This is a genomic window from Ochrobactrum sp. Q0168 (genome assembly GCF_016427605.1).
In the GTDB taxonomy this organism is placed as follows: Bacteria; Pseudomonadota; Alphaproteobacteria; order Rhizobiales; family Rhizobiaceae; genus Brucella.
In genome coordinates this window covers 1-113,920 of the sequence record NZ_JAELXQ010000006.1, presented here as the reverse complement: position 1 = coordinate 113,920, position 113,920 = coordinate 1, and the positions used below count along the sequence as shown (strand labels likewise).

Below are 113,920 nucleotides of genomic sequence, written 5' to 3'. Positions count from 1 at the left end.
GCATTTCCACACCAAGCCGCAATTCGAGAATCTGCATTGCAGAGCGAATATCATCGATCCGGCTGATCTCGTAATTGAGCGCCTTCACGTCCTTGTCGGTGACATAGACGCCCGCGCCCTGCCGCGTGGTGACACGCCCGGCGACCTTGAGCGAGGTCAGCGCCTCGCGGATGACGGTTCTGCTGACGCCAAACTCTTCACATAGCTGGGCGCTGGACGGCAGCTTGTCGCCCGGACCATAGAGACCCGAATCTATCCGGGTGGTCAGTTCCGCGACGACAATTTCCGCCAGATTTCCGCGTTGGGTAATGATTGACACGACATTTAACTCCAGCGCTGGTTATTTGATTTTATAAATCGCGTGATGACTAACTATAAGGGCAGTACCATTTCATTGAGTATCTGAACAGGATGCCGGATGGACCGGCTTTCAATCGCCTTTATTATGATGCTCTGACATATCCGCATGCCTTGACGAATTTCCCATCGTTGGACGTCGCTTGATAAATCGAATTGACGATAGGACAAACGGTACGCGAGCTGTCCGACCCCCACCTCACCTTGAAAGCCCGCCTGGGCCAGGTGTTGCGAGAGTTCGAGTGTCAGGCCATTGAAGCGCTGTTTCCTGATCGGGGACGGAATCATGTGGGACTCAAAAAACCTCTTGCATCGCCTTCAACTTGGCATATAAGTGATAACATACAATTCTTCCCAAGCAAGACCAATAAGAGGCGGAACGTGAAAGATCAGACCATTATCATTGTCGGCGGCGCTTCGGGACTGGGTTTGACGACAGCAAAGCTGATGGTGGAAAACGGAGCGGCCAAAATCGGCCTCATAGACCGCAATGCGGAACTACTCGCCAGCTCCGCGGAAACGTTGCGCGGACTGGGCGTTGAAGTCGCGACTTCAGTCGCAGATATTTCGCGAGCCGAATCTGCCCATAAGGGCTTCAACGACGTCGCCGGCAAGCTAGGCCGCGTGCATGCGCTCGTCAACAGCGCAGCCATCTATCCGCGCAAGCCAATCCTTGAAATCACAGATGAAGATTGGGATCTGGAAAACGCCATCAACGTCAAGGGCACCTATCACATGATGGTGGCCGCCGTTCTCCATATGCGGCAGTTCGTCGATGTGCCTCACGTCACGGGCCGCATCGTCAATGTCACCTCGGTCGACGCCTTCAAGGCGCATCCGCAAAACGCGCATTATGCAGCCACAAAGGCGGCTGTCGTCAGCCTGACCAAATCCTTCGCGCAGGAATGCGCCAAGGACCAGATTCTGGTCAATTCCGTTGCACCGGCAGGCTTTGCCACCGACCGCGCCAAGGAACTGGGCTTCCTGCCGGAACTCGCCAAGGCAAGCGCGCTTGGACGCGCCGCCGAACCGGTGGAAATGGCGCAATGGATCGTCATGATGGCTTCCAGCCGCAACACCTATGCTACGGGCGAGAATGTGGTGATCAGCGGAGGCTATATCTATGTCTGATCCCTACCGCGTTGCGCTTGTCACCGGCGCCACGAGCGGCATCGGCAAGGCCACCGTCGCGCGGCTGCGCGAGCGCGGGCTGACCGTCTACGCTGTCGGTCGCAACAGTCAGGCGCTGGCAGCACTTGCCGCGGAAACAGGCGCGCTCACAGTTGAGGCCGATGTGCGCGACACAAAAGCCATCGAGACCGCACTTTCGGGCGTCGAGGTCGACGTCCTGATCAACAATGCGGGCATTCTTTCCACCCGCGCCTTGTTTCACGAGATTGACCCCGACGAGATCGACGCCATGGTCGATATCAATCTCAAAGCGCCGATGCATCTGACCCGCGCCTTTCTGCCCGGCATGGTGGCGCGCAAGCGCGGCCACCTCATCTATATCGGATCGAGCGGCGGTCAGGCGCCTTATCCGAATATGGGCGCGTACGGTCCCTCCAAGGCCGGCCTGAGCCTGTTTTGCGACAATCTGCGCTGCGATCTTCTGGGCACTTCGGTACGCGTCAGCGAAATCGTGCCGGGCCGCGTGCAGACTGCGCTTTACCGGACATCGATTCCCGACAATCAGGCGCAAGCCGTGCTTTACGATGGCTATCGCCCGATCCAGCCGGAAAACATCGCACAGATCATCGGCCAGGTGATCGAACTGCCGGTCTTTGTCGATGTTTCCCGCGTCGAAGTCTTCCCGACCGATCAGGCGACCGGCGGCGGATCCATGGTCAAGTTTCAGGAAAACTAAGGCGAAGGCGACGCTCTGCGTCGCCTTTGTCGTTTCATCACCACCATACCGGGCACGGCTCGCAAAAGCCGCACACCGTACAGTTCTGCGCGCGCGAAAAGCTCACGCACAGCTCCACCGATAGACAAGTAAAACTTGCCAATTGCCGGATTATCTTGATTTCGTGAAAACGCTCCGGCTGGCATGATCATTCACAAGGTGATCGCTGACATAGAGCGGTTCCAGTTAAAGCGGAATGATGGAACCGCTCTATTTATTTGTTTCTACGCATTGTCCTACGCAAAACCGCTACGCACTTTTGCTGGAAATGCTCTAGGCACACAGGAAGGAACAGGGATGCGTAACGGAGGCCAGCTTCTCGTCGAAAGCCTCGTCGCTTTGGGAGCCAGAAAATCTTTCGGCGTGCCGGGAGAAAGCTATCTCGCCGTGCTAGACGCACTGCACGATACCAAGGGCGCGCTCGACTTCGTGCTGTGCCGTAACGAAGGCGGCGCTTCCTTCATGGCGGCGGCCTGGGGAAAGCTCACCGGCGAGCCGGGCCTTTGCTTCGTCACACGCGGTCCCGGCGTCACCAACGCCTCCATCGGCATTCACACCGCCATGCAGGATTCCGTGCCGATGCTGATCTTTGTCGGACAGGTGGGAACCGATATGAAGGGCCGCGAAGCCTTTCAGGAAATCGATTACCGCGCCGTCTTCGGCACCATGGCCAAATGGGCGACCGAGATCGATGATATCGACCGTATTCCCGAAATTCTGGCCCGCGCCTGGACGACGGCGACCACCGGACGCCCCGGCCCGGTGGTCATCGCCCTGCCGGAAGACATGCTGACCTCGGCAACAGATGCAGCCCCCCTTTCCGGCCCGGCAAGGATCAGCGAAGCCGCCCCTTCCGCCGCCGTCCTGGATGACGTGCGGACCTTGCTCGGCGCAGCCACGCGTCCTGTCATCCTGTTGGGCGGCATCAACTGGACTGAGGCCGGGCGCGACGCCCTGCAAAGCTTCGCTGAAGCCTCCGACATTCCGGTTGTCGCTGCCTTCCGCTATCAGGACCAGTTCGACAATTTCTCGCCCGCCTTCGTCGGCGAGGCGGGCGTCGGCATGCTGCCGCATGTCAAGGCGCTGATCCGCGATGCCGATCTTATCCTCGCGATCAATGTGCGCTTCGGCGAAATGACGACAGATGGCTATACGCTACTTTCCGTGCCGGTTCCGGCGCAAAAGCTCATCCATGTTCACGGTTCAGACCGGGAGATCGGCAAGATCTACCAGCCAACGCTCGGCATTCAGGCTGGCCCCAATGCTTTCGCAACGGCCTTGAAGCCGGTCAAAGGTGACTGGAGCAAGTGGCGGGCCGATGCCCGCGCCGCTTTCGAGGCGAGTTTTTCAGCGCCTGCGCAGCCCTCGCCGGGCGATATGGTTGTGGCGATGGAGCATGTCCGCGATGTGCTGCCCGAAGACGCCATTCTCACCAATGGCGCAGGCAATTTCACCGTCTGGCCCAACAAGTTCTTCAAATTCGGCAAGAAGAGCCGCCTGCTCGCGCCGCAATCGGGCGCTATGGGTTACGGCCTCCCCGCAGCGGTCGCCGCGAAAGTGGCCTTTCCGGAGCGCACGGTTGTCTGCTTTGCCGGCGACGGTGATTTCCAGATGAACTGCCAGGAACTGGCGACCGCAAAACAGGCGGGCGCGCAACCCATCGTGCTCATCCTCAACAACGGCATCTATGGCACGATCCGCGCCCATCAGGAGCGGAACTATCCGGGCCGTGTGTCTGGAACGACCATGGACAACCCCGATTTCGTGGCGCTCGCCAAGGCCTACGGCTTTCATGCGGAGCGCGTGGAGCGGACGGAAGATTTTCCCGCCGCCTTTGCCCGCGCCCGCGCATCGCGCAGCGGCGCTGTGCTCGATCTCGACATTTCGCCCGAAGCGCTGACACCGCGCCAGACGCTGAGCCAGATGCGCGCCGCAGCCCTCGCTAAAGTGCCGGTCTGACGGGATCAGATCGGCACTTTAGCTGTTTATTTTAACGCACATCGTTGCCGAAAACCGTTTCGCACTTTTCGGGATGCGCTCTAAAAAGGAACCAGCATGAGCCAGACCATCCGCCTTGGCGCTGATATCGGCGGCACCTTCACCGACATCGCGCTCGAATGCAAAGGCGTACTCTATTCCACAAAGGTTCTGACCAATTATAGCGCGCCCGAACAGGCGATCCTCGACGGCATTGCCATTGTGACCCGCGATGCGGGCATCAGCCCTGCCGATCTCGATATAGTCATTCATGGCACCACACTTGCCACCAATGCGCTGATCGAGCGGCGGGGCGCACGCACCGCCTTTGTGACGACGGACGGTTTTCGCGATGTCATCGAAATGCGCACCGAAAGCCGCTTTGAGCAATATGATCTCAATCTGCGCCTGCCGAAGCCGCTGATCCCGCGTGAGGATCGCTTTGCGGTGAAAGGGCGCATCGGCGCGCAGGGGCAGGAACTGCTGCCCCTCGACGAAGAGGCGCTGGAGGCCATTGCCGACACCATTGCCGCGGTCGGTTTCGGCGCGGTGGCCATCGGCTTCATCCATTCCTACATGAACCCGGACCATGAACGCCGCGCCCGTGACATCATTGCGCGCAAGGTCGCGGTTCCGGTTTCCATCTCCGCGGAAGTCTCACCGCAGATGCGCGAGTTCGAGCGTTTCAACACCGTATGCGCCAATGCCTATGTGCGCCCGCAGATGGCCGATTATCTCTCCCGCTTGCAGCTGCGCTTGGCGGAGATGGGCGCAAAGTGCCCGGTCTTCCTCATCCACTCCGGCGGCGGACTGATCACCGTCGAGACCGCGTCCGAATTCCCCGTGCGTCTGGTGGAATCAGGACCGGCAGGCGGCGCGATCTTTGCCGCCGATGTGGCGCAGCGCTTCGGCCTCGACAGAGTGGTAAGCTATGACATGGGCGGCACGACGGCCAAGATCTGCCTGATCGAAGATTTTGCGCCCAAGACTGCCCGCACATTCGAAGTGGCCCGCACCTATCGCTTCTGCAAGGGCTCGGGCATGCCGATCTCCATTCCGGTGATCGAGATGATCGAGATCGGCGCTGGCGGCGGCTCCATCGCATGGGTCGATGCTATGGGCCGCATCCAGACCGGCCCGGAATCGGCGGCTTCCGAACCGGGCCCGGCCTCCTACCAGCGCGGCGGCGAACGCCCGGCCATCACCGATGCCGATCTGCTGCTCGGCAAGCTCGACCCGGACAATTTTGCCGGTGGCGCAATCCGCCTGTCGGTGGAGAATGCCGCCAAAGCCGTGGCGCGCGACGTGGGAGAGAAACTCAACATTGCCGTCGAACCTGCCGCCTTCGGCATCTGCGAAGTGGTGGACGAGAACATGGCCAATGCCGCCCGCGTTCACGCCGTGGAAAACGGCAAGAACATTTCCGACAATATCATGATCGCCTTCGGCGGCGCGGCCCCGCTGCATGCGGCGCGCCTATGCGAAAAGCTCGGCATCGACCAGTGCCTGATCCCTGCTGGCGCAGGCGTCGGCTCGGCCATCGGCTTCCTCAAGGCGCCATTCGGCTATGAGGCGCTGGCCTCGAAAATCGTGCGCATGTCGGACTTCAAGGCTGCCAGCGTCAACACGCTGCTGGACGAGCTGAAGGCGACGGCGGAAGGCTTTGTCCGGGCAGGCACGAACGGTAAGGTGCTGCGTGAAATCACCGCCTTCATGCGCTATGTCGGCCAGGGTTGGGAAATCCCGGTGACGCTGCCCGACCGCAGCTTTACCGAAGCCGACGCAGAATTGATCCGCGACAGCTTCCGGCAGAACTATGCCCGTTTCTTCGGTCGCGCCATTGACGGACTGGATGGTCTCGAAATCGAGATCGTGACCTGGTCGGTCAAGGCGCAGGACGAGCGCCCTGCACCAGAACGCCATGCGCTGACCTTCGGCACCTCGACCGTTGAAACGCCGGTGACCCGCCCCGTATTCGATCCCGCGCAGGCCGCCAATCTGACGACCGCCATCGTGGAGCGACATACGCTTGCCCCCGGCGCGCGCGTCAGCGGCCCAGCCGTGATCGTCGAACGGGAAACCTCCACCGTCGTCACCTCGCCCTTCGATGTGGTCATGCAGGATGACGGCGCCCTTCTTCTTCTCCGCAAGGAAACAGCAGCATGAGCGACGCGACACAGGAAATCCGCATGCAGGTCATGTGGAACCGTCTGATCTCGGTTGTCGAGGAACAGGCGCTCACCCTTCTGCGCACGGCCTTCTCCACCTCGGTTCGCGAGGCGGGCGACCTGTCCGCCGGTGTGTTCGACCCGCAGGGGCGCATGCTGGCGCAGGCCGTGACCGGCACACCCGGCCATGTGAACACCATGGCCGAGGCCGTGCTGCATTTCATGGCCGAAATTCCGCGCGACGAGATGTATCCCGGCGACACCTATGTCACCAATGATCCATGGAAAGGCACCGGCCATCTGCATGACATCACCATGGTGTCGCCGTCCTTCCTCGGCGACACGCTAGTCGGCTTCTTTGCCTGTACGGCGCATGTGGTCGATGTCGGCGGTCGCGGCTTCGGCGCCGATGGCAAGTCGGTCTATGAAGAGGGCATCCAGATACCGATCATGAAGTTTGCCGAGCGGGGCGCGGTGAACAAGGATCTGGTGCGCATGCTGCGCGCCAATGTGCGCGAGCCCAATCAGGTTGTCGGCGATTTCTATTCGCTCGCCGCCTGCAACGATGTCGGCCATAACCGCCTCATCGACATGATGCAGGAGATCGGCCTGACATCGCTCGACACGCTGGGCGAATTCATCTTTGCGCGCACCCGCGCCGCGACGCTGGAGCGCATCCGCGCATTGCCGAAGGGCCAATGGTCGAACGAACTTGTCACCGATGGTTACGACAAGCCGATCAGGCTCGCGGCAAAGGTCGAGATTGAAGGCGATACGGTCAATGTCGATTTTGCGGGCAGCGATGCTGTCAGCCCCTGGGGCATCAATGTCCCGATCATCTACACCAAGGCCTATGCCTGCTATGCCCTGAAATGCGTGATTGCGCCGGATATTCCCAACAACTGGGCCTCGCTGGAACTGTTCACGATTTCCTCGCCGGTCAACATCCTCAATGCCGAGCGCCCGGCCCCGGTTTCGCTGCGCCACGTCATCGGCCATATGGTTCCTGACCTCGTTCTGGGCGCGCTGGCCAAGGCCCTGCCCGGCCAGATTTTGGCCGAAGGCGCTGCCGCATTGTGGAATATCCACATTTCGGCGCGTCCCGTGGCGGGTCAAGCCGGACGCAAGGCCGAAATCCTGATGTTCAACTCCGGCGGCATGGGCGCACGTCCCGGACTGGACGGCCTGTCAGCGACCGCTTTCCCGTCCGGCGTGATGACCATGCCGATCGAGGCAACCGAGCATACCGGCCCGATTGTCGTCTGGCGCAAGGAACTGCGTACTGACTCCGGCGGTGACGGCGAATATCGCGGTGGCCTCGGTCAGACGATTGAAATCGAAGCCATTCCCGGCCACGAATTTGATTTTTCGGCGATGTTCGACCGCGTTCACCATCGCGCCAGAGGCCGCAATGGTGGCGGCGAAGGCGCGCCGGGGGTGGTGGCTCTGGATGACGGCACCAAGCTGAAGCCAAAAGGCTGGCAGCATGTCCCGTCAGGCCGCAGGCTGGTGCTGCAACTGCCGGGCGGCGGCGGTTATGGCGAGCCGCAAAACCGCGACCCGCAAGCCCGTGCCGAAGATATTTCGAAGGGCTATGTGTCGGCCAAGTGACATAAAATGCAACATCGGCCCGAAATCAGTTCTGATCTTCGGGCCGATGACATAGAAAATAGCGTTTCCAGCAAAAGCGAAGAGACGACCAGTTGGCGTTCATGATGGAGCAAAATGAGCGAGCGGACTATCAGACTGCCCCCTCTGAATGCGCTGCGTGTGTTTCACGCGGTGATGCGCCATCGCAGTTTTCGCAGCGCCGCCGACGACCTTCTGGTCAGCCCGCAAGCCGTCAGCCAGCAGATCAGGCAGCTTGAAGAAACGAGCGGCGTTCAGCTCTTTGAGCGAAAGGGGCGCACGGTCGAACCGACCGAGAATGCCATTCTGCTCGGTCATTATGTCCAGTCCGGCTTTGCCGAATTTGCCGAAGGTATCCGCCGCATCAGCAAGACCGGCCAGCGCGACCGGATCAACATCAATGCCAGCCCCTATTTTGCGACACGCTATCTGCTGGAAAAGCTGGGCGGCTTTCGCGACATTGTTCCGGGCGCCGATCTGCGCCTGACAACCATGGTGGAGTTGCCGGATTTTGCCCGCGACGATGTGGATGTCGCCTTACAATGGGGCTTTGCAGGCGATGTTCAGGGCAGCTGGAAAAACTATGAGACCCAGCTCCTGACCCGCGACGTGAAGGTGATCTGCTGCACGCCCGATCTGGCGCGCCAGATCGCGTCACCCGCCGATCTTCTCACTATGACGCTGCTGCATCCCGTGCTATCGAGCAACCTTTGGGCCGATATTCTGGCGCATATGGGCGTCGCGTTCGATCCGGCGGCAGGCAATATGCGCCTGCAGGATGCCGCCACCATGCGCCGCGCCACCGTGGCGGGCCTGGGCGTCGGGCTGCTCTCCATCGCCGATGCGGACGAAGACCTCAAGCTTGGGCGTCTCGTCGCGCCGTTCGGGCGTGAGATCATGACCACCATGCCGGAAGCAAAAGTGCCAGGCTTTTATCTTGTCTTCCCGAAGGCGCATCTGCGGGTCGCCGCCATTGCAGCCTTCTGCAAATGGCTGCAACAACAAGATTGGAATCCAACTCACTGATGACAGTCTTCCATGAGAGTTAGTATAGAACTTGAGAACACTCATTGCGGGTGATGGGGCCACCCATGTGATTGCCAGTCAAGAATCGTAACGAATTCTCCTGTTCGTTTAACTGTGATGGGCACGCAGTCATACTTCGACTGCAAAAATGCTACTATTCTCCAGCGACCGCCGATCGTCTAGACAGCATGAGACGTCGCATTGCATCCTTCGCTTAAAGATAGGTGTTGTGAGGCCGAAAATAGCCGCATCAGGAATTTGCTTTTCTTAAAGGAAAGCATTCGACAAATTAGCACGGATTTACCGTTTCATTCAACAAACTGACTAACAGTGCGAATGATGTCCGGCTTCCTGCCAATTTAAGAGACGGCTTGTTTGGCCTATCCCCGGATTGAAGGCGTTGGTGGGGTCCAGGTCCCGATAAAACTGCTTGAGGCATTCCTCAGCCTCATACACATGCCCCACATTATGTTCAGCGGGGTACTTCGCTCCGCGTTGCTCCAGCAGGGCAAGAATGTCCTTTTTCAAAGCCTCGCAATCCTGCCCCTTCTTGACCAGATATTCTTGATGCAGAACGTGGCAGAAGAAGTGGCCGCAGTACATGGTGACATCGATTTTCTTTTCGATTTCGGCAGGCAGACGTTCGAACCAGTCGAGCGCGTTGCGCGGCAAGGCAATATCGAGGGCTACGATATCTTCCACTGTCTTTGCATGAACAGCGCGATACCGAACTACCGACCCGCCGACAGCAAACCGATTGAGGAAAGCCGCCTTGCCTTCTTCGTCGGTGCACTCAAAGTAATTTCCATGTGAGGTTGGAAATCGTTCGGCCAGATAGCGGCGCGCTTCATCGATACCCTCGTTTCCCATTTTCAAAAGCAGATGATGTTCGTAACCATCTCGGAAACTGTTGAGCCTGGTTGGCAGATGATCGGGTAACAGACCGGTTACGAATTGCAAGAGGCGATCGCTGATTGCGCTGCCGAGACAAAGCTTTTCTGTTATGCCGTCAAAACGACTTTTGATGCCGAAAGCCAAGGGGATCTTGTCTGTGCCAAAAGCTTGAAGGAATAGGAAGAGGTCCTTGCCGTAGCGTCGTGACAGATCATAAGCTGAGCGATGCATATATTCGCCCGCGACGGGGAGATTTTCAAAGGTTGAAAGCATATCGCGACGAATGCTTTCCAATTCTCCTGGATCGTTGGAACCGATGTAGAAAACCTGTGTCTTGTCGTCGGCTTGGAATGTGTCGATGCGCAATGCAAATACTGCAAGCTTGCCCGCCGATCCCGAGGCCTCATAGAGCCTACGTGGATCGGCATTGTAACGTGCCGGCGTGGTGGCCGAAATATCGCGCACATGATTGCAATATTTGTGATCCGAGGCACAAAGATTCGAAGACTGGTCTACGTTGGCAGCGGGAATCTCACCTTTATCCAGTCTGCTCAGTATTTCCTCAGCTGTCTTCCCCAGATCAATACCAAGATGATTGACGAGTTTTAAATCGCCATTGGTATCAATTCGGGCGAACAGGGCAAGCTGTGTATAGGCTGGTCCACGTCTTATCAGTGATCCGCCGGAATTATTGCATATTCCACCAGTAACTGAAGCACCAATACAACTAGAGCCGATCACCGAATGCGGCTCTCTTCCGATGGGACGTAGTGACTTTTCAAGCTGATCAAGAGTGACGCCGGGTTGCGAAATGACTTGCGCGCCCTCGGCGATAAGATCAAGGCGGCGCAGGCGCATCGTATTGATGATGACAACTTGCCGATCGTAGCCTTCCGGTACCGGCGTGGAACCGCCGGTCAGTCCGGTATTTGCGGCCTGACAAATGATAATCGTTCCCGCCTTGTGGCATGCTTCAAGCACATGCCACATCTCCAGAAGCGTGCCCGGACGCACGACTGCAAGAGCCTTGCCTCCACCATACCGATATCCCTGGCGAAAGCGCCGAGTTTGCGTATCGCCGATCAAGACATGGCGACGACCGACGATATGGCGGAGTTTTGCGACGAGATCAGGCATGTTTGTTTAGTTCCTGCAGGCAGTATCGAGGCCGGTCAAGCGAAGTAGCGCACCCTGATTGCATCGATGGCAACAGCGATAAAGATCATGAAGCCGCCAATCATGCCGACATAAAAGGAGGGTATATTGATGATCGCCAGTCCGACCTGAATGACGGTAAGAAGCAGAACGCCGCCAAGAATCCCAACCACGTTTCCCCGTCCGCCGAAAACGCTGACGCCACCGATGATCGGTGCTGCGATTGCATAAAGAAGATAGCTGGAGCCCTGGTTCGAAGTGATCGCCATCTGCCACGAGGCAAGTAGGAATCCAGCCACACCTGCTAGGAAGCCGGAGATCGTATAGGCAATAATCTTGATACGGTCCACGCGAATACCTGCGGAACTGGATGCCTGCGGGTTACCGCCAACTGCGTAGATGGAGCGTCCAAGAATGGTCATGCGTAGCAGGACGCCGATCGCGATCAGAGCGACAACGAAAATCAACGGCATAACGGGCCATCCGGCAACCGATGCCTGACCGATCCAGACATATCCGTCGGACAGATTTGTCAGGGTCTTGCCTTGCGTCAGCGCCAGGAGCGCGCCTTGCAGGATGATCATCATCGATAGCGTCTGGATGAGCGAGACCATTCGCAGCTTGGTGATACAAAGGCCATTGAAGAAGCCAATGAGCGTTGCAACCGCGACACCAACCAGCATAGCGGGAAACCAGGGCATTCCGAGATTGGAATAGGCCAGTGCTCCAATTGCCGACGAAAATCCGAGATTAGCCGGGATCGACAGGTCAATCTCCGCCACGAGCAGCGGGAGGGCTACGGCCAGTCCCAGCATTCCGAGAACCGTCGCCTGCACCGTGATGTTTTGCATGTTCATCACGGTCAGAAAGAACTCATTGAACAGCCCGAAACCGAGGACTAGCGCCACCAGCCAGATCCACACCACATTGTGCAGAATCCAGCCGACGATTTTATGTGTCGCTTTTTCGTTAGGTTTGACCTCTTTGGCCGCAGTGGCTGTCATGACAGTGCTCATTTCTCTTATTCCTTTACCGATGTTGCGCTCACGCCTGTGAAAGGCGGCGCAGATTGTCGGTGGTGATGTCGTCGCCGATCACGATCTCCTCGATGGAGCCTTGGCGGAATACGCAGACACGGTCGACTGCGCGCACCAATTCGTCCGTATCGGTCGAGACAATGATAACGCTGACGCCCTTGTTGCTGAGTTCATCGATGATGCGCAAAACGTCCTGCTTGACGCCGACATCGATACCACGTGTCGGCTCGTCGAGGATAAGAAGCCTTGGTTGTGTCGCAAGAACACGACCGAGGCATACTTTCTGCTGGTTACCACCGCTCAACGTATCCACTGCTGCGGCAGCGCTTTGCGCCTTGATACCCATACTGGAGAAATATCCGCCGCAAAGACGCGCTTCCTGGTCGCGTTTGACAAAACCCAGGAACGCACGCCGATCGAGTGAGGAAAGTGCGATGTTTTCAGCGATCGATAAATGGCCAACAACGCCATCCTTTCGCCGATCGTCGGACAGATAGGCGACACCCTTGCTGAAAGCTGCCTTTGGATGCTGCGGTAGACTTTCCTGTGGTCCACCGTCAAAACTGATCGTTCCAGCCTTCGCACGGTTGAGGCCGAATATCGCCCGCGCAAGTTCTTTTGCGCCGGCACCTGGCAAGCCGGTAAAACCAACGATCTCGCCTGGCCGGATATCAAGTTCATCGAGATCGACATGATGGGCGATAACACCGCGCAGACTGATTGCCGGCGTTTGAGAACCGAAGATTTTGCGCTCGCGCTGAAACAGGTCGAGGCCGCGCCCGAGCACCAGTTCGGATAGTTGCTCGGACGTCATCGCCTGCACATCCTGGCTGCCACCGGCAAGAAAGCCGTCGCGCAGGACGGAAACCGCATCGCAGATTTCAAGAATCTCGTCATTATAATGCGATATGAAAATGAAGGTGACGCCTTCGCTCTTCAACTGACGCATGAAATCGAACAGTTGCCTGCGGTCGGGAACGGTAAGGGCGGCCGTCGGTTCATCGAGGATAATGACTTTACCGCCTGAGAACATGGCGCGCAGGATATTGAGCTTGCGTCTTGCAACGGCGTTGAGCCTGCCGGCATTGACGGCTGGATCAATTCCCGAATCTTTCAACATTCGTGCGGCATCTGTCTTCAGCTTCTTCCAACGCACAAAGCCGCCTCGGGAAGGCCAAATGCCTAGCATCAGATTCTCGGCGGCAGAGATGTGATCGATAATCATAGGCTCTTGCGTGACCAGAAACACGCCGGCTTCTTCCATGGCCTTAACGTCTGCGCCCTGCACCGGTTTATCATCAAGATAGATCGTTCCGCTGCTGGGTGCGCGCTGCCCAGAGATGATACCAACTAGCGTGCTTTTGCCGGCGCCGTTTTCGCCGAGCAGTCCGTGGATACTGCCGCGATTAATATCGAGGCTAACGGAGCGCAACGCCGTAAAGGTTCCGTATCGTTTGATAACGTTGTCGACACGCAAGGCAATGTTGCTTTTGCCAGCATCCTTTTCGCGCCCATTTGTCTGGATATTTGTCATGATACTCCTCCGCCGCCTGCGACCGCACGCCAATCACATGCGAAACGACGCCCACCCTTGTTGCGCGGGCGTCGTATGTCACGATCAGGTATAAGGAACGCCCCATTCCTTTTCTGCGACGTAGCCCCAGTGGCGCTTGTCGGCAGCATTGTCGCCATTGATGACGAAAGGTGGAATGATGAGGGTTGGACCGGTATCACCCTTGACGATCTCGCCCTTCTCCCAAAAATATTTCTTATTTTCATACGCGCCAAGCGGCACTTCCTCGCCCTTCATTGCGTGCTTTTCCAAGAGTTCCACGGCAATCTCACCATAGGCAATAGGGTCTTGTGATACGCAGGCGTCCATGTAACCGTCCTGAATGCCTCTGACTGCAACCGGCTCGCCATCGATGGTGACGAAAATCACGTGGCCTTCCTCACCGACCTTTTTCCAGCGATTCTTTTGCTGCAGGGCAGTTGTGATGCCGCGTGCGGGCGAGTCGCTGGGAGCATGAACGGCATCAAGATCGGGATGTTCGGAAAGCGTCGACAACGTTACGGAAAGCATTTGATCAAGCTGACCTTCGGTGGGTCGGCTGATATAGGTTATGTCAGGATACTTGGCGAATTCGTCGTCCATTCCTTCCTTGCGTTGACGCCAGGCGACGCTCGCAAGTGCTCCATAGCAATTGAGGACCTTGCCGCGCGGGCTACCGTGCTTTTTGGTCAACCGGTCGATGATCTCGCGTGCGGCCATGACACCGCCCTGATAGTTGTCGAAGCTAACGGTGATGGCGACATCCCCGCCATCTGCAGGCGTATCGATGATGGCGACGGGTATCTTTTTCTGATTGTAGCGGCGGATCGCGCTCACGATCGCCTGGCTATCAATCGGATCGGCAACCAGACCGACAGGCTGGGACAGCATCAGGCTCTGCCATTGTTCGAGCTGCTTTGTATTGTCGAAATTGGCATTGGTTGCCTGGAACGACCATTTGCGGCTTTCGACAGCACGCTTTACCGCCTCTTCCTCGATAACGAAAAAATAGTAGTCAAGACTTTTGTTGCTGAACGGCAGAAAGATGCGGTCTTGCGCGAATGCCTCGCGGCCGGCAAATGCCGCCGCTCCAAGTGCGAGCCCCCCTACCAGAACGTGGCGCCGGTTGATTTTAAGATCGATACCCATATTCACCTCCCAAAGTGCGTTTATATAGTTTCACTACATGTGCAGCAAGCTTGTCAAGCTGATTCAGAAAAATTCAGGTTAAACGGCGCCTCCCAGATCGAAGAATCGCCATATTATGCCAATTTTTGGCGCAGATTAGTATTATCTGGAGCCCAGATAGGATCCAGCCACATCAATCCATTTGAAGTTTTACTAGATTATCGCATCTTAACGTAGGAGGTACCGTCGAAACAACCCACCACCATACCGGCGGATTCTCTGGTAAACAGGCCATTTTCGACGACGCCGGGTATGCGGTTGAGTTCAGTTTCGAGGGGAGCCGGTTTGGTGATCGCGCCACATTTGCAATCAAGGATGAAATGGCCGCTATCGGTTACCACAGGCTGACCGTCACGCATACGGCGGGCGATCTGGGCAGTAATCCCATGCTCGTGCAAAATGCGATTCACCATCCGTTCAGTCTGTTTCCACGCAAACTGCACAACCTCCACGGGGAGAGGAAAGGCCCCGAGCGTGTCGACGATTTTTGTTTCATCGCAAACTGTAATCATCTGCTTTGATGCATGGGCGATGATCTTTTCCCACAAGAGGCACGCGCCACCGCCCTTGATCATGTTGAATTGGCGGTCGATCTCGTCAGGCCCATCGATGGTGAGATCGATCTCGCCAATTTCGTTTGGATCCGTAATGGCGATTCCCACTTCCCGCGCGACATCGATTGTCGAACGTGACGTTGTGGTGCAGGTCAGCTTCATGCCATCGGCCACATATTTCCCCAGCTCACGCACGAAGAAATGCGAGGTGGTTCCCGATCCAAGGCCAAGCTTCATGCCATCTCGCACAAATTCTTCAATGACCCGGCGGCCTGCGACTTTCTTGGCTTCATTCTGCTCTGCGGACATTTGTCTTTCCTGCCGATTGGCCGGAGCCGTGATGGACGACTGCGGCGGTTGTTTAGATCTTTAGTCCCGTATCTTGTCTGTCAGCCAGGAATCGAGGGCTGGCAGTTGATCAGGAAATTCGCTGCCGCTTGACACTGCAATTGCCGTGACGAGCATATTGACGACGAGATGATGATTGAGGCGCGATGCGAGCGGTGTCATCAACTCGGTCTGATCGTAGGGACGAACGGCAATCAGCGCGTCCGTGACACGGGCGAGCGGACTTTCGGCTGCGGTGATCGACACGACACGCGCGCCCCCTGCTCTTGCTGCAATGGCCAGCTCCACCATCTGCTTGGTGTGACCAGACTGCGAAAAGATCAGCGCGACTTCGTGCGGTCGCGAACCTTCGACATGCATCCACTGCTTCTTGCGCCCCATGACCGCCGCACACCGCATGCCGAGGCGCTGGAACTTGTGTTCGGCATCAATCGCTGTGACTTCAGAAATACCGCTGGCGTAGATACCGGTCCATGCGGCATCGCGCAAAAGCAGGGCAGCCTGTTCAACCTGCTGGGGAATGAGATCCTCCAGAGCACGCTGGATGGCGTTGAGGGAATTGCGACAGGTCTTGCGGACAATATTCTCTATGCCGTCATTGGGGATGATCTGTTCATAGGCGAAGGGTGCAGAAGGAACGAGGCTTTGTGCCAGATGCAGCTTGAAATCCTGATAGCCATCGAAACCGAATCGGCGGCAAAAGCGCATGATGGTCGGATCACTGACCGAACAGCGCTCGGACAATTTGGCCATGCTCATATGAATGACCTCGCCAGGAGACGTGCTCACAAATTCGGCGATACGCCGTTCGGCGGCCCCCATTCCGTCTGTTTCATGGAATATGCGCTGTAACAGGCTAACCGTCATGAAATTGGTTCCTTCGTCGTCCCACTATTTAATGTGAACGATACTCCATGAGATCGGCGATACGCGCAAGCCGTTGATGCGGCTCGACATTTACATCCGCTCCACCGCCCCACGGCACGACGAAGAAAGTGGCCCCCGCGCCCTCCGCCGTCGCCTTGTCAACATTGGTGTCACCCACATAGGCCCAGTTGGCACCGTTAAGATTCATGCGCTCGACAACGGCGCGCAGATGGCCAGGATCGGGCTTGCAGGCTGGCACCGCGTCTGCACCAAGCGCCACCTCGATGAGGCGATCGAGCTCGAGGATTTTCAAAATTTCCTGAGTCAAGGCGTGGGGCTTGTTGGTGCAGATGCCCAGCCTGAAACCGGCAGCATGCAGGCTTTGCAAATCTTCGCGAACGTGGCTGAAGAAACGTGTCTTCTCGGCCGGGTTGCGATGATAGTTTTCAATATAGCTTTGAACCGCAGCATCCACGGTTGCATCGTCAAAGGGCAGGCCCTGATCAATGAATATGTCCTTCAACAAGCGGCGTGGACCATTGCCGATAAAGGTTTCGACATATTCGACGGATAGTGCTGGCCAGCCCTTGGACACCATATAGACATTCACCGCTGCGGTGATGTCCGGCGCACTATCGATCAGCGTTCCATCCAGATCGAAGATCAAAGCTGAATATTGTTTCATAACTCGAAAAATCCTTTGGTTGGACCTGTTCGACGGTCAGCCAGCAAAAACGGGATCGCCGAGAGCGTGGAAGCTCCGGGAGAGTGCAGGATAAAGCCCTCGATAGATTTCATGTGCCTTGTGATAGACGGCACTATCAGCACGATCAGCCTTCTGACACGTCAATTCGTGCAAGATGCCAGCTGCCTCAGTCGTGTCCTTCCATACGCCCACTCCCACTCCCGCCACCAGTGCCGCGCCAAAAGCCCCGCCTTCCGCAGCACCTTCTGTCGTCACCACATCACAACCGAACATGTCGGCCTGAATTTGTCGCCACAATAGTGATCGGGCGCCGCCGCCAGATGCCTTGATCACCCGGCCTTCGATCCCCATAGATTTCATCAGCGCATGCATGTCATAAAAGGCGTGAACAACGCCTTCCATGACACTACGCGAGACATCGCCAAGTGTGTGGCGTGCTGTGAGACCGATGAGGGCACCGCGTGCTGCGGGATCTGGATGCGGACAACGTTCACCGTTGAGATAAGGCAGGAATAATAGTCCGCGCGCACCTGGAGTGCTGGAGGCAGCAGCTTTTGCTACCGCATCGAAGGTAAGATCGTCACCATGCCCGGTATCGGCAAGGATTGACCGGAACCAGCCCATTGCTCCGCCCGCATTCAGTGATACGCCCATGGCATGCCATTTTGCAGGGGCGACATTGCAGAACATCTGGATGCGACCGTCCGCGCTTGGAACGGGCTTATCCAGGGCCGCTGCCAGAATACCAGCAGTACCGATTGTTGTTTGCAACTGACCGGGTTCGATCACGCCTGAACCAATGGTCTGAATGACACTGTCGCCGCCGCCGCCCGCTACAGGTACCCCTACCGGAAGCCCGAAGAGCGCTGCGCCAGAAGCGTTGATGCGACCGGAAATCTCGTGAGATTCATGGCAGTCGGGTAAGAAAGAAGGGTCAATATCGAGCGTCTCGATCAGCCCCGATGCCCATTTGCGCTGTTGCACATCGAAAAGCCCGGTGCCAGACGCATCCGATACTTCCGTTGCAAGTTCTCCCGTTAACACCAGGCGCAGATAATCTTTGGGGTTGAGCACATGATGCAGTTTTGCAAAGAGATCCGGCTCATGATTTTTCATCCAGACGATTTTGCCCCCGGTATAACCGACCAGCATGCGATTGCCTGTCTGGCCGATCAGAGCATCCAGCCCGCCAGCCTTTGCTGTGATTTCCTCCACTTCAGCAGCGTTGCGCTGATCGTTCCACAAGATTGCCGGACGCAGAATTTTTCTATTTTCGTCAAGCGGTGTAAGGCCATGCATTTGACCCGAAAGGCCGACACAGAGAAGTTCAATCTCCGGGCATTGCGCCATCACGCTTGCCACTGCCTTGCGCGCACCCTCAATCCAAAGGGCGGGATCTTGTTCGGTCCAACCGGCACGAGGCTGCGACAGCGTGTAGGTGGCGGTGCTGGAGGCCAGAATATCGCCTTCGACGGACACCAGCAGTGCTTTGCAGCCCGAAGTTCCGATGTCGATACCTAGAAGTGCGGACGTCATGAAGTCAGGCTCCGACGCCGTGATGCAGGCGGATATGCTTGAAATTGAAATATTCCAGCAAGCCTTCCCGGCCATGCTCACAGCCGATGCCGCTTTGCTTACGACCTCCATAAGGCGCGTTCATGATACCCGCGTCGACATTGTTGATGGCGACATTACCGTAATCAAGGTCGCTTGATAGCTGATAGATCTCCTGCAAGTCGCGCGCATAGACATAAGATGCAAGCCCATAAGGTGTATCATTTGCTAGGGCCGCAGCCTCTTCCAGCCCGTCGAAAGGCGCCACACCGACAAGCGGACCAAAGGTTTCCTCACTCATGACCTTCATTTCATGAGTACAGTCGGCGACAATAGTTGGGCAAAAGAAGAACCCCCTGGCAAATTTTTCACCTTCCGGCGCCTTGCCGCCGGCGAGGAGCCTTGCACCTTTTTGCAATGCATCAGCCAGGTGCTCGCGCGTTTTTTCAAGGGGCGCAACCGAAGCCATGGACCCAATATCGGCAGCCGGTTCGAGCAGACCGTCGCCGATGGTCAATGCGTTGGCGGCAACCGCGAATTTTTCGAGAAAAGTCTCGTAGAGCGGGCGCGCCACATAGATACGATTAATTGCAATGCAAATCTGCCCCATATTGCGGAAGGAACGGCGCACGGCCCCCTTCACTGCCGCATCAATGTCGGCGCTGGCGGTTATGATGAGCGGACAATTGCCACCAAGCTCCAATGAAAGGCGCTTTACGGTTGGACAGGACTTCTGGATATGAAGGCCAACCGCGCTTGAGCCGGTAAAGGCGATCTTGTCAACGTCTGGATGCTCGATGAGTGCCTGGCCAACGAGCGAGCCCTTGCCGGTTAAGACATTGACGACGCCCGCTGGAATCTTGGCCTCCGTCACCTTTTCAGCAATGGCCAGGGCGGTAAAGGGTGTGATTTCTGCCGGCTTGATGATGATCGTGCAACCAGCAGCAAGGCTTGCGCAAAGTTTCCACCCAACAAGCTCAGCAGGATAATTCCAGGGTGTAATTGCACCGACCACGCCGATCGGTTCGCGGATGACCTGGCTTTGATAACCGTTCTGATCGTTGGGTACGATTTCGCCCAGGACGCGCACCGCCTCCTCGCCATAAAAGTGGCAGGCTTCGGCCAGTTTGAGGATTTCGCCTTTGGCTTCATTGAGCGGTTTGCCCTGTTCCAGCGTCATGATCTGGGCCATGCGCCGGGCATCGGCGGATATCAGGTCGCCGAGCCTGTGGAGAGCTTGTGACCGCTCCCTGGCCGGAACCTTGGACCAAGAACGAAATGCAACCCGCGCGCTGGCGACTGCCTGCTCGATTTCTTCGAGCGTCGTTGCCGCAATCTGCCCGATGACTTCGCCACGCGCCGGATTCTCGACGTCGATACGCGCGCCGCGTCCTTCTATGAATTTTCCGTCGATAAACAGCTTTCCATCAAGCCGCGATAGGATCGTATCGGTCATGATTTTCTCCACCCAATTCCGAGCCGTCAACGTTCACAAGGATCGTTGATATAGCATAACTACATATCGCGTTGCGTCTGGTTTGCCAATCCGAAAAAAGAGACCGGCGGCAGGAAATCATTTTAGGTGACAAAAACAGTTGAATATAGTGACTTTCCAACGATATTCGCTGTGGATTTCGGTCGAAGTCGGCAAGATGTCTGCAGCAAAGGCTGATTACACCTTGACGAAACAGTAACAAAATTAATAGTTTTACTACATATAAGGAGGAGAAGCATGCTTCCCGATTCTCATGAAAAGGCCCGCCTGGTCGGGCGTGTATGGCGCGCCGATCTGTCAGCGCCCAGTGTCGTCATCATTCGCGATGGTGAGGTGATTGATGTCACAAAGTCGGTGATCTCAGTTAGCGACTTCCTCGACAATGATCCCGCAGATCGCTTTGATGGTCTACAGGGCGAAAAGCTCGGCAATCCCGACGATTTCGTTCTTTCTCCACACGAAACAGGTTATGAATCGCCTCGCCATTCATGGCTTGCACCTTGTGATTTCCAAGCGCTCAAGGCATGTGGGGTCACTTTTGCGCAAAGCATGATCGAGCGCGTTATCGATGAGCGGACGTCAGGCGACCCGGCAAAAGCCGACGCGATCCGCAAGCGCATCGGTGAACTGATCGGCGGAAGCCTGTCCAACATACGCGCTGGCTCTGAGCAGGCCGTTGAGGTAAAGACTGCCTTGGAGAAAGAAGGGCTTTGGTCGCAATATCTTGAAGTGGGTATTGGACCTGACGCTGAGGTCTTCACCAAATCGCAGCCCATGTCTGCCGTTGGCCATGGCGCGCAAGTCGGCGTCAACCGGATTTCGAAGTGGAACAACCCCGAACCCGAAATCGTGCTCGCGGTAGACAAAAACGGCAATATACGTGGCGCTACACTTGGAAATGACGTCAATCTGCGCGACGTTGAAGGTCGATCAGCGCTCCTCCTCGGCAAGGCCAAGGATAATAATGCTTCCTGCGCCATCGGCCCGTTCATCCGCCTGTTTGACGCTGGATTTACGCTCGGTGACATTGAGAATGCAACACTTGAAATGTCCGTCAAAGGAGAAGACGGCTTTGAAATGTCAGGGCGCTCCAATATGGCCGAGATCAGCCGGAGACCTGCCGATCTGGTCGCACAGACCATCAATGCCAGCCATCAATATCCTGATGGATTCCTGCTATTTTTGGGAACCATGTTTGCTCCTACGCAGGATCGTGCGGATAAAGGCAGCGGCTTCACCCACAAAGAAGGTGACGTCGTCGAGATTTCGACGCCAACACTTGGAACCTTGCGAAATGTCGTCACGACGTCGGACAAGGCGCGTCCATGGGCTTACGGTATGCGCTCGCTGATGCGAGACATGGCCAAACGCGGTTTGATTTAGGAACGGCAGAACAAAAATGTCCTATAGTGCAAGAATGGATTTGAGCGGTCGGCTGGCACTGGTAACAGGGGCCGGTCAGGGAATAGGTGCAGCATGTGCGCAGGCCCTGGCGCAAACCGGGGCGATGGTGGTCTGCACCGATATTGATCTGTCACGCGCCGAGACCACCGCAAGAGAAATCGGTGGGTCTGCAAGCGCCCGGCAGCTCGATGTTACTGACAGCGTTCAGTTGAACGCGCTGGCGAATGACATACAGCCACTTGACGTGCTCGTCTGCAATGCAGGTATCGTCAACAATGTCGCCGCTGAAGACATGACGGACGATCAATGGGATCGTGTTATTGAGGTCAATCTCAGCGGCGTATTCCGCACCTGTCGAGCCTTTGGTCGTCGAATGTTGGAGAACGGCAAGGGTTCAATCATCAATATCGGTTCGATGTCGGCACATATCGTTAATGTGCCGCAGCCACAATGCCACTACAACGCCTCGAAAGCCGGGGTACACCACCTCACACGCTCACTCGCAGTCGAATGGGCCAAAAGAGGTGTCAGGGTGAATGCGGTTGCGCCAACCTATATCGAAACGCCATTGCTGCATGGACTTGAAAATCAGCCGGGGCTGGTTGAGCGCTGGCTTGACCTGACCCCCACTGGTCGCATGGGCAAACCGGAGGAGATCGCCTCCATCGTCCAGTTCCTTGCCTCAGACGCCTCAAGCCTGATGACTGGCTCGATTGTCACTGCAGACGCTGGCTATACAAGTATCTAGGATTAACATGGCTCTCGCACTGGATCTGTTGCAAAATTTAAGTTGGGCAAAGCGTGGCTAACCGCTGGACGCAATTATGCTTCAAGCGCTGTGAATTGTTGTTTGAGTGAAAGGAGTGCGGTTGATCCGAAATTGCCTTGCTGCATGCGCATCATGTGAATGAGTTCGATGCCGGCAAGGGTAATCCCTGCGGCTTGTACGGATTTGAAACCTAGCATGGATCGTATCCGTCGTTTGACACGGCGGTGATCCTGCTCAATCATATTGTTCATGTATTTGCTGGAGCGGATGGCGATGAATCCTCCACCTTGTCGCAGCCGGTTCTCAGTGTCGCACTGTATGATTGCCAAGCGATTGGTCTGGCTGCCATCAATAGTGATCTTCTCTGGCCTGCCATGACGGGCCAAAGCCTTGCGGATAAAGCGTTTGGCAGCTTTCAGGTCTCGCTCTTTACTGAACAGGAACTCGACCGTATCGCCATTGCTGTCGATGGCGCGATAAAGATAAAGCCACTCGCCTTTGACCCTTATGTAGGTCTCATCGAGGTTCCACTTTCGTGTGGCCTGACGCTTTTTCTGATTGAACCGCTCCAGCAGTTTGGGGCTGAAATGCAAAACCCAACGATACACTGTCGAATGATCCAGCGCGATGCCGCGCTCCGCCATCATCTCCTTCAGATTGCGCAGGCTCAGATTGTAAGCCAGGTACCATCGAACACATAGCAGGATGACGGGTTTGTCGAAATGGCGGCCTTTGAACATCGATTATACTCTGCTGACGTAAAGCCGAAAGGTTACTCCGCCGTCTTTGACGAAACGTTGCAACAGATCCCTGGAAAACGCCCGCGAAGAGCACACAAATCAAGAGAACAGCCCAAAATGAACTCGACGAGGCGTCAACAATTCGCTGCCACCCTCGGTCACTGTCCTCTGGTGTGCCTTCGAAAAGCAGCCTTCGCTCTTCATGTTTCCAGGAATTTACCAGTTCGGAGACGACAGCCAGAAAGAGCGGCAGGAACACCATGAACACAAGTGTCCAGTTCGCGGCCCAGAGGAATCCGACTTGCTTCACGACGTAATCAGACCGGGTAAATGTCACATTGTGAATGCCAATGATGTACGACACCCAAGAGCCGACATTCCTGCGAAAATTGAAGCGGGCAGATTTAGGGGAGCTCCCTCGCTGAATAGCTCCTCTGATTGTTTGGCCAGCGTCCGGCGCTTCACTTCTCTATCGCCCGCAATCAGCGGGTTCACAGATCCCAGCCCAATTTCGGCGGCGTCTTGTGCTGGCTCCGCAGACGTAATGACGATTTCAGTTTTCTTCAGCTCTCGTCTCTTGGCAACCAAGCGATTGCGCCGCGGTAAGCTCTATTTGCCATTGGCTTGTAGCGACAGGATCATTGCAACCAAAGACTCTGGCCAACCAACGAATGTTGGTAGTGCTGATTCCTTTGTCATTTTCCTGAAACCAGTGCTGCACGGTTCGCGGATCGACGCCGGTGCGGCTGGAATCGATTTGGGAGATCGCTTCTGCAAGAAGCTCGGCTGTCCATGGTCCGGTGGGCAATCCATCCCTGCCCAAGGATCGACCTGCACCTGCAGCGGTTACTCCCTTGAACAGTTCTTTGAAATCGCTCCCATCTTGCGGCGGGGGGGGATAAAAAACTTTCCATTCTTATTCAATATCTTACAGGCTCGAATTTCGCTACGTTTCGTTCGATTTCGTCTCGTTTCGTGCCCCTAACCCCAATCAACTTATATCAACTCTACCCAACTGGGTAGCACACTTCCAGACGAATAGTGCGCGCCACGAATAATTGCGATTGGCATCACCTGTCCTTGGCTTAGGGATCCGGGAAATCATCATGGTAGCGCCTGAGTCGAGATTACAAAGGCATAACCAGCAAAATGTCGGAAAGTTTGAGACTTATTCACACAATGGAGTAATCATGTACCAACATGCCTGCGAAGCCTTCGTCGCCGTCAAACAGGCACCATATATCGCGGAGAATATCTGTCTGCACATCGCGGGGCTTTGCCGATCAGTCGTTGCAAATGAACACGACACGCTCCTGTACTTTGTCAACAGTCAGGCAATTATCAGATCAACCCCCAGTGGGCTTTCCTTCCGGATTTCCGCCCAAAACCTTGTGACGTTCCATGGAATTCGTACGCTCGTCATAGGTAGCCTCTTAAAATTTGAGCCCGACGCGGCAGGGTCAATTGAATGGCTCACTGAACAGGGCATGCCGTTTCATCTGGTCAATGAGCACCTGCCTGACAGACTGGACGAGAAAGCAAACCGTTCATCCCGCTAAACAATAGCGATATCCAGAGGTGCTGCAAAATAATTGTCTGGCTCGTTCTAGCGAGAAATAGTCTCTTTGCCATATCGCTAAGCCGGTGGGCACCAACAGTATCAAATGCTCCAATGTCCAAGCATCGCGGAACTTCCTGTTCTGTTTGCTCAATATTCTTCAGTTTATCACGTAATGCCAATCGTGCGGCTTACCCCGCGCCGCTGCCGTTCAGCAACAATCTCCTGGCTGCTTTCTGCCCGCACCGTCTTCTGTATTATCTGCAACCGCAACCGCATCGCCGCGAAGGCTTGGTGTTGTGCCGGTGAGACACGGTTGGTTACGTCGTTATCACCACGCAAAATTGCACTTCGACCGAAACGCTCATCAAGAGCCCGACTAACTGCAACAAACTCCCTGGCTATGCGTGGCTCAAGCGAATTCACACTAACCTCGCGCTTGTTACCCCTCTCCCTTCGCTCGTTCTGCTTATTAACCAATTGCGAGAGCGCGTCTTCCGCCGCTCGTGACAGGCCAGGAATGGCAACTGTCATGCGCCGCCGCTCCTCGATGATCGCTCGTTTCTCCGCGTTCAGGGCAGATGCCCACGACGCGCCGAGTGAACGCACCCGGCTCGCCACTTCGGGCACAGCTTCAACGGCTTCTTTCCGTTCGCGTCCGGTAGCAAGTAGCCTGTCCATCAAGCGATCGGAGCCACGCAATGCACCATAGGCCGAGGGATCGTTGCTAAGCGCTGCAGCAATTCGCTCACCCGCAAAGCCCTTCATGACAAGTTCTTCGACCTTTGCCACTGCCCCCGCAGGATCCCGCCAGATAAGTGTCGCTGTCTCGGTGAGTGCCGCGCGATGATGCCGATAAAGCGCGACATCGATCGCGCGCCTTCGCGCTTCCTCTTCCACAGATGTTTTGAACTCCGTCACGGCAGCAAGCATCGGTAGCATGGGCATAATCTCCTTATGATGTTGGATACTCGCACCGGCAACGATCTTTGAACGATCCTGTTTCTCGGCCAGATACTGTTCTTCAGAAAAGCGCCTGACGACGTTGAACAGACGCACGAGTTTTTCGCGGTGCTCGGGTGAGATATTCTCCGGCACACGTTCAGTCATGTGCCGCTCGGCAACCGCGTCGGCCTTATTGGTAAAGGCACTCCAGCCGAACCGAGCCGTCAAGGCATCATTAAGGCCTTTTACCTCCTAAACCAGTTGGCGGTCCTCCACGGCGTAGCGGAAGGCGGTCTTGTAAGCATCGCCCCCACCCCGTTCGCGGATATTCTCAATTTCGATGAGACGCGCCATCGCCGGCTTCGACAGCATTGGGATCGACAGGGACATATGTGCACGCCGTTGCTGCTCACGGATACCGAAGCGTGCGGCCTGACGTCGGAATTCGGTGGCATGGGCGCGCGCCAGCGGCACGAGTTCCGACAGTGCACCCAGCGCCGCATTTTGATCATCACGCGCAGCCCGCCCATCGACAAAGCGATCCGAACCATGCAGACGGCCGAGGCGCTGCGGTCTGGTCAGGAGATTATCGGCAAGCTGGCGCGGCTCGGTTCGTGCATCGGAAGCGAGAACGTTCAGTCTGGCGAGCGCACCGTCTGCATCACGATAGATCCTTTCCAGCACCGGTCGGAGAATTTCGTTCCGCTCCTTCCAGCGATCCGAGCGAAGCTGTGCACGACGGGCGTCTTCTTCGATACTGCGGGCAAAAATCGAAGTCGGCGCGATCAGATATTTTCCGGCTGTGGCAATTTCTACTGCGTAGGTTTTATTGTCAGCCTCACTATACGTCATGCCACGTTCGCGTTCGATTGCAAAGCCGAGCGCAACGCTCGCTCGCTCCCAGAGTTTTGCGACCTGCGTTCGCTTATTCACAATCCACGCTAGTCGTCCCGAAACGCTTTCCTGTATTTCAGCCGCAATCCCGGAGAGTGTATCGATGCCACGCCGCCGCGCAAAATCCTGCACATGCGCCCGGTAACCCTCTTCACTCTCGAAATCGAGCGTTGTCGTCTTGGAGCCTGACCGAGACAATCGCTTCACCAGTTGCGTGAATAACTCTGGCCGATGGCTCTCGCGCTCAAGGCGCTGCTCGCGCGCATGGGCCGTTTCCTGCAACTCCGCCACCCAGACGTTTCGCTCAACCTCCCGCTCCTCGGTCCGCTTTTGACCACTCTGCTCGTCGACGACGGTCACTTCCACCTTAACCTGTTCAACGCCATCTTTGCGCAAAGTGACAGTATCGCCCTTGCGGACACCGCTCCCTTCCAATGCCTTTGGAAGGCTGACGCCCCAAAGGCGGTGAACAGCACCGTCATCGGTTTTCACATCAGCATAAGGGCTTTCCTTGGCGTCTTCGTCCTCAGGCCGGAATTTAGCCGCGCCGGTCTCCACCATTTCGCCAGTAACGCCAGTGGCATGATCGACACACGCCTTTCGTCCCAATTCCGGCTTTGGCTCAAAATCCTCGTTTGCGGCATAGAGATCGGCGCGATCGCGGTGACGGGTCATCGAGACATAGGTCAAATGCTGATCCATCATGCCTGAGGCAAGCACAAAGGTCCTGTCCACGGTGACGCCTTGAGATTTATGAATTGTGGCAGCGTAACCATGATCGATATTGCGATAGCTGTTCTCGCTGATCACGACCTCGCGTCCATTATCGAGACGAACGCTCAACAATGGTCCGCCCCGCTTATCGCCGGTTGATATGACCGTACCGAGCATACCGTTCTTCACATATTGCGGACCGAAATGGTGCGCACGTTGTTCAACAAAACGGGCGTTCTCCAGGAAAATAATCCGATCGCTGACAGCAAATTCACGTGCCCCCCGCTCCGTCTGGAATTCGCACGCGCCGGTCAGTGCCCCTTCCTCCGCCATCACCTGGCGCAGAGATGCATTGAGACGCTTCACGTCCTCATTGGTGTGCGCCAAGACGAGCAACTCGTCACCGCGAAGCTGCCGCGCGGTTTCCTCATTTTCGGCTTTGTGCAACAGGTCGCGCCGTGCATAGGTCCAATCCTCGACGATACGATTGATGATTTCGGTCCGTGTTTCTGCCTCGGCGAGGCGCCCCTGCTGCGCATAGATATCGAGACCTTTTTCCACCTCGCCGTGCGCGAACAGACGAGAAGCCTCGCGTGCCCATTCGTCCCGCTGGCGCCGCACACCGGCAAGTTCGTCAAAACCAATACGGTCGCTGATCACCCGAAACGCGGCACCTGCCTGTATTGGCTGAAGCTGCATGGCGTCACCAACCAGAACGACCTTGGCGCCGGCATCCTCGGCCACCTTCAGCACGCGCGCCATCTGTTGCGAGGAGATCATGCCAGCTTCATCGATGACAAGGACATCCCCCCTTTCAAGCAGGTCCCGACCGCCAGCCCATGTCATTTCCAGTGATGCAAAGGTTCGGGACTTGATGCCTGAACTTTCCTCCAGCCCCTCTGCCGCCTTACCAGCAAGTGCCGCCCCGATTACACGACAACCTCGGCTTTCCCAGGCAAGGCGTGCTGCAGCAAGCAGCGTCGACTTGCCCGCACCAGCCAGACCGACAACGGCAGCAATGCCATTGTCCCCGGTAACATAACGGACTGCATCAATCTGTTCGGGATCAAGCCGGAAGGGCCTTCGTGGATCCTGTGTCTCGATTTGACGGATTGCAGCAGCGGTGGCTTTCTCCGAGATAGCAAAGCCCGAACGCTTGGCCAGGACATTCGCCGACTGCGCCATGTCATATTCGATGCGAAGAATCTCACGCGTGGTGAAAACGGCAGGCTCTGCCACCTCGCCCGTTTCCGTGTCGACCTGCTGCGCCTTCAATAATACGATATCATCCGAGGCCATTAACTGTGACCGTATGTTGGTGAAATCGACAGGGTCATCAACATAACGATGTAGCGCCCTGGCGATATCCTTCTCATCGAAAGTCGAGCGTTCGTTGGCGAGTTGCTTCAGCAAAAGTTGCGGCTCCGTCAACAGCCGGTCCGCCATTTCCTGACGACGCGTAAGTTCGCCGGGGCGCAAAAAACATTTGGATCCCCTTGCGCGCGAGCGCCGCCTTTTCTGGCCCGAGGTGCTTTTGCGCGATGCCGTCGAGGCCTTGCTCGGCATAGGAGCGACCGTCGAGGCGGATCTCGTGGCCAGCAAGTGCCAGATGACGATTGGCTGTATCCGCCCAGGCAATCTTCCACGCCTTCATGGTCTCCTTGTCGCCTGCCCAAAGCCTGTAGACGATCTTGCCGTTTGGCCGATCCGGCGTAACGACGCGCAGTTGCTCACCATCCTCTCCAAGAACAGGCACCTTTTTCGGCCCGAACCCTTCTTCTGTCAGGGGCCTTAGCGCCGTCATCAGATGGATATGCGGATTGCCATCCTTGTCGTGATAGACCCAGTCCGCGATCATGCCTTTTGCGGTCAGATTGTCCCGGACGAATTCCTGGACCACGGCGATATTCTCGGCACGCGTCAGCTCCTCTGGCAAAGCGATGATCAATTCACGCGCAAGCTGTGCGTCTGCCCGCTTCTCAGACGCATCAACCGCGTTCCAAAATACCTCGCTCGCTTCCGCGACGGATTTCCCCTTGATAGCTGACTTCAACCATGCCGGAATCTCATTCGGAAGCGCCAGTTCCTCATGCACAAGTTCGGACGCGCCACCGCGATAGCTAAATGACGTACCGGCCTGTTCGTCCATCATACGAGCGCGATGGCGATAGGCCGCAGCCGAGACGATACTGCGTCCCGCTCCCCTTCCAATCACCTGCGCTCTGATGAACATAATCGCCACGTCTGGTTTCCTCTTCTTTCAAGCACGTCGCTCCAGCGACGTATATTGCGCCCTCAAACCGATCGGGCCGCAGGCCAGATTCCGCTTCACCAGAAGACGATCAGACTAAAAATTCCGGCATCGGCGTTTTGGGGACTTGTTCAAGATAGCTTATTTTACTATCGTATTCTAGATAGTTAAAAACGAAATTGAAACTTTGTTGCATGAAAAGGAAACGACAGATGGCCGCAAAATCGTCAATTCTGGATATCGATGCCCAGATCGAGAAGCTGCGTGAACGCAGACGTGCCGCAATCGTTAAATCAGCCGAGCGCTTCGCCAAGGCCGCCACCAAGTCGGGATTAGCGGAGTTGGAAATTGCAGACGAGGACATCGATCGCATCTTCGAAGAGATCACCGCACGATTTCAAAAAGAGAAGAAAGGGACCTCAGGCTCAACTGCTCCGGCACGTCGATCAACGGATCGTGAGACTGGAACGTCGGAGGCGATTTCAAATGACGGCTGACCGCAAACAAGAAGCCCGCGAAAAATTCCTGCTTGGTGGCATCGTGGTCAAGGCAGGACTGTCGAGGGCTGACCGGGCGTTCTTGCTCGGCGGCCTGCTTGAACTGGCACGCGTGACAATGAACTCTCCCGAATATCGGCGGCTACGCGATAATGGCGAAGAGGCATTCAAGTCCCAGGTACAGAAGGTTGAGGCCGTGCGTGAACGGGAGATGCGCGAATGGCATTGAAGGGAAAACTGAGCCCGAGCTTGTTGCTCGTCCTCGTGCCGGCCGTTGTCACGGCAATCACCGTCTATATTATCGGCTGGCGGTGGGCGGAATTGGCGACCGGCATGTCGGGCAAAACAACATATTGGTTTCTGCGCGCCGCTCCGTTACCCGCACTTCTGCTCGGACCGCTCGCCGGACTGTTGACGGTCTGGTCTTTGCCCATGCATCATCGGCGACCGATAGCCATGATGAGCCTCCTGTGCTTTCTCGGCGTCGTTGGCTTCTATGCCTTGCGAGAATACGCGCGTCTGGCCCCATCCGTTGAGCGCGGTCTTATCAGCTGGGACACCGCACTTTCCTATCTCGATATGGTTGTCGTGATCGGTGCGTTGTGTGGCTTCATGGCAGTCGCTGCATCGGCACGCGTCGCCACTGTCGTTCCCGCACAGGTCAAGCGTGCCCGACGCGCAGCCTTCGGCGACGCCGACTGGCTTTCCATGTCGGCTGCGGGGAAACTCTTCCCATCTGATGGCGAGATCGTTGTCGGAGAGCGTTACCGCGTCGACAAGCAAATCGTACACGAGTTGCCCTTCGATCCAGATGATCGTGCCACTTGGGGACAAGGCGGCAAAGCACCGCTCCTCACCTATGGGCAGGATTTCGATTCCACGCATATGCTCTTCTTCGCGGGATCGGGAGGTTACAAAACCACCAGCAATGTCGTGCCGACGGCTTTACGTTATACCGGACCGCTGATCTGCCTCGACCCCTCAACCGAGGTCGCGCCAATGGTCGTAGTGCATCGCACAGCCAAGCTGGGCCGTGAGGTCATGGTGCTCGATCCGTCAAACCCGCTCATCGGCTTCAATGTACTTGACGGGATCGAAACCTCAAGCAAGCGAGAAGAAGACATCGTTAGCATGGCCCATATGCTCCTGTCGGACACGGCACGCTTCGAAAGTTCGACCGGCTCCTACTTTCAAAGCCAGGCGCATAATCTCCTGACGGGCTTGCTCGCACATGTGATGCTATCGTCAGAATATGAAGGTCGTCGAAATCTGCGCAGCCTCAGACAGATCGTTTCCGAACCTGAGCCATCAGTGCTAGCCATGCTGCGCGACATTCAGGAGAATTCGGGTTCGGCGTTCATTCGCGAAACCTTGGGCGTCTTTACCAACATGACCGAGCAGACATTCTCCGGCGTTTATTCGACCGCTTCGAAGGACACGCAATGGCTCTCGCTCGACAATTATGCAGCACTTGTCTGCGGTAATACCTTCAAACCGAGCGACATCGTCACTGGCAAGAAGGATGTGTTTCTTAACATCCCAGCGTCAATCCTGCGCTCCTATCCGGGCATAGGTCGAGTGATCATCGGGGCGCTGATCAACGCCATGATACAGGCTGACGGCCACTTCAAACGACGGGCACTTTTCATGCTCGATGAGGTCGACCTACTCGGTTACATGCGCATTCTGGAAGAAGCGCGCGATCGCGGTCGAAAATACGGCATATCCTTGATGCTGATATACCAATCTGTCGGACAACTGGAACGACACTTCGGAAAAGACGGAGCGATCTCATGGATCGATGGCTGCGCCTTCACATCCTATGCGGCAATCAAAGCGCTTGATACAGCGCGTAATGTCTCGGCCCAATGTGGCGAGATGACAGTCGAGGTGAAGGGAAGTTCCCGCAACATCGGCTGGGATATGAAGAACGGCGCATCGCGCAAATCAGAAAACGTCAATTTCCAACGCCGCCCCTTGATCATGCCACACGAAATCACGCAATCGATGCGGAAAGACGAGCAGATTATTATCGTGCAAGGACACAGTCCGATCCGCTGCGGCAGGGCGATCTACTTCCGACGGAAGGATATGGATGCTGCAGCAAGCGCCAATCGGTTCGTGAAGCCACATTTTTGATCTGTGATTTGCTGTGAACACAGGCGTCTTGATTACCGTAATTCCCGCTAACGATCGGTGCGACGGTAACGTTCGAACGGATCTTCGGCCCCCGGTGGCGTGATCCAGTCGACAAAAAGCGTGTAGCCGAGCGCAAAGGCGACCAAGACAAGTCCCATCAGGCCGAACGCCCAGAACGGCATGCCGTGAGCAGCATCGGGATGGGCAAAAACGACGATCGACATCGGCATCATGACCAGTGCGACCAATACCAACATACCGGTGAACGGCCGCAACATGCACAAGAGATAAAAGGCCAAATACCACGCGCTGTAGAACATCGAACGGGCGAAAACACCGAGAATGGCAAATGGCAGCCTCGCCACAAACAGAAGGAAGTGCCAAAAAGCGTTTCTGGACGCGTCAACTGAAGCCGGATTGGTTGAGCGAGGTTTGGCAGTTACCAACTTGATCTCCTGCTATGTGCCGCAGGCAAACGTTCACCTGACTTTGCCGGCGCGATTTACTCGCTTATTTGCACGAGTCTATCTACGGCAAAAGTACATTGCAAGCGTTGGCGTTGCGTCCCTCGTGTTGTGTATGCATGGAAACAGAAGCGAGAGTTTAGCGCGGCGTCGAGGTCGCCTGAAAGCGACCTCCAGTAAAACCAGCAAATTCCAGTGGATTGACCGCGCCGCAGCAGTATCTGTCCCTATCATCGCGGCACACCGATTGTCATACTGATCAGACCTTAACCTGGGAGGATACTTTCTATGACGACAGCAACCGCGATTGCGGACAACATCGCCACCGAGCAGAGCCTGACCAAGGCTCAGGCGAAGGCCATTGTAGACAGCGTGTTCCGGCAGATCGCCGAAGCGGCGAAGACCGGCGCCGAGACGAATGTGCCAGGCTTCGGCAAGTTCAAGGTGAAAGAGACGCCGGCACGCGAAGGCCGCAATCCGGCGACGGGAGAAACAATCAAGATCGCGGCGTCGAAGAAGCTAACTTTCACGCCGGCGAAAGCGGTGAAGGACGCGCTCAACGGCTGAGGCCGCACAGCACGCCCGAGACGTGAAACCGCCCTCAATAGGGAGGTTCGTTCTTGAGGAAAGCCGCCTGCTCGGCCCAGAGCGCCTCGCGCTCCGCCAGCGCCTTCGCCAGTTCCTTCTCGATCCAGCGGCGCTCGTTGCGATAGACTGCGTTCCGCAGCTCGGCGCGTAGTTCCTCGATGTGCTGATCGATCGACATTGATTGTCTCCTTGATGTTTGTGAAAGACGCTGCCCGCAGTCATGGCAGGCCGGAGGGGTCAAGGAGCGCGGAACGCGACCGCCGGAGGCGGCGAGTGGAGGAGCCGATTTTGTTGGCGAGCGCGCAAGCGATCGGCGGCAAAATTGGGGGAACCGCTCGTCCTTGAGGAATTCTGGCTGGCATGGCACACTTGGACGGTCTGAGCAGACAAAGTTTGGTTCCGTTTGGCACCCGGAAGGAGTGACAGCGGGCTCGATGCCCGCTTTCACTCCCATGTTCACACGGATCAATCAGTGCAAAATGCCGGAGCCGGCCCCGATCGCTCGAAGCCGGCTGCCTGCCGCTCAGTTCGGGTTGTTCCAGAGGATCACCTTCTTTGCCGGATCCCCGCCGGGAGCTGGGGCGACGTTGCCGAAGATCACACCGATTTCGGGAGCCTCAAGCTTCACCGAGAGGTATTCCTCTCCGGTCTGGCGGGCGACGCGGTTCCATCCCGCGCCGATCTCGAAGCCGGTCCGACGATGGATGACGCGGAAGTCGGGGGCTTCGTCGCTTGACTTGCTCGCGTTCGGGACGATTGCGATCGGCGCGTTGACCCGGATGGTGGCGAAAACGCCTTCGAGGCTGCCGTCGGTCTTCTGCATCAAGGTTGCGATCGTGGTTGCCATGGTAGTGTCTCCTTCAGTTGCTCGGGACCATTCCCGATGGCGCACGAAGAGACGACCGACCTGCTGCGGTCAGCTCGGCTGAAAATTTTGCAAAATTCTATTTTCCGTCAAAGCAAGGGAACCGAAATCGAATTTTGCAAAATTTTCGGGCGGGTCTTACCCCGTCAGGGGTTGACCGCAAAAGCAGGCGGTCGTCTATACGAGCGACATACAACGGGAATGGTTCGGAGCAATCGAAGGGAGCGAAACCATCATGCCTGCCCGATCCACCATTGAGCGGAACCGGGCACAGGCTTGCGCGTGCACCTTCGCCGCCATCCGCGCCAATGCGCCATCTCCAGCGCCGCTCCACCCGCGCGGGGGCATGCGATGAATTCCCTCAGCCGCCATCCCTTCACGGTCCACGATGATTGGCGTGGTGACCGTCCTGCCCATTGCCGGTCGTGCGGCAACATCTGGTGAAGCTGGAAATACCCGTGTCCGATATGTGGTCTTCGGCAATGTCGCCCCGGTCAACGTCCGTCCAGCCAGGCAGCATGAAGCCATCCCGAGCACAGCCCGCCGACAAGCAAACGATACCTAAGCGATCGGGCTGGCTTCGCCGGTGCCAGCCAAGCCGATGTGTCGGGCGACATCGAATGCACCCGGGTCTTGCATCATATCTTGAAACAGAACCGTCAAGAGCGTATATACATTTCTGTGTATACAAAAGGAGGAGCGGCCATGCCCCATCTCGCCCGTGTTTTTCAGGCAGGCAATTCACAAGCCGTTCGCCTGCCGAAAGAGTTCCGCTTCAATGTCGAGCGCGTGGAGATCACGCAGGAAGGCGATGCGCTCATCCTTCGCCCACATGTCGAGACCAAGGAGGCATGGGCATCGCTGAGGGCTGCACTCACCCGCGGGGTCAGCGACGATTTCATGGCGGATGGCCGCAAACAGCCCGATCAGCAGGACCGGCCGGAGCTTGATGCGGTGTTTTCGTGATTTCCTATCTTCTCGACACCAATGCCGTGATCACCTTGATCGGTCGGCGATCAGATACTCTGGTCAGTCGCGTTCTCGGCAGTGTTCCGGGAACGATCGGCCTTTCTTCAATTGTCGCTCATGAGCTTTATTTTGGCGCTCACAAAAGTGCAAAGATCGAGCATAATCTCGAGACGTTGCGCTTACTGCTCGCCGATTTTCCAGTCCTCGATTTCGACCAGAGGGATGCGTACGTCGCTGGAGATATCCGGGCGGCCCTTGCCGCCAAGGGGACGCCAATCGGTCCCTATGACGCAATTATCGCCGGTCAGGCAAAGGCGCGGGATCTCGTGGTCGTTACCAACAATACCGGCGAGTTTGCGCGCGTCGAGGGCCTGCGCGTGGAAGACTGGACGCGTTAAACACATCGTTCCCGGACTGCGGCCTCTCCCCCCGCACTCGTACAGGATGTGGCGATCATTTGCATCTATTGTCGCCATCCTGCATGAGTGAGATGATCTCCCGACTTGCCAGATTTGCAAGAAAACGGCGCTCAAGCGCCGTCTCCTGAGAACTGCCAGACCGGGATCCCGAACCGACGGGCCTTGTCGGCAAGATTCCCGGTGATCCCGGAACCAGGAAAGACGATGACACCTGTCGGCATCACCGATAGCATGGCATCGTTGCGGCGGAACGGTGCCGCCTTGGCGTGTTTCGTCCAGTCGGGCTTGAAGGCGATCTGCGTCACCTTGCGCGCTTCTGCCCAGCAAGCAGCGATACGTTCGGCTCCCTTGGGCGAGCCACCATGCATCAAGACCAGATCTGGATATTTAGAATAGGCTTTGTCGAGTGCAGCCCAAACCTGCTCATGATCGTTGTAATCCATACCGCCGCCAAAGGCGATCTTGGTGCCTGCCGGGATCAACACCTCGGTCTCGGCACGCCGGCGGGCGGAGAGGAAGTCTCTGGAGTCGATCATCGCTGCGGTCATGTTGGCGTGACTGACCTTGGAGCCGGTGCGCGGCCGCCATGCTGATCCGGTCTGCGCCTCGAATAGATCGGCTGCGAAGTCGCGCATGAACTCGAAGGCATTGCGGCGTTCGAGGAGCGTGATGCCTTCGGCGACATGCCGCTCCAGCTCGACACTTTTGACCTCCGAGCCATCCTGCTCCCCCTGTTCGGTACGCTGCGCGTCCTCGTTGCGCCGAAGTTCTCGCTGGATGCGCTCGCCAGCGCGGTGGAAGAGGTTGGGCACCGACCAGAGCAGGTCCTCGAGATCGGGTTCGAGCCGCGTATCGCCGAGCATCTCGAACAAGGCGTCGAAGATCGCGGTCAGCGCCGAGCGAACGACCGGCTCCTCGGGTAGCGGTCGCGGGTCCGGTTCGTCCTGGAACGGGCGGTGGCCGTAAAGCTGCATCTCGTAGATGCAGCGGTCGGTTGGCGAGGATTCGTGGTGCGGCTCAAAGGCATCGTCGTTGGCAAGCAAGAGGTTCATGATGGTCTCCGTCGGTTTGCGCCGCGCCTCTCGCGGCCTGACGGCGATCCCTGTCCATGCGGTGGCAAGCCGGAACCGCGGCGTTCTGCGCCGCGGCCCAGCGAAGCGCCGGGCGGCGGAGGAAGGGTTTCTTGCCCCGCGAGGAATGACGGGTCGCATCGCGATCCGTCAGGGGAAGAAACCTGCCCGACCCGCTGAAGTCCTGCCCGCCGCATGGTAAGGGTCGTCTCTCGGCAGGCCCGCAGGCGCGCGCCCATCCGGGCGGCGACCAGCATTGCACCTGCCAACCAACCCGTGCCGCTAAAATCGCGCCTCGCCTCCCCATCACGGCCCGATCACGCTGACAGAAAAGCCTGAGCATCTTCCGGGAGAACTTGCGCCCGAAGACTGGCGATCAGCCGGTCCGCCCCGAGCTGGCGCAGATCCTCGTTGAAGTCACCGAGTTGCGGGGTAAGCACGAGCGAGAGGATGCCGAGCGATTGCGCACGACGGCTCAATCCCTCGATGCCGTGCCGGCCGGCAGCGTCGGCGTCGGCGGCAATGTAGAGGCGCTCACATCCATCCGGCGGCCGGAAGGCGGCGAGGTGATTGGCAGTCAATGCAGAGACCATCGGCATTGCGGGCATCACAGCGACGAGCGACAGGATGCTTTCAAGGCCTTCGCCGACGATCGTGACGGGTACGGGGCCAAAGACAGGGAAGCGGAAACGTACGGCATTGCCGAGCAGGCCACCAAGAGCACGCCGGGGCGTATCCACCTGTGCCTTCCCAATGCTGCTCGGATCCAGTCCGGAGCGCTCGAGATAGGTGCGATGCACACCGGTGATCGTTCCGAAGCGATCGGTCACGGCAGCGATCAACGCCGCATAGCTGCTGGTCCTGCCGGTTGCGAGATCGCGATAGTAGCACGATGGATGAAATCTGAGCGCGGGATGCTGTGCCGCCTGCAGGATGCCGCGCTGGCGCAGATAGCTTTCGGCCAGCGTGCCGGCAAGCGGCTGCGTCATGCGGAACAGACGTTGGGCCCGTTCATCTGCAGGTCTGTCAATCGGAGGATCGGCACAAGCACCGGCCCTTTGGGACAACACGCGACTAGGACGGGGTTGGTTTAGAAATCGCCGCACCTCCTCGGCCACGTCGCGGAAATCGACTAGTCCGCAGGTTTCCCGCACGAGATCGAGCAGGTCACCATACTGAGCCGTCGCCGCATCCGCCCACTTGCCCTTGCGTGGACCGGAGAGATGGACATAGAGCGACTTGCCTTTGCTGTTGGCGACATCGCCAACGATCCAGTAATTGCCGGCCCTTCGGCCGGCGGAAAGATAATAGCGGCAGACCGCCTCGGCATCCTGTGCGAGACAGTCCGCAAGATCGGACGCGGACAACATTGTGGTTATCCCCGGCCAGCGACGTCGATAATGCGATGCTGTTCGATGAGACGGGTGAGGATAGCCGACCCCTCACCCGAGGTCGGAATGAAGAACCTGACCTTCCAGGCGATCATCTCGGAGAACAGGCCGAAGGACCGGAGCTTGTCACGCATGCCGTCGGTGAAACCGTTGAGCTCAACGCGATAGTCGTTCATCACCCGGACACGCCTGAGCGTCATATTGCCGGCAAGTGCGACCACCGAGGAGCCTGCGAGCAGCGACTGCCAGACATCAGCGTCGGTGACGACCTCCGTCTTGTCGAGCCCGAAGTTGCGGCAAAGCCGCGTTAATCCATCCGGCGAGACCAGACGTCCGACGATACGCTCGCCCTCGTCGGTCTGCAGGCGATAGACCCGGCAATAGTCCTGCGGCAGCAATTTCCAGATAGGCAGCAGGAGGCCCGAAACCACGTGCATGGTCGACACCGAGAATTCGGCAAGGCTGGCGACTTCCGTCTTCCATGCGGCCGAAAAGTCTTGTTCGCCCGCCGCTTCCCAGTTCGTTTCTTCCAGCTGGCGCATTTCGAAGCGGATCTCGTCCATTGGCCGGATCAGTGCGACGCGCGGTTGGATCGAACCGTCGTCGAGCATAACCGAGCGGGTCGGAACCTGCACCGCCGGGCGGTCGGACTTGCCGTTGATCATCAGCACAGCGTGCGGATCGCGGGCGGCGAGGCTCAAAGCATCGGCGAGCAACATCGGCCTGTTACGATCCATGCGCTCGATGGTCAACAGATGCGACTGCGCCCCGGTGACCGGATGGGTGTAGATCAGCTGCCGGTTCTTCACCGTCATTCGGTCCGCGGTCAGGGTCTCCAGCCCCTTGTCATAGACACCGGTGGCGATCGCGCCCTCGATGCGCGCGGCCAGCAATTGCTCGAACGCGTCGAACAGGAGATTCTGCATGGCGATGGTGAGCGCAAGCATTCGGTTCAGAGACGTATGGATAGGTGGCAATTCGTCCTTGAGACCACCCTCGCGCGCCGTCAGCGACAGACCGGTGATCGCCTCGAATTTTTCCAGCGAACAGCCGTCGATGCCACCGGCATGAACCAACTTGTAAAACTGCCTGAGCGCATCGCGGGCATATTGGGATTCGAGATTGTCTTCGCTGCGGAACATGCCCTGACCGCCGGTCTGGCGCTGCCCGCGCGTGATCGCGCCGAGCGTATCGAGGCGCTTGGCGATCGTCGACAAAAACCTTCGTTCGGCCTTCACATTGGTGGCAACCATGCGGAAGCGCGGCGGCTGCGCCTGGTTGGTGCGATGGCTGCGGCCGAGCCCCTGGATTGCCACGTCCGCGCGCCAACCAGCTTCCAGGAGATTGTGGAGACGCAGACGCTGGTTCTTCGCGCCGAGATCGGCATGGTAGGATCGTCCAGTCCCGCCCGCTTCAGAGAAGATCAGGATCGGCTTCTCATCGTCCATGAAGGCGCGGGTCTCGTCGATATTGGCGCTGCCCGGTCGGCTTTCGACGGCGAAGCGGTCGATCGTGTCGCTATCCTCGCGCCGGATGATGCGGCGCGGGCGGCCTGTGATCTCGGCGACCTGGCTGCTGCCGAATTTCTGGACGATCTGGTCGAGCGCCGTTGGAATGGCGGGAAGGCTGCCGAGCCGTTCAAGCAACATATCCCGGCGGGCGACGGCGTCGCGGCAAAGGACCGGATTGCCATCGGTGTCATAGACCGGACGCGACAGGAGATTGCCTTCGGCGTCGGAATATTCCTCGAAGAGCTGGGTCGGGAAAGAATGGTTGAGATATTCGGCGACGATCTCACGCGGCGTGACATCTACCTGGATGTCGTTCCATTCCGCGGTCGGGATTTCGGCGAGGCGGCGTTCGATCAGAGAATGGCCGGTGGAAATGATCTGGATGATCGCCGCATGGCCCTCTTCGACATCCTGCTTGATCGCACTCATCAGCGCCGGCGTCTTCATCGAGGTGAGGAGATGGTTGAAGAAGCGCTGTTTGGTGCTTTCGAAGGCGGAGCGTGCAGCCGCCTTTGCATTTTTGTTGAGGGTGCAGCCGCTGGACGTGATGCCGGAAGCCTCCAGCGCCTGATCGAGATGATTATGAATGACCTGGTACGCTTCCGCATAGGAATCGTAGATGCGCACTTGCTCCTCGGTCAGTTCGTGTTCGAGGATGTCATATTCGACTCCCTCGAAGGACAGGGATCGCGAGGCATAGAGGCCCATGGCCTTGAGATCCCGCGCCAGAACCTCCATCGTCGCCACGCCGCCGTCTTCGATCGCCGCGATAAACTCAGAGCGGGTCGAGAAGGGAAAGTCCGCGCCACCCCAGAGGCCGAGGCGTTCGGCATAGGTAAGTTGCTCGACCTCGGATGCGCCAGTGGCGGAAACGTAGACGACGCGGGCATTGGGAAGAGCACGCTGCAGGCGAAGACCGGCGCGACCCTGCTGCGAGGCAGACTTTTCACCGCGGTCGGTTTTGCCGCTTGCGGCATTAGCCATCGCATGACCTTCATCGAAGATAATGACGCCGTCGAAACCTTCTGCATTCCCTGACGCGGCTTCGCTGCTCCCAGCCTCTTGACGCAGCCAGTCGACGATCTGCTGCACTCGCGATCGCTTGCCCTCGCGCTCGTCGGTGCGCAAAGTGGCGAAGGTGACGAAGAGGATGCCTTCGTCGAGTTTGATCGGTTTGCCCTGGCGGAAGCGTGAGAGTGGCGTGATCAGCAGTTTTTCCTGGCCGAGCGCGCTCCAGTCACGCTGCGCATCCTCAATCAGGGTTTCCGATTTCGAGATCCACAAATGACGACGACGACCCTTCAGCCAATTGTCCAAGATGATACCGGCAGCCTGGCGGCCTTTGCCAGCTCCCGTGCCATCACCTAAAAACCAGCCCCGACGAAAACGAACAACGCCTTCCGTCTCCGGGGTAACGGCTTTCAGGTTGTCGAAACTGGCATCAACGCTCCAGTGGCCGGCAAGATAGCCGGAGTGGGCCTCACCGGCATAGATCACACTCTCGAGCTGGGCGTCGGAGAGGTCGCCGCCAGTGACGATGCGCTTCGGCAGATGTGGCCGATAGCTTGGTTTGGGCGGCGCGACCGACGCCATTGCTACGGATTCGACCAATTTGTCCGGGTGTGGTTTGGCGTCCGGAATGCGGATCGCCCGCAACTGATAGGGTTCGTATATTCCTTCAGCGACATCGACGCGGACATTCGTCGCTCCATCGCGCAGTTCGTAAGAGAGTTCAACAACGTCATCGTCGATCCGGGGTACAGCTGAGGACGCCAAACGCGGCGCAGCAGCGGCTGAAGGGCGACTTGCCGGGACCATCACAGCTGCGGGTCGCATGGTGTCGGCAGCTTTGCGAGCGGCCATTTTCGCCGCACAGGCGTTTAATATTCCGTGGGAGAGCGCGCCGATAGAGTTTGGCGCGGTTGAAGGTGAGCGGGGCGGAAGACCAGAGATCCAAGAAAGCAGTGTTTCCAGATCGGGGGCGGCACCACGCGATTCAACCAGATTTGCCGGATCAGCGGCGGCAATCTTGTCGATGACCGTGAGGCGGGTTTCCATCGTCGTGCCGTGGCGAGCATAGACGCCACCATCGATTGCTGCACTGAACAGAACCGTGCCGCGGCTCTGAAGTCGGACGAATGCGTCCCGCCATTTCGGATTGTCGGGAGAAAGGCTGGAGCCGGTGATCGCAACCAGCCGTCCGCCGGGAACAAGCCGCCTGAAGGCGGAGGCCAGATGACGCCATGCCGCGTCGGCCATGCGGCCCTCGACATGAACACCGGCAGAAAACGGCGGGTTCATCAGCACGACGGTCGGGAGCACCGCACGATCGAGATAGTCATCGATGTGGGCGGCTTCGTACTGCGTAACTGATGATCCCGAAAATAACTGGGTCAGAAGATCGTGACGGAGCGGCGCATATTCGTTGAGCACCAGGCGTGCACGGGCGAGTTGCGCGAAGACCGCCATAAGCCCTGTTCCCGCCGACGGTTCGAGCACCACATCACCCGGCATGATACCGGCAGCACGAGCAGCGACATAGGCGAGCGGCATTGGCGTGGAAAACTGTTGGAGCTGCTGGCTTTCCTCGGAGCGTCGGGTGTGGGTGGGGATCAGGCCTGCGACCTTGGTCAACATGGCCAACGTTGCCTGACGCGCGTTCGTGCGGGAGCTGATTGCCCCGCCGAACTTTCGCAGAAACAGGATCTGGGCCACTTCTGTCGCCTCATAAGCGTCTTTCCAAGACCAGAAGCTTTCGGCGTCTGAGCCGCCGAAAGCATTCATCAGAATGGATCGGAGATCGGCTGCTCCTATGGTTTGGCCGCGCTCTAGAAACGGCAGAAGCTCACGGCCGGAATCGAGGATAAAGTCTGCACGGCTCGAGGTAACAAGCGAAGCGGCGACCGCGTTCGCGGCAGGGGTCGGGACCACGTTCATGGGAAATCCTGTTGGGAGCGGGAGAGGACACACCCGCCCGGACGCTCTCCAAACCCCGGCAGGCCCCCTTTTCAGGCCCTTCTCTCCCTCTTTGCTTCGTCGGAACCGTGCCGACACGCCGGCGGGAACCCGATCATGCTGACATGTCGGCTCTCCCGAAATCCTGTTTCTGGCTTGACGGTTTTCTCGGTGTGATCAATGAGCAAGAGAAAAAAGCGATATATGAGCCAATGCCATGTTTCCTTATTACCCACACTTCTATCATCGAGACTGACGACGAGCAGGACGCCGCGAACCGAGCAATCGGCGAGATTCGCATCGGCCAGCAGTTTCGGTCAGCCGCGTGTTGGTGGCCGCGAAAGCGCTGGCAATCGATGACTGTCGGAACAATGGCGCCGATACCGGCAAGTCTGGGGACCTTGCGTCTTCCGAACGATCGTCAGCCTTCCTGAAGCCAGCCGTTATCGGCCCAGTCAACCCGAACGCGCGATTTTGGCCAACTCGAAGAACAAACCAAGAAGCTGTAACTTTAGGGTGGCTTCTAAGCCAGTCTGTCACAGAGGGGCAAAATCAACCCTATTGTGACGGTCGGGGACGGTCACGTTCAGTTGTCACGGCAGGGTGCGCCTGAATGTGACGGAAAAATCTGATTGTCATTGATAATAGTTGATAATTCTGCTATATCTCTGTGGATTCATTCGACGGAGATTTCAATATGATCAGTGCTGATTTAGGCAAGCAGCTCGAAAGCTATGTCCAGCAGCTTGTCGAAACGGGCCGTTATGGTTCGAAAAGTGAAGTGCTGCGTGAAGGTGTGCGGCTTGTGCAGGACAGGGAAACGAAGTTGGCCGCACTCGACGCGTCAATTATGCGCGGGCTTGCCGATGCAGACGCTGGCCGCACAAAGCCAGCCGGTGAAGTGTTAGACCGTCTTGAAGCCAAATATCGCGCGATGGCTGCGAAGGATGAACAGTCCGCATGATCGTCGAATTTTCAGACGAAGCGGAAAGCGATCTAGAACAAATCGCGGACGACATTGCCGAAGATAATCCAGGCCGAGCGCTCTCATTCGTCCAGGAATTGCGCGGCAAGTGCGAAGCATTAGCCGCTAACCCCTTGGCGTTTTCTCTGGTGCCGCGATATGAAAGCTACGGCATTCGCCGCCGGGTGCACGGGAATTATCTGATTTTCTACCATGTGCGAGTTGAACAGGTGGTCATTGTCCATGTTCTTCATGGTGCGTCGGACTATGCTGCCCTACTCTTTGAGGGATAGGCCGATGGCGGAAGAATTCAGCGGGCATAATTCCTCGGGTCTGCCTGATGAAATGGGCAAAACTGGCTGTGGGAGCGGGGCTTCGAAATCAGTTTGCGCAACCCACCGACTGGATACAGCCCGCGTCGCAACCTGCTAGGCCTCCGCTCGCTGCCGACATCAGGCAAAATCGTCGCCGAACTGAACTTCGTATTCTGGGAAAAGATGCTCACTCATGGCCATGACGGCGCGATCTGGAACGTCCATTTCCGGGCAGTGTTTCCGAATATGGATCACGCGAGAACAGTCCAGCAGTTGCAGGGGGAAGGCAATGACACGCTCTTCAAGATCCGCGACTTGCGCAACCGAATAGCCCATCACGAACCGATTTTTCGGCGGAACATTCAGGAGGAATACGATCGTATTCGAAAGATCATATCCTGGACCGACCTAACCGCAGCGGATTGGATCGACAAAATTGAGGCAGTAACCGCGATGATACCGGCGAAGCCTTGAGGCGTCTGGCACATTCGCCGGTGGTCAGGTTTCCGTCACACCTTGGGTCCCATATCCGTCAGCCGCGAGCTTGAGGCTGCAGAAGACCGCCACGCCGCCCGTCGACACCTCATGCAAGACAGCCTTGCCACCGGCAACAACCCAATCGACGGCTTCCTCGACCGACAATTCCTGAACATGGGCGAACTGACGCTCGGCTGCCGCACGTTGCCGCTCGAAGGCATTGCGATCCCCAAAAGCGTAGAGCGTATCGCCGGGGCCGTCCCAGTAGACAATCGCGAAGCAGACAGGCCGAACAGCCTCAGAGCGGAAATTCAGAAAGACCGGAGCTGCGGCTGGTTGGCAAAAATCGAGTACAGGAATGGTCATGTTGCTCTCCTGAAACGGAAATGCCCGGCAATTACCGGGCAGAGGGGGCGTGGATGCGGCTAGTCGGCCGTTCAGGCCGGAACGCGCTGACGACAACCCGTGTCGAAACGCGCTTTCTCCCATCTCGACCGGGCCATGCCTTCACCAACCCAACTCCCCTCTTTTCCCGTGTTCTACTTCCTGTCCCTCGCGGCCGCAGCGATTTCGGCATTTTAGTCCTGACACGAAGGTTGCAAGCGTAATCCCACTCTTTACTGACTAGTTTTCGTTAGTAAAATACCTATTGGCGGTATAAGCTCGATGCTGGAGAAGGAGAACATGGATGCGAAAGTTCGCAATCGGCAATCGCTTGATCGAAGAAGCTGACCCTGAACTGCAGGAAGTTCTCGCTCAGGCTTACGAACAGCGGCTGCGTCCAATGTGCTTGTGCAAGGACCCTTCCTCACCGATGTACATCGCCCGCGTCGAGGACCAGTATCTTGTCAAGCGGATGCCTCTATCGGGGCGCGAGCATGATCCGACCTGCCCATCCTACGAACCCCCCTACGAACTTTCCGGCCTTGGCCCGTTGTTCGGCAGTGCGATCCAGATCGACGCCAGCGGCCGAGCTGAACTGAAATTGGACTTCTCGCTGACGAAGCGCAGTCCGCGGGCTGCACCCACGACGCCGACGGAAGCGTCCGAATCGAGTATCCGCAGCGAGCCGCGGAAACTGTCGTTGAAGGCGATGCTCCACTATCTCTGGGAAGCGGGCGAGTTGACCGAGTGGCGCTCGACCTGGGTTGGCCGGCGTGGCTGGGGCCGGGTCCGTGCGAACCTTGTCAACGCCGCTTCACAGATGTCGGCGAGGGGCGGTTCCCTGAGTGATATGCTCTACGTGCCGGAGGTCTTTCAGCCGGAGGACAAGGATGGCATTACCGCCCGGCGAGCAGCTGCACTCAAGAGGATACAGACGACAGGGTCGGGACCACGGAAATTGATGATGATCGTGGCTGAGGTGAAGGAGTTTTCCCCGGCCCGCGAAGGGCAGAAAATCGTTGCGCGGCACATGCCCTTCCCCTTGATGATTGAGGATGGAGCGTGGCGGCGGCTTGCGGCCCGCTATGAGATCGAGCTCGAACTGTGGCGCTCCAACGAGGCGTTCCACCTGATTGTCATTGCCACGTTCGGTATTTCGGTCGCGGGCATCGCCTCGGTGGAAGAGGTCGCGCTGATGGTGGTCAATGATCATTGGCTCCCGTTCGAGAACATTCACGAGCTCAGGCTGCTAGAGAAACTCGGCCACCTGAAGCGAAAGATCGTCAAGGGGCTGCGTTTTAACCTCCCGCGGGATGCGCCGATCGTGTCGGTGACGATGCCGGAACAGAAGCCGGCACCGGTCGCGATGTTCATCGTTCCTCCAGGCGCTGATGACGCGTACGAGCGGGCGCTTGCCGACATGATCGAGACACGACCTGAGATCACTCCGTGGGTCTGGCGCGTGGCGGAAGGCGAAATTCCCCGGCTCCCCTGATCCGGGAATCCGAGCCTCAACCATTGACAGGATGCGGCGAATAAGAACACCTCCTACCGGAAAATCCATCCGCCACGGTCAGCCGGAGCATTATGAAGCCTGAGAAAAAGCCATTTATCGTCGAGTTCAAGAACCGGCGGCGTCAGTCTACCCAACAAAACTCAATCTGGGGCGCCATTGACCTGAAAGCGGCAAGCAATCAGGTCGCTGCCAATGAAATGGCCAGCATGATTGATGCGAGCACGGACGAGCCGTCATCCGACGCCGACGCCGGCACAATCGGTATCACCCAGTCGTTCACATAGAAACAGCGCTTCGCCTTGAGGCGGGCGATATAGCGCCTTGTTAACTGCCAAGAGCCCATCCGATTGAACCTGATGCGTGTGTAGCTGATCATGCCGTCGCTCTCGGATAATTCGAGCGGGCTAGACTCCGCCGATTGCTCGATATGAGAGCGTAGTGCCTTGACGACACCATCAAAGCGATAATGTCGATCCAGCGCAACCTTCAGGCAACCCGACTGCAGGGGAGAGAGTGCTTCCGTCCTGAACATCGAACGTTCTTCGGCGAAAGAGAATTCAGTTGACATTTCGGTCCTCCAGAGCAGCAACGCCCGGCACACGATGGCCGGGCGATGAAAGGGATGGATGCGGATTTGTGGTGAGTTGTCATGATCAGGCAGCACTTTCGAGCAGTTTCTTCGCCTTACCTTCGAGTTCGAGCCGAGTATCCTGATGCGACTTTCCCCGCGCCAGTGCGGTAATGCCCTGCACAAAGTCAAAAATGCTCTCGGGCGGCCTGCCCTCTTCGGATAAAACCGTTTCGATGATCTTGCCGGTTTCAGCCTTGGAAAAACCCCTGCGGCGCAGAAAGGTCTGCCGGTCCTCATCATTGCGGGCGACCACCCGTTCTCGGGCCGCGCGAATGCCGGCGATGAAGGGGGCGGGGGAGGAATTTGCGAAGGTCGTCAGTGCCGGCGCGGCCTCGTGCGCGAAACGCTGCGCAGCGAATTTCGAATGGCGGATGGTAATTTCCTCGAAATTTTCGATACCCCACAAATTCCTGTTGGCACACACTGCCCGCAGGTAAAAGCTCGCAATTCCCAAGGTTTTGCTGCCAACTTCGCTATTCCAGCAATAAAACCCACGAAAATAAAGATCGGGTTCGCCGTTCGGCAGGCGTCCGGCTTCGATGGGGTGCGTATCGTCCACCAAAAACAGGAATACGTCCCTGTCCGACGCGTAAAGCGTGGTGGTGTCCCTTGTCACATCCACGAAAGGATTGTGCGTCATGGTTTCCCAATCCAAGGTTCCAGGCACCTTCCACATGGTATCGCCAGTGCCATTGCCCGCGATCTTCATCACGGCGGCAACAAGCTCATGATCCCATATGCGGCCATATTCGGGACCGGTCACCGCCCGCAGCTCGAGACGACCGTCGTCCATCTCCAGAGTTTTGACCATTTCGGCCTTGTGGCTGAGGAGCCCATGTTGAAGGTTGATGGCGGCGAGTGGCGCGGGAAGCTGGCGCATATAACTCGCAGGTGCGCCAACCAGGCTGCAAAGTTGCCCGTAGCTTCAGTGCGTTGGTGCCAGCGGCTCACGCCCCCCGGGTACGATCAGGGACATGCGCTCTGCATTGTCGCGCGTCGCCTCGACACGAATGTCGGCGGTCTCGATGGTGCGAACCCGGGCACGCTCGGTTCGGATGCTGACGGCGTGATGAAGATCAAGAAGCGACAAAAAGCGCTCATCGTCCGGGCGTGAGAACCATTCGGACGACACCCGCCCTATGCGTTCGCCGCGGGAAATATCGACCTTGAACCCGGTCGATGCCGGGCGCTGGGTCTGGAGCGGGCTGGAAATCATAGTGTTCATGCTGAAGTCTCCTAAAAAGAATGAAAGAGCCCGGCTGATCGCTTCCGCGGTCAGCCGGGCTGGTGCCGGAAGAATGGGTGACGTCGCCGTCAGCCTGGCACGACAATGCAGGCGATCCCTGAAACCTTCTCTCCGGCCCTACGGCAACCGCCCACGCGCAAACGACCCTTCTCCCCTCTTGCGACTTCGCAATAATCGCTTCCAGAAAGACCATTAAAGGTCTATATTCTGGTCAAAAGGAGTTCACAGCTATGAAACTATCGGAACAGGTCAAACCCATCAGTTACCTCAAGGCGCATGCACCGGAGGTCATTCGCCAACTCGCCGACGACCGGCAGCCGGTGGTGATCACATTGCATGGCGAGGCGAAAGCCGTGCTTCAGGACGTTACGCAATACGAAGAAACGCAGGAAACGCTGGCGCTTTTGAAGGTGCTGGCGCTAACGAACAAGCAGGTGGAGGACGGGAAGGTCCGCCCTGCGAAAGAAACCTTCGCACGCCTTCGTGCACGCCTGTCGAAGCCTAGCGCCTGATGCCGTATCAAGTTCTGTTTACCGAGGATGCAGAACGGGATCTTGAAGATCTCTACCGCTTCCTCGCCAGCCGGGATGGCATCGAGACTGCCGAACGGATTCTCGGCGAAATCGAGTATGCCTGTCTGGGGCTCGAGGATTTGCCAGCCAAGGGAAATGTTCCGAAGGAACTCACCGGTCTCGGCATCACCGACTATCGGGAGCTGCATCACAAGCCCTGGCGGATGATCTATCGCATCATCGGAGAGAATGTGATCGTCTATTGCGTCGCGGATGGTCGGCGTGACATGCAGTCCTTTCTCGAACGGCGGCTGCTGCGCTGAGTGCGTAGAGACGCCGATGCGCTTGTTTCACCAGTCATACCGGGCAGATCGCCGACCTACTCTGCGTCCCAATCGAGCAGGAGAGGGCTGAAGCCTTACTGGCGCGTTAATAGATGTGCATGACGGACATGCTTGTGTCCAATGTCCAAAAACTGAAAGAGCCCGGCTTATTGACCGGGCCCGGGATTCTATGTTGGGACGATCCAGACGCGGCTATTCAGCGGCTTCCAGTTGTTCACCATCGTCAGAGGGATTGATGGAAGCCTCTTCCGCATCCTCGCCTTTGGTCAAGTAAGCCGGCAAATCGGCATCAGAGGTTTTGGAGGTATTGTCTTCGACACCATCTTCCGTCACCTCAGCACCGATCTCGGCGACCACAGTGGTTTCGGCAACCGGAAGCCGTAAAACTTCAGGGAGCCATCCGCTGCCTTCCAGCAATCGGGCAGCCTCGCGCGCCATGTCGGGCTTTTTCAGGTGATCAATGAGTTGGGACGACTGCTCACCCTTCGCCTCGCGAACCGCCTGCAGGATATGCGCCTTGGTCACGCGCCCGAGATAGTTGTCGACCGTCGGTGTCCAGCCCGCCTCCACCATGTCAAATCCGAGCGAGATCGCGAGCTGCCGGGCATGGACATTTTCCGTGACCCGCCTGTTCCACGCCTGGACCGTGGTGTTGACCGACAACGAGACGCAATGGGCAAACAACGCCATGCGGCTCGGTTCATCGAGCTTGATCAGATAATCCCAGACCTCGTCAGCATTCGCAGGGAGATCATAACCCCACGATTCCTGCCGCTGTTCAATCTCCTTCACCCATACCGTATCGCCCAGTCCCTGGGTCTGGCCGAAGGTGGTATGCTGTAGCGTGACCTCCAGACACGAGTCTGCCCCGTATCTGTAGAAGATCTTGAGGACCGCAACATGGAGAGCCGCGATGAAGGCCACCACCGGGTCGTTCGCCAGCGCATTGCGAAGGGCGACAGTGCGGGCGGCTGTAAGATCTTCGACAACACGATCGGAAAGCGCGCGCAGCTTACCATCATCGTCCTCCGGCTCCTCGACGCTCGCAGGCCTGCCGTTAAGCGAAACTCCACCATTCGTCGAGGCTGCAACGGTATCATTTCCGCCATGACCATCACCATCGTCGGCTTCCGCCTCGGCAATGGGCTCATCTTCCGGTCGAACGAAACCGCGTTCGATCTTCAGTTCCCCATTGACGGCAAGTGAGATAAAAACGCCACCGCGGGAGACCTCTTCCGGATCAAAGACATAGGGCCGGTCGTTCAACACATCGAGTTCGTTGCCGAGTGCCTCAAGCCCGGCCTCGGTTTCCTCGCAGACCTCTTCCGCCTCGGCATATTCGGCGTCGAGCTTGTCGTATTCCGCCTTCAGGGCGTCGTGGCGCGCCAGCTCTTCCTCAGAGTATTGCGCCTGTTTGCCGTAGAACCGGCGAAGAGCGGAGGTATGGCCATAAGAGAAGTCCAACGCCGCTTCGACCCATTTCCAACCTTCTTCAGCCTTGAGCACTTCCGCGTCGGCGGTCAGCTTTTCGATCACGAGCTGTTCGAGCAGCGCCGGATCCTGCAGCCATCCACCATTGTCCGGTTCGAACAGGTCACGCATGACCACGCCCCCAGCAGCCTCGTAAACATCGGTGCCAACATAGATGGCCCGGCGATCGGTGGCCCTGATCGCGGTTTCGGTCAGCATGCGACGAATATAATTGGCATCCTGACCATAGGTCCGCGAAACCGTGTCCCAAACCTGTTCCTGGCGAGCGTGATCATTGGTGATCGAGAATGCCATGACCTGCCCGAGCTTCATCTCGTCATTCGCGTAAAGTTCCAGAAGTCGTGGCGAGATCGATGCGAGGCGCAAGCGCTGCTTCACCGTTGCCACCGACATGTGGAGGCGAGCGGCAATCTCCTCCTCATCGAGCTCCTGTTCGCGCAGCGTCATGATCGCCCGGAACTCGTCTAGCGGGTGAAGGTCGACGCGCCTGATGTTTTCGGCAAGCGAATCCTCGACTTCAGGGGTTTCGCCCTTGCTGATGATGCATGGAACTGCGGCCGTTTTCGACAGCTTTTTCTGACTGACCAGGAGTTCGAGTGCGCGATAGCGACGACCGCCGGCAGGGATGCGGTAAATTCCGGTCTCGTTACCGTCGGCATCGATCTCGGCGCGGACGTTGAGGCTGGTCAGCAGCCCGCGATGGGCTATGTCTTCGGCAAGCTCCTCGATCGAGACGCCCGCCTCGGTCTTACGGACATTCTGCTGGCTCAAGACGAGCTTGTCGAATGGGATGTCACGTCCGGCATTGAGCGTGATTTTCTGGATGGCCTGTGCCATATCTTTTCTCCGTGACGGAATGGCCGGAGCCTTTCTCCGACAACCACAATCCACCACGAACTCCCCTTCCCCCCTCTCCCTCTTTGCTGGCCGCCACCCTCACCGCCTCCTGCCGGCATCCTGTTTGCCGACGCTATTCGCGATACTCTGCAGCGCTGAGCAAGATGGTAAGTGATCACACATGACGTCGTGATCTAGAATTTCGCGTCAGACACAGCTACATCGCGGAAGTAAATCTCGCTCACCTGGAACCGCCCATCGACCCGTTTGCACTGAACGATGATGTCGATCGCGATTGTCAGCATTTCACGAATGTCTTTTCGCTCAAGATCGCTTCCGCCCTCCGATTCCTTCACCAGCAATGTGAGTTGCTCAAAGGCCAGACGCGCTGAATCCGCGTGCACTGTGGTGATCGAACCGGGATGCCCGGAGTTTACATTACGGATATAGTAAAAAGCGGAGCCATCGCGCAATTCCTGCAGCAAAATCCGGTCGGGGCGCATACGAAGACAGGATTCCAGGAGATCCTTTGCGCCAATCCTCGCCATTCCCTGGCCGCCCTTTGAATAAAAGAGCCGAACATGGTTTGGCTGCGGGATTACCAGTTCGGGCGTATCTTCGATAGAAATAATCCGTTCACTGTCAGGAATGTGCCTGATCAGCGCTTTGGAGAGCGTTGTTTTTCCCGATCCCGTTGCACCAGAGATAATGATGTTCTTTCGCGCCAGCACCGCTTCGCTCAAAAACTGTTTCACTGCGCCGGTCCGATAGAGTTCTATCAATCGTTGGTCGAATTGCCCGTGGTTTTCTTCCACATGCCGAACATCGGCAAACAGCCCCCCATCGTCGAGATCGTCAAGGCTGAGCGACACCGAGGATGGTTTGCGGATGGTGAGGCTCACCGTTCCCTTTATCGTCGCCGGCGGCACCACGATCTGGATGCGTTCATCGTCGGGCAAGGTTGCCGACAAGATTGGATTGGTTTCATTGATCGACTGATCGGAAAAACTTGCGACCGCCCGCGCAAGGCGCATCAGCCGGTCATAGGTGAGTTCCGGTATGCTATGTGTCTGCCATCCGACCGATCCTTCTGTCATGACTTTGCCCGGCCTGTTGACGATAATTTCATAGAGTGACCGATCACGCAGAAGCGGTGACAGCGGCAACAACAGTTCGCGCACGACGCCGGAATCTACGGCTTCGATCATCGTCTTACCTATTTCGTCACAATCGTGGAGTCCGGCGTAAAGTCACCGAGAACGGCACGGTCGTAAATCCGGTTGCGTGGTTCCGTCACACGTAGCCCGTAAACGCTGGAGAAATCGAGATCCCGCGCGACGAAGATTGAGACAAGCCCTCCCTGGTGTTTTTTCAGGGTTGGTGGGATGTTAATCGACTGTTCGACGGCAATCGCCGCAGCCTGCTGACCGGCACTGGTGGTGTTCTGCGCATCGACGTCGCCGTCCCGCAACCGGCTTGTTGCATAGGATGTGACGTCGCCCACGATCGACAAAAGGATAGCGCTGCCGAACCGTTCCCACCAATGCGTGTCAACATAGCCGTCCATTCCGGCGCGACCGAGAGCATCGGTTGCGGGTGACGCTAATGTAATGATCACACCTTTCGGTGTCTTCGCACGGTTCCAGAGAACAAACAGGCGCTTTTGTCCGCGACGAAGTCCCTCGCGATATTCACCGACGACCTGTGTGCCCTTTTCCATCAGCACAACCCGACCGTTGTCGGACAGAACATCGCGGTTGATGACGCAACTCGTAAAACCCGGCTGGTCGGAAGAAAGTGCCGTTTCCAGCACGCAGGGTATGGACGTTCCCATCGCAACGATAAAATCCCGATTGCCAAGCGTACCGGCGCGCGAGCCCTGCAACCGCGTTGGCGTCAGCATGCGATTGAAGCGCTGATCTTCGTTCTCGCGCTCGCCGCCAAAGCTGCCCGGCGTGTTCCCGAGCGGGACATAATTTGCATCGGGATCGGCACCGGCATCACCCTGTTGTCGCTTGGCGGATTGCGTTTTCTCGGCTCCATAGGCCATCACGGGCGCGCGCCGCGCGGCATCGAGCAGTTTGTCGTCGTCAGCAGGTTTCTCTTTTGTCAGAACCGGGGTCGGAAGCTGGAGTTTATACGGAGCCACCACGGGCTGGACCGGTTCTTTGGCCGGCTCGAAATCCGACGTCTGCCGGATGACAACCCGCTCCGGCTGTGCAGTCTCGGAGGGCTTGTTGTTCCCGCGCATCGACCAGAGCGCAAAGGAGACAAATGCGACGATGGCAAGTGCGACCGCGCCGCGCTTCAGGATTGGGTTGTTGTCGATGCGCCGACCGGTCGATGTTTCTGCACGTTCGCCGGGGATCTGCGTGGTTTCTTCGTCCGCCATGATACCTCCTATTGCGCCGTAACTGGCTGCGTTTTCACCACGCGTTCGACGGACGGCGATGTCGTGTTTGTCTCGGGATTGATGCCAACACGATCATAAGCCTCGTTGAAGATGCAAAGCACATCCCCGCCCCTGCGCAGAATGAACTTGCGACTGATCGCGTGAACGAGAACGAGATTGCCGTCGACGGATTTTGGAACCAGGCTTTCTGTTCCGTCGGAATTATCCATGTAGATAGCCGGCATTTCCTGATTGCCGACAAAGGCAAAGGTTGTGACCTTGCCGTTGTCATAGATAGCCTGCGGTTCAAGCGACTGTGCGCCTTGGGCGGAATAATGCCAATTCCGCGGCCCATACGCCTCGTGAAGGGACAAAACCCGATCAGCTTCGCCTGCCTGGGCGGCCCGGGCACGTAGAGCCGCGTCTTCCTTGCGCCGCGCAGCTTCGTCTGCCGGATAACGGTATTTCAGATAGAAATAAGTGTTCTGCCCGGCCTCAACGCTGCCGTCACGGATTGTCAGCTCCATCTGATAGCTGCGTGTCGAGCCGTCCCGCCTCATCGTCACGACCGAGATGTTGGTAACGGGCTGATTTTCACGCGGCTTGAGAAAGAGAATATTGCCAGCCGGCGCCACCTCCCAGGCCACACTGTTACCAAGCGCCACATGGGCAATTTCCTCGTCCACCGCGAACTCGACCTGCACGGATGAGCGTAGCGTACCGACGACCCGCGTGATGTTGTAAGGCTGATAGTCGATAAATCGGACACGGCTATCCTGAGACGCACCCCGCGGTATTTCCAAAGACACGGCTGGTGAGGAAAAGCCAGCGACCAGGAGAAAAACAGGCAGAAATTTCTTTCTCAATTGATAGCCTCCGGATCGGCACGATATTCGCTGACGGCGAAACCCAGAGGATTGACCAATCGGTCCGTGGAGGACATCGGTGCATTGGCGTAAGCGAAGGTAAGCGTCGCGACCCAATGCGTAGTGCGCACTTCATCGCCGCGCGTAACGGTGCGCATGTACCGCACCGATGCCACGTTTTTGTTTATCAGCGAGATCGAAACAATATTGATCCGCGCGGTGGCGCCCCGACCATAGATATTTTGCGGCGAATCTGGATTGCTTCCCCGATAGCTCGCCGCGAAGCGCGTTTGTTCAGACTGGGTCGACAAAAGCGCAACCGTCCGGAAATTCTCCTCTCCTTCACTCCAGACATAGCCTTCACGGGCGCGAACATATCTTGCAGCAAAATATTTCGTGACGGCCTCATCATAGGTGCCGGCGGTCGAGGTTAGGGCTGAAACGACGTCAACGATCCCCGTCGAATTGTCGACCCGTACGACAAATGGTTCCACCGTCTTCAACGGCGTGAGGCCAGCAATGGCGACAACGGAGACAACAGCAATGATACTGGCCGAGATCGCGACAAACCAGGCAATGCGATTTGAGCGTTCAACTTGGATCAGCCGATCCTGATCGAAGCGGCGTGCCTTTTCAAAATAATCCTTGAGGCTATCAGAATTTACCATCTCAACTGCCCTCGCAGGGGCGCTTGGACCCCTCGATATCAAAGTGTGCAAAAGCAGCTGACATGACCGGAACACGTTCCTCTGCGAAAGGAACCGCGCTACTTGACGGGTTCGCGATGCTCTCGTTTGCCGATTTCTGCAGTTTCGCATCGCCTTCCCATTGCCACATAGAGCGGTTCAATGGACGTCGGGCATGACCATCGCATTTGGGTAGCGGATGAGAGAGTGAAGCGCAGCCGGAAAGACTTGCGGTCAGTAAAAGTGGCAAAAGAATGCGGATCATCTGCGATTACCTGTCCAGTTTCATACGTGTAGAACGGTCACTTCACTCGGTTGAACCGACGACGAACCGACCGGATTGTGTGCGAGGTCGCCCAGGCGAGTGTGCCTTCATGCGCATCGCGCGCAGCACCATAGCCGTAGGTCAGTGATGCGCCGCCGGCCGCAAGTGCAGAGGCAATGCCGGGTAGCTGGTAAAAGACATAGAGAGCAGCGATGCAGATGGCGCAGAGTGCGATCGGTCGCATCAGCACATCGCTGTAGCCCTCAATCGCCGTGAAGGTCGTATCAATGCAGGTGATCAGCAGGGAGCCGATGGCGACGACCAGCACCTGCAAGATGACAAAGTTCGCGAGCTGGCCGATCCAGGATTCGGTAAACCGCCGTGTCGGTTGGAACATGGCAAGCGCGATAAAAATCGGCCCGATTGCAAGAATGATGGCAAGCGCGAGGCGCGCATAGAGCGAGACGATGTAACCGATTGCTGCAACGAGGAAGCTCGCTCCAATCACCATCATGCCACCAACGCCGGTCACGATATCAACCGGCCAGGAAGCGCGAGACCAGATTTCGTAGGCGCATTTCTGGCCCTTATCGAGCAAGCTGTCGAAGGTGGAGGCACTCGGTGTCGCTCCGGTGTTCAATGCCTGAGCAATCTCCTTCGGCAGCGTTTCGAAGAAGATGTTGGTGACATAGGTCTGATAGTCGCTGGCGTTTCTGACCAGCATCACTATGATAGCGAGCTTGATTGCCCGGAAGGCAAATTCGAGGATCGGCTCTTGCACCGAGCCACGCAGCACCAGATAGCCGTAAACGACGATGTACAGGGTCAAAGCTGCCGCCAAAGGACCGCTGACCCAGCTGGCAATATTGGACGTTCCAGTGGAAACGAAGTTTTCGAGCGGGGTTTTGAACTGCCCGTCAACGAAGCTGAACACCTCATACATGGCCTAGCCCCCGAGCGACTTGCGCATACGTTCGAGCCGAAGTTTGCCATCAGCGGCCTCTGCATTGCGACAGTTCGCCGTGTCGGAAATTTCGCCTGGATTGTTACGGCATTTGGCAATCATTTTCGCGAGCAAGGCTTCGTCAGCGACCAGTTCATCAACCGTGTAGATCTTTTCCTGAGGAGCGCAGGCCGCAAGCAGTAGCGTCGTTATAACGAAACCGAACCACCTCATTTGAGTGCAGCCCCCATCGTATCCATGCGCTGGCGCCAATCTTCGGCCTTGCGTTGTTCATCGACCTGGACTTCAGCCTGCTGAACCATCTTCAGACCCTGCATGCGAAGGACATCGTTTTGAAGAAACGCGCTTTCGGCTTGAAGGCGCGCCTGCAGATCGGCGATTTCTTTGGCGTCGGCTGCGCCCGATATCTGCTGACGCAGTTCATCAATCCCGTCGATACGCTTGGTAGCCGCGTCATAAATCTGCTGCCCGAGACTTAATTGCCCAGCATTCTTGTTCTGGGTGCGCGAAAGTTCCTGCGCGTAGAAATCATTGGCATTCGTGCGATAGGTGGAATTGTTCTCCAGGAATTTGGAAGCGGCATTGCCGAAGTTGCCGGTGCCCGATCCTTTGAACAGATTTTCGATGGCATTGAAGTCCTGCGGAAGCGCTTTGCGGATTGAGGAATCGTTCAGCAAACTGGCGACATCGGCCATGTTGGTGATCTTGTTCAACGAACCATAGAGCTTCTGTGCCTGTTCGATCTGCTGGTTCAGCGCATCAAGCTGCGACTTGAGCTGGACAATGCTCTCGATCTGCTTGGCGATCGCCGATTGATCGATAACGGGAATACCTTGGGCATCGGCAAAACTGACCGACGCCAGCAGCGCAGCTGCCTTGAGGAATAATGCCTTTTTGCGATTGCGGATCATGATATCCTCCTTCTTTGCAGGAACACGGTCAACCAGTCCTCGCGCCCGTCGCCAAGCTCGGTGCGGATGGCGTCTGCCAGTTCCACATTCGCGGTGCGGCCCGACAGGATCGCGAGTTCGTCATCGAAACCGTTGAGGTTGAGTTCAGCAACCACGCTGTTGTGGCCCTGCTTGACGATGAAACGGCGATCTTCAACAGAGAGTTCTCGCGAAATCAGTTCAAATTCACCTTCGGTCAGTTTGAAGCCATCGACATAATCAGCATGGTCGCCACGCGGATTGGGCAGAAAAATCTGCGTCGGACATTGCTCGATGATCGTGTGAGCGATCGGCGAGACGATGGCATCGCGCGGACTCTGAGTCGCAAAGAGCATCAGACCGTTCTGCTTGCGGATGGTCTTCAGCTTGTTCTGGGCAAGGTCGCGGAAACCCTCATCCTGCAGCGCCTTCCAGAACTCATCAATGACGATGATGATCCGACGGCCATCAATCAACTGCTCAATGCGATAGAACAGGTAGGCCATCAGCGGCGTGCGGATTTCCTCGTTATCGAGGAAATCGGTCATGTCGTAGCCGATGAACTTCGCACCAATCCCTATATCGTCAAACTCATTATCGAAGACCCAGCCAAGCGGCCCACCCCTCTCCCACCGCCTGAGCCGTGAGGCGATGCCTTCTGGATCGGTATTGTTCAAGAATGTGCGCAACGCGCCGATGGATCTGCGCTCGGCCGGAAGGTCTGCGAGGCCGTCGACAGCGGACGCGATGTCGCGCAATTCGGTGACAGTCAGCTCTCGCGTCCCCGCTCCGACCAGCTTACCGATCCAATTCGCAAGAAATATCCTGTTCTCTGCGGTCAATTCGAGCGCTTTCAGCGGCGCGCAACCGGTTGAGACGCCATTTTGGAGCGGCAAATAGGTTCCACCCGCGGCACGAACGAAGAGATCGGCACCCCTGTCCTTGTCGAAGAACACCATATGCGGGTCATGTTTTTCGAGCTGCGAGAGCATAAAATTGAGGAGCACCGTCTTGCCGGTGCCTGATGGTCCGCAAACGAAGGTGTTGCCGAGATCGCTGTGATGGAAATTAAAATAAAATGGCGAGCCGGAAGCTGTCTTTAGCATCGCAACCGCTGCCCCCCATTCATTCCCGTCCTTCTGGCCGGTCGGATAAGAATGAAAGGGGGACAATGCTGCAAAGTTGCGCGATGTTATCGCGCCCGAGCGCGCGCGATAACGCAGGTTACCCGGCAACTGCGCCCACCAGGCTGCCTCAAGGCCAATATCCTCGCGGGCAACACCCGCCCCGCCACTGGTAAGATGAGCACGCGCATTGGCCATATAGTCAGTGAGTTCCTTCACGCTCGGAGCGAAGACCGAAAGGCCGAGATGATGTTCCCCCAGCACGAAGCGGTTGGATTCAAGGTCATCCATGGCATCGCTGAGTTCCTCAATCTGCGACGCCGCCTTGTCAGCTGCACTCACCATCTGGTTTTGCTTTCGACCCAAGATCGTGCGGGCATCTGCCTTGGACGTAAAGGCGAAGGACTGGGTAAGAATAAGTTCAAATGGCGCGGTCAAAATGCTGTCGAGCATGCCTGCGCGTGTCGTTGCTGGATATTCCTTGAAACCGAACATGCCCGCATAGCGGGTTTCTGCTTCGTGACGGATTTCGACTGTCTCCCGGCCAAAAATCACCCGGTCCGAATAGATTGCCGAAGAGATCGGACCTTCCGTCAAAGGCACCGGTTCTCGCCGCCCACCGACAAGCTGGTGAAGAAACTCGCTCGGTTCGGAAAACAGGATACCGTCTTGTTCATAGAGAGACAGAATACGGGGCCCAAAGCGCTTCAGCCCTGCCGTAACATCTACGACCTTGTCTTGCAGGTGTTTCAGTGCCTCTTCATCCATCTCAACGCCGGACCGTTTCGCCTTGCGCAGACGCGAGAGAACACTGGCTGCCTTTTCGACTGGACCGCGGTTTGGATACCAGGCAAGGGTGAGATAAAGATCATTACGAAACAGGTCCTCGCGTACCATCCGTTCGCGGTACCTGGCATTGAGACTATCGGAGAATGGATTGGCAAAATGCCCTTCGGGATAGTCATTGTCCCGGCGACGAATGACATGCGTCCAAAGCGCCAGTCGCTCGTCGGCAATATTGCGATAGAGCGTGTTCAGACTACGATGCAGGCCGTTGAGATCGAGAATATCGGCTGTTTCGAAGGAAACGCCTTCGAGCACAAGCACCGCCATCAGCGCGCGGGATTCGAGTGCGATCGTAGTCGCATCAATGTGGCGCACATAGGGAATGAAGGTCTCAGGTCCAAGTTCGCGGGACCGCAGCGTTGCAAGACTAGGCAAGGCTCAGATCCCTTTCGTCATAACGCCGGACAAGTTTCAACGGCGAAAGCGTCGCTCCTCCCCAATAGGTAGCGTTGCGGGAACGACCACGGGTCTCGACCCACGCAAGCAGAATACGAAACATGTTATGGTCGTGCTTTACGAGGCTCCGGAACACCAAGTGAAAGGCGATGCCAACCAGGGCGTAAGTGATCGATCCGGCAGCGATATAGAGGATGGTTGTCAGCATGACATTGATGCCCATCGCTTCCATGGTCACACCAGCAATCATTGCCGGGCGCGTGCAGGCCAAAAACAGCGTGTCTTCTTCGAGGACGGGTATGCTTGTCATGAACATCAACCGCCAACAATAGTGCCGACGAGTTCCGAAGCGCCCGCAATCACCCCGATGCCGATGATCCAATAGCCCGCGCGCCTCAAATCCATATATCCAAACATCCACGCAATCGCGATAATGATGACCGCGATCGTCGCGAGCAGCCTGAAGATGTTACCGGTCAGGAGATCGACGATATTTTGAAGTATGGTCTCGATGCCAGCTGACTGTGCAAAAGCCGGCTCTGCTAAAGCCGTAACGATGGCGATGCCCATGAGCGTGGAAGCGACAAGGGGACGCGTTTTGGCCTTGGAAATCATTCACTTTGCTCCGATCGGTCATTCTGGAAAACAAGAACAGAAGAGTGCCGCCTGGAACGAAACACGTCCCACAAAACGGGATCTTCGTTTTGGGTGATTTTTATGCCGACTTTGTCGGCCGCTTGTTCCTTGGCCTGATCCTTCCGGGCTTCCTCCCGGTTTGGCTCGACGAGGACGAGCGACTTTAGTCTTGATGAAAGGCGCTTTGCTTCGTCGCGCACCTGTTCGTCATATCGGACCATTTCGCCTGGAGATGGATCGTCTCGCCCATAATAGGACTGAAGCATAACCGTCTCGGCACCTTCCGGGTTACGGCCGAAACGTTGGGCGAGACGATAATAGCCATCAAGAAGCGTGGCTGTAGCGTTGAGATTCAGGCAAGGATCGAAGGCATCGGAAACTGAAAGGTTCAGTCTTTGAAGCTGTTCTACGCCGATCCCACCCAATCCAATCTGGATATCCTGACGGCCCGCGATGAGCGATGTCGCTATCTCGATCGCCTCGGCTTTACTCGCCGGCTGCGCGGCAAGCGGCTTGCCGCTATTGATGCGAATATTGAAGGGCTGGAACTTGCTCTCGAGACTAACGACAGCGGCCAAAGTTTCCATTTGAACCATCGGCGCGCAGTTTTGTGCTATGTCGACGAATGCAGTACCCATCGCTCAATACCAGACGCGTTGTATTCCGACGCCATCGATCGACACGTCGATATAATGTGGTTGTTTCCGAATGTTCGGACGCGTGAGGGAATAGCCCATACACTGAAGTCGACCCTCCAGGCGCTGCAATTGAGCCGACAGGACCGAGCTGGATTGACTTCCGCGATTGTCACGATCCAAAGCGCATAGGGAACGCTTCACGTTCTGCAGAGTGGTGGAAACGCAGGTCGCCTCTTGGCCCAAAGGGCCGTAGCTGCGCGACAGCCGATAGCCTGCATCGCAATAATATGGTTCGTAACCTGGACGCGAACTCTGAAACCCCGCACCGCTACAGGCTGGAAAAGGATGACCTTTCGCAAGTTCGCGCCAGAGTTTCTGGATCGGAGGATTGCATTCAGCAAATTCAGTTGGTCCTCCCGGATTGGAAAGGCAGAGGATGACCTTGCATCCCCATTCATCAGCGCGCGCATTGCCGCCTGAAATCAGGTAAGGTAATGAAAGAGACGAAAGAGTTAGCAGGCATTTAAGCAGAAGGTTTTTCATGGACTTGCCCCTCCGAAACGATGACACCACGCCATGGAAGCGGCGTCATACGGTAACGCAATGCATTTTGACTAACGTATATACCACAGTTAAATGACATGACAAGAGCGCTTAAATCTCAATTGCACAGTCTCGCCTTTTCCGGACTGATCCTTCACGAGATCCTCGACAATCCGATGGAAGGCGAGACCCCGCAGGCGCGCGTAAAAGAGATCGGCATGATGACGATCCTTTACACGATGACGCAGACGCACCAGAAGCTAAATCTCACAAATATAATGGAAATCACTGAATTGACACGCAGCGGCGTGAAGGAGACAGTTGATCTTCTCGTGAAACGCGGCATGTTGACCGAAACCATGGTGACGAACTCCATGGGTCGTGGAACAGCGCGACAATTCGAGATATCCAAAAGCCTTCTGGACAAGCTGCAAAGCTTTGAAAGCTGACAGAAACAAAAAATAAACTGATTTATTTGCGCCTGAGAGAAATCATGCGGGGCGCAGACAGTCAAGTCTACACATCCCCGTCTCCGGGAAAAGCACCGGGGATTTAAATAATCCGGCTGATCAATACGAACGTGCCAAGACCACAGGCAAGCGCCAGAACAACAAACGGGACAGCTGGTATCCGATCTAGCCAATTCGGATGATCGGAAACGCGTGCAGTACGTATCACTTCCTCGCCTTCGGTTAGAAGCGACTTCAACGCACCGGACCTGTGAAAATAGGAATTGCCCTCCATGGCCCCTCTCCTCTTCGTATGGTTCGTTTTTTACCATCGAGACAAAAAATGGTCATCCCTAACTTTCGTCCATTTCTACGTCGTTTGACGGATAACAAACCGGGAACACAGGGATAGTTCACTGAAATGAATCGGTCCGAGCGGATTGATTCAAAACTGTCGTTAGACGGGAGGGACGGTTTCAGCGATCTTTTTGACATGATCGCCCAGCAGTTTCATCTTTATGTCGAACGGACAGACCCGAATAAAAACATGGCCCGTTACTATGCCATGCATATTTCCTATTCGCTGTTTGGAGAGCCCTGCCTGACACGCCAATGGGGCCGGATCGGAACTGTTGGACAGGTCAAGCTGCAGCATTTCCAACAGGAAGCGGAGGCCATCAAAATGTTCCTGACTGTAGCCCGGAAAAAACAGGCGCGAGGCTATAGACCCAGATAAGGATCATAGGCCTGCCGTGAGTGTAGCACCGTTACGATTTGACCCAAAAAGAACGCCCGCTTCGCAAGGAGGAGGAGAGTCGTGCCACACGTCTATTCCGTCACAAACGACCGGTTCCATGTAACAACGCAACAGCCACCGCAACTCTTCATTGTCGTGATCTGTCGGCATTTGGCATGCCAGCCATTCAACGGTGAGAACTGTTTTTCTTTGCTTCCAGCCGTTCCTTTAAAAGGAGCTTGAGCCGAGCATTTTCTGCTTCCAAGTCGGCCAGTTCGCTGTCTGTCACCGGCCCGTTATTAACGTTTGGCTTGCGATCACGAGAGCGTTTATGCACCGACACAGGAACCCTTTGAGCGGCCTGACTTTCGTCAACCGTCGTTTCAGACATTGTTGTTTCAATCTGCAGCGTCGGATCCGGCGTGAGTTGCTTTTTGGGCGGCGCTGCTGCTTGTGATAAGGCTTCTGAGTTGGTCTGCGAGGGAGTTGCAGCATCTGTTTCTGCGCCCCCTTCCGCCGCCTGGATCGCCAGTACCTTTTTAGCTGTTGATTGGTCTTCGGATGGGGATTTTCTTGCTCGGGCGCGCTTTTGAGCAGGCTTCTTACCTGATGATGACGACGTGAGATCGACGTGCGCCAAGTTTCTCGCGGGCTGCCCCAAGCTTGACGGGGCCTCGTCCGCTTGCGGCTTCTCTGTGGCCGCCACAGGTGAATATTTCAGCTCACCGTCAGGAACTGGCCTGAGGGCTGTTTCATCGTGGCGTTTGGTTGTAACCTTGATCGAGAGCTTTGCATGCGACGCTGCGTCAGGCTGCCGCAGGTGATCCTCGGACCCGCCTTCAACATCAGGCGCTTCGCTAACCGCACTGTCGCCTTTATGTGACCGCCAGTTTTTGAGCCCCGCAACGAGCCGCTCGCCCCATGATTTCATTGTCGGTTTATTCCCTGTTCCTGCTAAGTGGATATGAAGAGATACTGTCTGTTTCATCTCGATAGTATAATAACCTAAGCAACGATAAACCGATCACCGCCGTATGACCAGACGCAAGTGTTGTGAAGATATCCCAACTTCACGGGGACGGGTAATTAGATAAATACGCACCATTAACACGGTATTTCAAAAATCAAAACGAACAATAAATAAAATATTTCAAATTAATAAGTATAATATCGTCGTAATATAAACTTACTTAATACAGCGACCATTTACAGTTATGCTCTCCTCTCAAAAACGAGGAGGATCGTTATGGCGAAGATCGTGGGAACAGAGCATTCCGACAATATTGTCGGTTCGGATGAAAATGACCGCATTTGGAGTCTGGCCGGAAATGATTTTGTCGAAGGCGGGCTCGGCAATGACATTATAGACGGAGGGACTGGCGATGATGTGATGACGACCAGTGCAGGCGATGCGTCCGGGTTCGACGAACTTACAGGTGGAGCAGGCAATGACCGCCTCATATTCAACTTTGTCGGTGGCGCCGCTCGTGGTGGAGCCGGGACTGATACGCTCGTGGTAGATCTGTCGAACCAAACGGAAGCAGTCGCGTTCAATTCGCCGCAAGGCCACGCTTACTGGGGTGATCCAGCCGTCAGTGACGCCCAGCTCTATTTCACGGATCTCGAACGATTGAACCTTCAGACCGGCGCAGGCGGTGACACCATCGACGCATCCGGTTTCGCGTTCGCCAACATTCGGGCGGGGGATGGGGACGATCAGGTCGTGGCTGGAAATGGAAATGACCAGATTTCCGGCGGAGCTGGACAGGATCAAATCCGGGGTGGGGATGGAGAAGATCAAATCCGGGGCGGTAGCGGCAGCGATATCATTGATGGTGGCAATGGCGATGACGACGTTTCCGGTGACGAAGGGAACGATACGCTGCTGGGCGGTCGGGGTAACGACACGCTTTATGGCGATGAGGGCGACGATACCCTCAATGGCGGCGATGGCGACGATTTTCTGTTTGGTGGCCAGGGCTCAGACACTTTGATTGGCGGAACCGGCGACGACATATTTGTGAGTAGCTTCGCCGATGACGACATTATGATGGGTGGCGACGGAAATGACAGTTTTTCGGCGGGCGTGCAGGATAGTTATTATGCCGGTTACTGGTTTCAGATGTCGGGCGGCGACGGTGACGATACGTTTTCAATTTACTCCGATGGCGGTTTTGGCAGTGTCGACGGTGGCGAAGGCGTCGATACGCTCTCGGTCAATTTTGACGATGTTGCTCCCGGTTTCACCTTCGACGCAGCTTCCTACGCCACCATCGAAAAGTTCGATCTCGATGTCCGTTCAGCGACCAGAGGCGCCCAGATATTCGGCGGGAATGGCGATGATCGCATCACCAGTTCGGAGACGTTTCGGGAAGGTTTTAGTGGTCACGACACCTATGACGGTCGCGGAGGCGATGATTATATTTATGGCGCTAGCGGTTCCGACAGTCTCCTTGGAGGAGAGGGTAAAGATGAACTGAATGGCGGCGACGGTTCAGACCGATTGCTCGGTGGACCCGGCTCCGACGTCCTCACTGGAGGAGGCGGTTCCGACACATTCATCTGGGACGATGACTCCGTCCAGTCCACAGGCCTTGACCGGGTCACCGATTTCGACGTGGACAGCGGTGATGTTCTGCTTTTGCGCGGTATCGACGCGATCGCGAATTTTGAGAGTTTTGTCGCCGCATCAGTCGATACACAAGACGGTGTTTTCGTGAGCACTGACGGTTCGGGAAACGGATTCATCATCGAAAACGTTACACTTGCGGACTTGACGGAAAACGATGTCGCCTTCGCCTGAGATGACCGGCAAAGCATCATCAAAACAAAATCCGCTTATGGGCGAAACATGGGAGCATGCAAATCCGCATCGCGCATGGGCTCTGAACGTTGCGCGATGCCATGCATCCCGCAAGGGATTGTTCGCATTCCAGCGACCGGAGCTAATCGTCAAGTGACGGCGAGCGGAAGTCGATCCGCCGTCGCAGCGGCCTCTCATTTCAACCGCTGTTCAAAGCGTTTCAGCATCAAGAGCAAGCCAGCATTCTCCGCACGCAGCTTTGCAGCCCATTCGCGCCTTAAGATTGCGTTTTCGGTTTCGAGGGACGACAGCTCAGTCTGAATATCAGGCTCAGCGACTGTTCGACTTTCCACCTGTTTCCGCCGTCTTGGTTTTTTTAACGGGCGTCGAACGGAGGCCTCCTCCTGCGCAATCTCTCCTGCTCTCATGTCTGGTTGTGGTTTTGCAGTTTTGATCGGTGCTTCAGCGGGAACGGCAGTGACAGGTTCGGTCAGGGGCGCGGTTTCAGCCCGTTCCACCTCAGCGTTGCTCACCACCGGCGGGGCGGGATCAGGCGTTACAGGAGCCTCTGGGAAGGGGAGTGTCGCATCCGTTTCCACCTGACGGGCTAACGATTTCAAATCGAGGTTTCCCCATAAGGAGGCGTTGCCCTTGCGAGCGCGTCTGTTTTTATATTCAACGACAACAGTACGGTTTGGATTCTTCATCCTTGAATAGCTTTTCCGATAAATTTTACGATGGTGCCCGAAGGCTCATAGCTGACTATAGACCTCGCTCACGATTTTCAACATTCGATCAACGAATGGAGTTGTCTTCAAACGTCGTGAAGTCGTGCCTGCCTCACGACACCCTGACATCCGCACTATAATTTGGCAAGGATCGGAATAGTAGGCCGATCTTAAGCTCGAGCTTCTTCGTTTTCATCTCTGAATTGACCGCCAGATCGCTGTGACGAAAGCGGGATCGAAAACTGAGCAGGCGGCAGTGTGCCGTTCACCACAAAATCACCAATCTGACGCCCGCGGTAAATCAAAGGGTTATGCGAGGAAATCGCCCTTGCATTTCGCCAGAACCGATCAAAGCCACGCCCTCGGCTCAATGCTGAGGCGCCGAGCCCGCCAAAAAGCGCTGCCGTTGCTTCCAATATCTGTGTCACGGTGGATATCTGGGCCTGATAGACTTCAATCTCCAGCCGCGCGCGATCACCTTCGCTAGCGTCACCGGAGATGAGCTTCTTGAAAAACCTCTCCGATGCTGTGGCGGCATTAACCGTCGCTACATTCGCACTGTAGACCTTCGAAACCACTTCTCCGACGACCTGAAGTATTTGAGGATCATGCTTGGCGGTGCCGGCATTGCCGTGGGCGTAAGTGCGCTGGCGATTATCGCGATAGGCGGCAGTTTCACGTACAGCGGCGCGTCCTAGGTTCTGTCGCAAGATTTTCACTTCTATTGAGCTATGTCACCATCAACGTGCGTAAATTGATTGAGGTGAATAGAGAGGACAATTGACTTCAAAGGTGCTCATTTCCCCAAAAGTGTCATCCTATATGCCGTTTTCTTCTATGTCCGTTATCCAGTTTTTTATCGAGAGCTTCAGGAAATTATGGCGGAACGCGGCGTAGAGGTCGACCATGCAACGTTGAATCGGTGGGTTGTTAAATATTCGCCGCAGATTGCTGCTCAGGCACAAAGACGTAAACGACCAACCCTTGGCTCATGGCGTGTTGATGAGACTTATATAAAGGTCAAAGGAAAATGGACATATCTGTATCGGGCTGTTGATCGTGATGGCCAAACTCTTGATTTTATGCTTTCCGAGCGCCGAAACTTAAGCGCTGCACGGCGGTTCTTTAGAAAAGCTATCGCAATCAATGGCATTCCGAACAAAATTGTTATTGATAAAAGCGGAGCCAATTTGGCTGGTGCGCAGGCTATAAACAATATCATGAAGATTACGTGCGCAGGCAAGCCGATTGAAATCCTACAGGTCAAATACCTGAACAATATTCTTGAGCAGGATCATCGCTTTATCAAGCGGATCACCAAATATATGTTGGGCTTCAAAGCTTTTCATTTAGCCTCAGCAACGATTGCGGGCATCGAAGTTGCGCATATGATCCGTAAGTACCAATTCGTAAATGTCAATTGTTCTCCATTTGAGGTCTTTGCGGAGCTTGCAGCATAATTGCGTTCACAGATAAGGACGCATTTAACCTACTAAAAAATTTGCGACAGAACCGGTTGGATTGAGCCGATAGTACCCAGAACCAATTCGGCCCTGTCACGGCAAGTTGGAAAGACGGGGGACATAGTGCGCGAAGTGCCACAATCACAGCGTGGACAAATGGGTGCCATTGCCGTTGGCTTGACAATCAGTGCGATTTTTTCAGGTGCAACCGAGATTTGAACAACAGCTAGGTCGAGCACTATCCACGACTTCAGAATGGGAAGCATCGATCACGCTCAAGGCCGATTGCAATTCCAACCTTATGCATTTGTCGGCATTAAATGAAATCCGCATTGGGGAACAAACCTTGTTCTACCCCATAGTTGGACCCGCTGATGGTGTTCATAAAGTACGAACCGCATTATGGGACACGACGTTCTATGTCTCCAAAAGCTGCATTCCCGTAGCGCGAACTGCTCGCCGGTCGAAGGTCACCGTTTCACGACATCCCGCAAGCCGTCCGCCGTGTGCAATCAGCGCGGCAGAAAAATCTGCATTGCTGCTGCGAAAGGTTGCAAGTGCCAGATAACCAACCTCGGCGCCCTCGATGACCAGTTCGCGTGTGCGCAGAAGCATTTCGATCACTTCGACCAAAGCGGCGCGCGGCATCTTATAAGAGCGCACAAGTACCCAAACGGTTTCGACCAGCACAACCTGGGAAATATATCCCGGCAGTTCGGTCGTTAGGCCATCGATGAACTGTGAAGCTGCTGCCGATTGGGCTTCGTCGTCCTGCGCCAGATACCGCACAAGCACGTTCGTATCGATGCCAATCACCTGCGAGTAGCCCCGCTTGCAATTGCTGCGTCCATGTCCTCAAGGCTAACCGGCGTGTCGGGCTTGGGGACAACCCCTTTCAATGATTTCACCGAACAGGATGCTGGCACGACGGCATAGTGACCGTCCTCCATTCGAATGAATTCAATGCGGTCGCCGACGGACAATCCCATGTCACGGCGTACCTTGATTGGAAATGTGATCTGACCTTTCGACGTGACGGTTGATTACGACATGGCACCCTGTCCTTACTATTGGTAAGGAAGTATGTAAGGAGTATATATGTGATGTCAATTGCGTCCCACGGAGAACCTGAGCGCCCATGCTCTCATATCGATAGCATCAAGGCTCTATGCATCAATCCCAGCAAGCGCTCGACGGTGGATCAGAGCGTTCGAGCGGTCGCGTTGGGATCTTCGCTGCAACTGTTTAGGTTCTGCGGTATCGCGCGAGGTGCCGAGAAAGGCCGGCAGACGAAGCATTTTCACTGCGAAGCGAGGATAACACCTGATACAACTCGCCAATACTCACTTCGGTTGCGAAGGTTTTTTCAGACGTACCCCAACGCCGCCGCCGTTTTCCGGGATAAAATCTATGCCAGCCGCTTCAAATGCAAGGCGAATTGCCTCAATCGTTGACGAGTAGCCGGGTCGTCCAGCTTCAATACGAGTAACCGTTGCCGCCGTAATGTTCGCACGTGTTGCCAAATCACGAACACCCCATCTCAGAGCCGCTCGGGCCATACGAATTTGCTCAGCAGTTAGGTTCATTATATCCTTGACATAATCTTCGTGTGATTTCACACTTAATTCAATCCGGTCTGTAACAGCCAAGTGAGGTGCTTGCGACACCCCACTTGACCTGACCACAACCAAGCTTACACGGAGCTCAGATCATGGCTGATTCTGACAATAGCATACGTTTGCCTTTCGTCACCCGCAGGAAAATATTGGCGGGGACTGCCATTGCCGTCGGAGCCGTGGCATCCGATATCTTAGCGCGTGACATGATTAAAAACGAGGCGCTTTCCGACCCCGTGTTGGCGCTCTGGCGTCAGTGGCAGGACGCTCACCTTTTGATGGAAAGTCATGGCAGCAGGTTAAAATCTCTCGAGCGCCAACTTGCTGAGACAGTTGACTATGCCCATGCGATGATCGAACTGACTAATGGCGAGCGCGTCAGAGTTTATTCGCTCACAGCTATTTGGGACATATTCGACGATGCTCCCGATGGCGCAGCAGCTTGCGCTAAAGCGGAAATCGATTTTGCAGCACATCAGTCACGTTGGAATGACGCCGACCGGGAAATTGGCTATTCAGCCACGGTGAAGGCCGAACAAGAAGCTGGTGACCGGGCGGCGAACATTCTGGATGTCATGGCCGCCACTGCATCGACATCGCTGGCCGGTGTCGAAGCCAAGCTTGACGCCACGTTGCGCGAGGGCAGCGTCTGGGAAAACTGTTCAGAATTTCCATGGCCTCAAATTCGCTCGGTGCGTAATGACATCAGACGGATGAGGAATAATCAGTCCCATGGTGCAAAGTTATGATAAAACCCCGCCGAAGGCTTGCGCTGGAGACGGCCTATCATGAGGCGCTCATTGAATGCTTTGATCACATTGACTGTCACAGAACCCTGGAACTGAGACGTGTTATAAGAATCCTCTTTGACGAATTTGAGGAGGCACAAAGGGGCAAACTGTCGGACAAAAAGAAAGGAGGACGCATTCTCAAACTGGTTCTCTTCGGCATTGCTGCAGGCGGGAACGGTATCCCGGACGAGCACCATGAATGCCCTCACATTGGCCGAGCAGGCAACCGATACTCCGATTTCAATCTGCTCGTCATCGTTAACTCCCAATTTTTTGCGGGCCCACGTATATGGAAGCAGGCACAGGAGCGGTTTCTGCGCGAGTTGACAGTCACTGGACATCTCTCCGCGCGCGTCAATTTCATTGTACACTCTATCATGGACATCAATGATCAGCTTGCAAACGGCCGACCCTTCTTCACTGAGATTGTCCGTAACGGCATCATGCTGTACGAAGCCCCTGGGTCCCTTCTCGTTGACCCCATTCCGCCGGACCCGGAAGCCGCCCGGATTGAAATGCATCGAAATTTCGACCACTGGTTTTCAGCCGCTTTGCAACGCTTCGAACTGGCAAGCGAGGCCTTGCGACGCGGCTTTCACAGGGAAGCGGCCTTTGATCTGCACCAATCGGCAGAAAGGCTCTATCACTGCATATTGCTTGTCCGGACGCTCTACACTCCGAAATCCCATCGACTGATCTTTCTCCGATCCCATGCGGAGCGAATTGCACCTCAATTGATTGACGCCTGGCCTGACAACAGCCGCTTTGCTAGACGCTGCTTTGACCTCCTCGATCAGGCCTACATAGGTGCTCGTTACTCACGCAGTTATAAAATCACGGTTCAGGAACTGGACTGGCTCGTTGATGGCGTAAAGGCGTTGCAGGAAGCTGTGGCAGCAATCTGCCTGCAACACCTCAATCAACTGGACGGTGCGGGAGCCGGACCGACCCACGGCCAGTTGGATACGTACGCGCAAACCGCTGTCATGTGGTAGAATTCATTCGCCGCTCCCTCCTTCCGGGATCAAAGCAGTAGCGCGTTCACCTCTGGGCGCGCTCAGTCTATTCGCGCAACCAGTTTTCGACCCTCAGAGCACGGATGCGTGAGAATTCTCCGGTATGGGCTGTGACTAACACCACCCCGAGCGCATAAGCATGGGCAGCGATGAGGAGGTCATTCGGACCGATGGGCTGACCAACGGCTTCCAATTCGGCTCGGATTCGTCCATATTCGGCGTCGGCAGGCGTATCAAGTGCGAGCACTTTCATACTTCCAAGAATGGCCTCGATGTGCGCCAGCAGCTTCGGCGACCCTTTTTGGGCGCATCCATAACGCAACTCTGCTGCGGTGATGATACTGACGCAAACAGCTTCTGGTCCAACCTCGGCGATGCGTTTGGCGACAGCGCCCTTGGGGTTTCGTGCAAGCTCGGACACGACATTGGTGCCAAGCATGTAGAGCGTGCTCACAGGTCGATTTCTTTCAACGGTAGCAGGGTATCGTCAATATTAGGGAACTGATCTTCCGGCCCAAGCGGTTCCAACCCGGCAAGCACTTCTAACAGGTTCAGACGCCGCACTGGCTCAATGATAAGTCGATCTCCATCGCGATGGATCATCACCCGGTCGCCGGGAAGTTCGAAGTCAGCTGGAATGCGTACCGCCTGACTCTTATTGTTACGGAAGAGTTTTGCTTCCCGGGCTGGTGTAGGTTCGGAGTGTCGGAGCTGTGGCATATTGGCCTCCCTTGTATATACACGAGTATATACATCACGGCAGGATACATTTCAAGCGGAGGGGGGTCGCTAGCGCGCAATTTCCACATTGCCTCAGGTGAACTATCAAATTGCCGCGGTGGAAGTGTGCAAACCCCACTTTGCCTACGGGTGGATTGATGGCTTTATCAACGACGATGAATGGTCCGAAAACGAAGACGTGCGAGTGGCCAATGAAGCTTAAAATCGCGCCCATATCTCTTCCTGGCTTAGCGGTGGAATTTTTGGAACGCCTGGATCTCCGTGGCTGTTGACCATAGTTCGGCATATCCGCCCAGCTCATCAAGAGAATGCGGGCGTAGCAGCAAACGCGCTGTTTCAGTTTTTCTCACAACGTTCGATCTCATAAAGTTTGTCTGATTCCTTACAATATTGGTCCGTTGTGAGATTTTTCATGGCTCCTATTTTAGCACGAGATAGCGCGCAAATACTGCTTTGATGAGAGGATTCTTTACGAACTTTATTCCAAGCTATGGCTGCGACAGCTCGATCATGATCTTTCCTGGCTCTTAGACACCAGGTCTCGTCGTACGATCTGCGGCACCAACTACCAGCTGTCTCGATACAAGCTATCCAGAACCTCGCGACTTGGGCGGCACACCGCTTCCCGCATGGCATTAGCCTTAAGCGGTTGGCGTCCCTCTCGAATAGCGTCACGACAAGGAACGTCTCCGGCCAACCGATCTGACGGCTGATTGCACCTTCAGTCGGCGCTACTTCGGCGCGCTTCGCGCACAAACGGCAGCGCGAAGGGCAAGCATAGCCGTGGGAAGGGTCGCCAGCAGCTGTTTCCGAGGCACGCCGTCGCGCGCTTGCACTGCGACGCCGATCAGGATCGCAGCATAATGGTCGGCTAATGCCGCAATTTCAGTATCAGGGCGCAATTCGCCTTCAGTGACAGCGCGCCTTAATCGCGTCATCAGCACATCCCTTCGCTTGCGGCGATAATCCGCGAGAAATTTCCGCACATTATCATTCTCCGCTGTGCAATTGGTCGCCGCCGATACCACCATACAGCCAGCCGGGCGATCTTTTCGCGTACAGTTCTCGATCGCTTCCGTAATGCTTCGCTCGATTGCAAGGGATGCGGTTGGTTCTTCGGCCATAGCGCGTTCGGCGAAGCTCCCCTCTTCAGCCGAATAAAGCTCCACGGCTTCGCGAAACAATGCCTCCTTGGAGCCGAAGGCAGCATAAATCCGCGCTGAGGCAATGCCCATCGTTTCCACAAGATCCGCCATGGACACTGCTTCATATCCCCGCGACCAAAAGGCATCGCGCGCCTTAGCCAAAACCTTCTCCCGGTCGAATTCGCGTGGCCGTCCTGCCATCAACCTTCTCCATTGTTTAATGAACAACAAATAATTCGCTTGACCGCTTGTTGCAAGCTTCTATTCTTTGTCGATCAACAAAGAATCATTGAACTGGAGATCAGCATGAATATGTCGGATCGGGCGGGCGCAATCCCGGCCTCAAGCATCAATACGCGGAGAAGTGGAGCACTGGTGCTGCTTGCTTTCGCCCAACTTATCTATTCGCTCGACATCAACATCGTTTTTGTCGCCCTGCCCGAAATCGGTGCGGGGCTCGGCTTTTCCGGTCAGACGCTACAATGGGTGGTGAGCGCCTATATGGTGCTGTGCGGCGGGTTTTTGCTGCTGGGCGGCCGCGCTGCCGATCTGATCGGCCGACGGCGTATGTTTATCTTCGCGCTCTGGGTTTATGCGCTTTCTTCTCTCGCGGGCGGGATGGCCCGGTCGCCGGAGATCATCATCATCGCGCGCGCCGTGCAGGGTATCGGCGGGGCGTTCCTGTTTCCAGCCACGCTCTCCCTGATTAACCGTCTCTTTGCCGAGGGGCCGGAACGCAATCGGGCGCTTGCGGTATGGGGCGGAGCCGGCGCGAGCGGGCTTAGCGTCGGAGCGCTGGCAGGCGGCTTTCTCACCGGGACGTGGGGTTGGCCAGCAGTATTCTACGTCAATGTCCTGCTGGCTGGCGTCGCGATCCTTACTGCCTTCTTTGTGATCCCGCGCGACCCTACACGGCAGGACCGCCGTAACTTCGATCTGGCGGGTGCGCTAAGCGTCACCATCGGCGCGACAGCACTGGTCTTTGCTTTGGTGGAAGGTCCGGAAATCGGCTGGCGTACAACCAATGTTATCGGCGCGCTCGTGCTCTCTGCCGCCTCACTTATTGCGTTCGCGGTAATCGAAGCGCGCAGCACCGATCCACTGATGCCGTTGCGGTTGTTTAACAACCGCAATCTGGTCGCCAGCATGATCATCACCTTTCTGTTCATGGGCACATTCGGCGCCCTACCCTATTTTCTCACTGTTTTCTTTCAGAATGTCCAAGGAATGACGGCGTTGCAGACAGGCTTCGCCTTGCTGGTTCCGTCCATCGCCATCGTCGTCGGCACACAGCTCGGCGAACGACTGGTGCGACGTCTTTCAATGCGGGTCACACTGGTCGCGGGCATGTTGGTGGGCGCCGCCGGAACGGCGCTGCTAGTGCCCGGCACCGAATTCGGTAGCAACTATATGACTATCGTTCCGGGCCTTATCATATCGGGTATCGGCCAAGGCATTGTCTGGACCGGCATGTGGATCGCTGCCGCCACGGGCATCCGTCCAGAGGAACAGGGTGTCGCCTCCGGCATGGCGTCCACCACGCTCAGTATTGGCAATTCTATCGGGATGGCCACCCTGATCGCCGTCGCCAATCGCCATCTGGGCGATCTGGAAGGGGAAGCGCTGGCCCAAGCGATGTCAGAAGGTATTCAACTTGCATTCTGGCTGGCCGCCGCCGGAATTCTCGTCAGCCTTCTTGCAGTTTCCGCACTACCGAAGGCAGTCAAGGTCGGTTAAAGACAACGATGTTGGCCTGACATTCATTTAATGTCAGGCCGCACCTTCAGCTCGACTGCCCCTGGGGGCAAGCTCGGCATATTTAGCCGTAAACACTCCGACAATCAGACGCCCACTCTCACTGAAGCATTTACTCCTCCAATGACGGAGCCGAGCGAAAATTAGCCGGTAAATGGCCGCCCTTGCTCCAACGCTTCCACGAGAGCCTCGCGGAACACCGCAATCGGCGACGTCAATCGCCCTGCCGGTGCCCGATGCACCAACCAGGTATTAACGCGTGGCGAAAAATCGACCGGCTTTATAATTTCGAGCTGATCCCGCCAGGAGCTCGTTGCAAGAGGACCCGGTGTGACAATCCCGATGCCCAATCCCCTTGCCACCAGCGAAAGACGCAAATCGACGCTCAGCGCCTCGACGGCCACATCGAATGGCAAGTGGGCTCGTTCGAAACGATGGCGGATGTAGGCACGGAACCCGCATCCACTTTCATTCATGACCCAAGAAAAGCGTGCCAAGTCCTCAAGACTACACGATCTCGGTACATTTAACGCTTTGGATGAAATGATAAGGATGTCCTGCCCACCGAGATCGTCAGCCGCCAGCTCATCCGGTGGCCTGACGCCCTCAGGAAGGCAAACCGCCGCTGCGTCAAGCTGACTGCGGAGAACCTGGTCCAACAGGCTTGGTGACCACCCGGTTCCAAGTCGCAAAGTGAGCTCAGGATAGTCCTTCCGCAATTGATCAAGCGGATTGGTCAACGCCACTTGTGAAAGATAGGGCATTAAGCCGAGGCGAAACTCTCCTCTTATCTCCCCACCAGGAGAAACGCCCGACCTCAAATCCTCCAGAGACCTCAGAACTCTGCGGCCATGCTCATAGGCTTCCCGGCCAGCGATGGTCGGTTTGAGCGGTTTTGATTGCCGGTGGAGCAAGGTCACGCCAAGATTTTCCTCGAGCGTTTGAATTCGGCGAGTGATGCCGGGTTGGGTCAGGTGAATGCGAGCCGATGCCGCAACGATAGACCCGGTTTCCACGACTGCCACAAATGCTTCCAGATCACGAATATTCATCATTATCTCTCATAATCATTATACCAACTATTCATTTGCCTCAATATGCTATTAATTTATATTTTTTCAAAACACTATACCTTTTATTTATTATGGTGAATTCATGTCAGTACCACCCCTTTCTTCCGAAAAGCCGCATGTAGAGTTAGAGACGTCATTTTCTGGCGCAATGACGATGCTATTTGCGGTCGCGACCGGTCTCATCGTCACAAATCTCTTCGCATGCCAGACTCTCGTAGGGACGCTCGCCGTTTCGTTCGGGTTTCCTCCGGCCTATGGCAGCATGGTGGCAATGGCCACCCTCCTCGGTTACGCAACCGGCTTGTTCTTTTTGGTTCCGCTCGCCGACCTCACGGAGAACCGCGCCCTGGTACTGCGAATGCTTTCCTGCGGTGCCGCAACCGCGCTCATCGCTTCCGTCACATCGTCTGGATGGCTATTCATTTCATTACTGTTTTTGCTCGGCGCTGCATGCTCTTGCATTCAAATTCTGGTACCGATTGCTGCGTCGATGGCCCCACCAGAACAGCGTGGCCGCGTTATTGGCAATGTTATGAGTGGGTTGATGGTCGGCATACTCCTATCGCGGCCGGTGGCTGGTATCATCGCGGACACATGGGGGTGGCGCAGCTTCTATCAGATCAGTGGTGCTGCGATGGTGCTACTCATCTGTTTGTTGTGGAAGTTTCTTCCCGAGCGTCGGCCCGTCGGCTCACTGCCCTACTCGGCTTTGATTGCTTCACTTTGGCAGTTAATGCGTAATGAGCCAGTTCTCCGTTCGAGCGCGTTTTCAGCTGCAATGGTGATGGCGAGCTTCAGCCTCTTTTGGACAGCAGTCGCCTTGCGTCTCGCCACATCACCATTCAACCTCGCCCCGAATGGCATTGCTGTCTTCGCACTCGTGGGGGCCGGAGGCGCTGCGGTGACACCCCTGGTCGGACGGCTCGGAGATCTCGGCCATGGACGGATGATAAAGATCATCTCCCACTTTTTGGTCATTGTAGCAGCACTGCTTGCCCTTTGCGCCGGTTCCTCCCATACGGTCAGTCCATGGCCTGCACTTCTTCTTTTGGGCTTAGCCGCAATAGTGCTTGATGTTGGCACGACTGGCGATCAAACTCTGGGGCGCAGAGACATCAATCTGTTGCGCCCGGAAGCTCGTGGGCGCTTGAATGGGGTTTTCGTCGGTACTTTCTTTGTGGGAGGCGCACTCGGATCGGCACTGGCGGGTGCGGCTTGGAGTGTCGGCGGCTGGGAGCTTGTTTGCTTTTGCCTAGCGGGTTTCGGCTTCCTCGCGTTAGTAACCGACTTTGTCAGACGCTGAATGTATCGCCACTTGAACTGGACACTATAAAACTGCGCGCGCCGTTCTATTTCGGCGGAAAAAACACAGGCCGGTTCAAGAACGAGGTGGGTTATGCAATCCTCCATGCGTGTTCAAAGCGCCAGCGACCGCTGCAACGACTGATTGCCCGATACTAGAACGACGCAGCCGGGAACCCGAATGGATGAAACCATACAATGACGACCCGTCTATACGATGACTGAAGCTACATGAGGCGGGGCAACTCGAGAGCGAGATGATCCAGGGCAATGCGGATCTTCGGGGTCAGTACATCTTTGTGCCAAAGAGCGTGGTTGTGATAGGAGTAACTCCGACCAGCAACGGGAACCGTCACAAGCTCTCTGTGTTCAATACGCTCACGAACCAGCCAACTCGGTAGCCAAGCCACGCCGAGTCCTGCCGCGGCAGCATCTGCAATCGCGGCAAGATCGTCCATCATGAAACGACCATGCGGCTCGATATCAATCGGCGCGCCGCTCTCGTCGCTGAATCGCCATCTCTGTGATCGCCCAGTTCTGCCGAATGTGATAGTTTCGTGAGCGCCTATGCTGGCAATATCTACCGTCTCCCCACGAAGGGACAGATAAGTTGGCGAGGCACATATTAGCATTCGATGGCTGCATAGACGCCGTGTCATCATCCCAGCACCTCCGGCGATGGCGTCATGATGTTCGCCGACGCTCCGTATGGCCAGATCAAAGTCGTCGAGATCAACGATATCGTCAGTGAACGACATTTCAAGTTTAAGCTTGGGAAAGGCAACAGCCATCCTCAGCAGCAGGGGTGCGATACAGACCCGGCCAAGCAAGCTTGGCATGGTGACGCGTAGTCTGCCTTGTGGCAGGACAAGATTTTCCGAGGCTGCGGTTTCGGCCGCCTCGATATCGGCCAGAATGGTTCGGCAGTGTTCGTAGTATATCCGGCCCGCCTCGGTGAATGATTGACGTCGGGTGGTGCGATTGATTAGGCGCACTCCCAGCCGCTGCTCAAGGGAACGAACGTGTTTGCCCACCATAGGTGCAGAAAGCCCCAGTACATCAGCAGCTCGTGCGAAAGAGCCCGTCTCTACTGCCCTAACAAAAGCTGTCATGCTCTCAATTCGGTCCAATTCGAAACTCCTGGTTTCCTGAGAATTGCCAATAAATGCATTTTTCGAAGTTTGGCAATCTGACATCAATCAATTCGAAAATGTATAACAGGAGTTGCCCATGTCGCGAATGGTACGTTTCCACAAATTCGGTGGACCAGAAGTCCTGCATATTGAAGAAATTGACCCTGCACAGCCGGGTCCGGGCGAAGTGCGTATCAGGGTCAAAGCCATCGGCGTAAATCGCGCCGATGTTTTGATGCGTTCAGGAACCTACATCCAGACACCTTCTCTTCCCAGCGGCTTGGGACTTGAAGCCGCAGGTTTTGTTGACGAGATCGGCCCTGGTGTCGAAGGCCTTTCGCCCGGAGACGCAACCAGCGTAATTCCCTCCATTTCCATGGAGCGGTGGCCGGCTTATGGGGATATGGCCATTTTTCCAGCGCATCTTGTCGTCAAGCATCCGTCGTCGATCAGTTTCGAGGAGGCAGCAGCAAGTTGGATGCAGTACCTGACAGCATATGGCGCACTGATTGACGTTGCTTCACTGGGCGCGGGAGAACCTGTCCTCGTGACTGCTGCATCCAGTAGTGTTGGACTTGCGGCTATCCAGATTGCGAACCTGATAGGAGCCCGCCCGGTAGCTGTCACCCGCAGCCGGACCAAAGCGCAAGCTCTCCGGGATGCTGGCGCTCACGATGTGCTCGTCTCGGAAGATGATGACCTCCAAGCCCAGCTTGTCACCGCCGGTGGAGAAAACGGATTTCGGGTCGTGTTTGATCCCGTGGCCGGTCCGGCCTTTACGGCAATCACCACCGCAATGGCTGTGGGTGGCATTCTGATCGAATATGGCGGACTAAGCCAACATTCAACACCGTTTCCGGTCGGGTCTGTGCTTTCGAAAAGCCTGACATTGAAGGGATACCTTGTTCATGAAATCGTTCGAGATCCTATACGACTAGAGAAAGCAAAGCGCTTTATTCTTGATGCCCTAGCCTCAGGCGCATTGAAGCCCGTGATCGCGAAGAAATTTGCCTTTGAGGAAATTGCAGACGCGCACCGGTTTCTCGAGACGAACGAACATCTGGGTAAGGTGGTGGTAACGGTCTAGCTAAAAGCAATACCGCTGGTGTGTTCGACGACGAAACTAAGCCCAAAGTCGCGGATGCGCCCTGAAACCACCAGCTTCACCGAGATTCCGGAAAACTTCGATTGATTTGCTCAAACACGCCAACGCAATTGTAGTCGGGCGAGCGCTTGTCTCTTTCGCGCGCCCGACTTTATGCCGTCTTCCAGCTTACTGGCGACGCCAGGTCTATCAAGTTACCCGTATTCGAACCGAACGGCCACAATCGCTTGGCCAGCGTCTTTCGGCGCAACTGAATTGACGTGATCCTCTGACATGCCCGGGCCGAGCGCACTGCGATCTTCGACGTCGACTTCTTTGCGGCGACTCGATCGCTTACCCCACCGCCGGCCAAATAGTGTCCGTTGAAATCCGATTGCGGGATAACTCTTCATCGCCTCAACCAAGACAGCGTCGGTGTCCGTGTCCGCGAGCTCGCTTTTCACTACGCCGGGTTGAATGCAGGTAACACGGATATAATTGCTATTCTGTCGCGACGAGACACCCCCAGTCACAATACTGGTTCGGCGGATCATTTTCGTCCCCTCCTCCTCGAATTTCAAGCAGCATAGGTAAGCGGGGAAAAATGGATGGCGGAATACTCATATAAAGTAAGAGCCAATAACAGGCTCAAACATCCCCTTGTAATTGGATGTAGCTCCAATCCAGATTGCCAGTCAAGAACATGATCAGCTCGATCAATTTTGATCCGAGGCAGATGTAGTAGAGCGCGTGCCGTTGCATTCATTATCGGATGGTGATCTTTAAAATAACGGCTTGGTCAACATCAGCCATATGATGGCCAAAACTGCGGTAAATGCCGGAAAGCCAAAAGCAAACCACCAACGATAGAGACGATGATAGGCCGCCGGCAGTGCTTTTCCCTCGTAAGCAGCCAAACGCGCCATATTCCGCAACCGAATCTGCATCCAGACAACTGGCAGCCAGAATGCACCAACAAAGATGTAGAGCGCCAACGACAGTCCAATCCAACCGGATAAGACAGGCCAACCAACTTCGCGTGCAAGCAAATAGCCGGTGACTGGCTGGAAAATGGCAGCAGTTGCGGTGAAAACCGTATCAGCCAATACGACGATGCCACCGACATGAGCAATCAACCGCGGGTCTGCCGATCGATTTGAGATGACCATGAAAAACGCGATACCCGCGCCGGTGCCAAGTAGCACCGTTGCACCAATCACATGCAGAAAACGCAGAATATCATAGGTCATCGCGCCTCCTGCATCATCACAATGATCGCCGCCAAAGCAATAGATGGAACCACTTTGACCATCGGTCCAAGCGGATCAAGCCACAGATCTGGCGCGACCGCCAGACCACCGAAGAGATAGCAGGCCGAAAGCACTATCATTCCAACCGCTGCCAGGCGCGTTGCGGAACGCCAAAGGATCGCTAGGCCCAATGCGATATCTGCAAATGCACCGCCATATACTGTAATACCCGCCAGCCACGCCGGAACGTGATGTCCTTCGAGAATAGCCATAGAGCGCATTGGAGATATTAATGCGAATAGCCCCGACACGCACCAAAACAGCGCAAGCGTGGCGATGGCCAGTGGCAGCATGAAGTACATCCGGGCGAAAAGCCGTTCCTGTCGGGTGGACGGCAGACTTCTCAGTGTCGAAACTAGCGAACGACAGGGGTAACCGCCCGCCTCAAGCCATACGCTAGGATCGCCTTGTATCCCGCCGGCGAGCGCCTGTAACGCAGTGCTGCGCATCGGCGAGCGCCACCCAAGCCAGCCGAGCAGATCAGCGCCCTTCCCCACTAATTTCAGTACCAGTGCGGGCATTTTTGGGCGCAACCACGGAGGTGAAAAACCCTGCCATTGTCTGATCCCGTCGACAAATTCGGAGAAGCTTCGAGCCTCCGGCTCGGTGAGATCGGCAATAAGGCCCGATGGTAGCTTTCCCGTTGCCGCTGCCACTACGGCCATTGCCACATCATCGATATGAACAGTCTGCACCTGAGCATGAGGCAAAACACGCGGCAAAATTAACGGTAAACCAGCCACGCCACGTAAAAGCGCTGTGCCGCCATAGGCATCTGGCGACAAAACAAGCGTTGGACGCAGGATCACGCAATCTCGTCCGCTCCTCGCCAGTATTTCGTCGCCGCGCGCTTTTGACCGAAAGAACTCCGTTGATGCTTCGGTTCCAACTCCAGCCGCCGAAATCTGGACAATGCGTAAGGAAATGTCCTTCGTTGCCTCGACCAGACGAGCTACCGTTGTGACGTGGATGGCTTCAAGACCGTCTCGCGCGCCGTCTTGCAGTGCTCCGGCAGCGTTCACAATGACATCGACATTGTCCAGCAACACTTGCCACTCGTCGACCGAGATGGTGGGAATGTCGCGGATCAACCATGTCCCATCGGCGTCAGCGGCGAGCGCAGCATGACGCGACCGTCCTACGCCGACAACTTCAAAATTTGAGTTAGCCAAAGCCCGCATGCACGCTCTGCCTATGAGCCCGTATCCGCCCAAAACGATGGCCTTACGCATCGAAGCCCCCATAGATGCACGACGTACATATTAGCTCCTCAGTATTGCCATGGGCAGTGCGACTGAAACGCACGTGGGCGCCCCCCGAACCTGGCTGGATGCCCCGTCCATCCTCACTTAATTTTTCAAGAACTTGAATGGGGCCGGAAGCAGAAAGTCCGGTCCGGCCAAAAAGTTTACTGAAGTAGGCTTCATCAGCTGTCGGCAATACCAGTTGATTGCCAGCCAGAATCTGTCGACCGCGATCCGTGCCTCCTTGCATGAACAACAACGTGTAGGCCCGCCTGCCCCACCTAAACAATTGGTTTTTATATTGTGGGGAGGTAAGACTTATAGTGTATCTAAGCTATTGATTTCAAAAGAAAATCCTATGTGAACATTGCTGCAAAGTAAGTCAACGCCAAAATCCATTTTGCCAGGCCGGTTTGTCTTGATGGACTAATACGGCAGGCCACGCATTGAGCGCGGCTTTTAAAAGTTCGTCCCCGAAGCTGATGAGAACCGCGATGAAACAACGACGCCATCCGTACCAACTCCGGCCCTGCCGGAATTGGCTCAGCCTACTAAGCCAATGCGCCACTGATAGGGCGGCGGCGTGCCATTGACGGCGAAGTCTCCGACGATCCGATCTTTGTATATTCGCGGGTTGTGTGATGACAATGTGCGGGCGTTCCGCCAATGACGATCCAAGCCGACGGGTTTGCGAGTAGATGACGCTCCCAACGCGTCAAAAGCGATTGTCGATGCTTCAAGTATCAAATCCGTGACGACAGTGAGGGCCTGCGACGTCTCCAATTCGGCGATGGCGTTGGCGTGCTCTTCACGAGCGTCGTCACCGCCAAGATGGGCCTGGTATGCGCGCTCGATCGATCGGGCGACCTGCAAGACGATTGCAGACGCAGTGTAGGCGTTGCTGCGAATGCGGCCTACCACTTGTAGGACTTGCGGGTCCTGGCTGGAGCGGAGGCCGGCCGCATTGGAATAATTGCGCACGCGCGCGGCGACGGCTGCGGCAACTTCCGTCGCGAGTGCTCGCCCTATGCCGGCCAGCGTCGCAAGATGAACGATCTGGTAAAAGGCAGCACCATAACGGAACTGATCCTCGTCCGCGACGATGTCCGCCGGATCGACCTCAGCCGCCACGAACCGGGTCGTCCCGCTGGCGGTCAGGATCTGTCCGAACCCGTCCCAGTCATCGATGACCTCGACACCCGGAGCATCGCGGCGGACCTGTACCACGCTGCCGACACCATCGAGGCCGGTCACGCCGACATTGATCCAGTCGGCAAAAAGAGAACCGGTCGTGTAGAATTTCTGGCCATCGATGACGTGCCTGTCTTCAGCCTGCGAAACCTTGGTGGAAAATCCGCTCTGCTGCGCGTTGCCGGTCTCGGTCCAGGCGTTACCGGCAATCTCGCCGCGGGCCAGTCGCTCCGTCCAGCGGCTGCGATCCGCACCTTGCGCCTTGTTGACGATATCCTCGACGAAACCGAAATGACCCCGCAAGGCCTGCGTGATGTTGGAGTCCGCAGCCGACAGTTCGATCAGCAGGTTGGCGAGTTCGGGTATGGTCGCGCCAAATCCGCCCTCGGCCTCCGGTACGCGCAAGGCGCCAAAACGGGCCGCCTTCAACTGCGCGATCTCGGCTTCTGGCAGCTTGCGGTTCAGTTCCCGCTCCAACGCACCGGCAGCGATGTCGGCAAACAGCGGACGGAATTGTTCGGCGAGAGTTTCGTAACGTTCGGAAGGGCCTTCGCCCCAGCCAAGGTCGATCTGCGTCATGATTATGTGGTTCCTGTTGAATGAAGAGAGCGGATCAGGCCGCATCTCCGAGATAGAGGCGATGGAGATCGTCACGCTGCTTGAGGTCTGCGGCCGTTCCGCCAAGCACCACACGTCCGCTTTCGAGAATGTAAGCGCGCGAAGCATGTTTCAGGGAAAGTGCTGCATTCTGCTCCGCAAGCAGAAAAGCCGTGCCGCGTTCCCGGTTAAGGCGCAGGATGATCTGGAAGATTTCGTGCACGATACGTGGCGCTAGACCCATTGACGGTTCGTCAAGTAGAACAAGGCGCGGACGGGTGAGAAGCGCCCTGCCGATCGCCAGCATCTGCTGCTCGCCACCGGACGTCAGGCCCGCGTGAGTGCGCCGCTTCTCCTTGAGCCGCGGGAACCATTGATACATATCGTCAAGCTGCTCCTGCAACGCACGAGAACCGGGGCGATGGAGAAAGGCACCAGCAAGCAGGTTTTCCTCCACAGTCAGATGTGGAAAGACATGTCGCCCTTCCAGAACATGTACGATCCCCCGTTTTGCGAGCTTGTTTGCTGGCAGACCGAGAATATCCTGCCCATCGAAACGGATATGACCACGGCGAACATTGGCACGGTCGGCAGCTGCAAGGCCGGATATCGCCTTGAGCACCGTGCTCTTGCCGGCACCGTTCGCCCCGAGAAGCGCAACGATCTCCCCTGCCCCGACCGTAAGGGAGACATCAGAAACGGCAAGGATCACACCGCCATAGACGACCTCGATGCCCGATATGTCGAGCTGTGGATTGTCGGCCCTGTCAGCCTGTGTCTTTTGCGCCGGCGTCGTCATCGATTCATCTCCGTTGAAAGCCGGGGCAATGCGTCATCGCCCCGGTGAATCTTTCCGTCAGTTGGTGCCGACGTTTCGCGGCGTGATACCGTGCTCCTTGGCATAGGCCTCGGACTTGGCGTCGATCAGCGGCCGAAGTGCCTTGCGGTCGGCCTGCACCCAGTCGCTGACGAGGTTCCAGCGGCCGCCATCCCATTGCTGGACGCGCACCGCGCCGCCGCCCTCATGGTCGGCCGGGGTCAATTGCAGGTTTTGCACGAGACCGAGGAAGCCGGCCTTCTCCAGCGCGGCATTATCCAGCTTGAGGTGTTCGAGAGCCCACTGCCCCTCCTCGCCGGTGATCGGCCGGTTGCCGAACTTGGCCTGCGCCTGACGCACGACCTCGACGGAGATGAGCGCGTTCACCAGACCGGAATTGTAATAGACGCTGCCAAAGGCCTTCGGGTCGCGAAGGTCTGATTTTCCGGCGTCGACGATGTGCTGTTTCAGCCGCTTGTGGATCTCAAACTCAGTGCCGGCGGGATAGGGCGTCAGTGCGAGATAGCCCTTGGCGGCATCGCCAGCCGGGATGACATCCTCTTCGGATGAAGCCCAGACGTCACCGATGATCCGATCCGCAGGGAAGCCGAAGCGTTGCGCGCTCTTGACCGCAACCGGCGTCGAGACACCCCAGGTGCGCAGGAAAACCCAATCCGGTTTCCGCTCGCGAACCTGACGCCACTGCGCTGACTGTTCGCTGCCAGGATCGGGAACCGGTATCTGAATGTTCTCGAAACCGTATTTTGCGGCAAACAGCGCCAGCGGATCGAGTGTTTCGCGGCCATAGGCGCTGTCATGGTAGACTGTGGCGATCTTTTTGCCCTTCAGCTTGTCGAAGCCCCCTTCCCGCTCGGCGATATAGTTCACCAGTGCAGAGGCTTCGCTGTAGAAGGTTACCATGACCGGAAAGATGTAAGGGAAGACGCGGCCGTCGGTGGCTTCGGTGCGGCCATAGGCCATCGTCACAAGCGGCAGCTTGTCCTCTGCGGCGCGATCCGACAGCGCATAGGCCGCAGGTGCACCATTGGGGAAATAGGACGCAACCGGCGCGCCGTTGAGGCCGCGCTTGAAGCGCTCGTAGCATTCGATGCCTTTTTCCGCAGTCCATTCCGTTTCGCATTCCTGCCAGATTATCGGAACGCCATTGATACCGCCCTCGACCTCGTTGATATAACGATAATAGTCGATGATGCCCGCCCAAATGGATGTGCCCGACGCTGCATAGGGGCCGACGCGGTAGCTGGCGATCGGGAAAAACTGCTTGTTGCTGTCCGGGCCAGGCGTCGTATCGACGGCATGGGCGGCTCCGGCGAGAAACACCAGCGAGGCGGCGCCGATCAGGGTCCGCGAAATCTTTTTCAACATGATGAGCCTCCGGTTCGTCGATCAGTTCGTTTCGGTTTCGGGCGTGCGCGGGGTGATGCCGTGTTCCTTGGCATAGGCTGCGGCACCTTCCTTGATCAGCGGATTGAGCAGTTCATGGTCCGCCTTGATCCAGTCGGTCTGGAGCACCCACTTCTTGCCGTCCCAGCTCTGAATGCGGGCGGCACCACCACCTTCATGGTCCGTCGGGGTAATCGCGATAGGCTGTAGCAGGCCCTTGAAACCAATTTCCTCGAGCCGCTTGTCGTCGATGGTCAGGTGCTCGAAAGCCCACCGCCCTTCTTCACCGTTCAACGGCCGTGCGCCAAAATGCTTGTAACCGGTGCGCAGCGCCTCGACGGCAAGCGCGGCATTGACGAGGCCGATATTGTAGTTGACCGCGCCGAAGAGCTTCGGGTCGCGCAGATCGGACTTGCCCTTGTCGAGAATCTCAGCCTTCAGTTTCTGGTGGATGCCGAAATCCGTGCCGCCCGGATAAGGAGCGAGCGCCGAGTAGCCAACCGCAGCCGCGCCCGCCGGAATGGCATCGGATTCAGAACCCGCCCACACATCGCCGATGATATGGTCGGCCGGGAAGCCAAAGCGTTGCGCCGTCTTCAGCGCCACGACCGTCGAGACGCCCCAGGTGCGCAGGAAGACCCAGTCCGGCTTCTGCTCGCGGATCTGGCGCCATTGCGGCGACTGCTCGTTGCCGGGATCGGCAACCGGGATCTGGATGTTTTCGAAACCGTATTTCTTCGCCAGCACCTCCACGGCTGGTTGGCTGGCGCGGCCATAGGCGCTGTCGTGATAGACGGTCGCAATCTTCAGGCCCTTAAGCTTGTCGAACCCGCCGACCTTGGAGGCGATGTAGTTGATGCCCGTCGATGCTTGGCTGTAATAGCTGAAAAGCAGCGGGAAGGCGTAAGGGAAGACAGTACCGTCGACCGTCTCGGTCTTACCGCCTGCTGGATCGATCAGCGGAATCTTGTCAGCGGCAGCCTTTTCCAGGAGCGCGTAGGTCGCCGGCGTGCCATGGGTAAAGAAGAAGGCGAGCGGCGAGCCATTCTTGCCAGCCTTGACGCGCTCATAGACCTCGACCGTACGGTCCGGGCTCCACTCCGTCTCGAATTCCTCGTAGTCGAGCTTGACGCCCTCGACGCCGCCTTCGACCTCATTGATGTAGCGGAAATAGTCGCGCTCACCCGCCCACCAGAGTTCTCCGGATGATGCATAGGCACCGACGCGGTAGGTTGGAAGCGGAATATACTGGCTGACGTCGGCGGCAAAGGCAGATGCCGCGTGGGAGAAAACGGTGCCGGCGAGCAGCACGGCAACAATCAATCGTTTCATGGCTTGGGCTCCAGGTTTTGAGAAAGAGAGGAAAAGGTTCATGAGGGGAACAGGCGGCGGCTGGCCGTCCGTCGGATGGCGAGGAGGCGCGAAAGTCCCTCCGGTTCGCGGATGAGGAACCAGATGATGAGGATGCCGAAAATGGCCTTCTGGATATTCTGAAGCAGGCCGGCATCGACCTGACCGCTGAAGAGATATTGGAACAGCCAGTCGAGGGCGAGCGGCAGAAGGCTGACGAATGCAGCACCCAGAAAGGCGCCGCGGATCGTGCCGAGCCCGCCAATAATGATGATGAAGAGGATCTGATAGGACCGGTGCAGGCCAAAACTCTGCACACTGGCTGATCCGAGATAAGCGAAGGCCCACAATGCGCCGGCAATACCAAGAATGAAGCTCGACACGGCGAAGGCCTGCAGCTTGGCGCGCAGGACAGGCACGCCGATTACCGCCGCCGCCGTGTCCATATCGCGGATCGCCATCCAGTTGCGACCGGTCTGGCCTCGAATGAGGTTGAACGACAGAAGGGTCAAAAGCGCGACGATTCCGAGCGTCAGGTAATAGCGGCCATGCGGGCCGTTGGCATTAAGGCCGAAAAAGGAGAGACCGCGCGACAGGGCGATCGTGGCCGAGGAATTACCGTTGTAGAACCACGGGAATTTCAGAAACAGCCATTCGAAGAAGAACTGGGCGGCCAACGTGCTGACGATCAGATAGAAGCCCTTGATGCGGGTGGACGGTAGGCCGAAGATAAGGCCAACCGCCCCGGCAATCAGGCCAGCGAAGATCAGCGCGAGTGGCAGCGGGAGTTCCGGCACACGCAGTTGCAGCGCGAAGGTCGCATAGGCGCCCACCATCATGAAGGCACCTGCGCCAAGGGAAAGCTGTCCCGCATAACCCGTCACGAGATTGAGACCGAGGCCGGCGAGTGACAGGATCAGGAACGGCACTATGATCGCATTGATCCAGTATTCGGAGGCGAGAAAGGGTGCCGCCAGCGCCAGAGCAGCGGCAGCGGCCAGACCGACGGCCTTAAGGCCAACCAGGTCCGCGGGTTCGGCTGTGGCGCGCAGATCGAGCTCAGCCATGATTCAAACCCTTTCGATGGAGCGTTCGCCGAAGAGGCCGGCTGGACGGATGAAGAGGAAGACGAGCGCCAGCGCATAGGCGAACCAAGGTGTGATGCCGCCGCCGAGGAAGGGGCCGATATAGGTTTCGGCCAGGCTTTCACCTGCACCCACGATCAGCCCGCCGACGATGGCACCGGGAATAGAAGTGAAGCCACCGATGATGAGAACGGGCAGAGCCTTCAGCACGACCAGCGACAGCGAGAACTGGACACCCTGTCGCGCGCCCCAGAGCAGGCCGGCAACAAGACCGACAAGACCGGCGACAGCCCACACAATCTGCCAGATGCGGTTAATGTCGATTCCGAGCGATAGCGCCGCCCGCGTATCGTCCGCCACACCCCGCAACTGGATACCGATTCGTGTCTTGTTGAACAGCAGTGACAGGACGACGACCAGCGCCAGTGCGACACCGGCGGCCACGAGATCGAACTGGCTAATCAGAATATCACCGAGAAAAATCGGCAGGTCCTCGATGCCGAAGTTCAGAGCCCTGACCTGCGATCCCATGGTGCCCTGCGCCACGCCCTCAACGACATAGGACAAGCCGAGCGTCGCCATGAAAAGCGTCATCGGGCTGCGGTTGGTCAGCGGACGCAGGAGAAGTTTTTCAATGGCGATGGCCGTGGCAATCAAAAGCGCGATGGTGATCGCGATCGCGCCATACGCCGGCACGCCATTTTCGGTCAGGGTGACGAAGGTCAGCGCCGCGAAGAGGAGAAGAGAGCCCTGTGCGTAATTGAATACGCCCGAGGCCTTGTAGATCAGCACGAAGCCGATCGCGACGAGGGAATACATTGTGCCGGCCAGAAGGCCGCCGATCAACGTTTCCAAGAACATGCTCATGCCGCCACCTCAAAATGCTCGGAACCGATATAGGCGGCAATGACATCCGGATTGTCGCGGATCGCCTCGGGCTGGCCGTCGGCCAGCTTGCGGCCATAGTCGAGGACCACGACATGGTGGGCGAGTTTCAGGACGATGCCGACATCGTGCTCGATCAGCACGATCGTCAGCTTGAGTTCGGCGTTCAGCCTTTGAATGATCGCAGCGATTTCCTGTTTTTCGTCGGCATTCATGCCGGCTAGCGGCTCGTCCAGAAGCAGCAGTTTCGGCTCGCCGACGATGGCACGGGCCATCTCCACCTTCTTCTGCACGCCATAAGGCAGAGTGCCAACAGGCGTATTTGCGTGTTTTTCGAGATCGAAGAGATGCAGCACGGCGCGCGCACGCTCGCGGAAATCACGCTCCTGGCTCAGCGCCCTCGGCAAGCGAAACATTTCCTCGACCAGCGTCACCCGAGAATGGCGCGAAAGCCCGGCGATGACGTTGTCGATGACGCTCATACCGGAAAACAGCGCATTGTTCTGAAAGCCGCGACCGATGCCGCGCCGCGCCGCATCGATCGGCTGCATGCGCTGGAAACGCTCGCCTTCGAAGACAATCTCACCACTATCGGGGACATAGACGCCGTTGATGATGTTAAGCAGCGAACTCTTGCCGGCCCCATTGGGTCCGATCAGTGCGCAGATCTCCTGTTTTTCCACACGGAAAGAAAGGTCGGAGATTGCCTTTACGCCCTTGAAAGACAGCGATACGTTCCTGATCTCAAGTGCCGGTGTTGCGGATGTGCCCATCGGCTTGTCACTCCATGTTTGCTGCAGGCAAGCCCCGCCCTTCACCAGAACCGAAGGTCTTGGCGTCCGTTGATGTCTCATGTTGGTATCGTCGTCCGCAGCCCTACGTCGGCTAGCGAAAGCGGCTGTCAGGCGGCCTTTTCGTCCGCTTTGGCCGCCTCTTCCCGCTTCACCTTCTCGATGTCACGAAACCGGTCTGCCGGATGCGTTGCAGGAAGGTACGGACCTTCGCCGAAAAGCTTTTCTCGCAGTGTCCCCTCGCGATAGCCGGTGGCATAGACGCCGCGCTTTTGCAGTTCCGGCACCACATAGCCGATCACATCCGCGAAGGTTTCGTGCGCAAGTGCGTAAGCGAGGTTGAAGCCGTCGATGTCGGTGTCTTCGACCCATTCCTGCAGGATGTCGGCGATTGTCGACGGCGACCCGACGAAAAGCGGCCCCATGCCGCCAATGCCACCCCATTGCGCCAGTTCCTCGATCGTCCAGACCTTGCGGCCATCGGAGAGACGTTCGACGGCCGACGTAATGGCGTTGGTCTTCACATTCTGGACTGTATCGGCTGGCTTGTAGTGACCGAAATCGATGCCGGTCCAGCCGGACATCAGAACGAGTGCACCATCATAGGACGCATATTTGGCATATTCCTGATATTTCGCCCGCGCCTTCTCGTCGGTCTCATCAACGATGATCGTCGCCATGGCATAAACGAGTACCTTTTTGGGATCGCGCCCCTGCGCTGCCGCCCGTTGGCGGATGTCGGCGACATAGGCTCGCGTTGCATCCTTGAGCGGCGTCGAGATGAATACGCATTCCGCATGTGTGGCGGCGACGTCCTTGCCTGCAGACGAAGCTCCGGCCTGGAAAAGAACGGGGGTGCGCTGCGGCGACGGCTCGCATAGATGATAGCCTGGGACGTCGAAATATTTGCCCTTGTGGCCGATCTCGTGAATCTTGGCAGGGTCGGCGAAGATGCCGCGCTCCTTGTCGCGAAGAACCGCGCCCTCCTCCCAGCTACCTTCGAATAGCTTGTAGAGAACCTCCAGATATTCTGTCGCCACATCATATCGGTTGTCGTGGGAGCGCAGCCCGCCCTGCCCGACATTTTTCGCGCCGCTTTCCAAATAGGACGTCACGATATTCCAGCCGACGCGGCCCTTCGTATGGTGGTCGGCCGTCGAGAGCCGCCGCGCGAACGTGTAGGGATGCTCGAAGCTCGTGGAGGCCGTTATGCCGATACCAAGATGCTGCGTCGCCTGCGCGATCGGGTTTGCAAGCTGAAGCGGATCGGCAACCGGGATTTGAACGCCCTGGAGCAGCGCATTTTCGAGATTGCCTTTGTAGACGTCATAATAACCGATCACGTCCGCAATGAAGATGGAATCGAAATAGCCTGCCTCCAGGATCCTGGCGAGATCCGTCCAGTATTCCAGGTCCTTGTATTGCCACGACCGATCGCGCGGATGACGCCAGAGGCCCGGCGATTGATGTCCGACACAATTCATTTCGAAGGCATTGAAACGGATGGTTTTGCTCATGAAGATACCGGCATGTTTAGGTTACCCAGAACCTTAGGGTGTCGCCGCCTTAAAATGTAGATTGTTTATAGTTTTTATAGACTATATGCCGGAATATTTTTGTGCGTTTGGTTATGGGCTTGGCTATTCGTTTTCATAATGACAGAACAGGATAGGCGGTTGTCTCAAACAAAAGACGTTGGGGCATCGCCCTGGCAGCTGGAAAAACTCTCCGCTCAGGAGGGTTTCTCGGCGGCCGAAAATGGTCATATTCGGCGCTATCGAATAGGCGTCGCCTTAATCTGGGAGCGGGTGCATTTTCTCCGCAGACCGCCTTTCATGCACTGATCGACATGGCGAGATCTGGCCGTGCTGCGCTAGCTTGGGAGCAAAGCTCTCGATGAACTGCGGCGGAGAGATTTTTGCGGTAAAGAAGGAAGACATTGGCGATCTGGCCATGGACTGAGACGGAACGCACGCATCGCAGGGTCGACGTGAACTGACCCGTCAGCGATGTAGCCAAAGAGCGCAATAGTTTACCAATGAGTGCGGGGATGCCGATAGAAATTAATCAGTCCAGTCTTCGACCCGTAAACCGGGACACGATCAAATTGCCTGCGATTATTCGTGACCACAATCAGGCTGCATGAACGAGCGTGGCCAGCAATCAATTGATCGTAGGGGCCGATAGATGTCCCGCTGCGGGCCAATTCGGCACGTAATTGGCCCGGGTGGTTTGCTGCCGTTTCATCATACCATAATACCTCCAGGCGAGCTGCTAACCCCTCGACGACGGATATCACAAAAAGTCATTCCGAACTCTCGTTCCGGACGTTTGAATCAAGTGGAGATACTTCTCAAACCTATAAATTCCATCGGTCAAACCGACTATAGAACATCTTTCCTTATCGGCAGCCTCTCTGCGGCCTACGCTTTGATATTTGTTGGTTGGCACTCTGGAGAGGGGTAAAGTCATGCGTTTGATCTTAGCAAAGCTGGTGGCGGCAGCCGCGGTCATCTGTCTGGGCCTGGTGGCAGCGGCCGAAGCTGCCGATCCATCCGAAATCCGCATCGACTGGGCGACCTACAACCCGGTAGGCCTGCTGCTCAAGAAGGAGGGGCTTCTGGAGAAGGAGTTCGAAAAGGATGGAATTGCCATCCGATGGGTGCAGTCGGCCGGCTCAAACAAGGCGCTGGAGTTTTTGAATGCTGGATCAATCGACTTCGGGTCGACAGCCGGTGCAGCAGCATTGATTGCGCGTGTCAACGGCAACCCGATCAAGTCTATCTACGTTTATTCCAGGCCTGAATGGACAGCTCTCGTAACGGCCAGGGATTCCAAGATCGCGAGCGTCGCAGATCTCAAGGGCAAGTCGGTTGCCGTCACCCGCGGCACCGATCCACATATCTTTCTGGTGCGCGCACTAGCGGATGCCGGCCTGAAGGATGGCGACGTCAAGTTCGTGCTGTTGCAGCACGCCGACGGGCGGCTGGCGCTAACGCGCGGTCATGTCGATGCTTGGGCCGGTCTCGATCCGTTGATGGCCGCCGCCGAGGTGGAGGACGGTGCAAAGCTGTTCTATCGGAAACCCGAGAACAACACCTGGGGTGTGTTAAACACCACCGAAACCTTCGCCGCCGAACATCCCGAGATCGTCAAACGCGTGCTGAGCGTTTACGAGCAGGCGCGCAAACATGCGCTCGCCGATCCCGCAGCACTTAAATCGGCGCTGATCGAGGCCGCCAAGCTTCCAGACCCGGTGATCACCAAGCAGCTAGAACGCACCGATCTCAAATCATCGCGTATCGGCGCCGAACAGCGCGATACGATCCTAAAAGCGGGATTTGCCCTGCAACGGGCGGGTGTTTTGCCGGCCGGCGCAGACATCGCTGCCGAAGCCGACAAACTCATCGATCCAAGCTTCGGCGAGGCGCTCGTGCAATAAAGGTTTCGATGTGACGAGAACCGACATTCTGGCTGAACGACAAAATGAGCTGGACAGAGACCAGACCACCAAGACATGGTCGCCGTTTTTTGTGCGCCTTATTCTTGCCCTCCTTTTGCCGATTGGCGGTTTCCTGCTCTGGGAACTCGCTGTCTCGACGGGCCTTGCCACGGGTAGGCTGGTTCCGCCTCCATCGCGGATCATCGCAACGCTGTGGCAACTTGCTGAGGCAGGTGATCTCTACCAGCATATCGGCTCCACCTCGCTGCGGGTTTTGTTCGGCTTTCTGGCGGGCGCGCTGGCGGGCGCTCTGCTTGGCAGCATTACCGGCTTTTTCAGCACAGCCAGAGGCATTATCGATCCGACTCTGCAGGCGCTCCGGGCCATTCCGTCGATTGCATGGGTTCCGCTGTTCATCCTATGGTTCGGTATTTTCGAAACTTCCAAGATTGTACTGATCGCAACCGGGGTGTTCTTCCCAGTCTATCTGGGCGTATCGACCGCACTCCTTTCCGTTGATCGCAAAATCGTCGAGGTCGGCCGGATTTTCCGGCTGTCCGGTTTCGATCTGGTGCGCCGCATCCTTTTTCCAGCTGTTTTACCCTCTTTCATTGTCTCGCTTCGATCCGGCCTGGGATTGGGCTGGATGTTCGTGGTTGCGGCGGAATTTATGGGGGCATCCGAAGGGTTGGGTTATCTTCTGGTCGACGGTCAGCAACTGGGCAAGCCCGACCAGATCGTTGCGGCAATCATCATCTTTGCCATCATTGGCAAACTGTCCGACGGTCTGCTCGTACTCCTGGCCTCGCCATTTCTCGCCTGGCAGGATAATTTCAAGCGCGAAGGTTCGTGATGCTATCTTTAACCGGTTTGACCAAGACCTACAGCAATGGCGTGCAGGCGCTTGCTGACTTTACGCTGAATGTGCCGGCCGGTGAAATCGTTGCCGTGATTGGGGGATCGGGCTGCGGCAAGAGTACGTTGTTGCGGCTGACCAGTGGACTTGAGCCTCCAAGCCGCGGAACGGTAACCATCAACGATGATACGGTCGTAACGCCGCATCCGCGGATCAATCTGATTTTTCAGGAACCACGGCTTTTGCCGTGGCTGACGGTGAGGGATAACGTCCGTTTCGGTCTTACGCATCTGCCGTCAGGTGAACAGGACCGACGCATGCATCTGGCCCTGGAACAGGTTCATCTCGAAGGATATGAAAAACGGTTGCCGAAGGAGTTGTCCGGCGGACAGGCGCAGCGTGTGGCAATCGCCCGGGCATTGGTTACACGACCGGATGTTCTACTGCTCGATGAGCCGTTTTCGGCGCTCGACGCACTGACACGGGCCGCTTTGCAGAGCCATCTTCTCGACATCTGGCAGGAAAGCCGCCCGACGGTTATTCTGGTCACCCACGATATCGATGAGGCCATTTTGTTAGCGCATCGTGTTGTAGTCATGCAACCCTGGCCCGGACGGATACTTGGTGAGGTCAGCATCGACCTGCCGGTTCGGCGCGACAGGGACGCGGAAGGTATCGATCCTTACCGCCGCGAGGTGAAAACGTTGCTCGACCGCTCTCTGTCGAGGGCGAGGAGCCGGGAGCATGTCCTGGTCGACGCGGTCTAGCGGCGATGCCCCATCCGTGAACCTTTATTGCAGCAGTTCGTATGCTGATCGCTCTCGGCAACAGAATTTCCCCATATGGACCGATGATTGGTGAACCGTTTCTGTCGGACACGCCGCAATGCCTTTGGCTTAAGCTCGCTCAATAACTACGTGATGAGGATCACCGTAGGAAATCATAGCCAATAGTCCCTCGATTTTTTATGCCTCAGCCCGCCCTGCGCAGATGGCGCCCGCCTTGGCTCCGGTGATCGAAACCGTATCCAGAGATACTTGGAGCCAACAGGTCCAGCGTCAGTGTGCCGCTGAGGAACGCTGCATGCATTTCAGGCTCGATACCGGTCGATCTCCGCAATTGCGTGATCGGCAAGGGCCAACAGTTCTGCACCGGACGCACCATCTTGGGCCTGCACGGACATGCCCTGGATCATGGCGCCGACGAAGCGTGCGAGAGATTCGGCATTGGTTTCGCGCCTTAGCTGCCCCTCGTCGATGCCGCATTTGATACGTTCCAGGATAAGGTTGAGCGTTGCAGTACGTAAACCAGCGACATGACGAGCGATGGGCTCGTTTTCCGCTGCGCAGGTCAGAACGGCCGTCGAAACCATACACCCATGCGGCCTCCCCTTCCCGGTAAATTCCCGGGCCGACTCCCGAAGGACACGGGACAGCGCAACCACAACGTTGCCCTCTTGAAGCGCCTCAGCCGTTGAAGCGCCAATATTGGCCTGATACCATTCCAAAGCCTCACGATAAAGGTCGGCCTTGGACCTAAACGCAGCATAGAGGCTTTGAGGTGTGACGCCCATCGCTGCCGTCAGATCGGCGATCGAGGCGCCTTCATAACCCAGTCGCCAGAAGGTCTGTGCAGCCGTGGCCAGCGCCTCGTCACGATCGAAGGCTCGCGGGCGGCCGCGCGGTCGCGGTACTTGTTTTTCTTTTTTCACAACGATCACTCTAGAAATATCGTCCGGGTTGAGCTATTCAGGAATGGTCACTCCGTATATAAGAGGATTCACTGACATGTCCACGCCCGTAATTGCCGCAGTAATTGCGGCCGCCACCACAGCGCTGGCCGAACCCACCACCGATCCGGCGCTTGAGGCACGGCTCAATCCAGTGATCGACAGAGCATTATCTGAGAAAAGAATCGTCGGCACAGTCGTCCTCGTCGCAAAAGACGGCAGGCTCGTCTATCACCGGGCTGCCGGTTATGCGGACCGCGAGGCTGGCCGCGAAATGCGCGAAGATGCGATCTTCCGGCTAGCCTCCATCACCAAACCCATCGTCACCGCAGCCGCTATGCGGCTGGTCGAAGAAGGTCGACTGGATCTCGAAGCTCCCGTCACGCGTTGGCTGCCCTATTTCCGCCCCGCTATGCCGGACGGCTCGACGCCAGAAATCACTATCCGCCAGTTATTGAACCACACATCCGGGCTGGGTTATGGCTTCCTCGAACCGGTCGATGGTTCTTATCACAAGCTCAATATCTCGGATGGACTGGACCAACCGGGGCTGCCACTGGAGGAGAACCTCGCCCGCCTGTCGGCCGCTCCTTTGAATTTCATTCCTGGCACAAGCTGGCGTTATTCGCTGGGGATCGATGTGCTCGGTGGTGTTCTCGAAAAAATCGAGGAACGAAGTCTCTCCGAAATCGTCCGTGACAAGATCACAGCGCCCCTGGGAATCTACGATACCGATTTCTCGGTGCGTGATACCCTCCGACTTACTAAGGCGTACGCTGATGGCAAGCCCGAGCCTGTACCGATGACGGATGGGATAGCTGTTTCATTTATGGGAAGCGAGGCGACTTTCGCGCCATCTCGAATCCTCAACGCCCGTTCCTACCAGTCGGGCGGTGCAGGCATGGCGGGCACAGCTTCTGACGTCTTGCACTTTCTGGAAGCGATCCGCACCGGAGGTGCGCCTGTATTGAAATCAGAGACCGTGGAGACCATGATCAGGGATCAGGTCGGATCAGAGGCGGAAACTCAAGGTCCGGGATGGGGATTCGGTTATGGCTGGGCTGTTCTAAATAACGCGAAGCAGGCGGGAACGCCTCAGGCAGTCGGAACGCTGCAATGGGGAGGCGCCTACGGACACTACTGGTTCGTTGATCGTAAGAATGGTTTGTCAGTGGTCGCTCTGACCAACACCGCGTTCGAGGGCATGGCCGGAGCGTTTCCAACAGACATCCGAAATGCCGTTTATGAATAGCGCAGGTGCCATTTGTGGAATGCTCCTGAATTGCAATACTAGCTGGATCGTCCGCCGTAGGCATCAAATGCAGCGCCGGTGACGAAGTTGCGTTCCTTCAATGCTATCCACAGGATCCGGGCTGCAATATCGCCATTTGTGCCAAGACGTTTCAATGGAATCTTCGGAGCCGAAAGCGCAATCGCGTTCTCGCTCATTTCATTGAGATTTCGGTTTGCACGAAGCCCGGCATAATACAATTTGCGAGAATGCCAGCCATTGGGTCAGGTGCTGATTGCCAGTCAACAACGGGTCTTCACAGCCATCCGGTGTTCAATACCGTGCTTGTTGAACGTGGCATCCCTCTTAAAGAGTGCTGTACAGGTATTGCGCGGTAAACAGATCGAGATGCCCGCCGCCAACATTTTTGTAGACGGTGATCTGGCGGTCGTCGCTGCGGCCTGGATGTTTTCCCTGACATAGCTCAATCAGATCAGCTTCGATTTGCTCATGGTTGATAAGTCCTGTAGCGAGCGGAATTCCGAGTTCACCCGAACCATCACAGCAATGGCGCGTATCGACAAATACCCGTCCGGCACGACGGAACACGTCATCATCGGCTTCACGCATGTCTGGCATATAGGCACCGATCAGATCAACATGAGCGCCCTCTTTGAGGAGCTTTCCCTTAACCAGCGGACTGGTCGACATGGTGACACACGATATCACGTCCGCCGTCGAGACTGTGTTATCGAGATCCTCCACGGCAACGATGTTGACGCCAGCAATGTCAATTCGGCTGGCAAGTTTTTCGGCCCTGTCGAAGTTGCGGTTCCAGATTAAGACTTGATCGATCGACGGTCGGCTGGCGCAATGAGCCTGCACCACATGGGGCGCTAGCCCCCCGGCACCAACCACCAGCAAGGTACGGGCGTCCTTGCGCGCCAGCAGGCTGGCGCCAAGTGCCGAATCTGCCGCCGTCTTCTTGAAGGTTTCAATGGCGCCATCACAGACCATGAGTGCTTCGCCGGTCAGGCCGCTGAACAGCATTACCGTGCCCTGGATCGAAGATTGGGCCACAGGAAGTTTGACATTCGCAGGGAAAACACCGACCAGCTTGACGGCAACCGCCTCCCCTTCGAGCCAAGCTACCAGGGACACAAACTGGTTGTCTGCGCTTTTCCGATCCTGAAGCACGGTAGTGTCGCTTTGCGGTCGTTTGCCGCTCTCATGCGCTTGACGCAAGGCTTCGATCAATCCCGGATAATCGAGCGCGGCTTCGGTTTGCTGTGCATTGAGAATTATCATCATTCGTTCCTGTCACGCCACGCGCTTCAAAAAACTTTTAGTACGCGGATGTTGTGGATTACCCATAACCTTTTTAGGCGGGCCGGATTCAACAATCACGCCACCATCCATGAAAATCAGATGGTCGGCGACTTCGCGAGCGAAGTTCATTTCATGCGTGACGACAATCATGGTCACGCCATCTTCGGCCAACTGGCGCATCACCGCCAGAACCTCACCGACCAGTTCCGGATCAAGAGCTGATGTGGGTTCATCAAAAAGCATCAGCCGAGGCTGCATCGCCAATGAACGGGCAATCGCCACGCGTTGCTGCTGCCCACCGGAGAGCTGGTCGGGATAATAATTCGCGCGCTCGGTAAGGCCGACTTTTTCCAGCAGCTTCATCGCTGCGGCGGTGGCCGACTGGCGACCTATCTTGCGTACGATCATAGGCGCCTCGATGATGTTTTCCACCACGGTCTTATGGCGGAAGAGATGGAAGCCCTGGAACACCATGCCCATTTTCTGGCGCTGGCGTGCCAGTTCGTTGAAGGACATCGTATAAAGCCGCTCACCCTGCCAACGCATGCCGATCGGCTCGCCTTCCAGCAACACGGCACCGGAATCCGGCACTTCGAGATAGTTCAGGCAGCGCAGCAATGTGCTTTTGCCGGAGCCGGATGGGCCGACAATGCAGGTCACGTCCCCCTTTTCCACCGTCATGTCGATGCCGTCGAGCACCCGGTGATTGCCAAAAGATTTGGTCAGTCTTTCCACCTGCAGCAGTGGCAAGCTCGCGGGCGTTTCATTCATTTTTGATATCCAAGCGCAAATTTGAAGGGCAGCAGTCTGGACAGGAATGACGCGGAACGGGTGATCTGCCGGGATTTCAGGTGGTTCTCGATATGGTGTTCGATGATCGTCAGGGCGGTTGACAGAATGAGATACCAGATCGTAGCCACGATCAGCAGCGGAATGGTCTGATATGTGCGCGAATAAATCATTTGCGCCGAATAGAGCAGATCGGGCAAGGCAAGCACGCTGACCAGCGACGTGAATTTCAGCATTGAAATGGTGTCATTGCCGATCGGCGGAATGATAATACGGATTGCCTGCGGCAGCACGATGCGCTTCATGATCTGAAACCGCGTCATGCCAAGTGTCGCGGCGGCCTCGGTCTGGCCCGGATTGATCGCCTGGATGCCAGCGCGGATGGTTTCGGCGGCATAGGCGCTTTCTGTAAAGGACAGGCCAAGCAATGCTGCACTCATCGGCGTGATCAGCGTGTTCATGTCCCAGGACCACAAGGTCGGCCCGAACGGAATGCCAATGGTCAGATTGGGAACCAGAAGCGCCAGATTGTACCAGAAAATCAGCTGAACCAGGGGTGGAACGCCGCGAAAGAACCATATCCACAGCCAGCTTGCCCATTGCAGCACCGGATTGGCCGAAAGGCGCATCACGGCCAGTATGATGCCGATTGCAAAACCGAAGATCATTGCGGCAAAAGTCAGGAACAGCGTGCGCGCCAAGCCAGCGAGAATGTCGGGATGAAACATGTAGCGCACAACAATGTTCCATTGCAGGTTCTCATTGGTCGCCAGCATATTGACAAAACTCAATGCGATCAGAATGAGCACGGCGCCGGTGATCCATCGAGACGGATGGCGCACGGGTATCGGTTTGACACTATGTATATCCGGCCGGTGCGCGACCGTCTTTGCTGTTCTTGCCATGATTTACTCCAGACTACCGTATCGTGTTTAGCGAAATTCGTATTCGAACTCACCAAACCCGCCAGCCCGTGTTCCGGGCCGGCCCTTGTGTGATGGACCGCGGCTGTATTCGCACCGCCGCCGGCTGACGGCGTTCTCCTTCAATCAGCCCTGACTATTTTGGCTCCGGATCGTCCTTAGTAACCAGAACCGCCTTTTCCAGGGTGCCGGCGCCATCAACGCCCCACTTTGCCATGATTTCCTTGTAGGAGCCGTCATCGATCATGGACTGGATGGCATCACGGAAAACTGGCCCAAGCGCATCACCCTTGCGCACGCCAATGCCGTTGAAGACCGGATTGCTGACCAGTTCAGATACGCTGAAGCGCCCCGTAATCTTGGCCATATAGTGCATTTTTGCCGATCCGGCCGCCACCATCTCAACACGCCCCGAGGACACAGCCAGTTCGGCGGCGTTCTGGGTGGTGAATTGCTGCAGGTTAATCGGCTTCTCACCGGCGGATTCGCACAATTCCGCGCTCTTTTCCTTCAGATATTGGTAGTCCCAGGCACCTGTCATCACTGCAACGCTATGGCCGCACAGATCTTTTTCCGACTTGATGGAAAAGTCCTTGCCTTTCAAGAAGGCATAGGCGGTGCCTTCCTTGCGCTGAGGAATGAAATCAAGCGAATCAAGCCGTTCCGGCGTCACACCGAAGGAAGAAAATCCGGCGTCAAAACGCTTGCTGGCCAGGCCCGGAATGATGGCGTCGAAACTGGTTGCGGTAAATTCGAATGTCACGCCAATGCGTTCCGACATGGCTTTGGCCATGTCGATGCTCCAGCCTTTCAGGACGCCGTCTTCGACAAACTCGTCCGGTGGCCAGTCATTGAAGGCAGCAATCTTGACGCCCTTCCTGTAATTCTCCGGCACAGCGTCCTGTAGTGCCTTGATCGGTGCGGCATGCACCGAGGTGATGCTGGCGGCCGTGGCCAGCGCCGCCAGCGCTACCATCATGCGCCGGGATGCGGTTTTGCGACGATTGGTCATTTATCTCCCCTTTGATTGGAATTTTATCCCCGTTCGGGGCTCGTCTTCTACTTGCGTTGCTGATAATGATATGCGAACGTTCTCACAATATAGCCATTGATTAATCGCATCCGTCAAGTTGAAAGTTGAGATCAGGCCCATCATCGCCTATGAAACGGTACGGGTATTGAGCAGCGTGAAACTGCTTGGAAGGAACGCGCAGACATGAGTGAACGACGCGCCGACAAGACGACCATTGCCGATGTGGCGCGCCTGGCCGGCGTCAGCACCGCGACCGCCGGACGTGTATTGGGCGGCTATGGCTATACCAGCGAAGAAATCCGCGACAAGGTGAAGAAATCCGCTGATATGCTGGGCTATCGCCCCAATCTGCTGGCACGCAGTCTTATCACCGGGCGCAGCAAGACCATAGGCGTTGTCGCGGGCGACATGCAAAGCCCGTTTTACGCCAGTATTCTGCGCGGTATTTCCGATGTGGTTCGTGCGCGCGGCTTTGGCTTGATCGTCACCAACAGCGATGAATCGATCGATCGTGAGCTGGAGGCAGTGGATCTTCTGCGCGAAAAGCAGGCCGACGGCATCATCATTGCGCCCTGTGATATTCTCAAGGCGCAGCACTTGCACGATGTCGTTGCCAGCGGCTGTCCGGTGGTTCAGATCGATCGCCGCGTGAAGGGATTGAAGGCGGATTCGGTGACCGTCAATGGCCGCCAGGCCGCCCACGCCGCAGTGACCCAAATGATTCTCGACGGCCATAGTCGGATTGGCGTACTAGCGGAACTCGAGCATGGCCGCTACAAGAATCTCAACGCATTTCTTCACGACCGCCAGCACAAGAAAATCGATATTTCATCGCTTTATCCGAGCTGGCAACGTCTGCTCGGCTATATCGAAGCTCATGAGGAAGCCGGGATCGCCTTTGATCCGAGCCTCGTTGCCCAGGTGGGCAGCTATTCGATCGATATTGCCCGCCAGCACGCCATCGCGTTGCTGACCCGGGAAACCCCGCCTTCAGCGCTGTTTACCACCGATGGATTGATGTCAGCCGGCGCCATGCTGGCAATCAGCGAACTCGATATTTCCATTCCGCAGCAACTGTCCGTGGTCTGCTTCGACGATCTGGACTGGATGTCGTTCTTTACCCCTAAACTGACGGCAATCCGGCAGCCGCTGCTCGAGGTTGGCGAAGCCGCGGCCCGTCTGGTCCTGGAGCGGCTCGATAGCGCCGATCGGGCGCAGCAGGATATCGTGCTGCATGCCGAATGGCAGCCCCGTTGTTCGCTCGCCCGCCATCCCGGTGGATCTGGCCGGTCTTAACCTCAAAAAGACATGCGCAGCGAGCTCAATCCTGCAACTCGGCTATAGGCTCGCCGAGATCAATCGGCGCGGCATGACCTGTACCACCATATTGGCCACATGTCGCCGCAGCAACGCGTGACGCCGCCTGTAGCAATGTTGCGGGCACCTCGCCTTTCACCAGGCCATAAAGGGTGCGGGCGATGAAACTGTCACCAGCGCCTAACGTGTCAACCGCCACAATCGGCGTTGCTTCGGCATGAAAAACCCCTTGCGCACCGGCAAGAACTGCGCCCTTGGTGCCGCGGGTGACCAGCACCCAATCCGCGCCGCTCTCGCGCAGACAGGCAATAGTCGCCGTAACCTCGTCCGGCGAAAGCTCACCGCCCGAAACAGCGGCCAGAAAGCATTTCGGGCCGATGCGTCGATAGTGTTCCACGTCGCGACGGGTGGAGAAATCATAGGACAGACGTTGCGGCGCAATGGCATCCAGCCAGCCGTCAAGGCCGCTCGACTGACCGATATGGACGGCATCGAACCGGCGCGCAAACTGAATATCGGCGGCGCTCGGCTCAAACATCGACACTCCGAGATCAAAGCGGATGAAATAGCGATCATTGTTACCGCGATGACCAATGATGCAATAGGCCGTCTTGCCTGTGGCCTCCATGCGCAGATGCGAAGTATCGACGTCCTCGTCGCGCAGTGCGGCCTGAATGCCCCTTCCGGCCGCATCTGCGGCAACCACGCCGATATAGGCCGCCTCGGCCCCAAAACGGCTCATATGGATAGCGACATTGACACAATTACCGCCCGGAAACATTTCCCGACGCGAAATGTAACAATCGACGACATTATCGCCCATCGCCGCGATTTTGATCATTCTTATTTTCCCAATTGACAAGATGTGAGAACGTTCGCACACTAAAGTAGAACTGTCAACGTATCGCGGGGTTGGTACCGGGAAATGTTGCACTGGACCGGAACGGCTGCCGATCGGCACAGCCGGACTCTTCAAGACGCTGAAAAGAGGAATAGAATGCCCAAACAACTTCCTACCGATATTGCTGAAACCTTGAATGCGCTTGCGCAGCGGGATTTTTCGCATGTGTTTCTGGTTGCCTGCGGCGGATCGCTGTCAATCATGCATCCGGGCAAGTATTTTCTGGATCGCCATTCGGGACTGCTGACCTCTGATGTCTATAATGGCGACGAGTTCGTCACACGCGACCCGCGTCGCCTCAACAGCGATGCCATCGTCATTCTGTGCTCCCAGACGGGCACCACCAAGGAAACGGTGCGGGCGGCAGAACATGCCCGTCGCCGAGGCGCCTGCGTGATCTCCCTGACGCTGGATCCGCAATCGCCGCTCGCCGCCGCCGCCGACCACGTGCTGCAATACCAGGCGTCCTACACCACCGGCATTCCTATCGATGGCGCCGACAGCAATTACAGCGTGCTTTACATGTTGCTGGCGGGCATTGTCGATTTACGCGACAAGACCAGCCTGCTGCCCAGGCTGCTGGAAAGCCTGCCGGCACTGCAACCGGCCATTGAACGCGGTCAGCAGCATTTTGATGAAACCTTTACCAGATATGCAGAGCGCTATGGCCGCGAAAAAGTCGTGTACACCATGGCTAGCGGTCCGGTTTATGGCGCAGCCTATTCATTCTCCATCTGCGTGCTCATGGAAATGCTGTGGATCAACTCGCAAGCTATCCACGCCAATGAGTTCTTCCATGGCCCATTCGAAGTCGTCGATAAAAATGCCTGCTTCGTCGTCATGATTGGGCTCGATGAAACGCGTGCGCTGGCCGAGCGTGGCCGTGATTTCCTGTACCGTTTCGGCGAGCCGGACAATATGTTGGTGCTGGATGCAGCGAAACTCGATCTCGCTGACGTAGATGACACTTTCAAGGGATATTTCGTGCCGTTGATTTTCTTCGATGCGCTTTGGAAATTTGCCTACAAACTGGCGGCGAAGCGTGAGCAGGTCATGCTGGATGGTCGCCGCTACATGAAAAAGATCACCGATTACTAAGCAGCATCGGGTGCTGGTCCATCTCTGTTGAAGCTGGGCCGGCGCTGCGCGTAATTCTCACGAGACAGTCGAGCCGCTCGGCGTCGCCAAGGTCCTGGCGTGAGCCATCTGTTTCGCTGATTTACGGTGCTTCTCAACTAGAACTAATCACTTTTTTTGGCAAGCAAGAACCCAGAGGAGATAAAGTCCCCCTAATAGCCCGGTCGTAAGACCAATCGGCATTTTGATGCCGAATGGCACATGCTGGCTTAACAAGTCAGCAACCACCAGAAGGGTTGCCCCCATAAGGGCACTCGATATGAGTGGGACATTCGAACTCGCCGTCAGACGCCGGGCCAACTGTGGCGCTGCCAGAGCGACAAAGGAAATCGGTCCGGCGGATGCGGTAGCAACAGATGTTAGCGTGACCGCGACCAACACCATTGCCAGACGCGTACGCTCCGGCTGGATGCCGAGCTGGCATGCTGCATCATCGCCCATTTCCAAGATATTGACAGATTTGGCGTAATGAAGCGCCAACGGCACGGTTACCGCGAAACCGACCATTGCTGGGACAGCATGTGCCCAGCTTCTTGTATTGAGTGATCCCGATAGCCAGAGTTGGGCCGACGCGGCCTGGTCCAGATCGCCCGCGACCAGAAGTACGGTATTGATGCCCGAAAGAATGGCCCCCACGCCAATTCCGACAAGGATAAGCCTATAGCCACCGGTTCGTCGCCCCTTGACAGCCAACATAAACACAAGAACTGCCGCCGCCATTCCACTTGCAACGGCTGAAAGCGCTGTTTCAAGCGGACCGGCATTGAACAATATGATTTGTGCAATGGCGCCAGTTGCTGCACCTGTCGTAAAGCCGATCACGTCGGGCGAGCCAAGGGCATTGCGCGAGATTGATTGGAAGATCGCGCCTGCCATACCGAGTGAAGCACCCACAAACAAGGCTGTGACAAGGCGAGGTAAACGTACGCGCTGGATTATGCGATCGGCGGTCGCGTTGTCGCTTCCACCAAACAGACTCGAAACGACCTGGGAAGAGCTGAATGACATTGTACCTGTTGCGATATGGAAAACCGCAAGCAGCAGGATGGCTGCAAGCAAGAGGCAGCAGATCATCAAGGGGCGCGATTTCCAGCGAACAGAAACAGGACCTATCCGCAACATATTCATTGATGTGCTCATAGTTTCGTCAACCGGAATTTGCGCACGACAAAGATAAAGAACGGCCCGCCGATCAACATGGAGACAATCCCGGCTGCAACTTCCGAAGGTGCTACAATCAGCCTTCCTATGATGTCAGCGCCTAGCAAAAGGTTGGACGCCAGCAATGCGGAATATGGCAGTATCCAACGATAATCCGGTCCAGTGATGGTCCGGGCCAGATGAGGAGCCACCAGTCCGACGAACGCGATGGGGCCAGCCCCAGCAGTAGCAGAACCTGCCAGAAGCATTACGGAAAGACAGGCCAAAAGCCAGGTCACGTGCAGGTTGACGCCAAGCGCAGCACCAAAATCCCTGCCCAGCGCCATTGCATTCAGGTTTCCGGCGATCGACATCGCCACGCCAAGCCCTGCGATGACTGCCGGAGCCAGAATGACGACGACATCAAGGCCGCGCCCCTCGACGGAGCCTGCGGCCCAGTGACGAAACTGGTCAAGGACAGCGAGCGGTGCATTGATGACAACAATGCCCGTGACCGATGCGAGCACAACCGACAATCCGGCTCCGGCCAGCACGAGTTGCACGGGATTATTCGCTTTGCCGTGGGTGTCTCCGAGAATGAAGACGGCAATTCCTGCAAGAGCAGCGCCCGCAAATCCGAACCAGACATATTGCGCCATTGTCGTCAAGTTAAAGGTCACGATCCCCAGAATGACTGCGACGGCTGCACCTGCATTGATCCCCAGCAATCCTGGTTCGGCAAGCGGATTGCGCGTTACAGCCTGCATGATGGCGCCAGCGGTTCCAAGAGCCATCCCTGCGATGATTGCAACGATGGTGCGCGGGATACGCAGTTCGAGAATGACAAGATGTTCGTTGTTCGAAAAATCAGGCTGCCATAGCGCATGGATGGTCTCGGTAAGGGCGATTGACCGGGAGCCCAGAGCAAGGCTGCAAAGCGCCATAGCGGCTAAACTGGCGGCGGCAATAACAAGACCCCGAACACGCCGCTTCTGCAATGGCATGATGAATTGTATCCGTCTGGGCATCATTTGCGAAAATTGGACGCGACAGCCTCGATCATCTGGAGGCCGGAATAATAGTCGATACGGAATGAAGATGGTCCGAGAGGATAGACGTTATGATCGCGGACCGCAGGAAGGTTCGCCAATACTGGATCTTTCAACAATGCCTGGACGTCATTTTGTGAGCCGCGCAAAAGGAAAATGCTCTTGCCTGTGATCGCTGCCGAAAGGTTCTCGTGGGAAATGAAATCGAAATCGGACCGGCGTGTGACATCCTTGGCTACCGTCTGGGGCAAGCCACCGACCTTGAAACCCAATGCTTGTAGAAGCAGGGACTGCGGGCTTGAGGTTCTGCCGACCGAGTAACTGTTTCCGATATTGTAGCCGACGATTGTAACCGGTTCGTTGGGCGGCATAATCGTTGCAGCCACCTCTGCAACCTTGGCGTCGAAACGGGCGATCGTCGCGCCGGTCTCATCTTCCAACCCCAACGCTGTGCCGAGCTCAGTAGCAATCTCCTGCCAGCTCTGGTTGGAATAATTGACTACCAGCGTTGGAATGCCTTGCGCTTCCAATTCGCTATAATGCTGAACGACACTGTCGGCTCCGGTTGCTGATGCGATCAGCAGATCCGGTTCAACCCCGATAATAGCTTCCATGTCGAATTCGAGATTGGGATATAGCACTTCGACGCCCCGCTCGTCGGCAACTTCTGCCCATTGAAGGAAGAAGCCCTTGTTATCTGTCAGCGGGCTCGGGGTCGTCGCGGCTGTCGCAACCAGAGGAGCGCCCATGGCCAGCAGTATACCGGTTATGCTGGGTGTGGTCGATACGATGCGAACGGGTTTGGTTTTCAGTACGAGTTCGCCCGCTTCATGCTTTACGGTACGTGGCCAGACCTGTTCGGCGGCCATGACCGTCCGAAGTGGAGAAAACAGAAAGACCATGCCGGCGAGAAGCAAGAAAATCGGGCGTGCAGCTTGCATGGCTATTCTCCACCAACGCAAATTGGAAATCTTCAGATGGAAAGCTTTCCGAACGAACGCGCGACCGGCCAGCGTTTCGAATGGGAAAACACTGAGCCGTTTTCGAACGAGAAGCGAGCGGTCTGCTTCAGCTTCGAAAACTGGAGCTGATTACTCCATATTGCAGAATGCGTTCTACAATGCAATACAAACAGCCACGTGATTTCCTCTAGGGATGACCAGCCATGATGCAACACCTGCATGCGGACGCCGTTACATTGCGCTACGATGATCGGGTCATCGTCAAAAATTTGTCGATTGTTATTCCCGATGCGTCTTTCACCGTCATCGTCGGCCCTAATGCTTGCGGGAAGTCCACATTGCTGCGTGCGTTGTCACGATTGCTTGCTCCGGTCAGTGGAAAAGTCGTGCTGGATGGCAGGAACATAAGCCATTTGCCGGCGAAGGAAGTCGCGCGCAGGCTTGGTCTTCTGCCACAAACCTCGGTCGCCCCAGACGGCATCACCGTTGCGGATCTGGTATCTCGGGGTCGGTATCCGCATCAGTCCTTTCTGCGGCAATGGTCAGTGGAGGACGAGGAAGCAGTAGCATGCGCCCTGGAAGTCACCCGTATTTCCGACCTCGCCAACCGTTCAGTCAACGAACTTTCCGGCGGTCAGCGTCAGCGCGTCTGGATTGCCCTCGTGCTGGCCCAGGAAACACCGATCCTTTTGCTTGATGAACCGACAACTTATCTCGATATCGCGCATCAGATCGAACTTCTGGAGTTGCTGGCGGAACTTAACCGCGAGGGCCGGACTGTCGTTGCCGTACTACACGATCTCAATCATGCCTGCCGATATGCTTCACATCTGGTGGCCATGCGAAACGGGGCGATCAGGGCGGAAGGCGCTCCATCCGAGATCGTTACAGAAAAGCTGATAGAAGAAGTGTTCGGCCTTGCATCAGTAATCATTACCGATCCGGTTTCGGGAACGCCGCTCGTCGTCCCCCTAGGAACGCCCCCGCAATCTCCGTGACATTTCAAACGCTGGCGTCGCCTCCCTCCCCGTCTACGATCCTTCCGCCAGTTGCCTGATTGACCAGTGACGCTTCATAAAAGAGCGCTCTCCGCTCGTCCTCGCTTCGCAATTGTCCAAGATCAGCCACCGTCGTCATGACGCAGACGATTTCCCGCTGCGCGTCGAAGACCGGTGCGGCCTGCCCTGTCACATTTGAAAGAAGATGGCTGGTCATTTCGGACCATCGTTCGTTGCGCACCTGATCCAGCAGTGACTTTGCCGGCGGGCTGCCCCGAAAGTGAGCTGGCTGTACCTTACGCGCTGCATCGACCGTAGCTTTGGGTAGAAAAGCCTGAAAAACCAGACCGCAAGCCGTATTATCGATGGGCAATGTGTCTCCCAGCGCCAGCGGATTGACCGAGAAATACGCACTTCGATACCAGCGCACGAGCGTCGGGCCACGATCTGTCCAGATAGCAACACCACCGCTGACGGCATGTCGTTGCGAAAGGGCTTTCATGTGTTGCGCCGCAATCTCCACAGCGTCCACTCGTTTCAAGGCGCCTATGCCGATGCTCAGCGCAGTCGGCCCCAGATCGTAAAGACCGCTTGCAGCGTCCTGTTTTGCAAGGCCTTCCTTGACGAGGCTCTGCAGATAACGATGCGCTGTCGACCCTCCCGTCTTTGCCCGCCGGGCGACTTCGCCCAACGCGAGCTCGGTTTCAGCATTGGCCAGAATCCGGAGAAAGCGCGCGGCAATGGAAACCGACTGTATTGTACCCGAGCGTTTTTCACTCGTGGTGTCGCTCTCATCGGCCAGGTCGTTCTCGTTCAAATGCTTTGCCTCCTCCTCGGTAATAGCAAATCGATGTTTAGCGACAAGCCGTTGGAAAGTCATGCCTCTGCGTTGCGAATGCGATGGGCGAATCTCGAGGGTTTTGACCGGATTGAATTGCCCCTCCCTCACTGTTGCGGGCATGCAACACATATCGTAGGCATGATATTATACTGTATTGCGGTATGCATTCCTTATTGCGGAATGATGCCCTTATGCTTTAACAGAACATGACTAATATACTCATGTTTGGGGCGACTTATGAATATCCGTTTGAATCGTGGCTTGATGTCCAGCGCCAGTGCACTCACGCTGGCGGTGTTTGTGGTAACGCCTGCGCTTGCCCAAGAGGCTGCGAAAGCCAGCTCCGACGCGATCGTGCTTGATACTGTGGTCGTGACAGGGGAAAAAGTCGCGCGCGACATCAAGAACACGGCGTCATCTGTCACCGTCATTTCGGCCAAGGAAATCGATAAGGAAAAGACAGGCGATTCATCCGTGGCTGAAGTGATCGCGAACGTCCCGAATGTCATCTATACCGACAACGTCGGCGCTCCCATCATTCGCGGGCAGGATACGCAGGGTCCAAACACAGGGCAGAACGTGTTCTGGGGCGGCACCGTGCCGCGTGCCACGATCAACCTCGATGGGCATTATCTGAATTATAACGAATACTATTTCGGCGCGACTTCGGTGTGGGATCTCGACAGCATCGAGGTGTTCCGTGGCCCGCAGACGACATCTCAGGGTGCGAATGCAATTGCAGGTGCGATCATCGTGAACACCAAGGACCCGGTATTCACCCGCGAAGGTGCTTATCAGGTCGAGATCGGCAATTACAACACCAAGCGCACCTCAATCATGCTGAACAGTCCCATCTACAAGGATGAGCTGGCAGCGCGCCTTGCAATCGACTATTCAGGCCGTGATACCTTCATTGACTATATCAGCCCCAACTTCATTTCCGAAAAGACAAATCAGGATTTCGAGGCCCTGAATGCGCGGCTGAAACTGCTGTGGGAACCGGCAGAGATTCCAGGCCTCACCGCAAAGCTGACCTATTCCCACAATCGATCCAACCGTCCAAGCCAGGAAGCAGCGTCCGCACCATTCGACGAACTCGAACATCTGACCACGACCATGCCAAGCTGGAAACAGGATACCAATACAGGCATCCTTGATGTTGGCTATGATTTTGGCAACGGCGTGAAATTCTACAACCAGGTGCAATATTCCGCCTCGTCTGTGCATCGCCATACCGGCATTGCGAATAACGGCAAGGCCGATATCAACCAGAAGAACATTTCCAATGAGTCTCGTATCACGTTTGGCGAGCAGGAAGACGTCATCAGCGGTGTCGCCGGTATTTTCTACGCCAATACCAAGTCGGACGAGTTCATGCTGCTTCAAGGCACGACGACGTTTGACGATACGAAAGACAATCTGGGGCTTTTTGCCGAAGTGAGCTACCGGCTCGACGACCGGTGGACGTTGACCAGTGGGCTTCGTTACCAGCAGGATCGTGTACAGCGCATCGGAAAATCGGCGCTGGCGCCAACGCCGCTCGATTACGACGAAACATTCTCCGCGCTCTTGCCAAAGGTATCGCTGGCATATGCTGTCACACCCGATCTGACGATCGGAGCACTAGTCAGCAAGGGTTACAACCCCGGCGGGGTTTCCCTCAATCTCAATTCAAGGCAGTGGAAGCCTTTTGAGGATGAGACGCTGTGGAACTACGAGTTGTTCACGCGCGCCAAACTGCTCGACGACAAGCTCACGCTGACAGGCAATCTGTTCTACATGGACTTCAAGAACGCCCAGTACAACATTCCTGTCGTCGTCTCTCCCGGTGTGGCGCAATCCTATACGATCAATGCCGAGAAGGCTCATGCCTATGGTCTTGAAATGGGGCTCGACTATCAGCTTTTGTCTAATCTGACGATCAAGACAAGTGGTGGTATTCTTCGCACCGAAATCGACGAAATTTCGAGCAATGTGAGCTATGAGGGCAACGAGTTCGCCAAATCTCCCGGTTATATGTTCAGCATCGGTGCGAGCTGGGATGCAACGGAAAAGCTCAATATCTCCGGACAAGTTCGCCATACTGACGGCTACTATTCCGACCTTGCCAATACACCGACCTATGTCGTGGACGCCTATACGATTGCCGATGCGCGTGTGAGCTATGATTTCCATGAATCACTGCAGCTTTACGGCTATGTGAAGAATATCTTCGACGAGCGCACCCCGACCTATCTGCAGCAGAACCGCGGTATTGGCGGCCTCGAGGCAAGCATGACCATGCCGCGCACATTCGGCGTCGGCATCAAGGGCACGTTCTAAGTGTTTAGCAAACCTGCCAATCCAGCCGGTCACATCCGTGGCCGGCACAGCTTTTTATATGCATTAACGGGAGCCCGAAATGGGTGAGCAACGGAAACTTCACATTGGCATGTCGCTGGCACCGACCTGGCTGAGTGGCGACGGGTGGCGGCATCCGGACAGCAACATCGAAGGGACACTCGGTTCAGATTTCTATATCGATATCGCCCGGCGAGCCGAGGCGGCGAAGCTTGATTTCGTATTCCGTCCCGATAGTCTTTTCATGAACCATCAGATCATGGAAACTACTCCGGGCTTCGGCAGCATGGATGCGACGCTCGTCATGGCAACGCTGGCGCGGGAGACTTCGCATATCGGTCTTCTGACCACGATATCGACAACTTTCATGCCGCCTTATGTCGTTGCCCGTCAGGTCCAGTCCCTGCACTGGCTCAGCGATGGCCGAGCCGGGTGGAATATTGTCACGGCACTCGATGGCAACGAGAATTTCGGTCTGACGGAAATGCCTTCGTCCGACGAACGCTATGCAAGGGCAGCCGAATTTACCAGCGTCGTGCGTGATTTATGGAAGAGTTTTCCCGGATCGGCCTTGAAACGTGATCGTGAACGCGGCCGCTTTGCAGATACGGCAGCCATAAATCCGATAAATCACGACGGTACCTATTACCGGGTTAAAGGCCCGCTCAATGTCCCTTCTGTTCAGGACGCTCCCATCCCGCTTATTCAGGCTGGCGCGTCACCGGCAGGGCGCGACTTTGCGGCATCCGTTGCCGACGCCGTCTTTTCCGCGACCCCGGATATGGAAGCGGCAATCGATCTTCGCCGCAATCTTCGTGACCGTGCGCAATTCCATGGCCGAAAGTCGGACGACGTTCGCCTGCTTCCCGGTCTCAGCCTCTATCTGGCACCAACGCGGAAAGAAGCGGAAGAACTTTTCGCCTACACCCATGCGCGAGGCGATAGGGCTCGCAAAATCGCATTCATCCGCGAGTTGACCGGTCTCGACCTATCCGGATGGCCCGCAAATCGTCTCATTCGACCAGCCGACCTGCCACCTCCACCGGAAAAGGTTCGAAGCAAAACCCATGCGGGATTGCTTCGGCGTTTGTTACAGCGTGAAGAGCTTCCGCTTGATGACCTCTTGCGCAGACCCGAGGTCATCAGCGCCGCTCATTGGCAGGTGATCGGGACGGTTGACGATGCAGCCAAAGAGGTTCGCAAATGGTTTGAGGCAGGCGCAATCGACGGCTTCATAACCGCACCCGGTGGCTCAACCGGATCGATGCGGCTAGCGCTTGATGAACTCATGCCAAGGCTTAGCGAAGAAGGATTGCTGCGTTCAGAATATTCAGGAAATACCTTCTTCGGACATCTCACGGAGTAAGGTGATTTTGGTACAAAAGATGGACAACTTCCAGCCGAGTTGTTTCCGATCTCCGGTCCTTCAGGGTCGTTGGCTTGAAATCAGTCAGATCATAAATTCACTTTACGATCTGGTTTATGATGCTGTTGAGAAGATTTCCACCGACGACCGTCATTAATCCCAATCAGGTTATGGTGTCCGTCCGGCTCGGTCGAACGCGACGGGAATGGGGCCAGAAGCAGACAGTCCGGTCCGCCTAAAAACCGCAGCAAGACCGCCTGATTGCCAGTCAAGCATCGTTATCACGGCTTTATTCCCGCGATTGGTCACGATGAAACATCCCCAACGCCTGGATAACTCAGGCGATAGGGATGTTTTTTGAATGTGTCAGAGAGCTTTCTGCAGCTCCGGCAACACAGTGAAGAGATCACCGACGAGGCCGTAATCGGCAACCTGGAAGATCGGCGCTTCCTCATCCTTGTTGATGGCGAC

The 113,920-nt window shown here is 56.5% G+C and carries 106 protein-coding genes and 7 pseudogenes (1 of these 113 cut by a window edge); 40 read left to right on the top strand and 73 right to left on the bottom strand.

Translation table 11 applies throughout. From position 1 onward, the window contains the following. Positions 1 to 319: the 5' portion of a FadR/GntR family transcriptional regulator gene (locus tag JAU75_RS12965; protein WP_199056920.1), read on the bottom strand. It extends 413 nt beyond the left edge of the window; 319 of the gene's 732 nt are visible here — the first part of the coding sequence; its start codon is at positions 317 to 319; its stop codon lies off the left edge, out of view. A gap of 419 nt (positions 320 to 738) precedes the next feature. Here JAU75_RS12965 and JAU75_RS12960 point away from each other — a divergent pair, with 419 nt between their 5' ends. The 6 genes from JAU75_RS12960 (at position 739) to JAU75_RS12935 (ending at position 9,063) form a co-directional block, all read left to right on the top strand. Next, positions 739 to 1,488 (top strand): SDR family oxidoreductase, encoded by a 750-nt coding sequence (locus JAU75_RS12960; protein ID WP_199056919.1) that lies wholly within the window; start codon positions 739 to 741, stop codon positions 1,486 to 1,488. Continuing rightward, the gene (locus tag JAU75_RS12955; protein WP_199056918.1) at positions 1,481 to 2,224 is read left to right on the top strand and encodes an SDR family oxidoreductase; all 744 of its coding nucleotides are present in this window, start codon (positions 1,481 to 1,483) and stop codon (positions 2,222 to 2,224) included. The genes JAU75_RS12960 and JAU75_RS12955 overlap by 8 nt, the downstream gene beginning before the upstream one ends. Before the next feature lie 336 nt (positions 2,225 to 2,560). After that, on the top strand, positions 2,561 to 4,222 hold the full coding sequence (locus JAU75_RS12950) for a thiamine pyrophosphate-binding protein (RefSeq protein WP_199056917.1): 1,662 nt from the start codon (positions 2,561 to 2,563) through the stop codon (positions 4,220 to 4,222). Positions 4,223 to 4,318: 96 nt separating this feature from the next. After that, positions 4,319 to 6,406 carry a hydantoinase/oxoprolinase family protein gene (locus tag JAU75_RS12945; RefSeq protein WP_199056916.1) on the top strand — a complete coding sequence of 696 codons (2,088 nt, stop codon included), beginning with the start codon at positions 4,319 to 4,321 and terminating at the stop codon, positions 6,404 to 6,406. Continuing rightward, positions 6,403 to 8,019, top strand: coding sequence for a hydantoinase B/oxoprolinase family protein (locus JAU75_RS12940; RefSeq protein ID WP_199056915.1), 1,617 nt, complete (start codon positions 6,403 to 6,405; stop codon positions 8,017 to 8,019). Before JAU75_RS12945 ends, JAU75_RS12940 begins: the two co-directional genes overlap by 4 nt. 114 nt (positions 8,020 to 8,133) lie before the next feature. Continuing rightward, positions 8,134 to 9,063 carry a LysR family transcriptional regulator gene (locus JAU75_RS12935; protein ID WP_199056914.1) on the top strand — a complete coding sequence of 310 codons (930 nt, stop codon included), beginning with the start codon at positions 8,134 to 8,136 and terminating at the stop codon, positions 9,061 to 9,063. 324 nt (positions 9,064 to 9,387) lie between these two features. Here the strand turns inward: JAU75_RS12935 and dld are convergent, their stop codons facing one another. The 9 genes from dld to JAU75_RS12890 form a co-directional block, all read right to left on the bottom strand. Next, positions 9,388 to 11,094 carry a D-lactate dehydrogenase gene (dld, locus tag JAU75_RS12930; protein ID WP_199056913.1) on the bottom strand — a complete coding sequence of 569 codons (1,707 nt, stop codon included), beginning with the start codon at positions 11,092 to 11,094 and terminating at the stop codon, positions 9,388 to 9,390. A gap of 35 nt (positions 11,095 to 11,129) precedes the next feature. Beyond that, entirely contained in the window at positions 11,130 to 12,128 is a 999-nt protein-coding gene (locus JAU75_RS12925; protein ID WP_199056912.1) for an ABC transporter permease, read from the bottom strand. Positions 12,129 to 12,156: 28 nt separating this feature from the next. Next, positions 12,157 to 13,683, bottom strand: a complete 1,527-nt coding sequence (locus JAU75_RS12920; protein WP_199056911.1) for a sugar ABC transporter ATP-binding protein — start codon at positions 13,681 to 13,683, stop codon at positions 12,157 to 12,159. Between the two features lie 84 nt (positions 13,684 to 13,767). Then, entirely contained in the window at positions 13,768 to 14,850 is a 1,083-nt protein-coding gene (locus JAU75_RS12915) for a sugar ABC transporter substrate-binding protein (RefSeq protein WP_199056910.1), read from the bottom strand. Between the two features lie 197 nt (positions 14,851 to 15,047). Next, positions 15,048 to 15,752, bottom strand: a complete 705-nt coding sequence (gene rpiA / locus JAU75_RS12910) for a ribose 5-phosphate isomerase A (protein ID WP_199056909.1) — start codon at positions 15,750 to 15,752, stop codon at positions 15,048 to 15,050. A 60-nt stretch (positions 15,753 to 15,812) separates the two neighbouring features. After that, complete coding sequence (locus tag JAU75_RS12905) at positions 15,813 to 16,658, bottom strand: MurR/RpiR family transcriptional regulator (RefSeq protein WP_078341184.1); 846 nt, start codon at positions 16,656 to 16,658, stop codon at positions 15,813 to 15,815. 28 nt (positions 16,659 to 16,686) lie between these two features. Then, a complete protein-coding gene (locus JAU75_RS12900; RefSeq protein WP_078341183.1) occupies positions 16,687 to 17,343 on the bottom strand; it encodes an HAD-IA family hydrolase in 657 nt (218 codons plus the stop codon). A gap of 36 nt (positions 17,344 to 17,379) precedes the next feature. Further along, on the bottom strand, positions 17,380 to 18,900 hold the full coding sequence (xylB, locus tag JAU75_RS12895; RefSeq protein WP_199056908.1) for a xylulokinase: 1,521 nt from the start codon (positions 18,898 to 18,900) through the stop codon (positions 17,380 to 17,382). Between the two features lie 4 nt (positions 18,901 to 18,904). Then, positions 18,905 to 20,374 (bottom strand): NAD-dependent succinate-semialdehyde dehydrogenase, encoded by a 1,470-nt coding sequence (locus JAU75_RS12890; protein ID WP_210339290.1) that lies wholly within the window; start codon positions 20,372 to 20,374, stop codon positions 18,905 to 18,907. A 276-nt stretch (positions 20,375 to 20,650) separates the two neighbouring features. On the opposite strand from JAU75_RS12890, the gene JAU75_RS12885 reads away from it, so the two are divergent. Then, positions 20,651 to 21,796, top strand: a complete 1,146-nt coding sequence (locus JAU75_RS12885; RefSeq protein ID WP_199056907.1) for a fumarylacetoacetate hydrolase family protein — start codon at positions 20,651 to 20,653, stop codon at positions 21,794 to 21,796. Positions 21,797 to 21,812: 16 nt separating this feature from the next. Beyond that, a complete protein-coding gene (locus JAU75_RS12880) occupies positions 21,813 to 22,565 on the top strand; it encodes an SDR family oxidoreductase (RefSeq protein ID WP_199056906.1) in 753 nt (250 codons plus the stop codon). A gap of 74 nt (positions 22,566 to 22,639) precedes the next feature. Here JAU75_RS12880 and JAU75_RS12875 read toward each other — a convergent pair whose 3' ends face one another. From JAU75_RS12875 to JAU75_RS24255, 3 genes and pseudogenes are all read right to left on the bottom strand, one after another. Next, positions 22,640 to 23,326 carry an IS6 family transposase gene (locus JAU75_RS12875; RefSeq protein WP_199056905.1) on the bottom strand — a complete coding sequence of 229 codons (687 nt, stop codon included), beginning with the start codon at positions 23,324 to 23,326 and terminating at the stop codon, positions 22,640 to 22,642. A 70-nt stretch (positions 23,327 to 23,396) separates the two neighbouring features. Next, positions 23,397 to 23,776: pseudogene (locus JAU75_RS24260) on the bottom strand (hypothetical protein); the annotation flags it as partial. Positions 23,777 to 23,884: 108 nt separating this feature from the next. Further along, positions 23,885 to 24,250 (bottom strand): annotated as a pseudogene (locus JAU75_RS24255) (hypothetical protein); the annotation flags it as partial. Positions 24,251 to 24,516: 266 nt separating this feature from the next. Here JAU75_RS24255 and JAU75_RS12865 point away from each other — a divergent pair. After that, complete coding sequence (locus JAU75_RS12865) at positions 24,517 to 24,885, top strand: hypothetical protein (protein ID WP_199056903.1); 369 nt, start codon at positions 24,517 to 24,519, stop codon at positions 24,883 to 24,885. A 167-nt stretch (positions 24,886 to 25,052) separates the two neighbouring features. Here JAU75_RS12865 and traA read toward each other — a convergent pair. Then, positions 25,053 to 29,679 (bottom strand): annotated as a pseudogene (gene traA, locus JAU75_RS12860) (Ti-type conjugative transfer relaxase TraA). A gap of 221 nt (positions 29,680 to 29,900) precedes the next feature. On the opposite strand from traA, the gene JAU75_RS12855 reads away from it, so the two are divergent. Genes JAU75_RS12855 through traG form a run of 3 tightly spaced genes read left to right on the top strand, consistent with a single transcriptional unit; the run spans position 29,901 to position 32,324 of the window. Next, complete coding sequence (locus tag JAU75_RS12855) at positions 29,901 to 30,185, top strand: TraC family protein (protein ID WP_199056902.1); 285 nt, start codon at positions 29,901 to 29,903, stop codon at positions 30,183 to 30,185. Beyond that, entirely contained in the window at positions 30,175 to 30,414 is a 240-nt protein-coding gene (locus JAU75_RS12850; RefSeq protein WP_199056901.1) for a conjugal transfer protein TraD, read from the top strand. The genes JAU75_RS12855 and JAU75_RS12850 overlap by 11 nt, the downstream gene beginning before the upstream one ends. After that, a complete protein-coding gene (gene traG / locus JAU75_RS12845; RefSeq protein WP_199056900.1) occupies positions 30,405 to 32,324 on the top strand; it encodes a Ti-type conjugative transfer system protein TraG in 1,920 nt (639 codons plus the stop codon). The genes JAU75_RS12850 and traG overlap by 10 nt, the downstream gene beginning before the upstream one ends. Before the next feature lie 47 nt (positions 32,325 to 32,371). On the opposite strand, the gene JAU75_RS12840 is transcribed toward traG, so the two are convergent. Next, positions 32,372 to 32,770 carry a hypothetical protein gene (locus tag JAU75_RS12840; RefSeq protein WP_199056899.1) on the bottom strand — a complete coding sequence of 133 codons (399 nt, stop codon included), beginning with the start codon at positions 32,768 to 32,770 and terminating at the stop codon, positions 32,372 to 32,374. A gap of 306 nt (positions 32,771 to 33,076) precedes the next feature. On the opposite strand from JAU75_RS12840, the gene JAU75_RS12835 reads away from it, so the two are divergent. Continuing rightward, positions 33,077 to 33,355 carry an HU family DNA-binding protein gene (locus tag JAU75_RS12835; protein ID WP_199056898.1) on the top strand — a complete coding sequence of 93 codons (279 nt, stop codon included), beginning with the start codon at positions 33,077 to 33,079 and terminating at the stop codon, positions 33,353 to 33,355. Between the two features lie 34 nt (positions 33,356 to 33,389). Here the strand turns inward: JAU75_RS12835 and JAU75_RS12830 are convergent, their stop codons facing one another. The 3 genes from JAU75_RS12830 to JAU75_RS12820 all read right to left on the bottom strand — a co-directional run bounded on the left by JAU75_RS12830 (position 33,390) and on the right by JAU75_RS12820 (position 34,761). Continuing rightward, positions 33,390 to 33,554, bottom strand: a complete 165-nt coding sequence (locus JAU75_RS12830; RefSeq protein ID WP_182522112.1) for a hypothetical protein — start codon at positions 33,552 to 33,554, stop codon at positions 33,390 to 33,392. A gap of 345 nt (positions 33,555 to 33,899) precedes the next feature. Next, positions 33,900 to 34,223: a DUF736 family protein gene (locus tag JAU75_RS12825; protein WP_121539001.1), complete on the bottom strand. Its 324-nt coding sequence runs from the start codon at positions 34,221 to 34,223 to the stop codon at positions 33,900 to 33,902. Positions 34,224 to 34,617: 394 nt separating this feature from the next. Continuing rightward, complete coding sequence (locus tag JAU75_RS12820) at positions 34,618 to 34,761, bottom strand: hypothetical protein (protein WP_199056897.1); 144 nt, start codon at positions 34,759 to 34,761, stop codon at positions 34,618 to 34,620. 185 nt (positions 34,762 to 34,946) lie between these two features. Here JAU75_RS12820 and JAU75_RS12815 point away from each other — a divergent pair, with 185 nt between their 5' ends. After that, complete coding sequence (locus JAU75_RS12815; protein WP_182522109.1) at positions 34,947 to 35,207, top strand: type II toxin-antitoxin system VapB family antitoxin; 261 nt, start codon at positions 34,947 to 34,949, stop codon at positions 35,205 to 35,207. Beyond that, the gene (locus tag JAU75_RS12810; protein ID WP_199056896.1) at positions 35,204 to 35,608 is read left to right on the top strand and encodes a type II toxin-antitoxin system VapC family toxin; all 405 of its coding nucleotides are present in this window, start codon (positions 35,204 to 35,206) and stop codon (positions 35,606 to 35,608) included. Before JAU75_RS12815 ends, JAU75_RS12810 begins: the two co-directional genes overlap by 4 nt. Positions 35,609 to 35,739: 131 nt before the next feature. Here JAU75_RS12810 and JAU75_RS12805 read toward each other — a convergent pair whose 3' ends face one another. Beyond that, complete coding sequence (locus JAU75_RS12805; RefSeq protein ID WP_199056895.1) at positions 35,740 to 36,681, bottom strand: DUF2493 domain-containing protein; 942 nt, start codon at positions 36,679 to 36,681, stop codon at positions 35,740 to 35,742. Between JAU75_RS12805 and JAU75_RS12800 the strand changes: the two genes are divergently transcribed. Further along, positions 36,680 to 36,901 (top strand): hypothetical protein, encoded by a 222-nt coding sequence (locus JAU75_RS12800; protein WP_199057076.1) that lies wholly within the window; start codon positions 36,680 to 36,682, stop codon positions 36,899 to 36,901. The genes JAU75_RS12805 and JAU75_RS12800 overlap by 2 nt on opposite strands. 115 nt (positions 36,902 to 37,016) lie before the next feature. On the opposite strand, the gene JAU75_RS12795 is transcribed toward JAU75_RS12800, so the two are convergent. Together JAU75_RS12795 and JAU75_RS12790 are read right to left on the bottom strand one after the other, a co-directional pair. After that, positions 37,017 to 38,069: a toprim domain-containing protein gene (locus tag JAU75_RS12795; protein ID WP_199056894.1), complete on the bottom strand. Its 1,053-nt coding sequence runs from the start codon at positions 38,067 to 38,069 to the stop codon at positions 37,017 to 37,019. Between the two features lie 5 nt (positions 38,070 to 38,074). Then, positions 38,075 to 42,538 (bottom strand): strawberry notch-like NTP hydrolase domain-containing protein, encoded by a 4,464-nt coding sequence (locus JAU75_RS12790; RefSeq protein ID WP_199056893.1) that lies wholly within the window; start codon positions 42,536 to 42,538, stop codon positions 38,075 to 38,077. A 715-nt stretch (positions 42,539 to 43,253) separates the two neighbouring features. Between JAU75_RS12790 and JAU75_RS12785 the strand changes: the two genes are divergently transcribed. From JAU75_RS12785 to JAU75_RS12775, 3 genes are all read left to right on the top strand, one after another. Further along, positions 43,254 to 43,520: a type II toxin-antitoxin system ParD family antitoxin gene (locus JAU75_RS12785; RefSeq protein ID WP_199056892.1), complete on the top strand. Its 267-nt coding sequence runs from the start codon at positions 43,254 to 43,256 to the stop codon at positions 43,518 to 43,520. Then, positions 43,517 to 43,813: a type II toxin-antitoxin system RelE/ParE family toxin gene (locus JAU75_RS12780; RefSeq protein ID WP_199056891.1), complete on the top strand. Its 297-nt coding sequence runs from the start codon at positions 43,517 to 43,519 to the stop codon at positions 43,811 to 43,813. Before JAU75_RS12785 ends, JAU75_RS12780 begins: the two co-directional genes overlap by 4 nt. 93 nt (positions 43,814 to 43,906) lie before the next feature. Then, positions 43,907 to 44,308, top strand: a complete 402-nt coding sequence (locus tag JAU75_RS12775; RefSeq protein WP_199056890.1) for a hypothetical protein — start codon at positions 43,907 to 43,909, stop codon at positions 44,306 to 44,308. A 24-nt stretch (positions 44,309 to 44,332) separates the two neighbouring features. On the opposite strand, the gene JAU75_RS12770 is transcribed toward JAU75_RS12775, so the two are convergent. Next, the gene (locus JAU75_RS12770; RefSeq protein WP_199056889.1) at positions 44,333 to 44,677 is read right to left on the bottom strand and encodes a hypothetical protein; all 345 of its coding nucleotides are present in this window, start codon (positions 44,675 to 44,677) and stop codon (positions 44,333 to 44,335) included. Positions 44,678 to 44,999: 322 nt separating this feature from the next. Here JAU75_RS12770 and JAU75_RS12765 point away from each other — a divergent pair, with 322 nt between their 5' ends. Then, the gene (locus JAU75_RS12765; RefSeq protein ID WP_199056888.1) at positions 45,000 to 46,190 is read left to right on the top strand and encodes a DUF1173 domain-containing protein; all 1,191 of its coding nucleotides are present in this window, start codon (positions 45,000 to 45,002) and stop codon (positions 46,188 to 46,190) included. 199 nt (positions 46,191 to 46,389) lie between these two features. Here the strand turns inward: JAU75_RS12765 and JAU75_RS12760 are convergent, their stop codons facing one another. Beyond that, positions 46,390 to 46,779 carry a hypothetical protein gene (locus tag JAU75_RS12760; RefSeq protein ID WP_199056887.1) on the bottom strand — a complete coding sequence of 130 codons (390 nt, stop codon included), beginning with the start codon at positions 46,777 to 46,779 and terminating at the stop codon, positions 46,390 to 46,392. An 85-nt stretch (positions 46,780 to 46,864) separates the two neighbouring features. Then, a pseudogene (locus JAU75_RS12755) lies at positions 46,865 to 48,067 on the bottom strand (DUF932 domain-containing protein). Between the two features lie 251 nt (positions 48,068 to 48,318). Here JAU75_RS12755 and JAU75_RS12750 point away from each other — a divergent pair. Together JAU75_RS12750 and JAU75_RS12745 are read left to right on the top strand one after the other, a co-directional pair. Then, entirely contained in the window at positions 48,319 to 48,600 is a 282-nt protein-coding gene (locus JAU75_RS12750) for a type II toxin-antitoxin system Phd/YefM family antitoxin (protein WP_199056886.1), read from the top strand. Beyond that, positions 48,600 to 48,923, top strand: a complete 324-nt coding sequence (locus tag JAU75_RS12745) for a type II toxin-antitoxin system RelE/ParE family toxin (RefSeq protein WP_182522102.1) — start codon at positions 48,600 to 48,602, stop codon at positions 48,921 to 48,923. Before JAU75_RS12750 ends, JAU75_RS12745 begins: the two co-directional genes overlap by 1 nt. A 213-nt stretch (positions 48,924 to 49,136) precedes the next feature. Here JAU75_RS12745 and JAU75_RS12740 read toward each other — a convergent pair whose 3' ends face one another. From JAU75_RS12740 to JAU75_RS12680, 14 genes are all read right to left on the bottom strand, one after another. Beyond that, the gene (locus JAU75_RS12740; protein ID WP_199056885.1) at positions 49,137 to 51,272 is read right to left on the bottom strand and encodes a ParB/RepB/Spo0J family partition protein; all 2,136 of its coding nucleotides are present in this window, start codon (positions 51,270 to 51,272) and stop codon (positions 49,137 to 49,139) included. Between the two features lie 194 nt (positions 51,273 to 51,466). Further along, on the bottom strand, positions 51,467 to 52,480 hold the full coding sequence (virB11, locus tag JAU75_RS12735; RefSeq protein WP_199056884.1) for a P-type DNA transfer ATPase VirB11: 1,014 nt from the start codon (positions 52,478 to 52,480) through the stop codon (positions 51,467 to 51,469). Positions 52,481 to 52,488: 8 nt separating this feature from the next. Then, the gene (gene virB10, locus JAU75_RS12730) at positions 52,489 to 53,664 is read right to left on the bottom strand and encodes a type IV secretion system protein VirB10 (RefSeq protein WP_199056883.1); all 1,176 of its coding nucleotides are present in this window, start codon (positions 53,662 to 53,664) and stop codon (positions 52,489 to 52,491) included. An 8-nt stretch (positions 53,665 to 53,672) separates the two neighbouring features. After that, entirely contained in the window at positions 53,673 to 54,530 is an 858-nt protein-coding gene (gene virB9, locus JAU75_RS12725) for a P-type conjugative transfer protein VirB9 (protein WP_199056882.1), read from the bottom strand. Beyond that, complete coding sequence (locus JAU75_RS12720) at positions 54,527 to 55,198, bottom strand: virB8 family protein (RefSeq protein ID WP_199056881.1); 672 nt, start codon at positions 55,196 to 55,198, stop codon at positions 54,527 to 54,529. Before JAU75_RS12720 ends, virB9 begins: the two co-directional genes overlap by 4 nt. 1 nt (position 55,199) lies before the next feature. After that, positions 55,200 to 55,481, bottom strand: a complete 282-nt coding sequence (locus JAU75_RS24085) for a hypothetical protein (protein ID WP_247880475.1) — start codon at positions 55,479 to 55,481, stop codon at positions 55,200 to 55,202. A gap of 37 nt (positions 55,482 to 55,518) precedes the next feature. Next, a complete protein-coding gene (locus JAU75_RS12715) occupies positions 55,519 to 56,424 on the bottom strand; it encodes a type IV secretion system protein (RefSeq protein WP_199056880.1) in 906 nt (301 codons plus the stop codon). A gap of 3 nt (positions 56,425 to 56,427) precedes the next feature. After that, positions 56,428 to 56,658, bottom strand: a complete 231-nt coding sequence (locus JAU75_RS12710) for an EexN family lipoprotein (RefSeq protein ID WP_199056879.1) — start codon at positions 56,656 to 56,658, stop codon at positions 56,428 to 56,430. Next, positions 56,655 to 57,356, bottom strand: a complete 702-nt coding sequence (virB5, locus tag JAU75_RS12705) for a P-type DNA transfer protein VirB5 (RefSeq protein ID WP_199056878.1) — start codon at positions 57,354 to 57,356, stop codon at positions 56,655 to 56,657. Before virB5 ends, JAU75_RS12710 begins: the two co-directional genes overlap by 4 nt. Further along, a complete protein-coding gene (locus tag JAU75_RS12700; RefSeq protein ID WP_199056877.1) occupies positions 57,353 to 59,719 on the bottom strand; it encodes a VirB4 family type IV secretion system protein in 2,367 nt (788 codons plus the stop codon). Before JAU75_RS12700 ends, virB5 begins: the two co-directional genes overlap by 4 nt. After that, entirely contained in the window at positions 59,712 to 60,050 is a 339-nt protein-coding gene (locus tag JAU75_RS12695; protein ID WP_199056876.1) for a type IV secretion system protein VirB3, read from the bottom strand. Before JAU75_RS12695 ends, JAU75_RS12700 begins: the two co-directional genes overlap by 8 nt. Before the next feature lie 5 nt (positions 60,051 to 60,055). Next, entirely contained in the window at positions 60,056 to 60,355 is a 300-nt protein-coding gene (locus JAU75_RS12690; RefSeq protein ID WP_199056875.1) for a TrbC/VirB2 family protein, read from the bottom strand. Next, positions 60,352 to 61,014, bottom strand: a complete 663-nt coding sequence (locus JAU75_RS12685; RefSeq protein ID WP_199056874.1) for a lytic transglycosylase domain-containing protein — start codon at positions 61,012 to 61,014, stop codon at positions 60,352 to 60,354. The genes JAU75_RS12690 and JAU75_RS12685 overlap by 4 nt, the downstream gene beginning before the upstream one ends. 3 nt (positions 61,015 to 61,017) lie before the next feature. Continuing rightward, positions 61,018 to 61,557: a hypothetical protein gene (locus tag JAU75_RS12680; protein WP_199056873.1), complete on the bottom strand. Its 540-nt coding sequence runs from the start codon at positions 61,555 to 61,557 to the stop codon at positions 61,018 to 61,020. A gap of 98 nt (positions 61,558 to 61,655) precedes the next feature. Between JAU75_RS12680 and JAU75_RS12675 the strand changes: the two genes are divergently transcribed. Then, positions 61,656 to 62,006, top strand: coding sequence for a MarR family transcriptional regulator (locus JAU75_RS12675; RefSeq protein WP_078341111.1), 351 nt, complete (start codon positions 61,656 to 61,658; stop codon positions 62,004 to 62,006). Between the two features lie 103 nt (positions 62,007 to 62,109). Here JAU75_RS12675 and JAU75_RS12670 read toward each other — a convergent pair whose 3' ends face one another. After that, positions 62,110 to 62,301 carry a hypothetical protein gene (locus tag JAU75_RS12670; RefSeq protein ID WP_199056872.1) on the bottom strand — a complete coding sequence of 64 codons (192 nt, stop codon included), beginning with the start codon at positions 62,299 to 62,301 and terminating at the stop codon, positions 62,110 to 62,112. A 126-nt stretch (positions 62,302 to 62,427) separates the two neighbouring features. Here JAU75_RS12670 and JAU75_RS12665 point away from each other — a divergent pair, with 126 nt between their 5' ends. Beyond that, complete coding sequence (locus JAU75_RS12665) at positions 62,428 to 62,742, top strand: WGR domain-containing protein (RefSeq protein ID WP_199056871.1); 315 nt, start codon at positions 62,428 to 62,430, stop codon at positions 62,740 to 62,742. Between the two features lie 187 nt (positions 62,743 to 62,929). On the opposite strand, the gene JAU75_RS12660 is transcribed toward JAU75_RS12665, so the two are convergent. Then, a complete protein-coding gene (locus JAU75_RS12660) occupies positions 62,930 to 63,673 on the bottom strand; it encodes a hypothetical protein (RefSeq protein WP_199056870.1) in 744 nt (247 codons plus the stop codon). Positions 63,674 to 63,988: 315 nt separating this feature from the next. On the opposite strand from JAU75_RS12660, the gene JAU75_RS12655 reads away from it, so the two are divergent. Next, on the top strand, positions 63,989 to 65,545 hold the full coding sequence (locus JAU75_RS12655) for a calcium-binding protein (RefSeq protein ID WP_199056869.1): 1,557 nt from the start codon (positions 63,989 to 63,991) through the stop codon (positions 65,543 to 65,545). Positions 65,546 to 65,739: 194 nt separating this feature from the next. Here the strand turns inward: JAU75_RS12655 and JAU75_RS12650 are convergent, their stop codons facing one another. Together JAU75_RS12650 and JAU75_RS12645 are read right to left on the bottom strand one after the other, a co-directional pair. After that, complete coding sequence (locus JAU75_RS12650) at positions 65,740 to 66,252, bottom strand: hypothetical protein (protein ID WP_199056868.1); 513 nt, start codon at positions 66,250 to 66,252, stop codon at positions 65,740 to 65,742. Positions 66,253 to 66,443: 191 nt separating this feature from the next. Then, on the bottom strand, positions 66,444 to 66,992 hold the full coding sequence (locus JAU75_RS12645; RefSeq protein WP_199056867.1) for a hypothetical protein: 549 nt from the start codon (positions 66,990 to 66,992) through the stop codon (positions 66,444 to 66,446). Between the two features lie 48 nt (positions 66,993 to 67,040). Between JAU75_RS12645 and JAU75_RS12640 the strand changes: the two genes are divergently transcribed. Further along, positions 67,041 to 67,733 (top strand): IS6 family transposase, encoded by a 693-nt coding sequence (locus tag JAU75_RS12640; RefSeq protein ID WP_199057065.1) that lies wholly within the window; start codon positions 67,041 to 67,043, stop codon positions 67,731 to 67,733. A gap of 420 nt (positions 67,734 to 68,153) precedes the next feature. On the opposite strand, the gene JAU75_RS12635 is transcribed toward JAU75_RS12640, so the two are convergent. From JAU75_RS12635 to JAU75_RS12625, 3 genes and pseudogenes are all read right to left on the bottom strand, one after another. Next, a complete protein-coding gene (locus JAU75_RS12635; protein WP_199056866.1) occupies positions 68,154 to 68,552 on the bottom strand; it encodes a PIN domain-containing protein in 399 nt (132 codons plus the stop codon). Then, positions 68,549 to 68,764, bottom strand: a pseudogene (locus JAU75_RS12630) (AbrB/MazE/SpoVT family DNA-binding domain-containing protein); the annotation flags it as partial. The pseudogene JAU75_RS12630 and the gene JAU75_RS12635, both read right to left, overlap by 4 nt. 315 nt (positions 68,765 to 69,079) lie before the next feature. Continuing rightward, positions 69,080 to 69,385 carry a multiprotein-bridging factor 1 family protein gene (locus JAU75_RS12625; protein WP_371836172.1) on the bottom strand — a complete coding sequence of 102 codons (306 nt, stop codon included), beginning with the start codon at positions 69,383 to 69,385 and terminating at the stop codon, positions 69,080 to 69,082. Positions 69,386 to 69,447: 62 nt separating this feature from the next. Here JAU75_RS12625 and JAU75_RS12620 point away from each other — a divergent pair, with 62 nt between their 5' ends. Next, positions 69,448 to 70,101, top strand: a complete 654-nt coding sequence (locus JAU75_RS12620; RefSeq protein WP_199056865.1) for a hypothetical protein — start codon at positions 69,448 to 69,450, stop codon at positions 70,099 to 70,101. After that, positions 70,098 to 71,138, top strand: a complete 1,041-nt coding sequence (locus JAU75_RS12615) for a HEPN domain-containing protein (RefSeq protein ID WP_199056864.1) — start codon at positions 70,098 to 70,100, stop codon at positions 71,136 to 71,138. The genes JAU75_RS12620 and JAU75_RS12615 overlap by 4 nt, the downstream gene beginning before the upstream one ends. Positions 71,139 to 71,205: 67 nt before the next feature. On the opposite strand, the gene JAU75_RS12610 is transcribed toward JAU75_RS12615, so the two are convergent. From JAU75_RS12610 to JAU75_RS12600, 3 genes are all read right to left on the bottom strand, one after another. After that, on the bottom strand, positions 71,206 to 71,613 hold the full coding sequence (locus JAU75_RS12610; protein ID WP_199056863.1) for a type II toxin-antitoxin system VapC family toxin: 408 nt from the start codon (positions 71,611 to 71,613) through the stop codon (positions 71,206 to 71,208). Further along, positions 71,610 to 71,879, bottom strand: coding sequence for an antitoxin (locus JAU75_RS12605; protein WP_095448406.1), 270 nt, complete (start codon positions 71,877 to 71,879; stop codon positions 71,610 to 71,612). Before JAU75_RS12605 ends, JAU75_RS12610 begins: the two co-directional genes overlap by 4 nt. A gap of 752 nt (positions 71,880 to 72,631) precedes the next feature. Beyond that, the gene (locus JAU75_RS12600; RefSeq protein WP_247880473.1) at positions 72,632 to 73,246 is read right to left on the bottom strand and encodes a TetR/AcrR family transcriptional regulator; all 615 of its coding nucleotides are present in this window, start codon (positions 73,244 to 73,246) and stop codon (positions 72,632 to 72,634) included. Positions 73,247 to 73,351: 105 nt separating this feature from the next. Here JAU75_RS12600 and JAU75_RS12595 point away from each other — a divergent pair, with 105 nt between their 5' ends. Continuing rightward, on the top strand, positions 73,352 to 74,782 hold the full coding sequence (locus JAU75_RS12595; RefSeq protein WP_199056862.1) for an MFS transporter: 1,431 nt from the start codon (positions 73,352 to 73,354) through the stop codon (positions 74,780 to 74,782). 161 nt (positions 74,783 to 74,943) lie between these two features. Here the strand turns inward: JAU75_RS12595 and JAU75_RS12590 are convergent, their stop codons facing one another. Beyond that, positions 74,944 to 75,852, bottom strand: coding sequence for a LysR family transcriptional regulator (locus tag JAU75_RS12590; protein ID WP_199057062.1), 909 nt, complete (start codon positions 75,850 to 75,852; stop codon positions 74,944 to 74,946). Positions 75,853 to 75,955: 103 nt separating this feature from the next. On the opposite strand from JAU75_RS12590, the gene JAU75_RS12585 reads away from it, so the two are divergent. Then, positions 75,956 to 77,176, top strand: a complete 1,221-nt coding sequence (locus tag JAU75_RS12585) for an MFS transporter (protein ID WP_199056861.1) — start codon at positions 75,956 to 75,958, stop codon at positions 77,174 to 77,176. A gap of 226 nt (positions 77,177 to 77,402) precedes the next feature. Here the strand turns inward: JAU75_RS12585 and JAU75_RS12580 are convergent, their stop codons facing one another. Then, complete coding sequence (locus JAU75_RS12580) at positions 77,403 to 78,305, bottom strand: LysR family transcriptional regulator (RefSeq protein ID WP_199057061.1); 903 nt, start codon at positions 78,303 to 78,305, stop codon at positions 77,403 to 77,405. 100 nt (positions 78,306 to 78,405) lie between these two features. Between JAU75_RS12580 and JAU75_RS12575 the strand changes: the two genes are divergently transcribed. Next, positions 78,406 to 79,395: a zinc-dependent alcohol dehydrogenase family protein gene (locus JAU75_RS12575; protein ID WP_199056860.1), complete on the top strand. Its 990-nt coding sequence runs from the start codon at positions 78,406 to 78,408 to the stop codon at positions 79,393 to 79,395. A gap of 779 nt (positions 79,396 to 80,174) precedes the next feature. On the opposite strand, the gene JAU75_RS12570 is transcribed toward JAU75_RS12575, so the two are convergent. The 11 genes and pseudogenes from JAU75_RS12570 to JAU75_RS24075 all read right to left on the bottom strand — a co-directional run. Continuing rightward, entirely contained in the window at positions 80,175 to 80,642 is a 468-nt protein-coding gene (locus JAU75_RS12570) for a DUF2269 domain-containing protein (protein WP_121539179.1), read from the bottom strand. Next, positions 80,639 to 81,934 (bottom strand): SDR family oxidoreductase, encoded by a 1,296-nt coding sequence (locus tag JAU75_RS12565; RefSeq protein WP_247880472.1) that lies wholly within the window; start codon positions 81,932 to 81,934, stop codon positions 80,639 to 80,641. The genes JAU75_RS12570 and JAU75_RS12565 overlap by 4 nt, the downstream gene beginning before the upstream one ends. A gap of 555 nt (positions 81,935 to 82,489) precedes the next feature. Next, on the bottom strand, positions 82,490 to 83,716 hold the full coding sequence (locus JAU75_RS12560) for an acyl-CoA dehydrogenase family protein (protein WP_199056858.1): 1,227 nt from the start codon (positions 83,714 to 83,716) through the stop codon (positions 82,490 to 82,492). A gap of 34 nt (positions 83,717 to 83,750) precedes the next feature. After that, entirely contained in the window at positions 83,751 to 84,533 is a 783-nt protein-coding gene (locus JAU75_RS12555) for an ABC transporter ATP-binding protein (protein WP_199056857.1), read from the bottom strand. 57 nt (positions 84,534 to 84,590) lie between these two features. Next, positions 84,591 to 85,937, bottom strand: a complete 1,347-nt coding sequence (locus JAU75_RS12550; RefSeq protein WP_199056856.1) for an ABC transporter substrate-binding protein — start codon at positions 85,935 to 85,937, stop codon at positions 84,591 to 84,593. 21 nt (positions 85,938 to 85,958) lie between these two features. Continuing rightward, on the bottom strand, positions 85,959 to 87,287 hold the full coding sequence (locus JAU75_RS12545) for an ABC transporter substrate-binding protein (protein ID WP_199056855.1): 1,329 nt from the start codon (positions 87,285 to 87,287) through the stop codon (positions 85,959 to 85,961). A gap of 38 nt (positions 87,288 to 87,325) precedes the next feature. Next, positions 87,326 to 88,372, bottom strand: a complete 1,047-nt coding sequence (locus JAU75_RS12540) for a branched-chain amino acid ABC transporter permease (RefSeq protein WP_199056854.1) — start codon at positions 88,370 to 88,372, stop codon at positions 87,326 to 87,328. 3 nt (positions 88,373 to 88,375) lie between these two features. Continuing rightward, a complete protein-coding gene (locus tag JAU75_RS12535; RefSeq protein WP_199056853.1) occupies positions 88,376 to 89,257 on the bottom strand; it encodes a branched-chain amino acid ABC transporter permease in 882 nt (293 codons plus the stop codon). Further along, positions 89,254 to 90,048, bottom strand: a complete 795-nt coding sequence (locus JAU75_RS12530) for an ABC transporter ATP-binding protein (protein WP_199057060.1) — start codon at positions 90,046 to 90,048, stop codon at positions 89,254 to 89,256. Before JAU75_RS12530 ends, JAU75_RS12535 begins: the two co-directional genes overlap by 4 nt. A gap of 128 nt (positions 90,049 to 90,176) precedes the next feature. Beyond that, positions 90,177 to 91,583 carry an LLM class flavin-dependent oxidoreductase gene (locus tag JAU75_RS12525; protein WP_199056852.1) on the bottom strand — a complete coding sequence of 469 codons (1,407 nt, stop codon included), beginning with the start codon at positions 91,581 to 91,583 and terminating at the stop codon, positions 90,177 to 90,179. A 546-nt stretch (positions 91,584 to 92,129) separates the two neighbouring features. Then, positions 92,130 to 92,353 (bottom strand): annotated as a pseudogene (locus JAU75_RS24075) (PIN domain-containing protein); the annotation flags it as partial. Between the two features lie 183 nt (positions 92,354 to 92,536). Here JAU75_RS24075 and JAU75_RS12520 point away from each other — a divergent pair. Genes JAU75_RS12520 through JAU75_RS12510 form a run of 3 tightly spaced genes read left to right on the top strand, consistent with a single transcriptional unit; the run spans position 92,537 to position 95,131 of the window. Then, complete coding sequence (locus JAU75_RS12520) at positions 92,537 to 93,508, top strand: aliphatic sulfonate ABC transporter substrate-binding protein (RefSeq protein ID WP_199056851.1); 972 nt, start codon at positions 92,537 to 92,539, stop codon at positions 93,506 to 93,508. 49 nt (positions 93,509 to 93,557) lie between these two features. Further along, complete coding sequence (locus JAU75_RS12515; RefSeq protein ID WP_247880488.1) at positions 93,558 to 94,361, top strand: ABC transporter permease; 804 nt, start codon at positions 93,558 to 93,560, stop codon at positions 94,359 to 94,361. Continuing rightward, entirely contained in the window at positions 94,361 to 95,131 is a 771-nt protein-coding gene (locus JAU75_RS12510) for an ABC transporter ATP-binding protein (RefSeq protein WP_199056849.1), read from the top strand. The genes JAU75_RS12515 and JAU75_RS12510 overlap by 1 nt, the downstream gene beginning before the upstream one ends. A 323-nt stretch (positions 95,132 to 95,454) precedes the next feature. Here the strand turns inward: JAU75_RS12510 and JAU75_RS12505 are convergent, their stop codons facing one another. After that, positions 95,455 to 96,084: a TetR/AcrR family transcriptional regulator gene (locus JAU75_RS12505; protein ID WP_199056848.1), complete on the bottom strand. Its 630-nt coding sequence runs from the start codon at positions 96,082 to 96,084 to the stop codon at positions 95,455 to 95,457. Positions 96,085 to 96,151: 67 nt separating this feature from the next. Here JAU75_RS12505 and JAU75_RS12500 point away from each other — a divergent pair, with 67 nt between their 5' ends. Beyond that, positions 96,152 to 97,345: a serine hydrolase domain-containing protein gene (locus JAU75_RS12500; protein WP_199056847.1), complete on the top strand. Its 1,194-nt coding sequence runs from the start codon at positions 96,152 to 96,154 to the stop codon at positions 97,343 to 97,345. Between the two features lie 38 nt (positions 97,346 to 97,383). Here the strand turns inward: JAU75_RS12500 and JAU75_RS12495 are convergent, their stop codons facing one another. From JAU75_RS12495 to JAU75_RS12475, 5 genes are all read right to left on the bottom strand, one after another. Next, complete coding sequence (locus JAU75_RS12495) at positions 97,384 to 97,542, bottom strand: hypothetical protein (RefSeq protein ID WP_199056846.1); 159 nt, start codon at positions 97,540 to 97,542, stop codon at positions 97,384 to 97,386. A gap of 148 nt (positions 97,543 to 97,690) precedes the next feature. Then, positions 97,691 to 98,632 carry an ornithine cyclodeaminase gene (locus JAU75_RS12490; RefSeq protein ID WP_371836171.1) on the bottom strand — a complete coding sequence of 314 codons (942 nt, stop codon included), beginning with the start codon at positions 98,630 to 98,632 and terminating at the stop codon, positions 97,691 to 97,693. Between the two features lie 12 nt (positions 98,633 to 98,644). Continuing rightward, positions 98,645 to 99,424 (bottom strand): amino acid ABC transporter ATP-binding protein, encoded by a 780-nt coding sequence (locus tag JAU75_RS12485; protein ID WP_371836170.1) that lies wholly within the window; start codon positions 99,422 to 99,424, stop codon positions 98,645 to 98,647. Then, entirely contained in the window at positions 99,421 to 100,347 is a 927-nt protein-coding gene (locus JAU75_RS12480; protein WP_051517825.1) for an amino acid ABC transporter permease, read from the bottom strand. The genes JAU75_RS12485 and JAU75_RS12480 overlap by 4 nt, the downstream gene beginning before the upstream one ends. Positions 100,348 to 100,501: 154 nt before the next feature. After that, positions 100,502 to 101,377 (bottom strand): ABC transporter substrate-binding protein, encoded by an 876-nt coding sequence (locus JAU75_RS12475; protein ID WP_176056529.1) that lies wholly within the window; start codon positions 101,375 to 101,377, stop codon positions 100,502 to 100,504. A 204-nt stretch (positions 101,378 to 101,581) separates the two neighbouring features. On the opposite strand from JAU75_RS12475, the gene JAU75_RS12470 reads away from it, so the two are divergent. Continuing rightward, on the top strand, positions 101,582 to 102,694 hold the full coding sequence (locus JAU75_RS12470; RefSeq protein ID WP_199056844.1) for a LacI family DNA-binding transcriptional regulator: 1,113 nt from the start codon (positions 101,582 to 101,584) through the stop codon (positions 102,692 to 102,694). 25 nt (positions 102,695 to 102,719) lie between these two features. On the opposite strand, the gene JAU75_RS12465 is transcribed toward JAU75_RS12470, so the two are convergent. After that, positions 102,720 to 103,781: a PfkB family carbohydrate kinase gene (locus JAU75_RS12465; protein WP_371836169.1), complete on the bottom strand. Its 1,062-nt coding sequence runs from the start codon at positions 103,779 to 103,781 to the stop codon at positions 102,720 to 102,722. On the opposite strand from JAU75_RS12465, the gene JAU75_RS12460 reads away from it, so the two are divergent. Beyond that, positions 103,713 to 104,714 (top strand): SIS domain-containing protein, encoded by a 1,002-nt coding sequence (locus JAU75_RS12460; RefSeq protein WP_199056842.1) that lies wholly within the window; start codon positions 103,713 to 103,715, stop codon positions 104,712 to 104,714. The genes JAU75_RS12465 and JAU75_RS12460 overlap by 69 nt on opposite strands. 147 nt (positions 104,715 to 104,861) lie before the next feature. Here JAU75_RS12460 and JAU75_RS12455 read toward each other — a convergent pair whose 3' ends face one another. From JAU75_RS12455 to fepB, 3 genes are read right to left on the bottom strand one after another with little or no spacing between them, the layout of a single operon-like run. Then, positions 104,862 to 105,881 (bottom strand): iron chelate uptake ABC transporter family permease subunit, encoded by a 1,020-nt coding sequence (locus JAU75_RS12455; RefSeq protein ID WP_247880471.1) that lies wholly within the window; start codon positions 105,879 to 105,881, stop codon positions 104,862 to 104,864. An 8-nt stretch (positions 105,882 to 105,889) separates the two neighbouring features. Next, a complete protein-coding gene (locus tag JAU75_RS12450) occupies positions 105,890 to 106,897 on the bottom strand; it encodes an iron ABC transporter permease (protein ID WP_199056841.1) in 1,008 nt (335 codons plus the stop codon). Positions 106,898 to 106,920: 23 nt separating this feature from the next. Next, entirely contained in the window at positions 106,921 to 107,883 is a 963-nt protein-coding gene (gene fepB / locus JAU75_RS12445; protein ID WP_199056840.1) for a Fe2+-enterobactin ABC transporter substrate-binding protein, read from the bottom strand. 224 nt (positions 107,884 to 108,107) lie between these two features. On the opposite strand from fepB, the gene JAU75_RS12440 reads away from it, so the two are divergent. Next, on the top strand, positions 108,108 to 108,902 hold the full coding sequence (locus JAU75_RS12440; RefSeq protein ID WP_199056839.1) for an ABC transporter ATP-binding protein: 795 nt from the start codon (positions 108,108 to 108,110) through the stop codon (positions 108,900 to 108,902). Between the two features lie 4 nt (positions 108,903 to 108,906). Here the strand turns inward: JAU75_RS12440 and JAU75_RS12435 are convergent, their stop codons facing one another. Then, positions 108,907 to 109,719 carry an IclR family transcriptional regulator gene (locus JAU75_RS12435; protein ID WP_199056838.1) on the bottom strand — a complete coding sequence of 271 codons (813 nt, stop codon included), beginning with the start codon at positions 109,717 to 109,719 and terminating at the stop codon, positions 108,907 to 108,909. A gap of 261 nt (positions 109,720 to 109,980) precedes the next feature. Here JAU75_RS12435 and JAU75_RS12430 point away from each other — a divergent pair, with 261 nt between their 5' ends. Together JAU75_RS12430 and JAU75_RS12425 are read left to right on the top strand one after the other, a co-directional pair. Beyond that, positions 109,981 to 112,065: a TonB-dependent receptor gene (locus JAU75_RS12430; protein ID WP_199056837.1), complete on the top strand. Its 2,085-nt coding sequence runs from the start codon at positions 109,981 to 109,983 to the stop codon at positions 112,063 to 112,065. 79 nt (positions 112,066 to 112,144) lie between these two features. Beyond that, on the top strand, positions 112,145 to 113,449 hold the full coding sequence (locus JAU75_RS12425) for an NtaA/DmoA family FMN-dependent monooxygenase (RefSeq protein WP_199056836.1): 1,305 nt from the start codon (positions 112,145 to 112,147) through the stop codon (positions 113,447 to 113,449). Between the two features lie 366 nt (positions 113,450 to 113,815). Here JAU75_RS12425 and JAU75_RS12420 read toward each other — a convergent pair. Further along, positions 113,816 to 113,920 (bottom strand): annotated as a pseudogene (locus tag JAU75_RS12420) (electron transfer flavoprotein subunit alpha/FixB family protein); the annotation flags it as partial.

Bases quoted from the DNA above. Each gene is read 5' to 3' on its own strand.
- JAU75_RS12835 (WP_199056898.1), top strand. From the start codon at position 33,077: ATGACGACAGCAACCGCGATTGCGGACAACATCGCCACCGAGCAGAGC.
- JAU75_RS12880 (WP_199056906.1), top strand. From the start codon at position 21,813: ATGTCCTATAGTGCAAGAATGGATTTGAGCGGTCGGCTGGCACTGGTA.
- JAU75_RS12680 (WP_199056873.1), bottom strand. From the start codon at position 61,557: ATGAAAAACCTTCTGCTTAAATGCCTGCTAACTCTTTCGTCTCTTTCA.
- JAU75_RS12590 (WP_199057062.1), bottom strand. From the start codon at position 75,852: ATGAATATTCGTGATCTGGAAGCATTTGTGGCAGTCGTGGAAACCGGG.
- JAU75_RS24085 (WP_247880475.1), bottom strand. From the start codon at position 55,481: ATGATCCGCATTCTTTTGCCACTTTTACTGACCGCAAGTCTTTCCGGC.
- JAU75_RS12855 (WP_199056902.1), top strand. From the start codon at position 29,901: ATGGCCGCAAAATCGTCAATTCTGGATATCGATGCCCAGATCGAGAAG.
- JAU75_RS12620 (WP_199056865.1), top strand. From the start codon at position 69,448: ATGGCTGATTCTGACAATAGCATACGTTTGCCTTTCGTCACCCGCAGG.
- JAU75_RS12925 (WP_199056912.1), bottom strand. From the start codon at position 12,128: ATGAGCACTGTCATGACAGCCACTGCGGCCAAAGAGGTCAAACCTAAC.
- JAU75_RS12815 (WP_182522109.1), top strand. From the start codon at position 34,947: ATGCCCCATCTCGCCCGTGTTTTTCAGGCAGGCAATTCACAAGCCGTT.
- JAU75_RS12790 (WP_199056893.1), bottom strand. From the start codon at position 42,538: ATGAACGTGGTCCCGACCCCTGCCGCGAACGCGGTCGCCGCTTCGCTT.
- JAU75_RS12565 (WP_247880472.1), bottom strand. From the start codon at position 81,934: ATGCGTAAGGCCATCGTTTTGGGCGGATACGGGCTCATAGGCAGAGCG.
- JAU75_RS12800 (WP_199057076.1), top strand. From the start codon at position 36,680: ATGATGGTCTCCGTCGGTTTGCGCCGCGCCTCTCGCGGCCTGACGGCG.
- JAU75_RS12650 (WP_199056868.1), bottom strand. From the start codon at position 66,252: ATGAAGAATCCAAACCGTACTGTTGTCGTTGAATATAAAAACAGACGC.
- JAU75_RS12495 (WP_199056846.1), bottom strand. From the start codon at position 97,542: ATGAGCGAGAACGCGATTGCGCTTTCGGCTCCGAAGATTCCATTGAAA.
- JAU75_RS12545 (WP_199056855.1), bottom strand. From the start codon at position 87,287: ATGAAACGATTGATTGTTGCCGTGCTGCTCGCCGGCACCGTTTTCTCC.
- JAU75_RS12605 (WP_095448406.1), bottom strand. From the start codon at position 71,879: ATGCCACAGCTCCGACACTCCGAACCTACACCAGCCCGGGAAGCAAAA.
- JAU75_RS12460 (WP_199056842.1), top strand. From the start codon at position 103,713: ATGCCCAAACAACTTCCTACCGATATTGCTGAAACCTTGAATGCGCTT.
- traG (WP_199056900.1), top strand. From the start codon at position 30,405: ATGGCATTGAAGGGAAAACTGAGCCCGAGCTTGTTGCTCGTCCTCGTG.
- JAU75_RS12920 (WP_199056911.1), bottom strand. From the start codon at position 13,683: ATGACAAATATCCAGACAAATGGGCGCGAAAAGGATGCTGGCAAAAGC.
- JAU75_RS12780 (WP_199056891.1), top strand. From the start codon at position 43,517: ATGATCGTCGAATTTTCAGACGAAGCGGAAAGCGATCTAGAACAAATC.
- JAU75_RS12785 (WP_199056892.1), top strand. From the start codon at position 43,254: ATGATCAGTGCTGATTTAGGCAAGCAGCTCGAAAGCTATGTCCAGCAG.
- JAU75_RS12685 (WP_199056874.1), bottom strand. From the start codon at position 61,014: ATGGGTACTGCATTCGTCGACATAGCACAAAACTGCGCGCCGATGGTT.
- JAU75_RS12955 (WP_199056918.1), top strand. From the start codon at position 1,481: ATGTCTGATCCCTACCGCGTTGCGCTTGTCACCGGCGCCACGAGCGGC.
- JAU75_RS12500 (WP_199056847.1), top strand. From the start codon at position 96,152: ATGTCCACGCCCGTAATTGCCGCAGTAATTGCGGCCGCCACCACAGCG.
- xylB (WP_199056908.1), bottom strand. From the start codon at position 18,900: ATGACGTCCGCACTTCTAGGTATCGACATCGGAACTTCGGGCTGCAAA.
- JAU75_RS12890 (WP_210339290.1), bottom strand. From the start codon at position 20,374: ATGACCGATACGATCCTATCGCGGCTTGATGGAAAGCTGTTTATCGAC.
- JAU75_RS12540 (WP_199056854.1), bottom strand. From the start codon at position 88,372: ATGGCTGAGCTCGATCTGCGCGCCACAGCCGAACCCGCGGACCTGGTT.
- JAU75_RS12715 (WP_199056880.1), bottom strand. From the start codon at position 56,424: ATGTATGAGGTGTTCAGCTTCGTTGACGGGCAGTTCAAAACCCCGCTC.
- virB5 (WP_199056878.1), bottom strand. From the start codon at position 57,356: ATGATCCGCAATCGCAAAAAGGCATTATTCCTCAAGGCAGCTGCGCTG.
- JAU75_RS12850 (WP_199056901.1), top strand. From the start codon at position 30,175: ATGACGGCTGACCGCAAACAAGAAGCCCGCGAAAAATTCCTGCTTGGT.
- virB11 (WP_199056884.1), bottom strand. From the start codon at position 52,480: ATGATCGAAGCCGTAGATTCCGGCGTCGTGCGCGAACTGTTGTTGCCG.
- JAU75_RS12950 (WP_199056917.1), top strand. From the start codon at position 2,561: ATGCGTAACGGAGGCCAGCTTCTCGTCGAAAGCCTCGTCGCTTTGGGA.
- JAU75_RS12440 (WP_199056839.1), top strand. From the start codon at position 108,108: ATGATGCAACACCTGCATGCGGACGCCGTTACATTGCGCTACGATGAT.
- JAU75_RS12665 (WP_199056871.1), top strand. From the start codon at position 62,428: ATGAATCGGTCCGAGCGGATTGATTCAAAACTGTCGTTAGACGGGAGG.
- JAU75_RS12885 (WP_199056907.1), top strand. From the start codon at position 20,651: ATGCTTCCCGATTCTCATGAAAAGGCCCGCCTGGTCGGGCGTGTATGG.
- JAU75_RS12615 (WP_199056864.1), top strand. From the start codon at position 70,098: ATGATAAAACCCCGCCGAAGGCTTGCGCTGGAGACGGCCTATCATGAG.
- JAU75_RS12595 (WP_199056862.1), top strand. From the start codon at position 73,352: ATGAATATGTCGGATCGGGCGGGCGCAATCCCGGCCTCAAGCATCAAT.
- JAU75_RS12485 (WP_371836170.1), bottom strand. From the start codon at position 99,424: ATGAATGAAACGCCCGCGAGCTTGCCACTGCTGCAGGTGGAAAGACTG.
- rpiA (WP_199056909.1), bottom strand. From the start codon at position 15,752: ATGTCCGCAGAGCAGAATGAAGCCAAGAAAGTCGCAGGCCGCCGGGTC.
- JAU75_RS12465 (WP_371836169.1), bottom strand. From the start codon at position 103,781: ATGCGAAAAATCCCGCTGCGCAAGCGCATTCAAGGTTTCAGCAATATC.
- JAU75_RS12770 (WP_199056889.1), bottom strand. From the start codon at position 44,677: ATGACCATTCCTGTACTCGATTTTTGCCAACCAGCCGCAGCTCCGGTC.
- JAU75_RS12675 (WP_078341111.1), top strand. From the start codon at position 61,656: ATGACAAGAGCGCTTAAATCTCAATTGCACAGTCTCGCCTTTTCCGGA.
- JAU75_RS12830 (WP_182522112.1), bottom strand. From the start codon at position 33,554: ATGTCGATCGATCAGCACATCGAGGAACTACGCGCCGAGCTGCGGAAC.
- JAU75_RS12475 (WP_176056529.1), bottom strand. From the start codon at position 101,377: ATGACCAATCGTCGCAAAACCGCATCCCGGCGCATGATGGTAGCGCTG.
- JAU75_RS12510 (WP_199056849.1), top strand. From the start codon at position 94,361: ATGCTATCTTTAACCGGTTTGACCAAGACCTACAGCAATGGCGTGCAG.
- JAU75_RS12740 (WP_199056885.1), bottom strand. From the start codon at position 51,272: ATGGCACAGGCCATCCAGAAAATCACGCTCAATGCCGGACGTGACATC.
- JAU75_RS12425 (WP_199056836.1), top strand. From the start codon at position 112,145: ATGGGTGAGCAACGGAAACTTCACATTGGCATGTCGCTGGCACCGACC.
- JAU75_RS12765 (WP_199056888.1), top strand. From the start codon at position 45,000: ATGCGAAAGTTCGCAATCGGCAATCGCTTGATCGAAGAAGCTGACCCT.
- JAU75_RS12655 (WP_199056869.1), top strand. From the start codon at position 63,989: ATGGCGAAGATCGTGGGAACAGAGCATTCCGACAATATTGTCGGTTCG.
- JAU75_RS12555 (WP_199056857.1), bottom strand. From the start codon at position 84,533: ATGACGACGCCGGCGCAAAAGACACAGGCTGACAGGGCCGACAATCCA.
- JAU75_RS12530 (WP_199057060.1), bottom strand. From the start codon at position 90,048: ATGGGCACATCCGCAACACCGGCACTTGAGATCAGGAACGTATCGCTG.
- JAU75_RS12750 (WP_199056886.1), top strand. From the start codon at position 48,319: ATGAAACTATCGGAACAGGTCAAACCCATCAGTTACCTCAAGGCGCAT.
- JAU75_RS12745 (WP_182522102.1), top strand. From the start codon at position 48,600: ATGCCGTATCAAGTTCTGTTTACCGAGGATGCAGAACGGGATCTTGAA.
- JAU75_RS12720 (WP_199056881.1), bottom strand. From the start codon at position 55,198: ATGGTAAATTCTGATAGCCTCAAGGATTATTTTGAAAAGGCACGCCGC.
- JAU75_RS12660 (WP_199056870.1), bottom strand. From the start codon at position 63,673: ATGAAATCATGGGGCGAGCGGCTCGTTGCGGGGCTCAAAAACTGGCGG.
- JAU75_RS12795 (WP_199056894.1), bottom strand. From the start codon at position 38,069: ATGTTGTCCGCGTCCGATCTTGCGGACTGTCTCGCACAGGATGCCGAG.
- JAU75_RS12915 (WP_199056910.1), bottom strand. From the start codon at position 14,850: ATGGGTATCGATCTTAAAATCAACCGGCGCCACGTTCTGGTAGGGGGG.
- JAU75_RS12805 (WP_199056895.1), bottom strand. From the start codon at position 36,681: ATGAACCTCTTGCTTGCCAACGACGATGCCTTTGAGCCGCACCACGAA.
- JAU75_RS12945 (WP_199056916.1), top strand. From the start codon at position 4,319: ATGAGCCAGACCATCCGCCTTGGCGCTGATATCGGCGGCACCTTCACC.
- JAU75_RS12570 (WP_121539179.1), bottom strand. From the start codon at position 80,642: ATGACCTATGATATTCTGCGTTTTCTGCATGTGATTGGTGCAACGGTG.
- JAU75_RS12900 (WP_078341183.1), bottom strand. From the start codon at position 17,343: ATGAAACAATATTCAGCTTTGATCTTCGATCTGGATGGAACGCTGATC.
- dld (WP_199056913.1), bottom strand. From the start codon at position 11,094: ATGCCTGATCTCGTCGCAAAACTCCGCCATATCGTCGGTCGTCGCCAT.
- JAU75_RS12560 (WP_199056858.1), bottom strand. From the start codon at position 83,716: ATGACGCAGATCGACCTTGGCTGGGGCGAAGGCCCTTCCGAACGTTAC.
- fepB (WP_199056840.1), bottom strand. From the start codon at position 107,883: ATGCAAGCTGCACGCCCGATTTTCTTGCTTCTCGCCGGCATGGTCTTT.
- JAU75_RS12875 (WP_199056905.1), bottom strand. From the start codon at position 23,326: ATGTTCAAAGGCCGCCATTTCGACAAACCCGTCATCCTGCTATGTGTT.
- JAU75_RS12760 (WP_199056887.1), bottom strand. From the start codon at position 46,779: ATGTCAACTGAATTCTCTTTCGCCGAAGAACGTTCGATGTTCAGGACG.
- JAU75_RS12865 (WP_199056903.1), top strand. From the start codon at position 24,517: ATGTACCAACATGCCTGCGAAGCCTTCGTCGCCGTCAAACAGGCACCA.
- JAU75_RS12820 (WP_199056897.1), bottom strand. From the start codon at position 34,761: ATGCTGCCTGGCTGGACGGACGTTGACCGGGGCGACATTGCCGAAGAC.
- JAU75_RS12525 (WP_199056852.1), bottom strand. From the start codon at position 91,583: ATGAGCAAAACCATCCGTTTCAATGCCTTCGAAATGAATTGTGTCGGA.
- JAU75_RS12940 (WP_199056915.1), top strand. From the start codon at position 6,403: ATGAGCGACGCGACACAGGAAATCCGCATGCAGGTCATGTGGAACCGT.
- JAU75_RS12905 (WP_078341184.1), bottom strand. From the start codon at position 16,658: ATGACGGTTAGCCTGTTACAGCGCATATTCCATGAAACAGACGGAATG.
- JAU75_RS12430 (WP_199056837.1), top strand. From the start codon at position 109,981: ATGAATATCCGTTTGAATCGTGGCTTGATGTCCAGCGCCAGTGCACTC.
- JAU75_RS12490 (WP_371836171.1), bottom strand. From the start codon at position 98,632: ATGATAATTCTCAATGCACAGCAAACCGAAGCCGCGCTCGATTATCCG.
- JAU75_RS12690 (WP_199056875.1), bottom strand. From the start codon at position 60,355: ATGATTTCCAAGGCCAAAACGCGTCCCCTTGTCGCTTCCACGCTCATG.
- JAU75_RS12575 (WP_199056860.1), top strand. From the start codon at position 78,406: ATGTCGCGAATGGTACGTTTCCACAAATTCGGTGGACCAGAAGTCCTG.
- JAU75_RS12480 (WP_051517825.1), bottom strand. From the start codon at position 100,347: ATGGCAAGAACAGCAAAGACGGTCGCGCACCGGCCGGATATACATAGT.
- JAU75_RS12695 (WP_199056876.1), bottom strand. From the start codon at position 60,050: ATGACAAGCATACCCGTCCTCGAAGAAGACACGCTGTTTTTGGCCTGC.
- JAU75_RS12520 (WP_199056851.1), top strand. From the start codon at position 92,537: ATGCGTTTGATCTTAGCAAAGCTGGTGGCGGCAGCCGCGGTCATCTGT.
- JAU75_RS12535 (WP_199056853.1), bottom strand. From the start codon at position 89,257: ATGAGCATGTTCTTGGAAACGTTGATCGGCGGCCTTCTGGCCGGCACA.
- JAU75_RS12825 (WP_121539001.1), bottom strand. From the start codon at position 34,223: ATGGCAACCACGATCGCAACCTTGATGCAGAAGACCGACGGCAGCCTC.
- JAU75_RS12670 (WP_199056872.1), bottom strand. From the start codon at position 62,301: ATGGAGGGCAATTCCTATTTTCACAGGTCCGGTGCGTTGAAGTCGCTT.
- JAU75_RS12585 (WP_199056861.1), top strand. From the start codon at position 75,956: ATGTCAGTACCACCCCTTTCTTCCGAAAAGCCGCATGTAGAGTTAGAG.
- JAU75_RS12710 (WP_199056879.1), bottom strand. From the start codon at position 56,658: ATGAGGTGGTTCGGTTTCGTTATAACGACGCTACTGCTTGCGGCCTGC.
- JAU75_RS12550 (WP_199056856.1), bottom strand. From the start codon at position 85,937: ATGTTGAAAAAGATTTCGCGGACCCTGATCGGCGCCGCCTCGCTGGTG.
- JAU75_RS12600 (WP_247880473.1), bottom strand. From the start codon at position 73,246: ATGGCAGGACGGCCACGCGAATTCGACCGGGAGAAGGTTTTGGCTAAG.
- JAU75_RS12470 (WP_199056844.1), top strand. From the start codon at position 101,582: ATGAGTGAACGACGCGCCGACAAGACGACCATTGCCGATGTGGCGCGC.
- JAU75_RS12455 (WP_247880471.1), bottom strand. From the start codon at position 105,881: ATGAATATGTTGCGGATAGGTCCTGTTTCTGTTCGCTGGAAATCGCGC.
- JAU75_RS12450 (WP_199056841.1), bottom strand. From the start codon at position 106,897: ATGCCATTGCAGAAGCGGCGTGTTCGGGGTCTTGTTATTGCCGCCGCC.
- JAU75_RS12935 (WP_199056914.1), top strand. From the start codon at position 8,134: ATGAGCGAGCGGACTATCAGACTGCCCCCTCTGAATGCGCTGCGTGTG.
- virB10 (WP_199056883.1), bottom strand. From the start codon at position 53,664: ATGGCGGACGAAGAAACCACGCAGATCCCCGGCGAACGTGCAGAAACA.